Here is an 83458-nt window from a genome sequence, read left to right as displayed (position 1 = left end):
CGCATGGTCCTGCTCCAACGCGTCCAGGTCACCCGTGAACTGCGGGATCGTGCACGGATTGATCGGTACGTGGTCGGTCACTTCTGACCCGCCCCGGGAAGGTCGACCTTCGGTTCCTTCAGCGCCTCGTTCTGGGCGTTCTGGGCCTGCTCGATGTTGCCCTGCACGTATGCCGTCGTGGCCTTCACGGCACCGTTGATCGAGGCCTCCGTACGGGCCCCTATGTAGCCGAGACGGTACTCGTGGGACTTCATGAGCTCACCCAGCGCGCCGGCGATCGGGCCCATGCCGCCGCCCTCACCGCCGGTGCCGCCGCCCGGAGTGACCGTGCCCGCGTGCTTCGCGGCCTCCGGCAGCTCCGTCTGGAGCGACTTGCCCGCCTTCTGGAAGCCCTCGGCGGCGGTGATCGTCTTGTTGATGACGCCCTGCACACCGGACGGTTTGATGTCCCAGTTCATGCCCTACCCCCGTGTCCCTCGTGTCCGTCCCGGCCGGCGTCAGCCGATGGCGTCGACCGCCGCCTTGGCCTTCTGCAGCGTGGCGTGCGCGGTCGCGTCGTTCTGCTCCAGCGTGCTGCGGACGAGGCGGATGATGTCGCGCACCTCGTTCGCCGCCTTGTGCCAGCGGGCTTCCTTGCCGTGGTATTCGTCCGAGACGCCGTCGGCGGTGAACTCGGCCATGGCCGCCTTCACCGCGGCCTCACGGTCGCCGAGCACCCGCTCCAGCTGGCCGATGATGCCGCCGAGTCCGCCCTGGACCTCGACGGAGGCCCCGATGTCGTACGAGGTGCGGTCCTGGTTCTGTCCCATGTCCTTCAGTCCCCCGGTGTCAGCGCGCGCCGAAGCGGGCGGCGTCGAAGTTGGCGGAGCCCATGTTCTGGTGGGCGTTGTCGCCCTGCTCCTGGGCACCGGTGTTGAACGAGGTGTCCATCCCGGCCTGACCGCCGAGGATGGCGCGCAGCGATCCGTTCAGCTCGGCGGTGATCGCGTCGGAGCGCCGCTTGAAGGAGTCGAAAGCGGTCCGGCCGACGCCGTTGAACTTGCCCTCCAGCGGGTCCGCCGCGGCGATCAGCAGCTTGATCAGCGTGCCGAGGTCGTCGCTGGAGCCGCTCGTGGCCTTGCCCAGCTCGGACAGCGTCGTGCTGCCCATGTCGAACTTCATTCACCCACCCCTGACGTGTTGTGCCGTCACTTGCGTTCCTGGCTGTCTACCTGTCTACCGAAGGGACGTTGCGAACACAAACACGGTTTCATCCCGCCTGGACGTCTGGCCGAAAATCGCCCCCGGCTGGTTTCCGTGCCCCCAGCACCTCCCGTACGTACGCGTCGCCAGAGTCCCACAGCCGGGCGGCCAGCGCCCTGCCGGCCGGGACCCGGCAGCGGGACACGGGGCCCGCGGCGTGCCGGAGGGCGCGGCCGGAGGGGGCGTTGCCGAGCAGCGGTGTGAGCAGTTCCACGGCCAGTTCCTCGTCGACCTGGGTCACCGCGCCCGCCAGGTCCACGAGTTGCGTCTCCACGTCGAAGTGGAAGCGCTCGCCGGCCCGCATCCGGGCGAGGCCCCGTTCGACGACGGTACGGATCCCGGGCAGGCAGTCCCGTACGGCCCGTGCGTCGAGGCAGTCGCCCAGCCGGTCGTCGAAGCCCTCGCGGTCGGCGAGGGCGACCAGGGCGCGGAGGGTCGCGGTGCGCAGCTCCGAGGTGCCCTTCTCACCGGCCAACTCGTCGCTGCCCGCGGCCGCTTCGCACAGGAGGCCGTAGCTGCGGTCCGCCGAGAACCAGCGGTCGGTGGACCAGCCGTACCAGGGGGTCGCGCGGGGGTCGGTGCCGGCGGCCCGGACGACCGCCTCGAACCCGGCGGGCTCCGCCCAGGACACCAGGGCGACCAGGGCCATGAGGCGTTCGCCGGCGGCCGCGCCGGGGTCGGCCAGCAGGGCGGTGAGGCCGGGGACGCGGTCGCGGTGGGCCGGATCGTCGTACCCGCCGTAGATCACGTCGTAGGGGTCGTCGGCGGGGGCGCCGTCGAAACCGGTCCCCAGCAGGCGCTCGTAGGCCGTCGTCATGTCAGGTCATCCATCGGTCGGGGCGGGCCGCCGCGCGGGAGGTGCGGGAGCGGACCGCCTGGTCGTGCAGCAGGCCGGAGGCCTCGTCGGCGGAGCGCAGCCGGGCCGTGACCGTCTTGTCCGCGCCGGTGTCCACGTGCAGGTCGGCCACCCCGCGGGCGCGCTCCCACGGGCCCTGTGAGCGGCGCACGCTCTGTACCTTCGCATGCGGAACGATCTCCGTACGCCGGCACAGGCGCCCGCGCCGGGCGGCGAAGACCTCGTCCGAGACGGCCAGGCCGTACCCCTTCCACCACACCGGCACCACCCAGCGCGCGCCGGTCCGCGGGGACGGGCTGAAGACCAGGCCGGCCGGGTCCGCGCCCGGCAGCACGCGGGCGATCAGGGCGTGGGCGGCGGCCCGGGTGGCCACCGGGACCAGCAGCTCGTTCCTGGAGCCCGCGACGGCCAGTTCCACCCGGACCCAGCCGAGCCGCCGCCACAGCAGCGGCTCCACGATCCGCACGGTCTGCACGCGGCCCGGCGGGACGGTCTCGTGGACCCGGTCCAGCAGCCCGTGGTCCAGGCGGAGCCCGTCGGGGGACTCGGCGACGGTCCAGTCGTACCCGGCGAGGAAACGGCCCAGGCTGGCGGTCCAGGCCGCGCCGAGCAGCGGCAGCAGGATGGCCGCGGCCGCCCAGGGGCTGCCGCTGAACCACCACACGGCCACCGGGGCGGTGAGCCCGCCGGCGAGCGCCGCCCACACGTCGAGGCTGAGCAGCAGGGAGGCCACCAGGTCCCGCACGGGCACCCGCAGCAGCTCCCGCGCCGGGGCCTGGCCGACGGCGACGGCCTCGGCGGGCGCGAAGCCGGCCGCCCGGGCGAGCAGCTCGGCGCGCAGGGCGACGGCGTGGCGTTCGTCGAGGAAGGCGAGCTCGTCCTTCTCCTCGGTGCCGATGACGTCGAGCCGGAGCTTGGCGACCCCCGCGATGCGGGCCGGCAGGGGGCGGGTGACATCGACGGCCTGGATGCGGTCGAGGCGGATGTGGGCGGTGCGGCGGAAGAGCAGTCCGGTGCGGATGCGGAGCTCGGTGTCGGTGACGGCGTAGTGGGTGAACCACCAGCTGAGGAAGCCGTACGTGCCGAAGACGAGGACCAGTGCGGCGACGGTGAGCAGCCGCAGGGCCGGGGTGAGGCCGGTGATCCACTCCTGGACGCGGTCGCCCTGCTGGAGGACGACGCCGGCGGTGGCGGCGATCGGGACCCAGGCGCGGCGCAGGGGGGTCAGGACGTGCAGCCGGCGCTCGCCGCCGCCGGACGGGGGGACGGGGGCCGCGGGGGGCGGTGCCGTGTCCGGGGGCGGCGGGGGCGTGGGGGTGTCCCCCGGCTGCGGGGGCGGCGGGTCGTGGCGCGGGGTGCTCGCGGGGTGCTCCGTCACAGGCCCGCCGACCTTGCTCCGCCCAGGGCCGTCAGGCGGTCGCGGAGGCGTTCCGCCTCCTCCGGGGCCAGTCCCGGGATCTTGGCGTCCGTCGCCGCGGCCGCCGTGTGCAGCTGGACGGAGGCCAGCCCGAAGCGGCGCTCCAGCGGCCCCGACGTCACCTCCACCAGCTGCATCCGCCCGTACGGGACCACCGTCTCCTCCCGCCACAGCACGCCCCGGCTGATCAGCAGGTCGTCCGCCCGCTCCGCGTACCGCCAGGACCGCCAGTTCCGCCCCACCAGCACCCACCCCCAGCCCAGGACACCGGGCCAGAACGCCGCGAAGGCCGCCCACCCCGGCCCGGCCGCCAGCCCCAGCGACACGCCGGTGGCCACCGTGAGGGGCACCGTCCAGACCACCAGCAGCAGCCGCCGGAGCCTGCGGAGCCCGCCCGGCAGGCCCACCCAGTCCGGCCGGCCCGTCTCACCCTTCGTCCCCGTCTCCATGGGCCCACCCTAGGACTGAGACAATGCGCCCATGACGGAGACCACGGTCGGCATCGGCGGTGCGGCGGAGAGCACCGACATGGTGCTCAACATCGGACCCCAGCACCCTTCCACCCACGGCGTGCTGCGCCTGCGGCTCGTCCTGGACGGCGAGCGCATCGCCAGCGCCGAACCGGTGGTCGGCTACATGCACCGGGGTGCCGAGAAGCTCTTCGAGGCGCGCGACTACCGCCAGATCGTGATGCTCGCGAACCGCCACGACTGGCTCTCCGCGTTCTCCAACGAGCTCGGCGTCGTCATGGCCGTCGAGCGGATGCTCGGCATGGAGGTCCCCGAGCGCGCGGTGTGGATGCGTACGCTCCTCGCCGAGCTGAACCGGGTGCTGAACCACCTGATGTTCCTCGGGTCGTACCCCCTCGAACTGGGCGGGATCACCCCGATCTTCCACGCGTTCCGCGAGCGCGAGGAGCTCCAGGCCGTCATGGAGGAGATCTCCGGCGGCCGCATGCACTACATGTTCAACCGCGTCGGCGGCCTCAAGGAGGACCTCCCCGCCGGCTGGCTCGGCCGGGCGCGCGCCGCCATCGCCGACGTCCGCACCCGCATGGACGTGTACGACAAGCTGGTCCACGGCAACGAGATCTTCCGCGGCCGTACCCGCGGCGTCGGCGTCCTGTCCGCCGAGGCGGTGCACGCGTACGGGGTCTCCGGCCCGATCGCGCGCGCCTCCGGCGTGGACTTCGACCTGCGCCGCGACGAGCCGTACCTGGCCTACGGGGACCTCCAGGACGTCCTCACGGTGGTCACCCGTACCGAGGGCGACTGCCTGGCCCGCTTCGAGGTGCTGCTCGACCAGACGCACAACGCCCTCGACCTGGCCGTGGCCTGCCTGGACCGGATGGCCGAGCTGCCGCCCGGCCCGGTCAACCAGCGGCTGCCGAAGGTGCTGAAGGCGCCCGAGGGGAGCACGTACGCCTGGACGGAGAACCCGCTCGGCATCAACGGCTACTACCTGGTGTCCAAGGGCGAGAAGACCCCGTACCGGCTGAAGCTGCGCAGCGCCTCCTTCAACAACATCCAGGCGCTGGCCGTGCTCCTGCCGGGGCAGCTGGTCGCGGACATGGTGTCGATCCTGGGCTCGCTCTTCTTCGTCGTCGGCGACATCGACAAGTAGCCGCGCCCTCCCGCCGCGGCCCCCGGCGCGCCCCGGACCTGACAGTCCGGTGCGAACCCGCCCGGGCCGGGGCGCGGCGGCGTCCTAGGGTCCCCCCATGACCACTGGCACCTACTCGGACTACCTGCGCCGGCTCGGCATCACCGCCCCGGGAACCCCCTCCGCGGAGGGGCTGTTCGCCCTCCAGCGCGCCCACGTGGAGCGCGTCTCCTACGACAACGTCGACATCCAGCTGGGCCGGCCGCCCGGCATCGACCCGGAGCTGTCGGCCCGCCGGATCGCCGCCGGATTCGGCGGCTACTGCTTCCACCTCAACGGCGGCTTCGCGGCGCTCCTGGAACACCTGGGCTACGACGTGACCCGCCACCTCGGCGGTGTCGAGGCGGACGCCTCCTCGCGCGCGGTCAACGGGCACCACCTGAGCCTGACCGTCCGCACCGGCGGGACCGCGTACTGGGTGGACGTGGGGCTCGGGGACGGCCCGCACGAGCCGCTGCCGCTGCGCGAGGGCGCGTGGGAGCAGGGCGGCTTCCGCTACGCACTGGAGCGGCTGGAGCCCCTGGAGGGCGAGGGGCCCGGCTGGAGCTACCTCACCCCCGACAGCCCCATGCCCCGGGTGAACTTCCGTGACGCGCCCGCGACGACCGCCGACTTCGAGGAGACGCACACCTGGCTGTCCACCTCGGCGGACTCCTCCTTCGTACGGACCCTCGCGCTGTTCCGGCGCGACGCCGACGGCGTGGACGTCCTGCGCGGGAGGGTCCTGAGCCGCGTCACCGCCGGGAAGCCGGTGCAGGAACGGGAACTGGCCGGGCCCCGGGAGTTCTTCGAGGCCGTGGCGGGCACCTTCGGGCGGAACACCGACGACCTGACGGCCGCCGACCGGGAGGCCCTGTGGGCGCGGGTGGACCGGGCGCACCGGGCGTGGCGGGCGTCCCGGGAGGCCGGGCCACACCGGGCCGAGGGGCCTGAGGGGGCGGCCGTGGCGGCCTCCTGACGGCTTCGGTGTCGGTGCGGCCGGGCACACTGGGGGCATGTCCCACTCACCCCGACGCGCCTGCCCCTCCTGCGGCCGCGACTGCGCCGTGACGGCCGGCCGGATCGCCCGCCACGACCCGCCGGCCGGTCGTGGACGCGGTGACATGGTGTCCTGCCCCGGCTCCCGGGCCCGTGTGGTGCTCGGCGCCTCCGCCCCGGTGCTGGACGGGTTCGTCCTCGGACCGCATCCGGGTCAGCTGCCGCTGTTCTGAGCCCGCCGGGCGCCCGCCCGGGTAGGGGGGCCCACCCGGGTACGGGGGCCGCACGGACTGAGTACGCGTACGGATGCCCGTGCCGGTCCGCCCGGACAGGATGGCGGCATGACCTGGACCCCCCGCCCCGCAGCCGTCGCCGCGCCCCCGTCCGCCGGGGCCGCCCGGATCCGCGTGCGCGCGCTGATCGCCGCCGTGCTGTTCGTGCCCGCGCTGGTGGTGGCGAAGATCCTGGTCCTGGCCACCGAGCAGGGCAGCCGCTGCCTGATGTACGGCGGCTGCGCGCCGTTCCCCGTCCTGCTGTTCCTGGCGCTGTCCGGTGCGGCGCTGGCGGCGACGGTGCTCGCGCTGGCCGGTCCGGAGCGGATGCGCCCGGGCGCGCTGACCGCGCAGCTCCTGCTGGAGCTGGTGGCGGTGGGGCTCGTCCCGGTTTTTCCCTGAGCCCGTTCCGGTGCCGTGCGTCTTTCCACAGGCTGTGGAGGAACCGCGCGTCCGGGCCGCGCCTAGGAGCTGCCCTCCGGCTCCTCTGACAGGGCGGCGCGGGCCGCCGTCCGCCAGGCCCCGGGCCCGTCCTGCGTCACCGAGGAGGCGTCGGCGTCCCCGGCCGCCACCCACTCCCGGTACTCGCGGCGGGCTTCGGTCAGGCTCAGCCGGCCGTTGGGGCCGCCCCATACCCGGTCGGCGTCGGCGTCGTCCTGGCCGTCGTCCTCCCAGCCGCACTCGCCGCAGATCTCGAACAACGCGCTCGACCCCAGCGTCGGCTGGAAGCAGCAGGGGCAGTCGAAGACCTCGCCCGGGCGCCCCTGGCGCCGCTCGCGCACTGACGACACCGCCTAGGAAATCGCCGTGCGGAGCCGGGCCACGTCGATGGGCTCGGTCTCGTCGTGGGCCGTCAGGTCGATGACCTGGCCCACCGCCCGCTGTTCGGGGGTGGCCGCCTTGAACTCCGGCTCGGCGTCGGTGCCCGCCGACTCCGCCTTGTGGACGGCGAGGGCCTCGGCTCCGACGACGTCGGCCAGGTCCTCGTTCTGCACGGACTCGATCGCGGCGCGGGCCTGCGCGGCGTTCTTGGTGCCGAAGAAGTCGAAGCCGCCCTCGACCCGGGAGGCGGAGCGGCGCTGGGCCGCGTACGGGGCCACGGGCGCCGCCGGCCGGCGGGCCGGGGCGGGGACCGCCGGTGCGGGGGCAGCCGGACGGGTGTGCGCGGCCGTTGCGGCGTACCGTTCCTGCGCCGTGCGCGCCAGCGCCGACATCGCGGCGTGCGCCCGGGCGTAGCCGACCGGGGTGGGCGCGCCGCTGCCGGTGCGCTCCTCGGACACCGCGGGCAGCTCCCTGGGGCCGGCCGCCGGGGCCCCGGCGGCCTCGAGGGCCAGCAGGCGGCGCTTCTCCAGGGCACTGGCGCGCTCGGTCTCGGCGGTCGCGTACCGGCGCAGCAGCGCGGCGTGCTCGCCGCGCAGGCCCGCCAGTTCGACCCGCTTGGCGCGCAGCTTCGCGTCGAGCCGGGCGCGCAGGAGGCGCGCCTCCTCCAGGTCGGATTCGAGCTCGGCTATCCGCTCGTCGGTCTTCCACTCGTCCTTGACGCGCTCGCGCGCCAGCTCGGCCACCCGGCGGCCGGCCGCCCGGTCCCAGGAGCGCATGAGGACGGCACCGCCCACGCCCGCGGCCGCCGTGAGGGCGACGAGCAGGCGCAGGGCGAGGGGTTCCGCGAGCAGCCAGGCCGCGCCGGCACTGGCGACGGAAACCCCGGCGACGGCCGTCGGCGTGAGAAGTCGGTGGAGGGGCTCGGGATTGCGGTGGCGTCCACGGGGCATGGCCTGAAATTTACAGGGCGTGGGCGGCGCGTGGGGTACCCGCCCGGCAATCCTTTCCCGGGCGGCCGCCCCACAATTGGCCATCAAGCGCCATCAAGCCGAACTACTGCTTCCGCAGCAGGCCCTTGGAGTCCAGATAGGCCTTCGCGGCGTCCGCCGGCTTGGCCCGTTCCGCGTCCACCTTGCGGTTCAGCTCGACGAGGTCGGCGGTCGTCAGCACCTTGGTCAGCCGGTCGAGGGCGGCCGCGACCTCCGGGGCCCCGGCGTCCTTGGCGTTGACGACCGGAAGCACGTTGTCGGCGTTCTGGAGCTTCTTGTCGTCCTCCAGCAGGACCAGGCCGTAGCCGTCGAGGGTGGCGTCGGTGGTGGTGGTCAGCACCAGCTGGGCCGCCCCGTCCTTGACGGCCTGCTTGGCCTGCGGGGTGCCGACGCCCTTGGGGTCGATACCGGAAACCGAGATGCCGTAGGTCTTTTCGAGCCCCGGTGCGCAGAAGGGCCGGACGGCGCATTCGTCACCCGCCGCGATCCGCACCTTCAGCCCCGACTTACCAAGATCGGAAAGCGTCTTCAGGTTGTTCTTCTGCGCGAATTCCCGGCTGACCGCGAAGGCGTTCTGGTCGACCGCCGCGCCCGCCGGCAGCGCCTTCAGCCCCAGCGGCGCCGCGAGCTTCTCCAGCGCCGCGACCGTCGCCGCCGCATCGCTGGAGGCGACCGGCTTGTCCTTGGGCGCGTCCGGTCCGTTCACCTTGGCGTTGAGGAACTCGGCGAGCGTGGCGGCGTACTCCGGGGCGACGTCGATCTCGCCCTTCTCCAGCGACGGCTCGTACAGCTCGCGGTTGTTGACGGTGGTGATCGAGGTGTCGTAACCGGCCGCCCTGAGCACCTGTGCGTACAGCTCGGCCAGCACGTTGGACTCGGTGAAGCCCGCCGCGCCGACCACCAGCCGGCCCTTGCCGCCCCCGGCCGGGCCGGAGGAGCCGCCGTCCTGGGACTTCTCCAGGCTCTCGCCCCCGCACGCGCCGAGCGATGCGGTCAGGGCCACCGCGGCCAGGGTCGCGCCGAGGATGCGCGTGGACTTGCTCATCATGCTCCTTGGGAATCAGGGGGAATCACAACACAGCGGGGACATCGGGCACCGGGGGCGGCCGGCGGGCGCGCCTCAGCGCGACGGGGCCCGCAGCAGCAGCCGGTCCGCGGCCACCAGCGCGCCCTCCACCAGCAGCGCCAGCAGGGCCACCAGCACCGCGCCCGCCACCACCTGCGGGGTGTTGTACGTGTTGAAGCCCGCGGTGATGATCCGGCCCAGACCGCCCTGGCCGACCATCGCCGCGATCGTGGCGGTGGCGATGACCTGCACGGCACCCGAACGCAGCCCGGTCATCACCAGATCGCGCGCGAGCGGCAGTTCCACCCGCAGGAACAGCTGGCGGCCGGACATGCCCATGCCCCGGGCCGCCTCGACCACCGCGCGGTCCACCTCGCGCATGCCGACGTACGCGTTGGTCAGCAGCGGGGGCACGGCGAACAGCACGAGCGCGGCGATGGTGGGCACGTAGCCCGCGCTGCGCAGCGGCGACACCATGAACAGGGCGAGCACCGCGAACACCGGCACGGCCCGTCCGGCGTTGGAGACGTTCACCGCAAGCGTGCCGCCCCTGCCGAGGTGGCCGAGCCACAGCCCGACCGGCAGGGCCACCGCGCAGGCGATGGCCAGGGCGATCCCGCTGACGTAGACGTGCTCGCCGAGCCGGTGCCACACCCCGTTCTCCCCGGCCCAGTTGGCCCCGTCCGCCAGCCAGTCCCAGGCCTGCGCCAGCACGCCCATGCCCTCAGACCCCCTCGGCCTGTGCGGAGCGCGCGGTACGCGACGTACGCGGGGTGCGCGTCCACGGGGTCAGCAGCCGCTGCACGCCGAGCAGCAGGAGATCCGCGACCAGCGCGAGCAGCACGCACAGCACCGAGGCGGTGAGCACCTGGGCCTTGAACGAGCTGTTCACGGCGGGGGCGATCAGGTTGCCCAGGCCGCCCTTGCCGACGATGGAGCCGACGGTGGTCAGCGCCACGGTCGAGACGGTGGCGATCCGCACCCCGGCCAGCAGCGCCGGCAGCGCCAGCGGGAGTTCGACCTGCCACAGCAGCCGGCCCGGGCCGTAGCCCATCCCGCGCGCGGCTTCCCGTACGTCGTCGGGGACGGCCTCCAGGCCGGCCAGGACGTTGCGGACCAGGATGGTCAGCGAGTACAGCACCAGGCCGGTCACCACGAGCGCCGCCGACAGCCCGAAGAAGGGAAGCAGCAGGGAGAACATGGCGAGCGAGGGGATCGTGTAGAGCAGCGTGGTCAGGCCCAGCACGGGCGCCGCCCAGCCGCGGCCGCGGCGGGCCAGCAGCGCCAGCGGCACGGACACGGCGACGCCGATGAACACCGACAGCGCGGTGATCCAGACGTGCTGGACGGTGGCGTCGGCGAGTTCCCCGGAACGGGAGCTGACGTACTCCCAGCAGATCCAGTCGTTCGCCACCAGGCAGCCCTGCCCGGCCATGCCGCTCACCCCCTTCCCCTCGCACACGCGTGCCGGAGACCGGCCTCGAGCGACCATAACCCCCGCTGCCCGCGTTGGCCGGAAACATTCGCACAGCCGCAACACTCCCCTGACGAACCCTTCGCCCATCCGGGCGGACGGGTGGGGGAGGATGAGGGGGTGATCCGATTCGAGCGAGTGACCAAGCGCTACCCGGACGGGACGACCGCCGTCGAGGACCTGTCCTTCGAGGTCGCGGAGGGCGAGCTGGTCACGCTGGTGGGCCCGTCCGGCTGCGGCAAGACGACCACGATGAAGATGGTCAACCGGCTGATCGAGCCGACATCGGGCCGGATCCTGCTGGGCGGCGAGGACATCGCGGCCGCCGATCCCGTCGAACTGCGCCGCCGGATCGGGTACGTCATCCAGCAGGTCGGGCTGTTCCCGCACAAGACCGTGCTGGAGAACACGGCGACGGTGCCGCAGCTCATCGGCACCCCGAAGACCAGGGCCCGCGCCCGCGCGGCCGAGCTGCTCGAACTTGTGGGCCTGGACCCGGCCGTGTACGGGAGCCGGTACCCGCACCAGCTGTCGGGCGGGCAGCGCCAGCGGGTCGGCGTGGCCCGCGCGCTCGCGGCGGACCCGCCGGTGCTGCTGATGGACGAACCGTTCGGCGCGGTGGACCCGGTGGTGCGCGAACGGCTGCAGAACGAGTTCCTGACGCTCCAGCGGACCGTCCGCAAGACGATCCTGCTCGTCACGCACGACCTGGAGGAGGCCGTCCGGCTCGGCGACCGGATCGCCGTCTACGGGGAGGGCACCATCGAGCAGTTCGCCCGCCCGGCCGCCGTGCTCGCCGCGCCGGCCACCGCGTACGTCGCCTCGTTCGTCGGCGCCGACCGCGGGCTCAAGCGGCTCGCGGTCACCCCGGTCGGCGCGGCCGACCTGACGGCCCCCGAAGGCCCGGCCCCCGCCGTGTCGGTGCCGCTGGGCGCCTCGTTGCGCGAGGCCCTCGCCGCCCTGCTCCAGGAGGACTCGGGCCGGATCGGGGTCACCGACCCCGGCTCCGGCGCGCTGGCCGGCGTACTGACCCCCGAAGGCGTCCACCGGGCGCTGCGCCGGGCCTCCCTCCAGGAGGCCTGACCGCCACCGCCACCCCGGCCATCGCACGGCGTGGCGAACGGCGAAGGGCCCGGCCGGAGCCGGGCCCTTCACCTGCTTCTGCTTCTCCTGCGAGCACGGGGCTCAGGCCTGCATGCGGCCGCTCAGCCACACCAGCATCGGCGGGATCTCGCGGCGCCACGTGTTGAAGTTGTGGCCCCCGCTGTCGAGGATGATCGAGGAGACCCGGTCCGGGCCCTTGACCAGCTTCAGGAACTTCCTGGTGTCGTTCAGGTTGTCCTCGCCCTTCTCGCTGGTCGTCACCAGGAAGGACGTACCGGTCGGCTTCTTGTCCCGCAGGCTCTCCAGCACGTCCGCGCGGGCCTTCAGCTTCTGGTCCCCGTGGAACAGGTCACCGGTCGTCGCGTCGTCGGCCGCCTTGTAGTACGCCGACAGGCCCACGGCCGCGCCGAAGGTCTGCGGGTGGTGCGCGGCGATCTTCAGCGCGCAGTAGCCGCCCGTGGAGTTCCCGATGAAGCCCATGTTCTGCGGCTTCTTGCCCACCCGGAAGGTGGACTGGATGGCCTGCGGCAGGTCCTGCGCGAAGAAGGTCTCCGTCTGCGGGCCACCGGGTATGTCCACGCACTCGGTGTCGCGCGGCGGCGCGATGGTCGGGCGCAGCATGACCAGGATCATCGGCTTCATCTTGCCCGCCTTGGCCTGCTTGAAGGCCGTCATCGGGTAGTTCAGCCCTTTGATCAGGTTCTCGGCGGTGCCCGGGTAGCCCGTCAGCACGATCGACGCGGGGAAGTTGCGGTCCTTGTGCTGCGGCTGGAAGTACTCCGGCGGCAGCCAGACGTAGCCGGGGCTCGTTATCCTCGACTTCTGCCCGGTTATGGCGACCTTCAGGATCTGACCGCCGACCTGGGGCTTGGCCCCGCCGGGGACGTCCAGCTTCTGCTTGTCGAGGACCTTGATGTCCTTGCTGCTCATCGAGTGGTCGACGACCTTGCCGATGGAGGTCTCCTGGCCGAACAGGTCGGCCCAGGAACCGTAGAAGAGGAACGACTTGTTGGCCGCCAGACCGACTGCCGAGAACAGCGCCAGCTGGGTCGCGAGCAACAGGCCGATCCTGCCGAGGACCGAGCGCACGCCGCGCCCCGAGAGCTTCGGCCAGGCCCAGACCGTGACCGCGAACAGGGCCACGCCCGCGATGATGGCCAGGACCAGAACCGTATTACTGGTGAGACCCATGAGCAGTCAGTCGACTTTCTGATGGCAGGACCGGATTTTTCCGACGGAAGAGTGAACCCGTTCCCCGTCGATGTCGTCCTAGTGGACGCACCACACTCCGGAGGCTGTCGCGGCCTTCGGCCACATGATCTCTCGCGGAGCAACGGGAAGCGATGTCTAGCAGGATAGATGGCGATAAGTCGGGACAGGTTCCGAGTACGGTCCGGCGAATCTTCCGCGGACCACGGCCGGAGTCGGTGCCCGGCCTCGTAGGTACGGCCGTCATGATCGTCGGCCTTCTGGACATCGCGGCGGGCGTCTTCCCGCGATTCCGCCACAGCCGGTTCCACGCGGTCACCGAGGTGCTGCCCGGCTCCCTGGGCCCCTTCGCCGCGGCCCTGTCCATCAGCGCGGGCGTGCTCATCCTCCTCCTCGCACACGGCCTCAAGCGCCGCAAGCGGCGGGCCTGGCGGGCCGCCGTCGTCCTGCTGCCCGCGGGCGCGGTGGCGCAGTTCGCGTACCGCCACTCCGTCATCGGCGTGGTCATCGCGGCCGTCCTCCTCGCGCTGCTGCTGCGCCACCAGAACGAGTTCAAGGCCCTGCCGGACCCGCGCAGCCGCTGGAAGGCCCTGGCCAACTTCGTCCTGATGAGCGCGGGCTCCATCGGCCTCGGCCTGGTCATCGTCAACGTGCACCCGGGCAAGGTCGTCGGCCGCCCCAGCCTGTACGAGCAGATCACCCACGTCGTCTACGGCCTCTTCGGCTTCGAGGGCCCCGTCGACTACGCCGGCCGGGTCTCCTGGACCGTCGGCTACTCCCTCGGCGCGCTCGGCATGCTGACCGCCGTCACCACGATCTACCTGGCCTTCCGCCCCGAGCACCCGGCCGCCCGGCTCACCTCCGACGACGAGGCGAAGCTGCGCGAGCTGCTCGCCAAGCACGGCGGCCGCGACTCCCTCGGCCACTTCGCGCTGCGCCGCGACAAGGCCGTCGTCTTCTCCCCCAGCGGCAAGGCCGCCGTCACCTACCGCGTCGTCTCCGGCGTGATGCTCGCCTCCGGCGACCCGGTCGGCGACGTCGAGGCCTGGCCCGGCGCCATAGAGCGGTTCATGGAGGAGGCCAAGGCCCACTCGTGGACCCCGGCCGTCGTGGGCTGCAGCGAGACCGGCGGCGAGGTCTGGACCCGCGAGACCGGCCTGGACGCCCTGGAGCTCGGCGACGAGGCCATCGTCGACGTCAAAGACTTCTCCCTGTCGGGCCGCCCGATGCGCAACGTCCGCCAGATGGTCAAGCGCATCGAGCGCAACGGCTACACCACCAAGGTCCGCCGGGTCAGCGAGCTGACCGAGGAGGAGCTGACGGCGGTACGCGGCGCCGCCGAGGCCTGGCGCGGCACCGACACCGAGCGCGGCTTCTCCATGGCCCTGGGCCGCGTCGGCGACCCGGGCGACGGCGACTGCATCATCGCCACCGCGCACCGCGTGGAGGAGGGCGACACCAGCCCCTTCGGCGACCTCAAGGCGATCCAGCACTTCGTGCCGTGGGGCGAGGACGGCATGTCGCTGGAGATGATGCGCCGCGACCGCGGTGCCGACCCGGGCATGAACGAGCTGCTGATCGTCGCCTCCCTGCAGCAGGCCCCCGGCCTGGGCATCGAGAAGGTCTCCCTGAACTTCGCGATGTTCCGCTCGGCCCTGGCCCGCGGCGAGAAGATCGGCGCCGGCCCGGTCCTGCGCGCCTGGCGGGGCCTGCTCGTCTTCCTCTCGCGCTGGTTCCAGATCGAGTCGCTGTACAAGTTCAACGAGAAGTTCCGCCCCCGCTGGGAGCCGCGCTTCATGGTCTTCCGCCACAACCGCGACCTGCCCCGCATCGGCTTCGCCGTGATGCAGGCCGAGGGCTTCGTGACGCTGGCCCTGCCGCGGCTGTTCGCCGGCCGCCGCCGCCCCAAGCCGGTCCGCACCTGCGCGCACACCCTGACGAAGGTCCCGTCCCAGCGGGAACGCGAGACCCAGGCGGCATAACACCACTCGCACGGCGGCCCCGCCGCCCCGGAATCCGCCCCCCGGGGCCCGTCGGCGTTCGAGCCGCGGGGGCCCGGCGGGGCCGGAAAACCCAGCCCCGCCGGCGTTTGAGGCGCGGGGGTCCGGGGGCGGAGCCCCCGGGGGGTCCGGGCGCAGCCCGGGGAACGGGCGAAGGGCGGGGCGGGGAGCAGCCCGCGCAGCGGCACCCACCCCGCCCGGCCAGGGCAGCGGCTCACCACCGAACCGCCCGGCCAGGGCAAGGGCTCTACCCTGGAGCCCATGAACACCAACCGCGGCCCGGCCCCCCGTGGCACCGTCACCGGGCTGCCCGACTGGGACCGCTGCGCGGTCATGGGCGTCGTCAACGTCACCCCGGACTCCTTCTCCGACGGCGGCCGGTGGTTCGACACCACCGCCGCGGTCAAGCGCGGCCTCGAGCTCGTCGCCCAGGGCGCCGACCTCGTCGACGTCGGCGGTGAGTCCACCCGCCCCGGCGCCTCCCGCGTCGACGCCGAGGAAGAGCTCCGCCGCGTCGTCCCCGTCGTCCGCGGCCTGGCCTCCGAGGGGGTCACCGTCTCCGTCGACACCATGCGCGCGACCGTCGCCGCCCGGGCCGTCGCGGCCGGCGCGACCCTCGTCAACGACGTCAGCGGCGGCCTCGCCGACCCCGGCATGATCCCGGCCGTCGCCGCCGCCGAGGTCCCCTTCGTGGTCATGCACTGGCGCGGCTTCAGCGACGGCATGAACCGCCTCGCCGTCTACGAGGACGTCCTCGCGGAGGTCACCGCCGAGCTCCGCACCCGCATCGACGCCGTCGTCGCCGGCGGCATCGCCCCCGAGCGGCTCGTCGTCGACCCCGGCCTCGGCTTCGCCAAGAACGCCGAGCACGACCTGGCCCTGGTCGCCCGCCTCCCCGAGCTGCGCGCCCTCGGCTTCCCGCTGCTGGTCGCCGCCTCGCGGAAGCGTTTCCTCGGCCGGGTCCTGGCGGGCGGCGCCGACGCCACCCCGCCGCCCGCCCGCGAGCGGGACGCCGCCACGGCCGCCGTCTCGGCCATCGCCGCCCACCAGGGCGCCTGGGCCGTACGGGTGCACGAGGTACGGGCGACGGCGGACGCGGTTCGGGTGGCCCGCGCCGTGGAAGGGGCTCTGTGATCCGCCGGACGACCGTCCGGGCGGGCCGGACGTACAGGGAAGGGGAACGGTGAGCCGTACCGACATCGAGGCCGTCGAAGAGGCCAACACGGCCTTCTACGGGGCCATGGAGCAGGGGGACTTCGACACGCTGTCGGCGCTCTGGCTCGAGGACGAGATCTCCTGCGTCCACCCCGGGTGGCCGGTGCTCTCGGGACGGGGCGAGGTGCTGCGTTCGTACGCGCTGATCATGTCGCACACCGAGTACATCCAGTTCTTCCTCACCGACACCAAGGTGGCCCTCATAGGCGACACCGCCCTGGTCACGTGTACCGAGAACATCCTCAGCGGGGGGCCCTCCCAGGAGGCCGGGGAGCTGGGTCCGCTCGTCGGCCAGCTGGTCGTCGCCACGAATGTGTTCCGACGCACACCGCAGGGGTGGCGGCTGTGGTCCCACCACGGTTCTCCCGTCCTGACGGACTCCGATGACGAGGAAGAAAAGGGCTCCGACTGACCCCAAGGGCGGGGCCCGGGGTTCGTCGCAGGTAAATTCGAAGGTGGACGACGCCGACCGCACTCGGCGTAGGCCCATGGCCCCGGGGAGCCCCGGGACCGGAAGCACCTACGAAAGCAGGAGTGATTCGCGTGGATCGTGTCGCGCTGCGCGGCCTCAAGGCTCGCGGGCACCACGGCGTCTTCCCCCGGGAACGCGAAGAAGGCCAGACCTTCATCGTCGACCTCGTGCTGCACCTGGACACCCGCCCCGCGGCGGCCGGGGACGACCTGGCCAAGACCGTGCACTACGGGGTCGTCGCCGAGGAGGTCGTGGACGTGGTCCAGGGCGAGCCCGTCGACCTGATCGAGACGCTCGCCGAGCGGATCGCCCAGCAGTGCCTCAAGCACGAGGCGGTGGCACAGGTGGAGGTCGTCGTCCACAAGCCGGACGCGCCCATCACCGTCCCCTTCGACGACGTCACCATCACGATCACCCGGAGCCGCGCATGAACAACGGACTGAACGCCCAGAGCGACCCCACGGTCCAGCCCGTGCCCGCCTCCGTCATGGAAGCGGTCGACGCGGCGGACGTCACCCTGTCCAACCCCAGGTGGGCCGTCGTCGCGCTCGGCGCGAACCTCGGCAACCGCCTGGACACCCTCCAGGGCGCCATCGACGCCCTCGGCGACACCCCGGGGCTGCGGGTCAAGGCCGTCTCCCCCGTCTACGAGACGGAGCCGTGGGGCGTCGAGCCCGGCTCGCAGCCCTCGTACCTCAACGCCGTCGTCGCGCTGAAGACCACCCTGCCGCCCTCCTCGCTGCTGGAGCGGGCCCACGCCATCGAGGAGGCCTTCGACCGGGTCCGCGAGGAGCGCTGGGGACCGCGCACGATCGACGTCGACATCGTGACGTACGCCGACGTGGTCTCCGACGACCCCGTCCTCACCCTCCCGCACCCCCGGGCGCACCTGCGGTCCTTCGTCCTGGCCCCCTGGCACGACATCGACGCCGAGGCGCAGCTGCCGGGCCGCGGGCCCGTCGCGGAGCTGCTGGGCACGATCGGCCTCACCGGGGTCACGGCGCGCCCCGACCTGGAACTCCGCCTGCCGGAGTAGCCGTTAGCTTGGGCGTACCAGTCACCGAGTGGGGATGTGCACGTGAAGCAACTGAGGCCGGCGGTCCTGGCGGGCATCTTCGTGATCGCCGGCGTGCTGTCCTGGGCGGGCGCCCGCCTGTGGAACGCGTACGGCACCCTGCCGGGCGTGCCGCTGGCCGCGCCGATCGTGCTGGCGGTGATCGCCGCCGTCCTGTTCGCGACGGCCCTGTCGATGCGGGCCCGCCTGAAGGCCCAGCGCGAGCGCCGGCCGGGGGCGAAGGGCGTGGAGCCGCTGATGGCGGCCCGGGCGGTGGTCTTCGGCCAGGCCAGCGCCCTGGTGGCGGCCCTCGTCTCCGGCATGTACGGCGGCGCCGGCGTCTTCCTGCTGACCGACGCCATGGACGTCCCCGCCCGCCGCGACCAGGCCTGGTACGCAGGCGGGTCGGTGCTCGCCGGGGCCGCCGTGATCGCCGCCGCCCTCTTCCTGGAGCACGTCCTGAAGCTCCCCGAGGACGACGACCCGGGCAAGGCCCCCGCCACGGCCTGAGCGGCCCGCGGCTCAGCCGTAGCGGTGTCCCAGCCATTCCCAGAGCCGGCGGCCCGGGCCGGGCCCGCGGTCCTCCCAGTCGCAGAACTGGAGGTCCGCGAGGACACCCTCGGAGGCGAACAGCGTCACCTCGCCGTCGTAGCCGCCGTCCGGGGCGATCAGCGACGCCCCGGCCACCGGGCCGAAGCGCCGGCCCGTCGGCGCCGCCGCCACGGCGTCCGTGTCCACGTTCAGGTAGACGCAGGGGCAGGCGCAGCCGCTGTCGCGCATCCGCGCGTGCGGGATCTGCGCCCGCAGGGCCCGGTGGAGGTCGGACGCGCCGTCGAGCAGCAGCTCCAGCGTGCGCCGGACGTCCTCGCCGAGCGGCTCCCAGACGATCGGGGCACCGGCCGGGTCCGGCACCGGCTCAGCGCGCCATGATGAGGCTCATGGCCTCGTTGCGGGTCGCGGGGTCGCGCAGCTGGCCGCGGACCGCCGAGGTGATCGTCTTCGCACCGGGCTTGCGGACCCCGCGCATGGTCATGCACATGTGCTCGCACTCGATGACGACGATGCAGCCGCGCGGGTCGAGGATCTCCATCAGGGAGTCGGCGATCTGCGTGGTCAGCCGCTCCTGGACCTGGGGACGGCGGGCGAAGACGTCGACCAGCCGGGCCAGCTTCGACAGACCGGTGATCTTGCCGTCGGTCGACGGGATGTACCCCACGTGCGCCACGCCGTGGAAGGGCACCAGGTGGTGCTCGCAGCTCGACATGACCTCGATGTCCTTCACCAGGACCATCTCGTCGTGGCCGAGGTCGAAGGTCGTCGTCAGGACCTCTTCCGGCTTCTGGTAGAGGCCGGCGAATATCTCCCTGTACGCCCGGGCCACGCGCGCCGGGGTCTCCAGCAGGCCTTCGCGGTCCGGGTCCTCGCCGACCGCGATCAGGAGCTCGCGGATCGCCGCCTCGGCGCGCTTCTCGTCGAACTCCCCGATCGTGCCCTCGCCACCGGTCAGGGTCACTGGGTCGGTCATCTCATCCTCGTTCCTGTGCGCACACGCGGCTTCGTACAAATGTGCCGCGCCCCCCAGGCTAGAACCTGGGGGGCGCGGCTTCCATTCCGGGTGGGTCAGGCTTCGGGGCGGTCCTCCGGAGCCACCTCGATGCCCTTCTCCGTGGAGACCGGCGCGGCCGCGGCCGTGCCGTTCGCGGAGTTCGTCAGCTGGAGCTCCTTGGGAGAGAGCACCGGCGGACGGGTGGAGGGGGTACGGCGGGCGGAACCGGTCCACGCCGGGCGGGCCGGGCGCTTCACGATCGTGGAGAAGATCTCGGCGATCTCCTCCTTGCCCAGCGTCTCCTTCTCCAGGAGCGCGAGGACGAGGTTGTCCAGGACGTCCCGGTTCTCGACCAGGATCTCCCAGGCCTCGTTGTGCGCGGTCTCGATGAGCTTCTTGACCTCTTCGTCGACCAGCGCCGCGACCTCTTCCGAGTAGTCCCGCGGGTGCGACATCTCGCGGCCCAGGAACGGCTCGGTGTTGTCCCCGCCGAACTTGATCGCGCCGAGGCGCTCGGTCATGCCGTACTGGGTGACCATCGCGCGGGCCGTCGCCGTGGCCTTCTCGATGTCGTTCGCCGCGCCCGTGGTGGGGTCGTGGAAGACCAGTTCCTCGGCCGCGCGCCCGCCCAGCATGTACGCGAGCTGGTCGAGCATCTCGTTGCGCGTGGTCGAGTACTTGTCCTCGTCGGGCAGGACCATGGTGTAGCCCAGGGCCCGGCCGCGGGACAGGATCGTGATCTTGTGGACCGGGTCGGAGTTCGGGGAGGCCGCCGCGACCAGGGCGTGTCCGCCCTCGTGGTACGCGGTGATCTTCTTCTCCCTGTCCGACATGATCCGGGTCCGCTTCTGCGGGCCCGCCACGACGCGGTCGATCGCCTCGTCCAGCATGTGGTTGTCGATCAGCTTCTTGTCCGAGCGGGCGGTCAGCAGGGCCGCCTCGTTCAGCACGTTGGAGAGATCGGCACCCGTGAAGCCGGGGGTGCGGCGGGCGACGGCCGAGAGGTCGACGTCCGGTGCGACCGGCTTGCCCTTCTGGTGGACCTTGAGGATCTCCAGACGGCCCTGCATGTCCGGGCGGTCGACCGCGATCTGGCGGTCGAAGCGGCCCGGGCGCAGCAGCGCCGGGTCGAGGATGTCCGGGCGGTTCGTGGCGGCGATCAGGATGACGCCGCCCTTCACGTCGAAGCCGTCCATCTCGACCAGCAGCTGGTTGAGGGTCTGCTCGCGCTCGTCGTGGCCGCCGCCGAGACCCGCACCGCGGTGCCGGCCGACGGCGTCGATCTCGTCGACGAAGACGATCGCCGGCGCGTTGGCCTTGGCCTGCTCGAACAGGTCGCGGACACGCGAGGCACCGACACCGACGAACATCTCGACGAAGTCGGAGCCGGAGATCGAGTAGAAGGGAACGCCGGCTTCGCCCGCGACGGCACGCGCGAGCAGGGTCTTGCCGGTGCCGGGCGGGCCGTAGAGCAGCACGCCCTTGGGGATCTTGGCACCGACGGCCTGGAACTTCGCCGGCTCCTGGAGGAACTCCTTGATCTCGTGGAGTTCCTCGACGGCCTCGTCCGAACCCGCGACGTCGGCGAACGTCGTCTTCGGGGTGTCCTTGGTGATGAGCTTCGCCTTGGACTTGCCGAAGTTCATGACCCGGGAGCCGCCGCCCTGCATCTGGTTCATCAGGAACAGGAAGACGACGACGATGAGGACGAAGGGCAGGAGCGAGAGCAGCACGCTCAGGAACGGGCTGGTCTTGTCCGGCGTGACGGAGTAGCCGTCCGGGATCTGACCGGCTTCGTACTTGGTCTGGAGGTTCTGGGCGAGCTGGACGCCCTGATCCCCGATGTAGTTGGCCTGGAACTTGGTGCCGCTGTTGTTGCCGAGCTTCTGGCCCTTCTTCAGCTCGATCTTGATCATCTGGCTGTCACCGGTGGTCAGCTTGGCGCTGTCCACCTGGCCACTGTTGATCGCCTTGATGACCTCGCTGGTCTCCACCGACTTGTAGCCGCCGCCGGAGCCGACGACGTTCATCAACACGACCACGGCGAGGACGGCCAGCACGATCCACATGACCGGCCCACGGAAGTATCGCTTCACGTCCATCCATACGGGGCGCCAGGCACCCCGTCCCTCCTGCCCGTAGGTAAATGCTGCTGTGAGTAAAGACTGTTCTTCGGAATGTACCCCTGAATTGTCACCCGCGGCCTCGTGGGACGGCTGACAGACCCGCCTTCCCAAGCTCCAACGTCGGGGACCGCCCCCGGGTTCCCCGGGGGCGACACCGGTGACGGCCGGGGTCAGCCGCCGTAGACGTGCGGGGCGAGCGTGCCGACGAACGGCAGGTTGCGGTACTTCTCCGCGTAGTCGAGGCCGTAGCCGACGACGAACTCGTTCGGGATGTCGAAGCCGACCCACTCGACGTCGATGGCGACCTTCGCGGCCTCGGGCTTGCGCAGCAGCGTGACGACCTTCAGGGAGGCCGGCTGGCGGGAGCCCAGGTTCGACAGCAGCCAGGACAGGGTCAGGCCCGAGTCGATGATGTCCTCGACGATCAGGACGTGCTTGTCCTTGATGTCGGTGTCGAGGTCCTTGAGGATCCGCACCACGCCCGAGGACTGGGTCCCGGCGCCGTACGAGGACACCGCCATCCAGTCCATGGTGAGCGGGGTGGACAAGGCGCGCGCCAGGTCCGCCATCACCATCACGGCGCCCTTGAGCACACCGACGATGAGCAGGTCCTTGCCCGCGTACTCCGCGTCGATCTTCGCGGCCAGCTCGGCCAGCTTCGCGTCGATCTCTTCCTTGGTGATGAGCACCGACTGGAGGTCGTTGCCCATGTCCTTCTCGTCCACCCGCATCACTTTCGTTGTCGGCCGGGGCTCCGGGGGGTGTCCCCGGAGGACTCAGCCGTGTCTCAGCACCAATCAGCCCTGCCGGATGACAAGTCTGCCACCCTGCCGCTGGGCCTCGACGCGGCCGGGCAGGTTGATGGCGCCCTGGCCCCGCCATCCGGTGATGAGGCGGTCGACTTCCTCGATGTGCCGGGCGAAGAGGGAGCCGGCGGGCGAGCCCGCGGCGACGACGGCCCGGCGCAGCACCCGGCGGCGGACGGCGGGGGGCAGCGCGTACAGCTTGGCGCACTCCAGGCGGCCGTCCTCGTCGCGCACCCCCGCCTCGGCGTCGGCGGCCCACGCGTCGAGGGCGTCGGCGTCGTCCCGGGAGAGCTGTGCGGTACGGGCGAGCGCTTCCACGACTCCCTTGCCGAGCGCCTTCTCGAGGGCGGGCAGTCCCTCGTGGCGCAGCCGGGAGCGGGTGTAGGCGGGGTCGATGTTGTGCGGGTCGTCCCAGACCGGCAGGGACTGGACCATGCAGGCCTTGCGGGCGGTCTGCCGGTCCACCTGGAGGAAGGGGCGCCGGTAGCGCTTGGTGCGGCCGGGGGCCCCCGGGCCGCCCGACGCCTCCGCCATGCCGGAGAGCGAGCGGATGCCGGAGCCGCGGGCGAGGCCCAGCAGGACGGTTTCCGCCTGGTCGTCACGGGTGTGGCCGAGCAGCACCGCGCAGGCCCCCAGCCGGTCGGCGGCCTCGTCCAGGGCGGCGTACCGGGCGTCGCGGGCGGCGGCCTCGGGTCCGCCGTCGCGGCCGACGCGCACGGCGACGGACTCCACCGGGTCGAGGCGGAGCGCGGTCATGCGGGAGACGACCTCCGCGGCGCGCAGGTCGGAGCCGGGCTGGAGGCCGTGGTCGACGGTGATGCCGCCGGCCCGGACGCCAAGCTTGGGCGCCTCGAAGGCGAGGGCGGAGGCGAGCGCCATGGAGTCCGCGCCGCCGGAGCAGGCGACGAGGACGAGCGGCTGGGTGCCGGCCGTGGCGCGGGGTGCGGGACTGTCGGTGAGGTCGGTGAGGACGTCGTGGAGTACGCGGCGGACCGCCAGGCGTATCGCCGCGACCGCAGGATGGGGACCCATGTCCGGTGCCCTTCGTGGAGTTCGGATGCTCGGAGGCTTCGGGTGTTGCGCCGGGGAAGATGCGGAATGTCACTCAGAGTGCGTCGATGGTGACAGAACCGAGCCGTTCCCTGAGCATCGCACGCCCTTCCACGGCCCACGGTCCCTCGGAAGGGTGATGCTGCTTCCCCCAGTGAGACATGTTTACGCCTCCTGCTTCACCTTTCTCCGGTGTCCGCGCCCCCCTTGCGGTGCACCCGGGCCACCCACTCGGCGGGGCGGGCGATCTCGGCCTTGGTCGGCAGCGTGTTGGGCGAGGTCCACACCCGGTTGAAGCCCTCCATGCCGACCTGGCCGACGACGGCCCGGACGAAGCGCTCGCCGTCGCGGTACTGGCGCAGCTTGGCGTCCAGGCCCAGCAGCTTGCGCAGGGCGGCGTCGAGGCGGCCCGCGCCGCTGGCCCGGCGCTGCTGGAACTTCTCCCGGATCTCGGCGACGGAGGGGACCACGTCGGGGCCGACCCCGTCCATGACGAAGTCGGCGTGGCCCTCCAGCAGGGACATGACGGCGGTGAGCCGGGCGAGCACCTCGCGCTGCTCCGGGGTCTGGACGAGTTCGACCAGCGAACGCCCTTCGTCGCCGCGCTCGCCGTCGGCACGGGCTCCGGCGAAGGACTGGACGGCCTCGCGCAGCCGTTCGAGGACGGCTCCCGGTTCGAGTTCGGTGGCGCCGAGGAACGTCTGGATCTCGCCCTCCAGGTGGGCGCGCAGCCAGGGCACCGCCGTGAACTGGGTGCGGTGCGTCTCCTCGTGCAGGCAGACCCAGAGCCGGAAGTCGTGCGGGCTGACCTCCAGCTCGCGCTCGACGTGCACGATGTTCGGCGCGACGAGCAGCAGCCGGCCGCCGGTGGCGGCGCCGCCCGGCAGGTCGGGGCCGCCGGGCGCGAAGGTCTCGTACTGGCCGAGCACCCGGGAGGCCAGGAAGCTCAGCAGCATGCCCAGCTCGACGCCGGTGACCTTGCCGCCGACCGCGCCGATGACGGCGCCGCCGGGGGTGGCCGCGCGGCGGTCCTGCATCTTGCCGAGCAGCGGGCCGAGCAGTTCGCGGAAGCCCGCGACGTTGGCCCTGACCCAGCCGGCCCGGTCGACGACGAGGACGGGGGTGTCGGGGAGGGGGGACCCCTCGGGGATCATCCGGGTGAACGCGCGCACGTGCTCCTCGGAGGTCCTGGCGTGCCGGCGCAGTTCCGCCACCACGGCCCGGGCCTCGTCGCGGCTGACCTCCGGACCCGGCCTCACCAGCCGGGTCGCGGTCGCCACCGCGAGGTTCCAGTCGACCATCTCCGCACCACCGATGCTCGTCATGCGTCAACGGTACGTGGACCCGCGCCGTTGGGGGTCCCCCCGGACGGAGTCTGGGGGAGGATCCCCCTGGAGGTCAGGGGGTGGCGGCGACGGCCGCGGCCAGCTTGTCGAGGCCCTTCTCGGCAGCGGCCTTGTCGGGGGTGTTCGAGGCCAGGAAGGCGAAGGCCAGGAGCCGCCCGGACGGGTCCACGACGGTGCCGGCGAGGGAGTTCACCCCGTTCAGGGTGCCCGTCTTGGCGCGCACCAGGCCGGCCGCCGGTGAGGTCGCGGTGTTGCGGGCGCGCAGGGTCCCGGTGAAGCCGGCGACGGGCAGTCCGGTGAGGACCGGCCGCAGCTCGGGGTGGCGGGGGTCGGCGGCCTTGGCGAGGAGGGCCGTCAGGTGGCGGGTGCTGAGCCGGTCGGCCCGGTTGAGGCCGCTGCCGTCGGCGAAGCGGGAGCCGGTGAGGTCGAGGCCGAGGGAGGCCAGCTTCTCGGTGACGGCCTTCTCGGCGCCCTCGAAGCTGGCGGGCTGCCCCGCGGCGAGGGCGGTCTGGCGGGCGAGGGCCTCGGCAATGTCGTTGTCGCTGTTGGTCAGCATCCGCTCGACGAGCCCGGCGAGGGGGGTGGAGAGGGTGGTGGCCAGCGGCTGGGCCCCGGCGGGGGCCTTCGCCTTGGCGGGTTCGCCGCCCACCTTGATGCCGCGGTCGCGCAGCAGGGCGGCGAAGGCGCGGGCGGTGTCCTTGGAGGGGTCGCCGGTGCGCGCGACGGGTCCGGAGGTGGAGTCGTCGGGGCGTCCCTCGTCGGCGGTGAGGGCGGTGACGGGGGCGATGTTGGTGTTGTCGTTGAGGGGGTGGAGGACGGCGCCGGTGTAGAGGGAGTCGTCGTAGCCGAGGGTCACGGTGTCGGTGCCGGCGGCCTTGAGCGCCTGGGCGGTGTCGGCGGCGAGGGCCACGAGGCTGCCGCCGGATCCGGCGGGGCTCTTCTTCTTGGCGGTCAGGGACGGGTCGCCGCCGCCGACCAGGACGATCTCCCCGGGCCCGGCGCCCGGGGTCACGGTGGTCCGGATGCGGTGTTCGGGGCCGAGGGCGGCCAGGGCCGCGCTCGCCGTGGCGATCTTGACGGTGGAGGCCGGGGTCATGGCCTCGCCCGCGCCCGACTCGTAGAGCACCTGGCCCGTCGCGGTGTCGACCACCGAGGCCCCGCGCACCGTGCCCAGCGCGGGGTCCGCCAGCAGGGGCGCCAGGGCACCGGCGAGCGTGCCGCCGCCGGCGGGCGCGGCGTTCGCGGTGCGCGGGGCGAGCCCGGCCAGGACGCCGGGGGCGCTGGGCGCGGTCCGCGGCAGGCCCCCGGCGGCGTGATCTGCGCCACCCGTACCGCTCCAGGAGGCGGCCCTGTCCCGCTCGGCCTTACGCTGGCCGGAGTCCCATGGACCGGCGGCGGCCACCGTCACCGCCGAGAGGGCGAGGCCGGCGACGGCCGACCCCGCGATGAGCTGCCACGTCTTGACCAATGGCACCTCGGACCAGCCCCTTTCGCGATCACACATATGCGTGAGGGACACTTAACCACTGCGTCTTGCCGCGAGCATGGCACCCCACCCGGCTGGGGGTACTCCCCCAGCCTCCGGCCGGGGGTACCCCCCACCCAGCGGTAGCCGGGGAGGGCTGGGCCGGACGCGCTATCACTCGAAGCAGTCAAGCTTCGGCACGAGGCCGGAGCTGATCATGGAGGAGCAGGACGTGGAGTTCGACGTCACCATCGAGATCCCCAAGGGTTCGCGGAACAAGTACGAGGTGGACCACGAGACCGGCCGGATCCGTCTGGACCGTCGCCTCTTCACCTCGACCAGCTACCCGACGGACTACGGCTTCGTCGAGAACACCCTCGGCGAGGACGGCGACCCGCTGGACGCGCTGGTCATCCTGGACGAGCCGACCTTCCCGGGCTGCCTGATCAAGTGCCGCGCGATCGGCATGTTCCGCATGACGGACGAGGCGGGCGGCGACGACAAGCTGCTGTGCGTGCCGGCGTCCGACCCGCGTGTCGAGCACCTGCGCGACATCCACCACATCTCCGAGTTCGACCGCCTGGAGATCCAGCACTTCTTCGAGGTCTACAAGGACCTGGAGCCGGGCAAGTCGGTCGAGGGCGCGAACTGGGTCGGCCGCACCGAGGCCGAGGCCGAGATCGAGGCCTCGTACAAGCGCCTGGAGGCGCAGGGCGGCCACCACTGAGGCTCCGCGACGCCCGCCCGCAGCGGGCGGCACCCCCACCCCGGGGGCGCCGCCCGCTGCGGCGTTCCCGGCCCCGGGACAACACACCTAGGCCCACCGGGAGCGCGCGCGCCGCGGGCCCGGCCTTCTTTCGCCACGGACGAAACGATTCCGCATACTGATACCGCCAGGTGATCAAGGGTGGGAGGATGCGTGGCGCAGGCCGAAGGGCCCGGTCCCGAGGACCGGAAGCCGAAGTCCGACGAGGCGCGCAGCGCGTTCACCGCCCCGCCCGGGATGGAACCCGAGGTCCCGGACGACGACCAGCCGACCTCCGAGTTCGCCGTCCCCGACGGCATGGGCCCCGACGCGTTCCCCGCCGAGCCCGAGGGCTCCGCCTTCGCCACCCCGGCCACCTACAGCGCCAGCCACTCCCCACCCGCCCACACCCCCCTCCCGGCCCCCGGCTTCCCCGTCTCCTCCCCCTGGCAGGACCGGATGCGCACCATGCTGCGCATGCCGGTGGACGTCCGCCCCGTGCCCGAGCCGGTCCAGAAGCAGAGCGAGTCCGGCCCCGCCGTGGGCCGCGTGCTCGACCTCACCCTGCGCATCGGCGAGCTGCTGCTCGCGGGCGGCGAGGGGGCCGAGGACGTGGAGGCCGCGATGTTCGCGGTGGCCCGCTCCTACGGGCTCGACCGCTGCGAGCCCACCGTCACCTTCACCCTGCTGTCGATCACCCACCAGCCCTCCCTGGTGGGGGACCCCGTCTCCGCGAACCGCACGGTGCGCCGCCGCGGCACCGACTACACCCGCCTCGCCGCCGTCTTCCGGCTGGTGGCCGACATCAGCACGCCCGACGTCGAGGTCTCCCTCGAGGAGGCCTACCGCCGCCTCGCCGTGATCCGCCGCAACCGCCACCCGTACCCCACCTGGGTGCTCACCGCCGCCGCCGGACTGCTCGCCGGGGCCGCCTCCACCCTCGTCGGCGGCGGGGTGACCGTCTTCTTCTGCGCCGCCCTCGGCGCCGTCCTCGGCGACCGCCTGGCCTGGTACTTCGCCGGCCGCGGGCTGCCGGAGTTCTACCAGTTCGTCGTCGCGGCGATGCCCCCGGCGGCGATCGGCGTGGCCCTGAAGATCGCCGAGTTCGACGTCCGCGCCTCCGCCGTGATCACCGGCGGCCTGTTCGCGCTGCTGCCCGGACGGGCCCTGGTCGCGGCCGTCCAGGACGGCCTGACCGGCTTCTACATCACCGCCTCCGCCCGCCTGCTGGAGGTGATGTACCTGTTCATCGGGATCGTGGTCGGCGTACTGGTCGTGATCTACGTGGGCCTCCAGTTCGGCGCCTCGCCGAACCCGGACGAGGTGCTCCAGATCCCGCACCGGCCGGTGCTCCAGATCTTCGCCTCGATGGTCCTGGTGTTCACCTTCGCGATCCTGCTCCAGCAGGAGCGCTCCACCGTGTGGATCGTGACCCTCAACGGCGGGGTCGCCTGGGTCACCTTCGGCGCGCTGCGGGCCGCGGAGCTGCCGCCGGTGCCGTCCACGGCCATCGCGGCCGGGCTGGTGGGCCTGTTCGGGCAGCTCTTCTCCCGCTACCGGTTCGCCTCCGCCCTGCCGTACGTGACGGCGGCCATCGGGCCGCTGCTGCCGGGCTCGGCCACGTACTACGGGCTGCTCTCGATCGCCGAGAACCGGCTGGACGCGGGGCTCGCCTCGCTCACCAACGCCGCCGCCATCGCCCTCGCGATCGCGGTCGGGGTGAACCTCGGCTCGGAGACCTCCCGCCTCTTCATGCGGATCCCCGGCGCGGGCAGCGCGGCCAAGCGCCGGGCCGCGGCGAAGCGCACCCGCGGCTTCTGAGGCGCCCGCCGGCGTCCGGGTACGCGTACGCCCCGGAGACGGGCCGTCTCCGGGGCGCAGGGGGCTCTGGCGGGGCCGTCAGCGCTTGGCGTGGCGGCCGCGCTGGCCGGGGGCCGGCGGCTGCTGGTCCTGCTGCGGGTACCCGGGCTGCTGCGCGGGGGCCTCGGCCGCGTCGGTCTTCTTGGTCCTGCGGGACTTCAGCACCTCGAAGACCACCGGGATCACGGAGATCAGCACGATGCCGATGAAGATCGCCTCGACGTTCTTCTTGATGACCTCGAACTGGCCCAGCTGGTAGCCGAGGCAGGTGACACCCGCACCCCAGAGGACGCCGCCGATGATGTTGAAGGTCAGGAAGGTCCGGTACCTCATCGCGCCGGCGCCCGCCACCATCGGCGCGAACGTGCGGATCAGCGGCACGAAACGGGCCAGCACGATCGCCTTGGGGCCGTGCTTCTCCATGAAGTCGTGCGCCGCGTCCAGGTTCTCCCGCTTGAACACCTTGCTGTTCGGCCGGTTGAACAGCTTCGGGCCGAAGAACTTGCCGAGCAGGTATCCCACCTGGTCGCCGAGGATCGCGGACGCCGCGATCATCGTGCAGACCAGCCACAGCGGCTGGGTGATGTCGCCGCTGGCGACGAACAGACCGCCGGTGAACAGCAGGGAGTCGCCGGGCAGGAACGCGAAGAAGCCCGATTCCGCGAAGACGATGACCAGGATGCCGATCAGGCCGAATTGCCCGATCAGGTACTCCGGGGACAGCCACTCGGGGCCGAGGGCAAGCGTGTAGAGGGGTTCCACGTTTCCGGGCTCTCCTGGATCAGGGGGACGTCTGCGGTGGGGGACGCGACGAGGCAGGCGGTCTCAATTATGAACGCACACCGCCCCCACCGGGTTCCAGGGACCGGAGGGGGCGGTATCGGGAGAGGACCGGTTACGCCTTGCGCACCGCGTTCGCCGTGATCGCGTCCCGCAGGTGCTCGGCGACGCCGGCCCCCATCGAGTCGTAGTACGCCTTGAAGCGCTCGTCCGCGACGTACATGTCACCCAGGCAGGTGTGCATCTCGTACGGGCAGTCGTAGTACCACTTCCCGATGTGCAGGCGGTGCTCCTCGGCCAGGTCCATGGCCGCCTCGCCCTCGGCCGGTGCGCCGTCCGCCACCAGGGCCGCGTAGCGGGCGCCCCAGTCGGCGACCTCGTCCTGGATCCGCTTCCAGTCGTCCTTGGTGTACGTGGCGGCCCGGCGCTGCGACTCGGCGTAGGCCTCCGTGCCGCCCCAGCGCTGCTCGGCCTCCTCGGCGTACTGCTCGGGGTCCTTGTCCCCGAAGACCTCGAACCGCTCCTCGGGCGTGAGGTTGATGCCCATCTTCTTCGCCTCCATGGCGTGCTCAACGGCCTTGGCCATCTGCTGGAGCCGGGCGATCCGCTCGGACAGGAGGGCGTGCTGCCGGCGCAGGTGCTCCCTCGGGTCCGATGTCGGATCGTCCAGCAGGACCGCGACCTCGTCGAGCGGGAAGCCGAGCTCCCGGTAGAACAGGATCTGCTGCAGCCGGTCCAGGTCGGCGTCGTCGTAACGCCGGTGTCCCGCGCCGCTGCGGCCGCTCGGGGAGAGCAGGCCGATCTCGTCGTAGTGGTGCAGGGTGCGCACCGTCACTCCGGCGAAACCGGCGACCTGGCCCACGGAGTAGCCCATCGCTTTCCGCTCCTCTGGTTGGGTACGCCCTCCACTGTGGTTCCTCACGCCGCGTGAGGTGCAAGTCCTCTTCCCGAAGAGGGGCGCCGGCGGGGGGTCAGCCCATCGCCTTGGTGCCGTCCAGGGACTCCCGGATGATGTCGGCGTGGCCCGCGTGCCGGGCGATCTCCTCCACCAGGTGCAGCAGCATCCAGCGCATCGAGACCTTGCCGTTCTCGGGGAACCAGGGCGCGGGGGGCAGCGGGAAGCTGTCGTCCAGGCTGGGGACGGCCGCGATGAAGGCCTCCGTCTCCGCCCGGACCCCGTCCCAGAAGGCCAGCAGGCCGGGGACGGTCTCGTCGCCGAGCAGCCGGAAGCCGTCGGCGTAGTCCCGGCGGTCGCGCATGATCTCGTTCTCCCGCCGCTGCGCCATCCGCAGCCAGCCGAGCTCCATCTCGGCCACGTGCTTGAGCAGCCCGGACAGGGACAGCTCGCTGGCGCTGGGCCGGCTCGCCGCCTGCTCCTCGGTCACCCCCTCCAGGGCCTCCCGGATCGCCCGGCGCTGGGCCTCGACGAAGGTGAGGAGCGTGCCGCGCTCGTCGCCCGGGACCTCTTCGGAAAGCTGAGCCATGACCAACCGCCTTTGTCCGTGTGCTGCGTGCCGTCTGCTGCTGACGAGAAACACGTTACGGCGGCTTGCGGTCAGCCTCTGTCCTCAATCGCCGCCCGGGACGGATCCCCTCCTGCCCCGGCGCGTCCCGCCTAGAAGGGGAACTGCGTGCGGCCGTGCTGGACCGAGATCCACTTCTGGGTGGTGAAGGCCTCCACCGTCGCCTCGCCGCCCAGCCGTCCGAGACCCGAGGCCTTCTCGCCGCCGAAGGCCGCGAGCGGCTCGTCGCCGATGGTGGAGTCGTTGACGTGGATCATGCCCGTCTCGATGCGCCGCGCGAAGCGGACGCCGCGCTCCACGTCGCGGGTGTGCACGGCGCCGCTCAGCCCGTACGGGGTGGCGTTGGCCAGGCGTACGGCCTCCTCCTCGCCGTCGAAGACCACCAGCAGGGCGACGGGGCCGAAGATCTCCTGGCGCAGCAGCGGGGAGTCCTCCGGGAGCCCGGCGAGGACGGTCGGCTCGACCAGGTTGCCGCGCGTAGACCCCCGTACGAGCACCCGCGCCCCGGATTCCACGGCGCGGTCCACGAGCGCGGTCAGGGCGTCGGCCTGGAAGGAGTTGATGAGGGGGCCGATGTGGGTGTCGGCCTCGCGGGGGTCGCCGGTCTTCAGGGCCCGCACGCGGGCGGTGAACTTCTCGGTGAACTCCTCGGCGAGGGCCGCGTCGACGAGGATCCGGTTGGCCGCCATGCAGACCTGGCCCTGGAAGACGAAGCGGCTGAAGACGGCCGCGTCCACCGCGTAGTCGACGTCGGCGTCGTCGAGGACGACCAGGGCGCTGTTGCCGCTCAGTTCGAGGACGGTGCGCTTGAAGTGGCGGGCGGCGACCGAGCCGACGTGGCGGCCGGTGCGGTCGGAGCCGGCGAAGGAGATGACCTTGGGGACGGGGTGGGTCAGGATCGCGTCGCCTATCTCGGCGATGTCCGTGACCAGCACGTTCAGCAGTCCGGCCGGCAGGCCCGCGTCCTCGAAGATCTTGGCGATGATCCCGCCGCCCGCCACCGGGGCGTTCTGGTTCGGCTTGATCACGACCGCGTTGCCCAGGGCCAGGGCCGGGGCGACCGACTTCAGGGTGACCAGGAACGGGAAGTTGAAGGGGCTGATGACGGCCACCACGCCGACCGGGAGGCGCTGGACCCGGTTCTCCTTGCCCGCGACCGGCGAGGGGAGGATGCGGCCCTCGGGGCGGACGGCCAGCTGCACCGCCTCGCGCAGGAACTCCATCGCGAGGTGGACCTCGTACTCGGCCTTGGGACGGGTCCCGCCGAGCTCGTCGATCATCGCCTCGACGATCTCCTTGCGGCGCTCCTCCGTGATGCGCAGGGCGCGCTCCAGGACGGTGCGTCTCGCGTGGGGGCCGGTGGCCGCCCAGTCCCGCTGGGCCCGCTCGGCCGCGCGGTAGGCCTGGTCGACCTGCTCGACGGTGGCCACGGTGATGGCCGCGAGCTTCTCCCCGTTGTAGGGGTTGACGTCGATGATGTCCCACGAACCGGTGCCAGCCAGCCATTCGCCGTCGATGTACTGGTGAGCCAGGTCGGTGAATATGGACATGCCATCCCTTACTGCGAGCGCGCACCCCTGCGCTGCACCGGAGACCGATCGGTCATCTTCATGCACTGATCAGACGTCATAGTACGTGCGGATCAAGACAGTTGGAGCAGACCGCGCAGAAGGTCCCGGGTCTGTCCGGGGTCCGGGCAGTCGGCCTGGAGCCGCTCCATCGCCCGTGCGTACTGCGCCACTTCCTCTTCTTTGTCCAGGTAGAGCGCGCTGGTCAGCTGTTCCAGATAGACGATGTCCTGGAGGTCGGACTCGGGGAAGCGCAGCAGGGTGAAGGCTCCGCTCTCGCCCGCGTGGCCGCCGAAGGAGAAGGGCATCACCTGGAGCCGCACGTTGGGGCGCTGGCTGATCTCGATGAGGTGTTCGAGCTGGCCGCGCATCACGTCCCGGTCGCCGTACGGACGGCGCAGCGCGGCCTCGTCGAGGACCGCGTGGAAGACCGGGGCGTTCTCGGAGACCAGCACCTTCTGGCGCTCCAGCCTCAGCGCGACGCGGCGGTCGATCTCGGCGGCGCCGGCACCCGGCATGCCGCGGCGCACGACGGCCTGCGCGTACGCCTCCGTCTGCAACAGGCCGTGCACGAACTGCACTTCGTAGATGCGGATGAGGGAGGCGGCGCCCTCCAGCCCGATGTACGTCTGGAACCACCCGGGCAGCACGTCGCCGTAGCTGTGCCACCAGCCGGCCGCGTTGGCCTCGCGGACCAGGCCGAGCAGGGACTCCCGCTCGGCGCCGTCGGTGACCCCGTAGAGCGTGAGGAGGTCCTCCACGTCCCTGGCCTTGAAGCTCACCCTTCCCAACTCCAAGCGGCTGATCTTCGATTCGGATGCGCGGATCGAGTAGCCGGCCGCCTCACGGGTGATGCCGCGGGATTCTCGGAGTCGCCTGAGCTGTGAGCCCAGGAGGATGCGGCGCACCACAGAACCGCTGGCTTCTGCGGTCACTAGTACTGCCCTCCCCATCGCAAAGGTGTGCGCGTGGTGTGCGCGTGCGTGCCTCGGGGCCCCCGCACCCCGGTGCCGCAGTCTGCCACCAAAACGCATCGGCCCGTACTCGTTCTGTAACGGAATCCGGCGTCCCGGAAAAGAAGTCCGTAAGTATGCGTAGGAAGAAATGAGCAAGAACCGTCACGGGAGCGGACAGGTCCGGCGCGTGCACGTGCATCTGCCCTTGCATCCGGCTTCGGCATTGGGAACGATGGTGCCGCGCACCTGCGTGCTCTTCGCGCCGGCGCGGGACCCACCCCGCAGTTCTCTTTGGACGGAGCCGCCCGCTTCGTCCGCGAATCCCGGGAGTGCCTCGCATGGGGACGAATGGATCGACCATGCTCGAGCCGTTACGGCAGGGGCTGCCCCCGGTCGACCCCTCGGCCGTCTCCGGGTCCGCCTCCTGCGCCTTGCCCGCCCGCTTCGAAGCGGTGCGCGGCGCCCGCTCCTTCACCCGGTCCACCCTGTCGCAGTGGGGCCTGGACGAACGCTTCGACGACGTCTCCCTCGTCGTCTCCGAACTCGTCACCAACGCCCTGCGCCACGCCCTTCCGGACGAGGCGCGTCCCTGCGGGGCCGAGCCGGAGGCGGCGGTACGGCTGCACCTGATGCGGTGGAGCACGCGTCTGGTGTGCGCGGTGCGGGACCCGAGCGAGGAACGGCCGGGCGGCTCCTTCGCACCGGAGCGCACGGACGAGAACTGCGACCTGGAGTCGGGGCGGGGGCTGTTCCTCGTGGACTCCTACAGCGACAGCTGGGGCTGGCACCCGCTCGCGGGGCGGCTGACCGGCAAGGTGGTCTGGGCGCTCTTCCTGCTCCCGGCCTGACCGCTCCGCACCCGCCCGCCCGCCACCGCATCCGCATCCGCTCGGCCCACTGGCCGGGACCGGTCACCTGACCGGTCCCGGCCAGTGCACGTGCATGGCTCGATCGGTGCGCTGTTCCTCAGGGGATTCGCGTCGGCCGTCGGCTGTTCTCGCGTCGGCCGGCGACTGGGCGGCGGGTCGTCAGGTGGGACAGGGTGATCAGGTGATCAGGTGATCAGGCGATCAGGTGGTCGAACTCGCCGTCCTTCACGCCCAGCAGCAGCGCCTCGATCTCGGCGGGCGTGTACACGAGCGCCGGTCCGTCCGGGAAGCGCGAATTGCGCATGGCGACATCGCCCCCGGGCAGCCTGGCGAACTCCACACAGGAACCCTGCGAGTTGCTGTGTCTGCTCTTCTGCCAGTTCAGCTCGTACAAGGAAGTGAGTTCTGCAGCTGCCATCCCGTTGTACGCGTGGTCCACAGGAAGCCCCCGATAGTGCAGATGTCAACTGCACCGGATCATAGCTGTGTTCCCCACCGCATGCATGGGCAGATGCACGTGCACGCGCGGTGCTCCGCCCCTCACTGTTGATCACCAAGTGGGGCGGTTCAGGGCCGCAGCGCCTCCGACACATCCTCCAGCGCGCCCAGCAGCTGCTCCGCCGCCCCGCGCAGGACCCCGGGCCCGGGCGCCTCCGCATCGGCCAGCAGCTCCCGGACCCCGTCCCACCGCGGGACCCGCCGCTCCCGCACCGCCCCCGCGCCCGCCCGCGTCGCCTCGCGCACCGCCCGCGCCAGCTCCGCCGCCCAGGGCACCGGGGCGTGGGACCGGTCGGGGAGGTGGGCCTCCAGCAGCATGGCGTTGCGGCCCAGCGCCGCCAGCGCGTCCCCCGCGCCCTCGGCCGCCGCCCGGGACAGCCCCCGGTGACGCACCGGCTCCCCCTCCGCCCGTACGAGCGCCTCCTGCCAGGCGATCCGCGCGTCCCGGGCCGCCAGCAGGGCCTCCCGCACGTCGGCGCGCCGCGCCCCGGCCGGGTCGGCGTACTGCCCGAGCACGGCGGCCGCGTACCGCCCGTCGGCGGCGAGCCAGTCGGCGAGGCGGGTGCGCAGCCGCGGGGTCTCCCAGGCGGGGTAGACCGCGTAGGCGAGCATCGCCACCACCCCGCCGACGAGGGTGAGGGCGATCCGGTCGGGCACGGTCTGGTCCCAGCGCACGCCGCCCATGCCGAGCAGGAAGACCACGTACGCGGAGACGAAGAGCTGCGCGACGGCGTACCCGGTGCGCATCAGGACGTACATCAGCCCCGCACTGACCACCGCCAGCAGGCCCGACAGGTACATCCCCGGCTGCGCCAGCTGCACGATCGCGGTGGCCACGCCCACCCCGACCAGGGTCCCGGCGAAGCGGGCGACGGCCCGGGCCCAGGTCTGCGTGAAGTCGGGCCGCATCACCATCACCGAGGCCATCGGCGCCCAGTACGCGTGCCCGAACGGCAGCGCGTGCCCGACGAGGTAGCCCGCGCAGGCCGCCGCCGTGACCCGCACGGCGTGCCGCAGCACGGGCGATCCGGGGCGCAGCTCGGCCCGTACGTCCTTCAGCACCAGCGGCACCAGGGCGGGCAGGGTGGGCCGCAGCATGGCCTCGGCGGGGTCGGCGGTGCGCCCGGAGCGCGGCTCGGCCGTCTCCCGTACGTCGTCCAGCAGGGCGGCGAGCCTGCGCGCGGCCCGCAGCGGCGCGCCGGTGAACACCTCCGGCAGGTCGGGGGCCTTCAGCGCGGCCGCCGCCGGCCCGGGCAGGCGCAGGGGGTCCCCGTGGCGGATCGCGTGCGCGGCGGCGTCGAGCACCGCCCCGGCGGCGTCCAGCAGCTCCCGCACCCGTTCGCGCGCCGGGCCTTCGGCGGGGGCCCCGACGGCCGGGTCGGCGAGCGAGGCCAGCACGGGCCGGATCCGCTCCGCGAGCCCCCGCGCCCCGTGCAGCTCGGCGGGCCGCCGCCGGGCCTGCCGGACGGTGACGGCGGCGGCGGCGCGGGCCTTCATCAGGGGCGCCGGGTCGAAGGGGCAGAGGGGGTCGTGCCGCAGCCGGCGGGCGTAGTCCGCCTCGGCGGCGAGGGCGTCGGCCAGGGCGTCGCGCTGGGCGCCCCAGCGGCGGACGGGGAACAGCACGATCAGCAGCGCCTGCACCACCCCGCCGGCGGCGATCACGGCGGCGTGCCCGGCGGCCTGCGGGACGGAGGTCGGCAGGGTGACGGTGACCAGCATGATCGCCACGTTGCCGGAGGCGATGATCCCGGCGGTGGGCCCGGCCGCCCACAGCAGCCCGGCCGCGAAGGCCCAGGCGGCGAGGAGGAGCAGAAAGAGCCCGGTGTGGGAGGAGCCGACCAGGTACCCGGTGAAGGTCGAGACGGCCAGGGTCAGCCCGGAGGCGAGGGCGAGGGCGGGGCGCGGGCGCCAGCTCTGCTGAAAGGTGGCGATGGCGGCCATGAACGCCCCGAAGGCGGAACTGGCGGCGGCCCCGGGGCCCAGGAACGCCAGCCCGGCGCCGATGACGATCGCCAGCCCCACGGCGGCCCGTAAGGCGACGAGCGGCTCCAACCGTGCCCGCTCGACCGCCACGCCCGCCCGCGCGGTGTCCTTCAGCGCGCGGAGCCAGCCCATGGGACCGAGCGTAACGGCTGCCCCATTCCTCCGCCTTCGCCACCTTCGCCCCGAACGGCCACGGGGGCCTACGCCTGCCGCCGGGGGCAGCCGCGGAGTGGGCGGGCCCAGGCGACCGCCCACAACCCCGCCAAGGGCACCAGAGCGGCCACCCGCCCGCCGGAGGGCGGTCCGATCACCACGCGCGCACGGCCCGGAGGCCACCAGCGCACGAGCACCGCCCACGAGACGGCAGCCTGCCAACGGCGAGAAGGCGGACGCCAGGCCGCCCCCGGCGGAAGGGCGGTCGCCCGCCCGCCGGAGGCGGCGCGCCGGCCGCAGCGCGGTGCCGCTTCGGCGGCTACGGCAGGGCGGTCTTCCGGCCGCCGCCCACGTGGGCGGCGTCGGCGGCCGCCGTGCCGTCCTCCCAGCCCGCGTGGTCGGTGGCTCCGCGCAGCCGCGTGGTCGTGGTCCGGGGGAACATCTCGTCGGCCCGCGCGCCGACCGCCACGTCCCGGGCCACCAGGGCGGGCAGGTTGTCCGGCGCCTCGGTGGCCGTGTGCTCGGCGGTCTCGGCGAGCCGCCGCCCGAGCCGGCTGGCGTAGGCGAGCAGGAAAGACTGCCGGAAGGTCTTGGTCCGCTTTCGTCCGCCCGCCCGCTGGGCGGCCTCGGCCCGGGTCATCGCCGCCGTGCCCTGCACCAGCAGCGAGGTGTACAGCAGCTCCACCGCCTCCAGGTCGCTCTCGAAGCCGACCACCGTCGAGAACTCGAAGCCGCTGTTCCACACCGCTCGGCAGCGGTTCGCGGTCGCCACCGCGTCCAGCAGCACCGCCTTGGCCTCCTCGTACGGCGGCTCGACCCCGATCCGGCACGCGCCGGGCACCTGCGCCGGGCCGCCGCCGCGCACCGCCAGCAGCGCCTCGTCCACCGTGTGCCGGGCCATCAGCTCCTGCGCCTTCGCGCTGAGCGCCTCCGCCTCTTCCGGGTACGTCGTCGCCTCGGCCTTCGCCAGCAGCGCCCGGATCCGACCCAGCATGCGCGGCTCGATGTGGGCGTGCTCCGCCAGGGCGTCGGCCGGGTCACCGGGCAGCGGGCCCACCGGCTCGATGGAAGGCAGCCGGATCAGCAGCCGGAACACCTCCAGGACGGCGGTGGCGAGGGTGAACCGGTCGGACCTCTCGCGGCGCGCGAGGCCGTCGGCGTACTCCTCGTCCGCCGTCCACCACACCTCGGGCGCGCCCCACCGCTGCGGCAGCCGCGCGTACCGCCGCGCCTCGGCGGCGATCACGTCCTCGGCGATGCGCAGGTGCACGGGGTCGAGGTCCCGCCGCACCAGCCGCAGCACGTCGGCCGGCTGCCAGCCGCGCTCCCAGGCCTGTCGTACGTACGCCTCCCCGCGCGCCAGCAACTCCCGGCCGACCCCGCCCCACTGCCCGCCGTCGGCGACGAGCACGGAGGCCCCGGTGTCGAGCCCGGCGTCGTCCTGGGCGTAAAGGGCGGCCGCGAAGGCCCGGTCGACGATCTCGGCACACTGAGTCACCCCTTCAGCTTTACACGCCGACCGAACGCCCCTCCCGGCGCGTACGAAGCCCCAGGAACCGGAGTGCCCCCGGGGTCCCCGACGCAACCGCCCCGCACCCCGGGGCACAGCCCCTCGGGGGGCCCGGGGCCCAGCCCCGAGGGGAACGGGGGCACAGCCCCGGGGAACGGGGGCCCAGCCCCGAGGGGAACGGGGGCACAGCCCCGGGGAACGGGGGCCCAGCCCCGAGGGGAACGGGGGCACAGCCCAGGGGGCCCGGCCGGGGCACAGCCCCCCGGGGGGCCGGGGCACGGCCCCGGGGAACGGGCGAAGGGTGGGGAGGGGCCCGCACCGCGCAGCGGCCACCCCGCCCGGCACCGGCACCGGCACCGGCACCCACGGCGCCCCGAGCACAACCCCACACGGCTCGGGGCGCACCCCCACCCGACCCGGGCGCAGCCAACGGGGGACCCGGGGCGCAGCCCCACCGGGGCCCGGGCCGCGGCCCCGGAAAACGGGCGGGGGGTGGGAACGGGCACGCACCCCGCAGCCGCGGCCCCGCCCGCCCCCGGCACGGGACCGGCGCGCCCGCCCCGCCCACTGTCAGACCCCGGTGGGACACTCGCACTCGTGAGCGACCACCCCACCACCCCCTGGGCCCTCGCCGAAACCGCCGACGGCCAGTGGCACGCCACCCCCGTCCTCCCCGGAGCCCCCGCGCCCCGCGGCCCCCGCACCAGCACCGCCACCCCCGCCGAGGCGATCCGCTCCGCCCCCGCCGGCACCCGCTGGATCTGGCGGTCCACCGCGGCCGTCTACCCCCGACTCCTCGCCGCCGGCACCCGCGTCGAACGGTGCTACGACATCGAGGACGCCGAGCAGCTGCTCCTCGCCCACGAGGGCCGCTCCGGCGAGCCCCGCTCGGCCGCCGCCGCCTGGGCCCGGCTCAATGACGCCCCCGTCCCGCCGGACCCCCCGCAGCGCGCCGCCGAGCCCGCCCGCGCCGCCGCGCAGGACTCCCTCTTCGACTTCTTCGACCCCCAGCCGGCCGCCCCGCTCCCCCTCGACGCCCTGCTCGCCGTCCACGCCGACCAGGCGCGCCGGACCGCCGCCACCGCCCACCCCGACCGGATGCGCCTGCTCACCGCCTCCGAGTCGGCCGCGTTCCTCGTCGCCGCCGAGATGCACCGGGCGGGCCTGCCCTGGCGGGCCGACGTGCACCGCGCCCTGCTGACCGAGCTGCTCGGCGAGCGCTACGCGGGCGGGGGCGAGCCCCGCCGCCTGGCCGAGCTCACCGACCGAATCTCCGCCGCGTTCGGCCGCCGCGTGCGCCCCGAACTGCCCGCCGACGTCATCAAGGCCTTCGCCGAGGCCGGGATCAGGCTCAGGTCGACCCGCCGCTGGGCGATCCAGGAGGTCGACCACCCCGCCGTCGCGCCGCTCCTCGAGTACAAGAAGCTGTACCGGATCTACACCGCCCACGGCTGGTCCTGGCTCGCGGACTGGGTCCGCGAAGGCCGTTTCCGCCCCGAGTTCATCCCCGGCGGCACCCTCACCGGCCGCTGGGTCACCAACGGCGGAGGCGCCCTGCAGATCCCGAAGGTGATCCGCCGGGCTGTCGTCGCCGACCCCGGCTGGCGGCTCGTCGTCGCCGACGCCGACCAGATGGAGCCCCGCGTCCTCGCCGCGATCTCCCGCGACCCGGCCTTCATGGAGGTGGCCGGACGCCCCGAGGACCTCTACACGGCCATCTCCCGCCAGGGCTTCTCCGGCGACCGGGACAAGGCCAAGATCGCCGTCCTCGGCGCCGTCTACGGCCAGACCTCCGGCGACGGCCTGAAGAACCTGGCCGCGCTGCGCCGCCGCTTCCCCCGCGCCGTGGCGTACGTCGACGACGCGGCCCGGGCGGGCGAGGAGGGGCGGCTCGTACGCACCTGGCTGGGCCGCACCTGCCCGCCGCCGGCCGGCGCCGCCGAGGCCGACGAGGCCGGGATCCCGCAGGAGCGCGCGGACGCCGAGGACGCGGGCTGGACCCCGGGCCACGCCTCGACCAACACCCGGGCCCGCGGCCGGTTCACCCGTAATTTCGTCGTACAGGGCAGCGCGGCCGACTGGGCCCTGGTCATGCTCGCGGCGCTGCGCCAGGCCACCGCGGGGATGCGCGCCGAGCTGGTGTTCTTCCAGCACGACGAGGTGATCGTGCACTGCCCCGCCGAGGAGGCGCAGGCCGTCGCCGAGGCGATCCGCACCGCCGGCGACCTGGCCGGCCGCATCACCTTCGGGGACACCCCGGTCCGCTTCCCGTTCACCACCGCGGTCGTGGAGTGCTACGCCGACGCCAAGTGACCTCCGCCGGCTCCGTCAGCGCTCCCACACGTCGTCCCAGAGCGGGTTCAACGCGACCTTCTTCAGCTGCTCCACCGTGAGCACGGGCGCCGTACGGCTCGCCGGACCCGACTGCTTCGGGGCGTTGAACGCCGAGACCGTCAGGCGCACCCCGTCGGGGCGCAGGGCGTCCACCGACCAGCGGACCACCCCCGGCGCGCCCTGGCCGGCGGGGCCCTGCGACGCCTTCAGCCGGATCCCGCCGGGCTGCGCGGCGGCGTCGGCCGGGAAGCCGCTGCTGTCGGCGGGCCGCTGGACGCGGAGCTCGATCAGCGAGCGGCCCTGGCCGTCGTCGAGGACCACCCAGCCGTAGCCGCCGTCGCCGCCCTTGTCGGCGACCGGGATCTCGAACTCGCGCAGCAGGTGCTCCAGCTGGTTCTCGGCGTCGAGCTCGGGCGATGTACGGCCCGTGTTCTCCGAAGGGGCGGGCGGCAGGTCGTCCAGGGCCGGGCGCCACTTGTCCGAGACCACCAGGGCCTTCATCTGCGCCATGGTCAGCGGTGGTTCGGGGCGGGTGACGGGAACCCCCTTGCCCTGCGTCGCATTGGCCTCGGAGGCGTCGATGAGGAAGCCCTGCGGGGTGGCGAGGGTCGCCCGCCAGTCCTTCACCGACTTGCGGGCGTCGTCGTAGTCGTAGGACTGGATCAGCAGCAGCCGGGAACCGTCGGGCAGTACCTCTTCCTTGCAGGAGTCGTACGCCACGTTCTTGCGGTCGGGGCAGGTGGTCATCTCGCGGGCCATCGCGCCGGCCGGGTCGATGCGGGTGAGCAGGACGCCGACGCGCCCCTTGCCCTTCCCGTCGTCCACCAGCCCCCGGGCGCTGGGGGCCTGGTCATCGGTGCCCCGGCTCTCGATGTCCGTCACCTGGCCCACCGGTACGAGCGACCTCAGGATGGCGGCCATCTGCCCGGCCGTGACCGCCCCCGTGCCCGCCCGCGCCTGCGGGTCGGCGCCACCGCCCGGTCTGGCCGGTCCCCGGCCGGGCAGGTCGGGCGCCGCCGCGACGTTGCCCGTGCCGTCGCCGCCGATCAGACCGCCGGTCCAGGCTCCGGCCGTGCCGACCAGGGCCAGGGCCAGCACGGAGCCGCCGGCCACGGCGGCCCGGCGGCGGGCCACCAGCCGGCGTCCGCGCCGCTCCCCCGCCTCCAGCAGGGCCTGCGGGTCCGGTGTGAAAGCGGCACCCGCGCTCCGGAGGGCTTCGCCTAGCTCGTCTTCAAAGGGCATGGGGAACCAGACCTTCCACTTGGTTGGCGGAGAGAGGGGACGGGGCGGACGCGAACGGCGCCGCCGCCTCAGTGGCCCGCGAACTCGGCAAGGGTGCCGCCCAGTTGCCCCCGCAGCCGGGACAGCGCCCGGGACGCGCGGGTCCGTACGGCCGCCGAGCTGACCTTCATCGCCTCGGCGGTCTCCTCGACGCTGCGGTCCTCCCAGTACCGCAGCACCAGCACGGCCCGGTCCTTGGGCGCCAGCCGCCCCAGGGCCTCCAGCAGCGTCAGCCGCAGCGCCGGATCAGCGCCGCCCGCCGCCGGCTGCACGCCCCCGGCATCGGGGAACTCCCCGACCGGGCGCTCCCCCGCCGACCTGCGGCGCTGGTGCGTCAGGAAGACCCGTACCAGCACCGTCTGCGCGTACGCGGCCGGGTTGTCGATGCGCGCGATCCGACCCCAGAGCAGGTACATCCGCCCCAGGGTCTCCTGTACGAGGTCCTCGGCGAGGTGGGTGTCCCCGCTCGCCAGCAGGCAGGCCGACCGGTACAGATGCCCCGACCGGCCTGCCGCGAACTCGCGGAACCCGTCTCTGCGACCCTGCCGCATGCACTCCCCCTCGCGTCCGTCTCACCCCATCGACGCGACGGCCCCCGGGAAATGTTTCACCCGTGATTTCGGGGGGCAGGGCGGAGGGCTCCTCAGCCGAGGTCGTGGAAGTACACGTGGAACTCCTCGCGCACGAAGCCCTCGGACTCGTACAGCCCCTGCGCGACGTGGTTGTCGTACGCGGTCTCCAGCTGCACCCCCGCCACTCCGGCCTCCCGCGCCCGGCGCAGCACCTCGCGCAGCAGTGCCCGGCCGGCGCCGGTACGGCGGCCGGCGGGGGCGACGTACAGGTCGTTGAGGATCCACGCCGTGCTCAGGGTGAGGGAGGAGAACGCCTGGTAGACCTGCGCGAAACCGACCGTGCCGGCGACGCCGGGCGCGTCGGCGAGCAGTACCAGCGACTCCCCCCTGGCGATGCGCTCGGCGAGGAACTGCCGCGGGCCGTCCGCGGCCTTGACGTCCACCTCGTAGAAGTCGAGGTAGCCGCGGAACAGGTCCGCGGCCGTGTCCAGGTCCGCCTCTCCCGCCACGCGGAGCACGACGCCGGAGCCCTCGTCCGTGATCGTGCTGCCGATGCCGTTGCCGATGCCGTCCTGGGTTTCCGACTGACCGAACATGCGTTTCTCCTTGATCCACTCGCGCGACGTGGTCCATTGTGCGCGGGGAACAGGAGCCGTTGCAGGTGCGGTCGTCCCGGCCGGCCGGGACGTGCTCGGTTCAGTGCCCGGTCACGGGCTGGGCGGGCAGCGAGAACACGTGCTGCGGGGTGACGATCTTCGTGATCGCCTCACCGAACAGGGTGCTGGGCTCGGAACCCTCGTAGCCGATGTCCGTGTTCAGCATGACCACCAGGGTCGCCTGCGACTGCGGGAGGTAGACCACCAGGTCCTGGTAGCCCGGCAGCGATCCGTTGTGCCCGATCCAGCCCTGGACGTTGAAGAGGCCCAGGCCGTAACCGGTACCGGGCAGCGCCGACACCACCTTCAGCCGCTGGGCCTGGGTGGCGGGGGTCAGCAGGGTCCCGGTGGCCAGCGTCTTGGCCCAGCTCCGCAGGTCGGGGAGGTCCGAGACCATCGCACCGGCCGCCCAGCCCCAGGAGGGGTTCCAGTCGGTGGCGTTCTCCGTCTTCCCGGAGGCCGTCTGGTCGGTGTAGCCCTGCGCGTGCGGGGCCGGGAACTCCGCACCGGTCGGGAAGAACGTGTGCCGCAACCCGGCGGGTTTGACCACCTGCTCGTTGATGTAGCGGTTCAGCGGGGTCCCGCTCACCTTCTCCACCACCAGCCCCAGCAGGATCAGGTTGGTGTTGCAGTAGTCGAACTTGGCGTTCGGCTCGAACTGCACCGGATGTTTGAAGGCGTATCCGAGCAGCTCCTGCGGGGTGAAGGGGCGCCGCGGATCGGTCGTCAGCGCCTTGAAGAAACCTTCGTCCTCGGAGTAGTTGAACAGCCCGCTGCGCATCCCGGCCAGTTCGCGCAAGGTGATCCGGTCGCCGTTCGGCACCCCGGCGACGTACTTCCCGATGGGGTCGTCCAACCCCACCTTGCCGGCGTCGACCAGCTGCAGGACGGCCGTCACCGTGAAGGTCTTCGTCACGCTGCCGATCCGCTGGTTCATGTCGGCGCGCATCGGCGCGCCGGTCGCCTTGTCGGCCACACCGAAGGACCGCACGTACTCGCCCTTGCCGGGGGCGGACAGCGCCACGACCACACCCGGCACCCGCGCCTCCTTCAGCACCTTCTGGACGGCCCCGTCCAGCTGCGCCGCCACCGCCGGCGTGAGCTGCGGGAAGTCGTCGGCCGCCGGAGGCGGCGGAGTGACCGCGGGCGCCGCCTGAACGGTCGCGGGCGCCGCCGTCTCCCACGCGTACCCCGCCCCGACACCGACGGGGACCATCACCAGCCCGACCGCGGCCGCCACGACCGCCGCACTGCGCCACCGTGTCGTCATGCCCGGCCTCCTGCCATGCGCCGCCCAGGCCCCCGACCCACTGCCGTGTCCCTCCCAAACTAGACCCGCCCCCGCGCGTGCGGCGACCCGAACCCGGGCCCTCACCACCGCCCCGCGAGCAGGCCCCCCTATCCCCGGCCGGGGCGCTGGAGCAACCCGCTCTCGATGGCCGTGACGACCGCGTGGGTACGGTCGCTGACGTCCAGCTTGGCGAAGACCCGCAGCAGGTGGGTCTTCACCGTCGCCTCCGCGATCACCAGCCGCCGGCCGATGTCCGCATTGGACAGCCCGTCCGCCACCGCGTTCAGCACGTCCAGCTCCCGGGAGGTCAGGGCCACGGGAGCCGGGCGGCGTATGCGGGCGACGAGGCGCTCCGCGACCCGGGGGGCGAGCACCGTCTCCCCCCGGTGCGCGGCACGGATGGCGTCGACGAGCTGCTCGCGGGTCGTGTCCTTCAGGAGGTATCCGACGGCCCCCGCCTCCACCGCCCGCTCGATCTCCGCGTCCGTGTCATAGGTGGTGAGGATCAGCACCCGCGTCCCGGAGGGGCCGGCGACGATCTGCTCGGTCGCGGCGACCCCGTCGAGCACCGGCATCCGCAGGTCCACCAGCGCCACGTCGGGGGCGAGGGCGGTGACGAGCTCGATGGCCTCCCGGCCGTTGCCGGCCTCGCCCACGATGTCGATGGCCCGCTCCGGGGCCAGCAGCGCGACCACTCCGGCACGCATCACCGTGTGGTCGTCCACGACCACCACGCGGATCGTCTCGTCCTCAACCGTCATGTCGCACCTGTCCGTTGTTGCCGTGGGGGATCGTGGCGAGGACGCGGGTCCCGTCCCCGAGGGAGCTGGTGACCGTGAGCGCTCCGCCGAGCTCGGCCATCCGTTTGCGCATGCCGTCGAGCCCGAAACCCCGGGAGTCGTCGACCACGAAGCCGCGGCCGTCATCCGTGATCTCCAGCTCGACGGCGTCGGGCAGCCCGGCCAGGACCACGCCCACCGTCGAGGCTCCGGCGTGCTTGCGTACGTTGGCCAGCGACTCCTGCGTACAGCGCAGCAACGCGATCCGGGTCTGCTGGTCGCATGCGATCTCCGGCAGTTCCGCCTCGACCGTGAGCCCGGTGTCCTGCGCGAACCGGTCCAGGGTCCGGCGCAGGGTCGCGGCCACCGACCCCGGGGTGAGGCCGCTCTGCGGCGCGGACCCTACGAGAACCCGCGCCTCGGCGAAGTTCTCCCGGGCGGTCCGCTCGATGGACAGCAACTGCTGAGCCGCCCGCTCCGGTTCCGTACGGACGCCCGCACGGGCTGCCTCCGCCAGGACGATGATCGAGGCGAAGCCCTGGGCGAGCGTGTCGTGGATCTCCCGGGCGAGTCGTTCCCGCTCTGCGGTGGCGCCCTCCCTGCGGTGGGCCTCGGCGAGTCGCTGCCGGGTGTGCTCCAGCTGCTCGCTCAGCCTCAGCGCCCGTGCTTCCGCGTCCTCCATCAGCCGGTGGACCAGCATGCCGACCAGCACTCCCGTCGCGTATCCGATGAGCGTGAAGACCCCGTTGCCCGTCAGTACGTCGGCGCTGCGCACCGAGCTGCCGGCCACCGTCGCCGCGGCCGCCGCCCCACTGAGGACGATCGCGGCCCGGGCCGTCGCCGTGAAGATCCAGAACTGCGGGAGGGAGACGATGAACAGTGCCGCTCCGCCGCCCGGCAGCCAGCCCATCGCGCCCAGCCCCGCCGCCAGCACCCACAGGTACCGCTCGGGCCGCAGGACCGGATTCTGGGGGAAGAGCCGGACCACCGCGTGCCCACCGGCCAGCACCGCCAGCACCGCAAGCGACGCCCACTTCGCCGGACCGGCGTCATCCACCACGGCGACGGCCGAAGGAGCCAGGCCGAGGACGAACCACATCACGGTGTGGCCCAGATGGAGGTCGGCGATCCACAACCTGGCTGATGCGGCTGGGGGTTGGCTCATCATGTCAGCCTACTTTTTCGAGAGACGGGAGCTCGGGGGACACCGTCCGCTGAGCAGCGCGCATGCCGCGCGAAGGCCACCAGTTCCACGCGCCGAGCAGCAGCATCAAGGACGGCAGCACCAGGATCCGGATGACGAAGGCGTCGAGGAGGACCGCCACCGCCAGGCTGAAGCCGATCTGCTTCATCTCGATCAGGTGCAGCGCGGCGAAGCTGGCGAACACCGTCACCATCACCACGGCCGCGCTGGTCACCACGCCCGCCGAGCTGCCGATCCCGTCCAGCACCGCCTTGCGGGTGGGCACCCCGGCCAGTGCCCCCTCCCTGATCCGGCTGATGACGAACACCTGGTAGTCCATCGACAGCCCGAAGAGGATCACGAAGAGGAACAACGGCACCCGGGAGCCGATCGACCCCGTGGAGGTGAAGTCGAGCATCCCCTCCGCCCAGGTCCCCTGGAAGGCGAGCACCAGCACACCGAGCGAGGCTCCGGCCGAGAGCAGGTTGAGCACCACGCCGACCAGCCCGAGGACCACCGAGCGGAACGCCCACACCGTCATGCCGAAGGTCACCAGCAGCAGCGCCCCGATGATCAGCGGCAGCTTCCGCTTCTGGTGCTCGGGATAGTCGGCGTAGCGGGCCACGTCACCGGTCACGGCGATCCGGGCGCCGGCCACCTTGCCGACGGTGGCGGGCACCAGTTCGCTGCGCAGTCGCCGCAGCGAGCCCTGCGCCTCCTCGGTGCTCACGTAGTGCGGGACCGCCAGCTCCAGGAGGCTGGTCCGGCCGTCCTGGGAGGTCCGTACACCCGCCTGCCCTCCTGCCCGTCGCGCCAGCTCGTCCAGGGCCGCGCCCACCTCGCCCGCCTGCTCCTCCCGGGCCCGTACGACGACCTGGTTCATGGCCTTGAGCTCGGGGAAGGCCGCGTTCAGCCGGTCGTACGTCTGCATGGCGGGTATGGCGCGGGAGTGCGTCTCACGGCCCATGTCGGTGAGCTTCAGGCCGAGCAGCGGAGCGGACAGGGCGAGCATCGCGAGGACGGACACGGCCAGGGTGACGCCGGGCCGCCGGCTGACGGGCCGCAACACGGCGGCGGTGAGCCTCCCGCCCCAGGCGCGGCTGCCGCCGCCCCGCCGCCGGGTCCGGGCGCCCTTGCGTACGGCCCGGCGCTCGGCCCGCTCGCCGAGCTTGGCCAGCAGCGCGGGCAGCACGGTCAGCGAACTGGCCACCGCAACCAGGGTCACGACGATCGCGCCGGTGGCGATGGAGGAGAAGATGACGTCGTCCGCCAGGTACAGGGTGGCGCTGGAGACCGCGACGGCCAGCCCCGAGAGCACCACGGCCCGGCCGGAGGTGGCCGCAGCCAGCTCTACGATCGCCCGCGAGTCGAGACGGCCACCCGCCTTGGCCCGCTCCTCCCGCTCCCGCTTGAGGTAGAAGAGCGTGTAATCCACGCCCACCGCGAGCCCGATCAGCAGGATCACATTGGTGCCGACCCCGGCGTCAGGGAAGACGTGCGAGGCGAGCATCGACAGGCCGACGGCCCCGATGATCGAGGAGAGCGCCAGCAGCAGCGGCACCAGGGCCATCACCACGGAGCTGAAGACCAGCAGCAGCGTGACCAGCGTGACCGGGAGCGCGATGACCTCGGTGCGGGCCAGGTCGTCCCCGCGCAGCCTCTCCACCCCCTTGCCGATGGAAGGACTGCCGACCTCCTCCACACGCAGCTCCGGATGCGCGGACTGCACCTCGGCGGTCGCCGCGAGCAGCGGGTCCACGTGCCTCTTGCCCTCGAGCTCCGGCCCCTTCATGGTCACGTCGACCCGGACCGCGGAACCGTCGGCCGCTGTCACCGGATCGGCGACAGCCAGCACCTCGGGCAGCGCCCGCATCCGCTCGGCCACCTCCCGCGCCGCGGCCCCGGGCGGGCTCCCACCCCCGCGAGAGGTGATCAGCACCCGCTCCAGCGGCCGCTGCTGGAGCCCGCCTTCGGCTGCCAACGCCTCCGCCCGGCCGGCCTCGCCTATCCGGAAGTCCTCACTCGTCGCCGGGTTGCCGCCGACGGCGATCCCCGCGCCCAGGCAGAGAGCGACGAACAGGAACCATCCGACGATGGCGCGCCACGGATGTGCGGCGCTCCAACGGGCCATGCGTACAGGGAGATTCGTCATGCATCCATGCTGGCCAAGCAGCCCCGGCGCCCGACAGCCTCGACCGACTGAACTCGTTGTCCACCGGTCGATGGACCCCCAAAGAGCCCACCCCGCTCAACCGACCGCGTCAGGGCGGAGCCGGCCGCGGGGAACAGACCCGCCGAACGCCCGGGACCGGCTCCCGTCAGATCCGGACAGACGCGACAATGCCTTCGTGAACCAGCTGCGCGGGCGTCCCACACGCGCGGGCAGGCCCCTCCATTGCGTCACGCGCCCTACGGCCGCCGCTCTTCCGCCGAACCGACCTTTTCGATCAACTGGGAGAAGGACTTGACCGTCGACGACCGGCGCCTACTGTCTCTGCTGCGGAACCTGGATGACGCAGAACACCGGGAATTCCCAAGGGACTACGACCATGCCGCCACCCGCGCCCGCTTCGATCGGCTCGCCGCAGACATCGATCAGGCATTCGACTGCGCATGCTCCGTTGACCGGGGAGTGCAAGATGCCAGTTTCCACGGCGACATCGTCATCCCATCCATCGCCACGAAGAGCAGGGACCTTGTCGTCGTCCGCTTCAGCAACTTCGGGTCCTTGATCGCTGCGGGTGCGGGAGGTGTCAGAGCCGACACGGGGGAGCCCGCCGACGGGCTGCATGACGAGGACCGCAGCCGGATCGAAGCCGCCTCAGAGGCACTCGGCTGCGTCTGGATGCCCCGCCGCGTGCTGAGGAAGCGGTACGGCGGTCCTACAGAGATGGACGACTGGCAGCAGCTGTGGTGGCACCGCTTCTTCGACTACACGTGACCGGTCGGCGCATGCGCCGACCGGTCCCTGGAAATAGCAAAACCCCCAGGTCACGGCGAGTGAGTCCTGAGGGTTCTACAGAGCCGCCTTCGGGATTCGAACCCGAGACCTACGCATTACGAGTGCGTTGCTCTGGCCAACTGAGCTAAGGCGGCATCGCTGGGGAGACAAGAATTTCCCTGGAAGGAAGCTCTCATCAGCAGCGGCGCCAAGTCTACAGGGTTAAACCGGGTGCCCCGAACCAGGGCGGGCGGAGGTCAGCAGCGCTTGCCGTCCGCAGGGGGCACGCCCTGCAGGAGGTAGCGGTTGATCGCGGTGTCGACGCAGTCGCTGCCGCGGCCGTACGCCGTGTGGCCGTCCCCGTCGTACGTGAGGAGGGTGCCCGAGTCCAGTTGGCCGGCCAGGGCCTGGGCCCACTTGTACGGGGTCGCCGGGTCCCGCGTCGTGCCGACCACCACGATCGGGGCCGCGCCCGCCGCCTTCAGCGGCTTCGCCTGGCCGGTGGCCTTGACCGGCCAGTAGGCACAGTTCAGCGAGGCCCAGGCCAGGCCGGTGCCGAAGACCGGGGAGGCCTTCTCGAAGGAGGGCAGCGCGGCGTCCACCGCCTCGGGACCGCTGAAGGCCGGCGGCTGGTCGAGGCAGTTCACGGCGGCGTTGGCGAACATGAGGTTCGCGTACGTGCCGTCCGCCTCGCGCTCGTAGTAGCTGTCGGCGAGGGCCAGCAGGCCGGCCCCGTCGCCGTTCATCGCGTCGGTGAGGGCCTCCCGCAGCTGCGGCCAGGCGCTCTCGTCGTACAGCGCCGCGATCACCCCCGTCGTCGCGAGGGACTCGCCCAGCGGACGGGCCGGGTCACCCGAGGGGACGGGCTGGGCGTCGACCTTGCGGAAGAACTCCTTCAGGCGCTGCGCCACCGCGTCGGGGCCGCCCTGGCCCAGCGGGCAGCCCGCCTGCTTCGCGCAGTCCTTGGCGAAGGAGCGGAAGGCGGTCTCGAAGCCCGCCGTCTGGTCGCGGTTCAGCTCCAGGGCCGACCGGGAGGGGTCCATCGCGCCGTCCAGGACCAGCCTGCCCACACGGGCCGGGAAGAGTTCCGCGTACGTGGCGCCGAGGAAGGTGCCGTACGAGGCTCCGACGTAGTTGAGCTTCTCGTCGCCCAGCACCCCGCGGAGCATGTCCATGTCCCGGGCGGCGTCCACCGTGGCGACGTGCGGCAGGACCCGCTTCGAGCGCGTCTCGCAGCCCGCCGCGAACTCCTTGAACGCGGTCACCAGCCGGGCGCGCTCCGCCTGGTCGTCCGGCGTCTGGTCCACCTGGGTGAAGCGGTCCATCCCCGGCCCGGTCAGGCACTCGACGGGGCTGCTGCGGGCCACCCCGCGCGGGTCGAAGGAGACCATGTCGTACTGGGCGCGCACGGGCGCCGGGTAGCCGATGCCCGCGTACGCCTGGAGGTAGCCGATGCCGGAACCGCCGGGGCCGCCGGGGTTGACCAGGAGGGAGCCCAGCCGCTTCCCCGGGCCGGTGGCCGGGCGACGGGCCACCGCGAGCTCGACGTCCTGGCCGGAACCCGGGTCCGCGTAGTCCAGCGGCGCCTTCAGGGTGGAGCACTGGAAGCCGGGGACACCGCAGTCACGCCAGGTCAGCTTCTGGCTGTAGTACGGGCGCAGCGCCTCCGGGACGGCGGTGGACGGCGCCGCGGGGGCCGCCTGCGGCTCCCCGGAGGTGCACCCGGAGATCAGCAGCCCGGCGGCTGCGATCGCGGTCCCGGTGGTGCGCAGCAGGCTCCTGGTGTCCATGCGGCGAGCCTACGTGCTGCCGAGGGCCCCCGTCGGGTGTCCGGGATCCGCCCGGCCGTCCGCCGACCGGGCGGGAGCCGGGCGCCGCGCCCCGAGCGGCCCCTCGCAGCGGCCGGCCCGGGACCGCTCGTACGGGTGAACCGGTTGGCGGACCGGCTTGGGGAAAGAGCCGTGGACGGGCCGTGAACCGAGCCCGGACCGGGCCAAGGCCGAGCGGAACCGAGCCCGGACCGGGCCGTGCGCCGGTCAGGGGCCGGCCAGGGGCCGGTCAGCCCGCGCGCAGCGCCATCGTCATGGCCTCCACCGCCAGCAGCGGCGCCACGTTCCGGTCGAGGGCGTCACGGCAGGCGATGATCGCCTCGATGCGCCGCAGCGTGCGCTCGGGGCCCGAGGCCCGGGCGATCCGGTCCAGGTCCGCCCGTATGTCCTCGTTGGCGATGGCCACCGCGGAGCCGAGCTGGAGGGCCAGCACGTCCCGGTAGAAGCCCGTGAGGTCGGTGAGGGCGAGGTCGAGGGTGTCGCGCTGGGTCCTGGTGCGGCGGCGCTTCTGGCGGTCCTCGAGCTCCTTCATCGCCCCGGCGGTGCCCCGCGGCAGACGGCTGCCCGCTCCCGCTCCGGCGCCGAGCGCGGCCCTCAGGTCCTCGGTCTCCTTCGTGTCGACCTCTTCCGCGACCTGCTTGGCGTCCTCGGCGGCGGCGTCGACCAGCTCCTGCGCGGCCTTGAGGCAGCCGCCGACGTCGTCCACCCGCAGCGGGAGCCTCAGGACGGCGGCGCGGCGGGTCCGGGCGGCCTCGTCGGTGGCGAGCCGGCGGGCGCGGTCGATGTGGCCCTGGGTGGCTCGGGCCGCGGCCGCGGCGGCGGCCGGTTCCACGCCGTCGCGCCGCACCAGCACCTCGGCCACCGCCGCCACGGACGGGGTGGTCAGGGTCAGGTGCCGGCAGCGGGACCGGATGGTGGGCAGCACGTCCTCCAGGGAAGGCGCGCACAGCAGCCACACCGTCCGCGGAGCGGGCTCCTCCACGGCCTTGAGGAGTACGTTCCCGGCGCCTTCGGTGAGCCGGTCGGCGTCCTCCAGCACGATGACCTGCCAGCGCCCCACCGCGGGTGACAGCTGGGCCCGGCGGACCAGCTCGCGGGTTTCCTTCACACCGATGGACAGCAGGTCGGTGCGCACGATCTCCACGTCGGCGTGGGTGCCGGCCAGGGTGGTGTGGCAGCCGTCGCAGAAGCCGCAGCCCGGCTCGCCGCCGAGGGCCCGGTCCGGGCTGACGCACTGGAGGGCCGCCGCGAACGCGCGGGCGGCCGTGGCCCGGCCGGAGCCCGGCGGGCCGGTGAAGAGCCAGGCGTGGGTCATCTTGGAAGCGGGCGGCGGCGGGGTGCCCTGCTCGATGGCGGTGACCAGGCGGTCGGCATCGCGGGCTGCGGCGGCCAGCTGTGCCTGAACGCGCTCCTGGCCGACGAGGTCTTCCCACACGGGCATGCCGCCCACCGCCTTTCACTCTCCGTGGATACTGCCTGCTCACATTGTGGCGCCCGCCGCTGACATTCCCCGCCCGCGGTCCCGGGCCCTCCCGCTCGGGACCGCCGGGACCGGATCAGCGGCGGCGGCGCGGCCTGCCACGACCGCCCGGGCCGTCGTGACCGTCCTGGCCGTCGTGACCGTCCTCGTCGTCCCGGTGCGGGCCGAGCAGCTCGTCCGCCAGGGTCGGCAGGTCGTCCATCGGGGTCGCCTCGGCCCAGTCGGACGCGGCCCGGCGCTGCCGGCCGTCGTCCCCGACGACGGGCAGTTCGCGGGTCGCGTCGTTCCCGGCGTCCCGGAAGATGCCGGGCGGAACCCGGTCGGCCGGGGCCTCCTGCGAGTGCGGCGCCGTCGGCCGCTCGGCCGGACGGGTCCGCCCGGCCGGAGCCTGCCGGTCCGTGTCCTGAGCCGGGCCCTCGGGCCGTACGGACGGCAGCACCGCCGTCTCGTCCATGGGGCGTGCGGCGCGCGGGTCGATCTTCGGCACCGGGACGGTCTGGGTCACGTCGTCGGGCTGTACGACCCGCCGGACCACGGGGGTCTCGACGGTGACGGCATCGTCCGGGAGTGGCTCCTTGCGCATCTCCACCTTCGGCGAAGGAGCAGCGGGAGCCGCCTGCCCGGCCGCCGCGGCAGGCTCCGCCGCAGCCCTGGCGGCCGCCGCCGCGGCCGACGCCTCCGCGAGCCGGCGCGCCTCCTCCGCCCGCAGCAGGGCCTCCTCCGCGCGCCGCTGCTTCTCCAGCCGCCGCTCCTCCGCCTCGGCCCGCAGCCGGGCCTCCTCCGCCTCCTGGAGCCGGATCCGCTCCCGCTCGGCGGCGCGCGCCTTCTGCTCGGCCTCCGCCCGCAGCCGCTCGGCCTCGGCCCGGGCGCGGGCTTCCTCCTCGGCCCTGAGCCGCTCCTCCTCGGCCCTGCGGGCGGCTTCGGCCTCGGCGGCGCGCCGGGCCTCCTCGGCCTCCCGCGCCAGGCGGGCCTCCTCCTCGGCCTTCAGCCGGGCTTCCTCGGCCTTGCGCGCGGCCTCTTCCTCGGCCTTGCGCCGGGCCTCCTCCTCGGCGAGCCGCCGGGCCTCGATCTGCGCGGCGACCTCGGCCTCGGAGAGCGGGAGCATCCGGTCCAGGCGGTGCCGTACGACGGTGGTCACGGAGCCGGGCTCCTGGCCCGCGTCGACCACGAGGTAGCGCCCGGGGTCGGCCGCGGCGAGCGTCAGGAAGCCGGCCCGCACCCGCTGGTGGAACTCGGCCGGCTCGGACTCCAGCCGGTCGGGCGCCTCCGTGAACCGCTCCCGCGCGGTCTCCGGGGACACGTCGAGCAGCACGGTCAGGTTCGGGACGAGCCCGTCGGTGGCCCAGCGGGAGATCCGGGCGATCTCGGTCGGGGACAGGTCGCGGCCGGCGCCCTGGTAGGCCACCGAGGAGTCGATGTAGCGGTCGGAGATGACCACCGCACCGCGCTCCAGGGCGGGCCGGACCACCGTGTCCACGTGCTCCGCGCGGTCGGCGGCGTACAGCAGGGCCTCGGCTCGGTTCGACAGACCGGCGGAGGAGATGTCGAGCAGGATCGAGCGGAGCCGCTTGCCGACCGGGGTGGCACCGGGCTCCCGGGTGACGACCACCTCGTGGCCCTTGCCCCGTATCCAGTCGGCGAGCGCCTCCACCTGGGTGGACTTGCCGGCTCCGTCGCCGCCTTCCAGGGCGATGAAGAACCCGGTCGCGGAAGGGGCCTGCACGGGCTCCCCGCCCCGCAGCGCCTCGCGCAGGTCGCGGCGCAGCGGTACGCCGCCGCGGTCGTCGGCCTTGACCAGGACCACCACCGCGACGGGCAGCAGCAGCACGCCGACCAGCGTCAGGACGTACGCGGCGCCGCCCAGCGGCAGGACGACCTGGCCGCCGCCCAGCCGGTGCGGGCCGATCGCCGCGGCCAGCAGCGGGGCGGCGACGGCTCCGAGGGCGACGGCCACCCGGACCACGGCCTGGAGGTGCTCGGTGACCCGGGCCCGGCGGAACTCCTCGGTCTCCTGGTCGAGCAGGGTGTGGCCGGTGTTGGCCGCCACGCCCGCGGCGGTGCCCGCGAGCAGCGCCAGGAACAGCACGGTCGCCGTGTCCCGGACCAGCCCGGCGAGCAGCAGCGCGAGCCCGGCCACCGCTATGGCCAGGGCCAGCAGCCGGCGCCGCGACAGCCCGGGCAGCACCCTGCCGGCCTGGGCGGCGCGGATCCCGAGGCCGGTCCCGCCGACGAGGGCGAGCACCAGCAGGGCGTACGCGGACGGCCCGCCGCCCAGGTCGAAGGCGTGCAGTACGGAAACGGAGGCGGCGCAGGCGACCGCTCCCGCGACGGCGGCGCAGGCCAGCACGAGCAGCGGGATCGCCCCCGTGCGGCCCTTCTCGGGCCGGTCGCCCGCCCTCGGGGCCCGCAGGCCCTCGAGCGGGGAACGCGGCCTCGGGGTCTTGACCGCCGGCAGCGCCAGCGGCACCAGCAGCGAGACGGACGCGGCGAACAGGCCGGCGGCGACGTACGAGCCCAGCGCCGCCTGGTTCGCGGCGAACCAGTCGACGCCGAGGCCCAGCGCCCGCCCGACGAGGGTCGCGGCGAGCAGCGCCGCGGCCGCCACGGGCATCGCCGCGAAGGCGGTGCGCAGCGTGAGGCGGCGCAGGGCGTCGAGGTGGTCCGGGAGGGGCCGTACGGTCGCCCCCTCCGGCGGCGGCGCCGGCAGCAGCGCGGGCGCGGCGCTCTCCTTGGCCAGCGTCCACACCCGCTCGGCGGCACCGGAGACGAAGACGGTGGCGAGCAGCACGGTCGTGGCGTGGGCCGGGATCCAGTCGAGCCACAGCGGGGCGACGACGAACAGCCCGATCCGCAGGCCGTCGGCCCCGACCATCGTCCAGCGGCGCTCCAGCTTCCCGCCGGGAGCGGTGAGCTGGGCCAACGGGCCGAGCAGGACCGCGCCGAACAGGACGGTGGCGAGGATCCGCACCGCGAAGACGGCGGCGACGGCGAAGGCCGCGCCCCGGTAGCCGCCGCCGAAGAGGCTCTCGGTACCGGCCGTCACGGCCGCCTGGAGGGTCAGCAGCACCAGGACCAGCAGGGCCAGGGCGTCGCCGATGCCGCTCACCAGCTGGGCGCTCCACAGCCGGCGCAGCCCGGGCGTGCGCAGCAGGGCGCGCACCGCTCGCTCGCGGGAGTCCGCGGCTAGGGCTTCGTCGTAGGAGGGGTTCTCGGAGGCGGTCACGACCGTCGGCTGCTCGGCTCGCGTCATCCGCCCAGCCTATCCGCTGTGCCTGGCGGTTGCGGGGGGCTGTGGACGACGCCGGGTGTGACCCGCCACCCACCTTCCGGGGGCGGGCCGGAGGACTGTTGAACGCACCGGGAACGGAGGAACGCGCTCCGGCCCTCGGCCCGGCGCGGGCCGCTGCGCGCGGTCCGGGCTCCGGCCCCCGAACCCCGACGAGACCGGACCCCGCGAGGCCGGACGCGGCGAGGGCCCCGCGCGGCTCGCGCGGGGCCCTCGTGCCGGGTCCGGCAGGGGACTACTCGTCCGCCGGGGCGGCCGCCGCGGACTTCTTCGCCGCCGCGGTCGTCTTCTTCACGGCCGTCTTCTTCGCCGCCGCCGTCTTCGCGGCAGCAGTCTTGGTCGCCGTCGCCGTCGCCTTCTTGGCGGCAGCAGTCTTCGTCGCCGTCGCCTTCTTCGCCGGTGCCTTCTTCGCAGCCGCCTTCTTCGCGGTCTTCTTCGCCGGGGCCTTGGCCCGCTTCTCCGCGAGCAGCTCGTAACCCCGCTCAGGCGTGATCGTCTCGACGTCGTCGTCCCGCCGCAGCGTCGCGTTCGTCTCGCCGTCCGTCACGTACGGCCCGAAGCGGCCGTCCTTCACCACCACCGGCTTCTCGCTCACCGGGTCCGTGCCCAGCTCCTTCAGCGGGGGCTTGGCCGCGGCCCGGCCCCGCTGCTTCGGCTGCGCGTAGATCGCCAGGGCCTCGTCCAGGGTGATCGAGAACAGCTGGTCCTCGGTCTCCAGGGACCGCGAGTCCGTGCCCTTCTTCAGGTACGGGCCGTAGCGGCCGTTCTGGGCCGTGATCTCCACGCCTTCGGCGTCGGTGCCCACCACGCGCGGCAGCGACATCAGCTTGAGGGCGTCGTCCAGGGTGACCGTGTCCAGGGACATCGACTTGAACAGGGACGCCGTCCGCGGCTTCACCGCGTTCTTGCCCGTCTTCGGCGTGCCCTCGGGCAGGATCTCCGTCACGTACGGCCCGTAGCGGCCGTCCTTGGCGACGATCTGGTTGCCGCTGACCGGGTCGGCGCCCAGCTCGAACTCGCCGCTCGGCTTCGCGAACAGCTCCTGCGCGTACTCCACCGTCAGCTCGTCCGGAGCCAGGTCGTCCGGTACGTCGGCGCGCTGGTGGCCCTCCGCGTCCTTCTCGCCCCGCTCCACGTACGGCCCGTAGCGGCCGACGCGCAGCACGATGCCGTCGCCGACCGGGAAGGAGGAGATCTCCCGGGCGTCGATCGCGCCGAGGTCCGTGACCAGCTCCTTCAGGCCGCCGAGGTGGTCGCCGTCGGCCGGTACGACCTCCGTGGCCTCCTCCGAGCCGAAGTAGAACCGCTTCAGCCACGGCACGGACTGGGCCTCGCCCCGCGCGATGCGGTCGAGGTCGTCCTCCATCTTGGCGGTGAAGTCGTAGTCGACGAGCCGCCCGAAGTGCGTCTCCAGCAGGTTCACCACGGCGAACGACAGGAAGGACGGCACGAGCGCCGTGCCCTTCTTGAAGACGTAACCGCGGTCGAGGATCGTGCCGATGATCGACGCGTACGTCGACGGGCGGCCGATCTCCCGCTCCTCCAGCTCCTTGACCAGCGAGGCCTCGGTGTAGCGGGCCGGCGGCTTGGTCGCGTGGCCGTCCGCGGTGATCTCCTCGGCCGTCAGCGCGTCGCCCTCGGCGACCTGCGGCAGGCGCTTCTCGCGGTCGTCGAGCTCGGCGTTCGGGTCGTCCGCGCCCTCCACGTACGCCTTCATGAAGCCGTGGAAGGTGATCGTCTTGCCGGAGGCCGAGAACTCGGCGTCGCGGCCGTCCGAGGCCCGGCCACCGATCTTGACGGTGACGGAGTTACCGGTCGCGTCCTTCATCTGGGAGGCGACGGTCCGCTTCCAGATGAGCTCGTACAGGCGGAACTGGTCGCCGGTCAGACCTGTCTCGGCGGGGGTGCGGAAACGATCACCCGAGGGCCGGATCGCCTCGTGCGCCTCCTGCGCGTTCTTGACCTTGCCGGCGTAGACGCGCGGCTTCTCCGGCAGGTAGGCGGCCCCGTAGAGCTGGGTGACCTGCGCCCGCGCCGCCGACACCGCGGTGTCGGAGAGCGTGGTGGAGTCGGTACGCATGTAGGTGATGAAGCCGTTCTCGTACAGCTTCTGCGCCACCTGCATCGTCGCCTTCGCACCGAAGCCCAGCTTGCGCGAGGCCTCCTGCTGGAGCGTCGTCGTGCGGAACGGGGCGTACGGGGAGCGGCGGTACGGCTTGGACTCGACCGAGCGGACGGCGAACGAGGTCTCGGCCAGCGCGGCGCCGAGCGCCCGGGCGTTCGCCTCGTCGAGGTGCAGCACCTCGCTCTTGAGCTGCCCGTTCGCACCGAAGTCGCGGCCCTGGGCGATGCGCTTGCCGTCCACCGCGTTCAGGCGGGCGACCAGGTTCGACGGGTCGGAGGCGTCACCGGCGCGACCGGTACCGAAGGTTCCGGTCAGGTCCCAGTACTCGGCGGACCGGAAGGCGATGCGCTCGCGCTCACGCTCGACGACGAGGCGGGTGGCCACGGACTGGACGCGGCCGGCCGACAGCCGCGGCATGACCTTCTTCCACAGGACCGGCGAGACCTCGTAGCCGTAGAGGCGGTCGAGGATGCGTCGGGTCTCCTGGGCGTCGACCATGCGCTGGTTCAGCTCGCGCGGGTTGGCGACGGCGTCGCGGATCGCGTCCTTGGTGATCTCGTGGAAGACCATCCGGTGGACGGGGACCTTGGGCTTGAGGACTTCCTGCAGGTGCCACGCGATGGCTTCGCCCTCGCGGTCCTCATCGGTGGCGAGGAAGAGTTCGTCGGACTCGGCGAGCAGGTCCTTGAGCTTCCTGACCTGCGCCTTCTTGTCCGCATTGACGACATAGATCGGCTGGAAGTCGTGCTCGACGTCCACGCCGAGGCGGCGCACCTCACCCGTGTACTTGTCGGGGACCTCGGCCGCGCCGTTGGGGAGGTCGCGGATGTGCCCGACGCTCGCCTCGACGACGTATCCCGGGCCGAGGTAGCCCTTGATCGTCTTCGCCTTGGCAGGGGACTCGACGATGACGAGTCGGCGGCCGCCCTTTGCGGTCTCGCTAGTCGGGGACAACTTGGCTCTTCTCTCCGGTCGGCACTCGGTCGCTGTACGGCGACGCTGCGGAGTGTGACGGTACAACCCGCCCCCGTGTCAAACGGCACAAGCCCGCAACGGCCACTCGAACGGTAACCCGACAAGTGCCATTTCTGCCGCCCGGATGCCGCGCCGGGACCTTCGCGGTCACCGGCCAGGGTGGCCCGGGGGCCGTCTGGCCCCGCCTCCGCACCCCGCGCGACGTCGGGTTTCACACCGGATGGAGATCATCCCCGGTTCCCGCTTCAGAACCGCTGGAGGCACCAGACTCCGAGGGCCAGCGAGGCCGCACCGGCCGCTACGGCCAGCGGTACGGCCACGACGGGGCGCACGCCCTCGGCCACCGGCGCGCCGCGCCGGGCGCGCGCCCCCGTCCAGACCAGCAGAGCGGCTCCGAACAGCAGGAACACGGCCCCTGCGAAGATCGCCGGACCGCGTTCCATGCCGTTCCCCACTTCCCCCGGGCCGCTCGGGGATCCCCCCGGATCCCCCGCTGCCGAGGAGCCTGCCACCCGAGGGGGTACGGCAGGCGAACCCCGGGTTACATCACGGTGCCGACGGCGCGCCGGCTAGCGGGCCGGCCCCTGGACGGGCTCCAGGAACCCCTGCTCGACCAGCATCCGGATCGCCTCCGGGGTCCGGTCCCGCAGGACGACCGGGTCCTCCTCCATCAGCTGCGCGATCGCGTCGAGGATCCGGCCCGCGCTGAGTGAGCCGTCGCACACTCCGGCGAAGCCGGCGCCGACCGTGTCCACCTTCGTGGCGCGGCGCATGCCCCGGTTCTGCCGGAGCACCACGTGCTCGGGGTCCTCCGCGCCCGGCGCGCCGACCTGCTCCTGGACCACCTCCGCAGTCAGCCGGAAGTACCCCGCCAGCAGGGCCGCGTCGTCGTGGTCGCGCAGGTAGTCCTGGCGGGCGAAGTGCGCGAGCACCGTCTCCCCGAGCGGCTGCTCCACCGAGTGCGGCCACTCCTCGGCAACGACCGACGGCTCGGCCGCGTCCGTGCGGCGCAGCGTGATCCAGCCGAAGCCGACGGCCTTGGTCTTGCGGGCCTCGAACTCGTCCAGCCAGTCCTCGTATCGCCGCGCGTACTCGGCGGGGTCGGTGCGGTGGTCGCCCGCGTCCCGCAGCCACAGCTCCGCGTACTGCGTCACGTCCTGCACGTCACGCTGCACGATCCACGCGTCGCAGCCGCGCGGCACCCAGGAGCGGACCCGGTCGCGCCAGTCCTCCCCCTCCACGTGCTGCCAGTTGCCGAGGAACTGCGCGTAGCCGCCCGGGTTGAGGTGGGCTCCCGCCTGCTGGACCAGGGTCCGGCACAGGTCGTCGCCGCCCATGCCGCCGTCCCGGTACGTGAGCCGCGCACCGGGGGAGATCACGAAGGGCGGGTTCGACACGATCAGGTCGTACGTGGCGTCGCCGACGGGCTCGAACAGCGAGCCGGCGAGCAGTTCGGCCTCCGGTGCCCCGGACAGCGCCAGCGTCAGACGGGTGAATTCCAGGGCGCGCGGGTTGACGTCCGTCGCCGTGACGCGGGTGGCGTGCTGGGCGGCGTGCAGCGCCTGGATGCCGGATCCGGTCCCGAGGTCGAGGGCCGAGCCGACGGGGAGGGGCACGGTGATCCCGGCCAGGGTGGTGGAGGCGCCTCCGACGCCGAGCACCACGCCCTCCTCGCGGCTGCCGATCCCGCCGGCACCGCCGACGGCGCAGCCGAGGTCCGAGACGATGAACCAGTCCTCGCCGTCGGGCCCGCCGTACGGGCGGACGTCGACGGTGGCGTGCACCTCGTCGCCCTCCCGGCGCAGCCATCCGTCGGCGAGGGCGGCCTCGACGGGCAGCGCGGCAGCGGCGTGCACGTAGGGCTCGGGCTGCTGGAGCAGGAACAGCCGGGTCAGGCTCGCGAGGGCTTCGGCGCCCGCCCCGCGGGTGGCACGCAGGGCGGGGACCGTCTCGCTGCGGGCCAGCGCGGCGTACGCGGGGGCCCCGAGCAGGTCGAGCAGTCCGTCGGCGGTGAAGCCCGCGGCGAGCAGGGCCTCGCGGAGCTCGGCGGCGTGGTCGGGCTTGGGAAGGCTGGTGGTACTCACCCGACCATTGTGGCCGCTGGCACCGTCGATCCGTACGAACCCCGGCGCGCGGTACGCGTTCGGACGCCGGACGGGCGGCCGGACCGGGTTCCCGGAGCGCCGTCCGCCGTCTCGGCAGCGGCGCGCGCGGGTTCGGGCCGGACGCCCCCCGCCGGCCCGGTCCCGCCCGCCGGCCCGGTGCCCCCCGCCGGCCTGGTCCCGCCCGCGGCCGCCCGAGGGCGGCACCGGGCGCGCCGGGCGCAGACGGGAAGAAGACCGAGGTCAGCTCTTGCCGGGTGCCGTGACCTGGCAGCCCTTCTGGCTGTAGATCACCTTCAGGCCGGTGGAGTTGAGCTTCTCCTTGGCCGCCGTCTCGTTGGCCGCAACCTCGGTGAGTCCGCCGGCGACCCCTTGGAGCCCCTCCGCGAACTTGCTCTGGTCCTTCGGGTCGAGCGCGTCGATCTTCGTCTTGAGCTCGGTGTAGCTCTTGGAGATCTCGCCGTAGCTCTTGACCACGGAATCCGCCGCGGGCTTGCCGTCCTTGACGGGCGGTTCACCGGCCTGGCTCAGGGCGCCGCCCATGGACTTGTAGGCCTCCGAGAGGGTCTGGAAGGCCGCCGAGTCGGTCTGCTGGACCTCCTCGGGCTTGCTGCTCTGGCTGGCCACCCGCTTCAGCTCGTCATTGGTCGTCTTGATCTTGGTGAGTTCGGGCTCCCACTTGTCGCAGACCTTCTTGGCCCAGGCGTCGGCCTTCTTGTCGCCGTCGTCCTCACCGCCGCAGCCGGACAGGACGAGCATCAGTACCGCACCGCCGGACACCGCGGCCGCAAGCTTCTTGTTCACCGGATTGGTCCCTTCGAAGGCTCTCGGCCGGAAGATACACGCCCACCATCAGGGCACGCACAAAGGCGGACAGACGGCGCGTCAGTCCGCGCCGCCTGTCCGCCGTTCGGGCGTATCTTCGAGCCGGTCGGCCCACGGGGTCCGTGGGGCCGGGACTCAGGTGCCCCGGAGGGTCAGGAGACCACCGCCGGATCGGCCGGCTGGGCCGCCCGCTCGGCCGTCTGGCTCCCGCCGTCCTCGCCGACGGCGATGCCGCGGCGCTTGGAGACGTACACCGCGCCGATGATCACCATGAGCGCGAGCACCGCGACGACGGCCCGTACGGTCGCACTGGTGTCCGCGCCGTAGCTGAACTGCACGACGGCCGGGGCGATCAGCAGGGCCACCAGGTTCATGACCTTCAGGAGCGGGTTGATGGCCGGTCCGGCGGTGTCCTTGAACGGGTCGCCGACGGTGTCGCCGATGACGACCGCGGCGTGGGCCTCGCTGCCCTTGCCGCCGTGGTGGCCGTCCTCGACGAGCTTCTTGGCGTTGTCCCACGCGCCACCGGAGTTGGCGAGGAAGACCGCCATCAGGGTGCCGGTGCCGATGGCGCCCGCCAGGAAGGAGCCGAGCGCGCCGACGCCGAGGGAGAAGCCGACCGCGATCGGCGTGAGCACGGCGAGCAGGCCGGGTGTGGCGAGCTCGCGCAGCGCGTCCTTGGTGCAGATGTCCACGACGCGCCCGTACTCGGGCTTCTCCGAGTAGTCCATGATCCCGGGGTGCTCGCGGAACTGGCGGCGCACCTCGTAGACCACGGCGCCCGCGGAGCGGGAGACGGCGTTGATGGCCAGGCCGGAGAACAGGAACACCACGGCCGCGCCGAGGAGCAGGCCGACGAGGTTGTTGGGCTGGGCGATGTCGAGGCTGAGGTTCATCTCCCCGGCCTTGGCGCCGACCTCCTTGACCGCGTTGGTGATGGCGTCGTTGTACGAGCCGAAGAGCGCGGCCGCGGCCAGGACGGCGGTGGCGATGGCGATGCCCTTGGTGATGGCCTTGGTGGTGTTGCCGACCGCGTCCAGGTCGGTCAGGACCTGGGCGCCGGCGCCCTCGACGTCACCGGACATCTCGGCGATGCCCTGGGCGTTGTCGGAGACCGGGCCGAAGGTGTCCATCGCGACGATGACGCCCACCGTGGTGAGCAGGCCGGTGCCGGCCAGGGCCACCGCGAAGAGCGCCAGCATGATCGAGGTGCCGCCGAGCAGGAAGGCCCCGTAGACGCCGAGGCCGATGAGGAGCGCCGTGTAGACGGCGGACTCCAGGCCGACGGAGATGCCCGCGAGGACCACGGTGGCGGGACCGGTCAGCGAGGACTTGCCGATGTCCCGGACGGGACGGCGGTTGGTCTCGGTGAAGTACCCGGTGAGCTGCTGGATGAGGGCCGCGAGCACGATGCCGATGGCGACGGCGACCACCGCCAGGACGCGCGGGTCCCCGCTGTGGTTGGCGATGGCGGCGTCCTCGACGCCGACCAGCTCCTTGTAGGTGGCCGGGAGGTACGCGTAGACGGCGACCGCGACAAGCGCGAGGGAGATCACGGCCGAGATGAAGAAGCCGCGGTTGATCGCGGTCATCCCGCTGCGGTCGGCGCGGCGCGGGGCGACCGCGAAGATGCCGATCATCGCCGTGATGACGCCGATGGCGGGCACGATGAGCGGGAAGGCCAGACCCAGGTCGCCGAAGGCGGCCTTGCCGAGGATGAGCGCGGCCACGAGCGTGACGGCGTAGGACTCGAAGAGGTCCGCCGCCATCCCCGCGCAGTCGCCGACGTTGTCGCCCACGTTGTCGGCGATGGTCGCGGCATTGCGCGGATCGTCCTCCGGAATGCCCTGCTCGACCTTGCCGACCAGGTCGGCGCCGACGTCGGCGGCCTTGGTGAAGATGCCGCCGCCCACGCGCATGAACATCGCGATCAGGGCGGCGCCCAGACCGAAGCCCTCCAGGACCTTGGGGGCGTCGGCGGCGTAGACCAGGACGACGCAGGAAGCGCCGAGCAGGCCCAGACCGACCGTGAACATGCCGACCACGCCACCGGTGCGGAAGGCGATCTTCATGGCCTTGTGGGCCACGTCGGTCAGGTCCTTGGCGGGTTCGCCCGCGGCCGGGGTGGCCTCGCGGGCGGCCGCGGCGACGCGGACGTTGGCGCGGACCGCGAGGCGCATGCCGATGTAGCCGGTGACGGCGGAGAAGATCGCGCCGACGAGGAAGAACGCGGAGCGTCCCGCCCGCTGCGACCAGTCGTCGGCGGGCAGCAGGAAGAGCAGGAAGAAGACCACGACGGCGAAGACGCCGAGGGTGCGCAACTGGCGGCCGAGGTAGGCGTTGGCGCCTTCCTGCACGGCTGCGGCGATCTTCTTCATGCTGTCGGTGCCCTCGTCCGCGGCGAGGACCTGGCGGACCAGGATCTGCGCGACGACGAGCGCCGCCAGGGCGACGCCCGCGATGACGAACACGATGAGGCGGTTGTCATCGGTGAGTACTGCGGCTGCCAGATCACGGGCGCGATCCGGAGCGAAAGGGGTGAAGAGCCCCGTCATTCGTCCTCCTTGACGTGATGAGCTCAAGATGTGGACGGATTGTAGGGAGCGGGACCTGATCAAAACAGTGCGCGTGAAACGGAATTGGCGTGCTCTTGCTCCTCAGCAATAGATCACGTCACTCCATTACCCCCGAAAGAAGTAATGGGACAAAACCATTGACGACCACTCAGCGACTCAGAAGATTTCCCGGGAAAATGAAAAAGGCCCTGCTCAGCAGGGCCTCGACAAAGATCCGAATAATGAATGAAGATCGGAAGATACGGCTGGACGGGCGCTACGGAAGGCGGGACGGCCGCTACGAGACCTCGGGGGCCGCGGCGACGGGCCAGCTCATCCGGATCGTTCCGCCCGATTCCCCACTGGTCACGGAGACGTCGTCGACGAGCCCGCTGATCACGGCGAGGCCCATCTCGTCCTCCTCGCCCCCATCCGGGTCCAGGACGGCGGCGATACCCGGCACCGACTCGGCGGAACCGCCGGCCGGCCCGGGCACCTCGTCACCGACCTCGATGGAGAAAAGCTTCTCCTCCTCGGTCAGCACGACCCGGACGGGCGCGGTGAGGCCGTTGCTGCGGTGCAGTCCGACGGCACGGGAACAGGCCTCGCCCACGGCGAGGCGGACCTCGTCGAGGACGGCTTCCTCCACCCCGGCCCGGCGCGCCACGGCGGCCGCGACGAGGCGGGCCGTCCGGACGTGTTCGGGCTGGGCGCTGAAGCGCAGTTCAACGGTGGCCATGTGCGTCCCCCTCGGACTACGGGCGTGCCTTGACAGGGGCCCGGACCAACCGTGGTCCGGTACCCCCGCTCCTCGTCGGCTCCTCGGTGACCGGAGCCGTACGTCAGTCGGTGGCCTGGACGGCGTCCTCCACCGTGGTGTGGATCGGGAACACCTTGGTCAGACCGGTGATCCGGAAGATCTTCAGGATGCGCTCCTGGTTGCAGACCAGACGCAGCGAGCCCTCGTGCGCGCGCACGCGCTTGAGGCCTCCCACGAGCACACCGAGACCGGTGGAGTCGAGAAAGTCCACTCGCTCCATGTCGACAACCAGGTGGTAGCTGCCGTCGTTCACCAACTCCACCAACTGCTCGCGCAGCTTGGGCGCGGTATACACATCAATCTCGCCACCGACCTCTACGACCGTGCGGTCGCCGACAGTGCGAGTCGACAGGGACAGGTCCACGGATCCTCCAGCACCTTGCTATCGAGCGGCGCCCCCCAGGGGCCTCCCCACCCGAAGGTAGGGGAGGGGATCGGCTGCCGCGATGGCATTCAATCACTTACCGGCAGGCGCGCACGACGCCTTGGGACCATTGTCCCGCACGCCAGTGACACACTCGGTTCCATATGGCCAACACCCACCGCCCCGGTCCGCCCACGGAACCCGCGGATCCCCGACCCACTCCCGGCACGGTCCTGGACCGCCTGTCACGGGGGCCTTCCCGGGCTGCGCGCATCACCCATACGGAGCACTTGCCCCCAAGGGCGGGTCGTCATGCGGTCTGGCCGCACCGCATCCGAACGGATGTCGTAGCCGCGATCCGTGACGCCGGGATCGACCATCCGTGGGAACACCAGGCGGCGGCCGCCGAGCACGCCCTGGACGGCGAGTCCGTCGTCGTCGCCACCGGAACCGCCTCCGGGAAGTCCCTGGCCTACCTGGCGCCCGTGCTGTCCGCCCTCGCGGACGGCGCCGAGGCACCCAACGGCCGGGGTGCGACCGCCCTCTACCTGGCTCCGACCAAAGCTCTGGCCGCCGACCAGCGGCGGGCCGTCCGGGCGCTGGCCGCGCCCCTGAAGAACGCCGTACGCCCGGCCGTGTACGACGGGGACACGCCCGTCGAGGAACGCGAGTGGGTGCGCCAGTACGCCAACTACGTGCTGACCAACCCCGACATGCTGCACCGGGGGATCCTGCCCTCCCACCCCCGCTGGTCCTCCTTCCTGAAGGCGCTGCGCTACGTCGTCATCGACGAGTGCCACACCTACCGCGGGGTGTTCGGCTCCCACGTCGCCCAGGTCCTGCGGCGGCTGCGGCGCCTGTGCGCCCGCTACGGCTCCGAACCGGTCTTCCTGCTGGCCTCCGCCACCGCCAGTGACCCGGCGGCCGCCGCGTCCCGGCTGACCGGGGTGCCGGTCACCGAGATCACCGACGACGCGTCGCCGCGCGGCGAGGTGGTCTTCGCCCTGTGGGAGCCGCCGCTGACCGACCTCAAGGGCGAGAAGGGCGCCCCCGTGCGCCGGACCGCCACCGCCGAGACCGCCGACCTGCTGACCGACCTGGTCGTGCAGGGCGTGCGGACCGTGGCCTTCGTCCGGTCGCGGCGCGGGGCCGAACTGATCTCCGTGATCGCCCAGGAGCGCCTGGCGGCGGTGGACCGGTCCCTGCCCCGGCGGGTCGCCGCCTACCGGGGCGGCTACCTGCCCGAGGAGCGGCGGGCCCTGGAGAGGGCCCTGCACTCAGGGGAGCTGCTGGGGCTGGCCGCGACCACCGCCCTGGAGCTGGGCGTGGACGTGGCGGGCCTGGACGCCGTGCTGATCACCGGCTATCCCGGCACCCGGGCCTCCCTGTGGCAGCAGGCCGGGCGCGCCGGACGCTCGGGCCAGGGCGCCCTGGCGGTGCTGATCGCCCGCGACGACCCGCTGGACACCTACCTGGTCCACCACCCCGAGGCCCTGTTCCGGCGGCCGGTGGAGGCCACCGTGCTGGACCCCGACAACCCGTACGTCCTGGCCCCGCACCTCTGCGCGGCCGCCGCCGAGCTGCCCCTGACCGAAGCCGACCTGGACCTCTTCGGGCCGTCCGCACGCGAGCTCGTGCCCCAGCTGGAAGCGGCGAAACTGCTGCGGCGCCGCGCCACGGCCTGGCACTGGACACGCCGGGAGCGGGCCTCGGACCTGACCGACATCCGCGGCGGCGGGGGCCGTCCCGTGCAGATCGTGGAGGCCTCGACCGGCCGGCTGCTGGGCACCGTGGACGAGTCCGCCTCCCACACGGCCGTCCACGACGGCGCCGTCCACCTCCACCAGGGCCGCACCTACCTGGTGAAACACCTGGATCTGGAGGATTCCGTCGCCCTGGTGGAGGAGGCCGACCCGCCGTTCTCCACCACCGCCCGCGACACCACCTCCATCGCCATCCTGGAGACGGAGACCGAGGTCCCTTGGGGCGAGGCCCGGCTCTGCTTCGGCTCGGTCGAGGTCACCAACCAGGTCGTGTCCTACCTGCGCCGCAAGCTCATCACCGGCGAGGTCCTCGGCGAGGCCAAGCTCGACCTGCCGCCGCGCACGCTGCGCACCCGGGCGGTGTGGTGGACGGTGACCGAGGACCAGCTGGACGAGGCCCGGATCAGCCCGGAGATCCTCGGCGGCGCCCTGCACGCCGCCGAGCACGCCTCCATCGGCCTGCTCCCGCTGTTCGCCACCTGCGACCGCTGGGACATCGGCGGGGTGTCCGTCCCGCTGCATCCGGACACCCTGCTGCCCACGGTCTTCGTGTACGACGGCCACCCGGGCGGCGCCGGCTTCGCGGAGCGGGCCTTCCAGACGGCGAGGGCCTGGCTGACCGCCACCCGGGACGCCATTGCCGCCTGCGAGTGCGAGGCGGGCTGCCCCTCCTGCATCCAGTCCCCCAAGTGCGGCAACGGCAACGACCCCCTCCACAAGCGCGGCGCCGTGCGCCTGCTCACCCGCCTCCTCTCCACCGCCCCCTGACCGGCCCGGGGGCGGGGGCGGCGACCACGGACCCCACCGAGGCCCCGACACCCGCCGAAGACCCCGCCCGGGCAACGGCCTCCACCGCAGGCCCCACCCGGGCAGCAACCCCCGCCGCAGGCCCCGCCCGGGGAGTGGCCTCCAGCGGTGGCCCCGCTCGGGCGGTGACCTCGGGGGTGAAGGGGCCGGTCCGGACGCCCGCCCGGACCTCGGCCACCTCTCCGCCGACCCGGCAGGCGGCCAGTCCCGCCCCCTGGGCGGCAGCCACCCGCCGGGCCGCCGCACAGGCCGCCTCGGGGCCGTGCACCCAGCTCACGGCCGCCGCCAGGGCTCCGAGATCGGCTGCCGCGCCCGCCCGGTGGCGGGCCACCACGGCCTGACCGAGCAGCAGCACACCCCCGAACACCGCCACCAGCACCGCGGCCACCACGGTGGCCCACACCGTCGCGGCCCCCCGATCCCGCGCCCCACCGCATCGGCGAGGCGGCGGCGCCGCATCCGCGTGCCGGTCCCGGCCGCAGCCCCGGCTCATGGCGGCGGCCCCACGCTGTCCTCCGCCAGGGCCACCGCCTGCGCCCCGAGCCGCACTGGCAGCCCGGCCGGCCCCGGCGCCGGAGCCGCCACCCGGACCCGCCACAGGTCGCCGGACCGCTCCAGCTCCACGTCCGCCCCCGCCGGGGCGGCCGCCCGGGCCGCCGCGAGCGCCGCCTCCGCGGGCTCGGACCGGGCCGCCGCACGGGCCCCGGCCCGGGCGGCGTCCACGCACCGGATCTGTGCCGCCGCCGCCATCAGCGCCCACACCAAAAGCGCCGCGAACAGCACCAGAGCCGGAATGATCACGGCGGCTTCGGCCGTCACATACCCGCGGTCCCCGAATCGGTCCCCGAATCCCGGCCGCTTTCGGTCAGAAGGGTGCATCGAGCGCCTTCCCGATGGTCGACTGGAGCGCCGTCGAAACCACGTCGCTCGTCACCACCTTGTACAGGACCGCCGCGAACGCACACGCCGCGATCGTGCCCATGGCGTATTCCGAAGTCGACATTCCCGCGTCTCCCCCACGCCCCTTCAGTACCGCCCGTACACGGTTCAGGATGATCCTCATGACAACCTCCTGTGGGATTACGTTCTTGATCCGATTTCAGTTTTTGATTTCGATACACCGACCGCGCCGGGCCCGGCCCTTCACCGGCCCGCAAGCAGCCCGGAGGCCATTCCGATCACCACCGGCGCCACCCCGACCGCGAGGAACGCGGGGAGGAAGCACAGCCCCACCGGGGCGGTGACGAGCACCGCCGCCCGCTGCGCCCGGGCACCCGCCTGCCGGGAGCGGTCCGCCCGCAGGGCCGCCGCCAGGCGGGAGACCGGCTCCGCGGCCGGCGCCCCGGTCCGCGCGGCACGCTCCAGGCACTCCGCCAGCCCCCGGGCTCCCGGTATCTCGGCCAACCTCCCCCACGCGGAGCCGGGTTCGCCGCCCAGGCGCAGCTCCGCACCCGCGAGGGCCAGCCGCTCGCCCACGGGGCCGCCCAGCGACTCGCCCACCACCTCGGCGGCCTCCACCGGACCCGCACCGGCCGTCAGGCAGGCCGCCAGCAGATCCGCGGCGAACGGCAACTGCCGCTCCGCCTCCCGCAGGTCCGCCCCGGGCTGACGGGCCCGCGCGAGCACCCACCGCACCCCGAAGGCCGCCGCGCACCCGGCCATGAGCCCCGGCACCCCGCCGACCAGGACCCAGCCGGCCAGCAGCGCCCCCGCCGGCCCCGCCCAGACGGGCACCGCCGCCCGGACCGCAGGGCCCCACAGCGGCCCGCGCCGCCCCGGCCCGCCCCGGAAGAGAACCGCGACCCTGCGCCGGGCCGACCGCCGCCGCAGCCGGGCCGCCACCAGCGAGGCCGGCAACCACACCAGGGCGGCCAGGCACACCACCATCCCCAGCCTGTGGACCGCGGAGCCGCCCATCACCGCTCCCCCGTCCGCACGATCCGCCGGCACCACATCAGGCCCAGCGCCTCCAGCACCCCGCCCGCCAGCAGGCAGCCCCACCCGACGGGGGAGTGCAGGAGCACCCGCAGCGGATCCGCTCCCAGCCCGGTGCCCATCAGCAGCCCCACCAGCGGCAGCAGCGCGAGCACCACCGTCGTGGACCGGGCCCCCGCGAGCTGGGCCCGCAGCGACTCCTCGCGGTCCCGCTCGGCCCGCAGGGCCCCTTCGAGCCGGTCGAGTCCGGCCGCCAGGCCCGCTCCCCCGTCCACCGAGACCCGCCAGCAGGCCGCCATACCGGCCAGCCCGCGCGCACCCGGCTCCCGGGCCGCCTGGTGCAGGGCTGCGGCCACGTCACCGCCGAAGGCGGCGGCAGCCAGTACACCCGCCTCCGCCGCACCCGGACCGCCGGGGCCGGCCGCCGTACGGCGCATCGCCACGGTCAGCGCCTGCCCGGGCTGGGCACCGGCGCGCAACTCGCCCACCACGGCCCCGCACAGCGCCACGACGCCCGCCGCCCGGGCGGCGCGCGCCCGCTCCTCCTCCCTGACCCACAGCCAGCGCCGCAGCAGCGGCACCGAAGCAGCGCCCAGCAGCAGCGGGATCACCGACCCGCCCAGTACGCCGACCACCAGCCCGGCCGCCAGGCCGGCCCACTCCCGCCACCCCGCGGCCCGTACCCGCAGGGCGGCCGCCAGCCGCTGCCCGGGCGCCGGCCCGGCGGGCACCAGCGGTCCTCCCCCGGCCAGCACCAGCCGGGACCGCCGGGACAGCCGCTCTCCCCCGGCCAGTCCCCAGGCCGCCGCCCCGGCGCACAGCACCCCGGCGAACACCGGCACCGATCCGAGCGGCCCGGCGTTCACCGCGCACCTCCCAGCAGCGGGGCGAGCCGTGCCCAGCCCGCCTCCCGCACGAAGCCGCGGCTTCCCCAGCGCAGCGCCGGCACGGTCACGACCAGCCCGGCCGTATCCCGCTCCAGCACGTGCACCTCGGCCACCCGGCGCCGCCCGGCCCGGTCCCGCACCAGGTGGACCACCAGCGTCAGCGCGGCCGCCAGCTGGCTGTGCAGGGCGGCCCGGTCGAGCCCCGCGGCCGTCCCGAGCGCCTCCAGCCGGGCGGGAACGTGCCCGGCGGCGTTGGCGTGCACCGTGCCGCAGCCGCCCTCGTGCCCGGTGTTGAGGGCGGCGAGAAGGTCGGCCACCTCCGGGCCGCGCACCTCCCCGACCACCAGCCGGTCGGGCCGCATCCGCAGCGCCTGGCGGACCAGGTCCGCGAGGGTGACCAGACCGGCCCCCTCCTGGTTCGCGGGCCGGGTCTCCAGCCGCACCACGTGCGGATGGTCGGGCCGCAGCTCGGCGGAATCCTCGGCCAGCACGATCCGCTCACCGGGCCCGACCAGCCCGAGCAGGGCGCTGAGCAGGGTGGTCTTGCCCGTGCCGGTCCCGCCCGAGACGAGGAAGGACAGCCGGGCCTCGACCATCGCCCGCAGGAGCCGCTGGCCGCCCGGCGGGAGCGTCCCGGCGGCGACCAGCTCGTCCAGCGTGAACGCCTTCGGCCGCACCACCCGCAGCGAAAGGCACGCCGACCCGACCGCGACGGGGGGCAGCACGGCGTGCAGCCGGGTGCCGTCCGGCATCCGGGCGTCCACCCAGGGCCGGGCGTCGTCCAGCCGCCGCCCCGCGACGGCGGCCAGCCGCTGGGCCAGCCTGCGCACGGCCCCGGCGTCGGTGAAGGTCACCGCCGTCAGCTCCAGCCCGCCGCCCCGGTCCACCCACACCCGGTCCGGGGCGGCCACCAGCACATCGGTGACCTCGGGGTCGGCGAGCAACGGCTCCAGCGGCCCGGCGCCCACCAGTTCGGACCGCAGCTCGGCGGCCACGCCCAGCACTTCGGCGTCCCCGAGGAGCCGCCCCTGTGCCCTCAGGGCGGCCGCCACCCGGGCGGGCGTCGGTTCGTCCCCGCTCTCGGCCAGGTGCTGGCGCACCGCGTCCAGGAGTACGGCGCTCATGCCGGCACCCCCTGGGGGGCGCCGAGCGCCCGCTGCCAGAAGCCGTCGCAGAAGCGGGCCAGCGTGCCCCGCGCGCCCGGCGGTTCGCCCTCGGCCACCCGCCCCGGAAGCCCCACCTCGACCGGCACCTCGCCGGCCAGCGGCGCCCCGAGCAGCCCCGCCACGCCTTCGGCGTCGAGCCCGTCGGGACAGCGGCCCCGTACGACCACGCGCACGTCCCGGGCCACCATCCGCACCCCGGCCGCGACGCGCCCCGCCGCGGCCACCGAGCGCAGCTCCCCGGGCACCACCAGCAGCACCAGGTCCAGCTGGGCCAGCACCTCCGCCACGGCCTCGTCCACCCGCCGGGGAAGGTCGACCACCACCACCCCGCCCCGCCTGCGGGCGGCGGCCACGACCGACCGCATCGCGGCGGGCGGCACGAACACCCGCTCCCCGCGGTCCCAGCTCAGCACCCGCAGCGCGTGCAGCTCGGGCAGGGACTCCTCCAGTGCCCCGGCCCCGACCCGGCCGCGCGAGGCGGCGAAGTCCGGCCAGCGCAGCCCCTCGGCACTCTCGCCGCCGAGCAGTACGTCCATGCCTCCGCCGAGCGGGTCGGCGTCGATGAGGATGGTGCGCTCGCCGGCCTTCGCCGCCCCCAGCGCGAGGGCGCAGGCGAGGGTGGACGCCCCGGCCCCACCGCTGCCGCCGATCACCCCGACCGCGAGCGCGGGCCGCCCGGCACCCTCCACCACATCGGCGATGCGGTCGACGATCAGGGCCTCGGCGTCGGGGAGGCGCAGCACCTCCTGGGCGCCGATCTCCACCGCCCGCTGCCACACGAAGGGGTCGTCGAGGTCGCGTCCGACGAGGAGCACGCCGTCCCGGCGCGGCGCCCCGCGCACCCGGCGGGCCGCGTCGTCCCCGACCAGCACGAGCGGGGCCGAATCCCAGCCGGTGCCCCCGGCCCCCGCGGTGCCCCCGGTACCGCCCTCACCCCCGCCGCCATGGCCGCCGCCGGCTCCGGTTTGCTCCGGCACCGCGTGGTGCACGTAGGGCTCGGCGCCCGCGGCGGCGCACAGCCGCAGCAGGTCGTCGAGCAGCAGCGGGTCCTCCGTGATGATCAGCGGCCGCCCGCCACCGGGCACGGCCCCGGCGCCACGGGCGGGCAGCCCTCCCCCACCGGCCACCACGGGTGCCGGCGCTTCACACGACTTCGATCCAGTCACGATCTCCGCCCCCTTCTCACTGCAAATCCACGGGCCGCGGACTTCGCGGCTGGAATCACGGTGGAGGGATCGCGAAAAAGAAGTGGATCTTGCTCGAAAACTGTGGACAAGGAGCCACTTGTGAATAACTCCGCCACACCATCAGGTGAGTTCCGGAGCGCTCCGGAACAACTACGGAGCGTCACGAGTTCGAGGGAGTGAAGGCCTGCGCCACGCGGGCCCCTCAAGGAGGAAGGGCCGGGAGATGGTCGCCGAAGACCAGGAGAACGGGACGCGAACCGCGTCCGGACATGCGACGACCCCCGCCGGGGGGGAGAGCGGGGGTCGTCCCCACGGTCCGACTCGGGGGGGGAGGAGCCAGACCGGGTTAGCACGGTCGCGAACGATCCGTGACTTCCATGGTGTACCCGAGAGCCTTCTCAGGCAAACCCACGCGCCACACCTTACGCCGAATGGTGGGCGCATATGCTCGGGTCGTGGAAAATCAGCCCTTGCCGCACTCCTTGCCTCGGACCGCCGCCTTCTTCGACCTGGACAAGACGGTCATTGCGAAGTCGAGCGCTCTGACGTTCAGCAAGTCCTTCTACCGGGGCGGCCTGATCAACCGCCGGGCCGTGCTGCGGACGGCGTACACCCAGTTCATCTTCCTGGCCGGCGGCGCCGACCACGACCAGATGGAGCGGATGCGGGAGTACCTCTCCGCCCTCTGCAAGGGGTGGAACGTCCAGCAGGTGCGGGAGATCGTCGCCGAAGCACTGCACGACCTCATCGACCCGATCATCTACGACGAGGCCGCGTCCCTGATCGAGGCCCACCACACGGCCGGCCGCGACGTGGTGATCGTGTCCACCTCGGGGGCCGAAGTCGTGGAGCCGATCGGCGAGATGCTCGGCGCGGACCGCGTCGTCGCCACCCGCATGGTGGTCGGCGACGACGGCTGCTTCACCGGAGAGATCGACTACTACGCCTACGGCCCCACGAAAGCGGAAGCCGTGCGCGAACTCGCCGAGTCCGAGGGGTACGACCTCGCGCGGTGCTACGCGTACAGCGACTCGATCACCGACGTACCGATGCTGGAGGCCGTGGGGTACCCGCACGCGGTCAACCCCGACCGCGCGCTGAGGCGCGAGGCGGTCGCGAGGGAGTGGCCGGTCCTGGTGTTCAACAGGCCGGTACGGCTGAAGCAGCGCCTGCCCGGGCTGTCGATGCCCGCCCGGCCCGCGCTCGTCGCCGCGGCCGCGGTCGGTGCGGCGGCGGCCACCGCCGGGCTGGTCTGGTACGTGAGCCGCCGCCGCGCGGGGGCGGCCTCCGCCTGACCGGCCGCCCCAGAGGCCCGGGCGGCACCCCGAGAGGCCCGGCCGATCACCCCGGCAGGCCTGCCGCCGCCCCCTTTCACCGGCAAACGGAGTGTCCGGTTCGCCCCGTCTTGCCCCGGAAAGTAAAGGACTCCGGCCAGGGGTTTCGCTCGGCACCGAAGCGGAGTACAAAGGAGTCACGGCCCGCGAGACCAAAGAACATCCGAGAGGATCATCTTTAAAACGCAGTAAGGCCCACGGACCGAAGCAGGAACGCCGAGCACCCACGCGACGTCGACCCGTCGATTACGGGCCAGCCGCACCAGGCCACGGGCAAAGTTCCCGGCCTGATGGGCAACCATCGAGGACGCTTGGTAACTGGGCGTGAATGCCAGCGGCGACACCACAGCAGTACGGTGTCGCCGCAACCCTGCGCCCGGCGGCAACGGCCGATGACGGAACAGCCGAACGGCCGATGACCGAACGGCCGAAGAACGGCCGAACGGCTCAGGCCGCGCCGCGCTGGAGCGCCTCACAGACCGCCGTCGACTCGCGCACGCCGAGTTCGATCGAGCGCCCGCAGTGCGCGATCCACGCCGCCATCCCCTCCGCCGTCCCCGAGAGGTAGCCCTCGAAGGCCTTCAGGTAGGCCTCGGCCCCCTGCTCCGCATGGCCGACCTCCGCCGGGCAGATCGCCTTCGGGTCGAGCCCGCTGTTGATCAGTACGATCCGTTCGGCCGCCCGCGCGACCAGCCCGTTGTACGAGGCGAAGGGCCGCAGGGCCAGCAGCTCTCCGTGCACCACCGCGGCCGTGATCAGCGCCGGAGCAGACCCGCCCGCGATGATCAGCCGCGACAGCCCGTCCAGCCGGCCCGCGACCTCCTCGGCGCTCGGCAGCGGAAGGCTCACCAGGGGCTCGTCCACCTGTTCACCGGCCAGCCGCGGGCGGCCGACCACGTCGCCCACCCCCTCGCCGGCCCCGGCAGCCCCGCCGGGCCCGGCCGAGCCGCACGCCACGAGGTGCAGGCGCGCGAGCACCCGCAGCGGCGACTGGCGCCAGATGCTCAGCAGCTGGCCCGCCTCCGCCGTCAGACGCAGCGCGGCACCCACGGTGCGCGCCTCGTCCTCCGCCCCGAAGTCGGTCCGGCGGCGCACCTCCTCCAGGGCCCAGTCGGCGCCCGACAGCGCCGCACTGCCCCGGGCGCCGCGCAGGGCGGCCTCCGAGGTGATCTCCCCGCTGCGCCGGCGCATCACCCGGTGCCCGTAGACGCGGTCCACGGCCTTGCGTACGGAATCCACCGATTCGGCGACCCCGGGCAGGGATCCGAGGGCCGCCAGCGGGTCAGAAGCGCTACTCATAAGTAGGGAGCCTACGCACTGCGCACCCATGGCACCGACCCCTCCTTGGAGTGGTCTTCTTCACTCACCTCGGCCACTCCCCGCTGTCGACCCACTACCCTTGGTGAACATGAAGATCGCTTTCGTAGGAAAGGGCGGCAGCGGCAAGACCACGCTGTCCTCCCTCTTCATCCGCCACCTCGCAGCCAACGAAGCCCCCGTCGTCGCCGTGGACGCCGACATCAACCAGCACTTGGGCGCCGCCCTCGGGCTGACCGACGAGGAGGCCGCCGCGCTCCCCGCGCTGGGCGCCCACCTGCCCCTGATCAAGGAGTACCTGCGCGGCTCCAACCCGCGCATCGCCTCGGCCGACAGCATGATCAAGACCACCCCGCCCGGCGCCGGCTCCCGTCTGCTGCGCATCACCGAGGACAACCCGGTCTACGCGGCCTGCGCGCGCACGCTGCCCCTGGACGACGGGACGTCCGTACGGCTGATGGCGACGGGCCCCTTCACCGAGTCCGATCTGGGGGTGGCCTGCTACCACTCGAAGGTCGGCGCGGTCGAGCTCTGCCTCAACCACCTGGTGGACGGGCCCGACGAGTACGTCGTCGTCGACATGACGGCCGGCTCGGACTCGTTCGCATCGGGCATGTTCACCCGCTTCGACGTGACCTTCCTGGTCGCCGAGCCGACCCGCAAGGGCGTCTCGGTCTACCGCCAGTACAAGGAGTATGCCCGGGACTTCGGGGTGGCGCTCAGGGTGGTCGGCAACAAGGTGCAGGGTCCCGAGGACATCGAGTTCCTCCGGGACGAGGTGGGCGACGACCTGCTGGTCACCTTCGGGCACTCCGACTGGGTGCGGGCGATGGAACGGGGCCGTCCGGCCGGCTTCGAACTGCTGGAGGCGAGCAACCGGCTCGCGCTGCAGGCGCTCCAGGACGCCGCGGAGGACTCCTACGCGGCCCGCGACTGGGGCAGGTACACCGAGCAGATGGTGCACTTCCACCTGCGCAACGCGGAGAGCTGGGGGAACGCCAAGACCGGGGTCGACCTGGCGGACCAGATCGACCCCGGCTTCGTCCTCCACGAGGCCCTGGTCAGCCCTCGTCCTGCGCCGCGGCCCGCTCCTCAGCCGGCTTGACCCGGCCCGCACCCTGCGGGGCGGCCGGAGCCGCCGGCGGCCCCGCGGTGAGGAACTTCGCCCAGCCCTCCTTCGGCGCCTCGCCGACGTCGAGGGTGCGCATCCACTCCAGCGTCTTCGGGTCCTGGGCGTCCAGCCAGTCGGCCAGCTCGCGGAACGGCACGCACCGCACCTCCGGCTTGGTGCACATGTCCTTGATGGACTCCTCGACGGCCCGCATGTAGGTGCCGCCGTTCCACGACTCGAAGTGGTTGCCGATGATCAGCGGTGCGCGGTTGCCCTGGTAGGCCCGGTCGAAGGCCTGCCGCAGGCCCTCGCGCATCTGGTCGCCCCAGTACCGGTGCTGCGAGGGATCGCCCTGGGTGGTCGTACCGGACTGGTTGACCATGTAGTTGTAGTCCATGCTCAGCGTGTCGAACGCGCGGCCGGGCATGGGCACGAGCTGCAGCGGCAGGTCCCAGAGCCCGTCCGTCTTCTTGGGCCAGATCTGCTTGCTGATGCCGCTCGAGTCGTAGCGGAAGCCCATGTCCTTGGCGGCGAGCATGAAGTTCTTCTGGCCTTCGAGGCAGGGGGTGCGGGCGCCGATGAGCTCCTTGTCGTAGTCGAAGGGGAGCGGGGCCATGTCCTTCAGGCCCGCGTTCGTCTTCCAGTTCTTGACGAACGACTTGGCCTGGCTGATCTCGCTCTTCCACTCCGCCACGGACCAGGTGCCGACACCGCCGTCGGGGCCGCAGAAGTGGCCGTTGAAGTGGGTGCCGATCTCGTTGCCCTCCAGCCAGGCCGCGCGGACCTGGGTGGCGGTGTCCTTGATGCCCTGGAGGTCGCCGAACCCGATGTCGGAGAGGCCGGAGGAGTGCTGCGGCGCCGTGTAGAGGGACCGCTTCTCCTCCGGCAGCAGGTACACGCCGCTGAGGAAGTAGGTCATCCGGGCGTTGTACTGCTTGCCCACCTCGCGGAAGTGCGAGAACAGCCTCTGGCTGTCCTCGCCCGCCCCGTCCCAGGAGAACACCACGAACTGCGGCGGCTTCTCACCGGGCTTCAGCTTCTTCGGTACCTGGACGTTCGGCTGCGAACCGGTGTAGGCGGTCGAGCCGTCGCCGATGGGGCGGTTGACACTGCCGGGAGCGGCCGGGCCCGGGGCGCCCTTCCTGCCGCCGGGGCCGGCGGCGCCGCCGGGCTCGGCGGGCCCGGAACCGCTGCACCCGGCGGCGCCCAGGACAAGGGCCGTGGCGACCAGGCCGCCGGCGATCTTCTTCGTGGCGGCGATCATCCGCCCACCCCTTCCTCGCAGTTCCGTCGCAGGACTTCCGCGACGCAACGTCCCACGTGGGCTGCTTAAAGGAAGGTGTGACAAGCCAGACAAAATGCTTATTCACTCCTGAGCGCTAATTCCTAGGCCATTTGCCCGTATTACCCACCACAGCTCTTTACTCTCCATTACCATCCATTTACCGAGTGTTGAGACTCCCGCCGCTTCATCCCTCCTCAGAGGAGACGGGAACCCATGACAGCCACAGCCCCAGCCACCACGCCGCCCCCGGCCCCGGGCCCAGGCCCGGCCGCCCTCAAGGACCTCCCCGCGGACCTGTCCGCGTCCGTCGCCGTCTTCCTGATCGCCCTGCCCCTCTCCCTCGGCATCGCGCTGGCCACCGGCGCCCCGCTCCAGGCCGGGCTCGTGGCCGCGGCCGCGGGCGGGATCGTGGCCGGCCGTTTCGGCGGAGCGCCCCTCCAGGTGAGCGGGCCCGCCGCCGGACTGACCGTGGTGACCGCCGAGTTGATCCAGCGCTACGGGTGGCGCACCACATGCGCCATCACCGTGCTCGCGGGTCTCTGCCAGCTCGGGCTCGCCCTCCTGCGCACCGCCCGGTCCGCGCTGATGGTCAGCCCCGCGATCGTGCACGGGATGCTCGCGGGCATCGGCGTGACCATCGCCCTGGCCCAGCTGCACATCGTGCTCGGCGGCAGCCCGCAGAGCTCCGCCGTGGCCAACGTCCTCGGCCTGCCCGCCCAGTTGGCCAAGCCGCATCCGGCGGCGCTCGGGGTGAGCGCGCTGACGCTGTGCGTGCTGCTGGTCTGGAACAGGCTGCCCGGGCGAGTGGGGCGCGCCCTGCGCAAGGTGCCCGCCGCGCTGGCGGCCGTCGCCTCCGCCACCGCCTTCGCGGCGCTGGCCGGGCTCGCCCTGCCCCGGGTGGACCTGCCGTCGTGGCGCAGCCACGCGCTGCCCGAAGTTCCGGAAGGGCCGGTCCTGGGGCTGATCGCCGCCGTCCTGACCATCACACTGGTCGGCAGCGTGGAGTCCCTGCTGTCCTCGGTCGCCACCGACAAGCTGATCGCTTCCGAGCGCGGTACGGACAACCGCCCGCCCCGCGCCGACCTCGACCGCGAGCTGCGCGGCCAGGGCGCGGCGAACATCGTCTCCGGGCTGCTGGGCGGGCTGCCGATCACCGGTGTGGCCGTGCGCAGCGTGGCGAACGTCAAGTCGGGTGCGGTCAGCCGGAAATCGGCCATGTTCCACGGGCTGTGGGTGGTGCTCGCGGCCGGGCTGCTCGTGCCCGTCCTCGACCTCATCCCGCTCGCGGCACTGGCCGCCCTGGTGATGTACGTCGGTGTGCAGATGGTCAACATCACGCACCTGCGCACGGTCAACCGTCACCGTGAGCTGCTGGTCTACGCGACGACCATCGCGGCCGTGGTGCTGGGCGGGGTGCTGGAGGGCGTGGCCGTCGGGATCGCGGTCGCGGTGGCGACGGCCCTGCACCGGCTGGCCCGGACCCGGATCACGGTGACCGAGCAGGACGGCGTCCACCGGGTGGTGGCGCGCGGGCAGTTGACGTTCCTGGCGGTCCCCCGGCTGAGCCGGGTGCTCAACCAGGTGCCGCACGGCGGGCACGCGGTGGTCGAGCTGGACGGCTCGTTCATGGACCACGCCGCCTACGAGACCCTGCACGACTGGCAGGACTCGCACCTGGCACACGGCGGATCGCTGGAACTCACCGGCCGCGGCAGCCGGGCGCTCGCAGGCACCGGTCCGGAAGCGGACGGAGAAGCGGACGGGGAAGCGCGTACGGAAGCGGGGGCGCACCACTGCTGCCGCCCGTGGACGCCCTGGCAGAACCACTGTGACCATCGTGCGGCGCGCGCCGGCACCCTGACGGGGGGCCACGGCGGCCCGTCCGGCCCCGATGGCGCGGTCGCCCCTACGATTCCCAGCGCGGCCGGAGCCCCCGCTAGCGCGGCGGCGCCCCGCCGGCGCGGCGCCGGGCAACTCGCCAGCGGCATCACCGCCTTCCAGCGGGACACCGCACCGCACGTGCGGGACGAGCTGGCGCGGCTGGCCCGGGAGGGGCAGCGGCCCTCGCAGCTCTTCCTGACCTGCGCGGACTCCCGCCTCGTCACCAGCATGATCACGGCCAGTGGCCCGGGCGACCTGTTCACCGTCCGCAACGTGGGCAACCTCGTCCCGCTCCCCGGCGCCGAGGCCACCGACGACTCGGTCGCAGCGGCCATCGAGTACGCCGTGGACGTGCTCCAGGTCGACAGCATCACCGTGTGCGGGCACTCGGGCTGCGGGGCCATGCAGGCCCTCCTGAACTCGCACCCCGAGGCGCCGATGACCCCGCTGACGCGCTGGCTGCGGCACGGCCTGCCCAGCCTGGAGCGGATGAGCAGCCGGCACCACGCCTGGGCCCGGATCGCCGGGCGGCTGCCCGCGGACGCCGTGGAACAGCTCTGCCTGACCAATGTGGTGCAGCAGCTGGAGCACCTGAGGGCCCACGAGTCGGTGGCCCGGCGGCTCGCTGCGGGCACGCTGGAACTGCACGGGATGTACTTCCACGTGGGTGAGGCGCAGGCCTACCTGCTGTCCGAGGGAGAGGACTTCTTCGACTGTCGGGTTTTCGACAGCGTCGGCCAGAGTGCTTGATCCACAACCCGCTCGAACCGATACCCTCCCGTATCCGTGCAAGCTGTTGGCCCCTTCCCGCACGCTGCGGCGGGAAGGGGCCTTCGTACGCCGCGGCTGTACGCCGTGGCTGTACGCCGTGACCCCCCAGTCGTGATATAGGTCTAAACCAATTTCCGGCTACCCCTTGTCACCTGGGCATCCGGCTGATGAGCTATGCCCGGAGACACAGCTATGCCCGGGGACAACGCAAACTCTGGGAAAGGGAGATGTCGTGAGCACTGAGAGCCTGGCCAATCTGCTCAAGGAGGAGCGGCGGTTCGCACCGCCCGCCGATCTGGCGGCCGCCGCCAACGTGACCGAGGCGGCGTACGCACGGGCCGACGCGGACCGGCTGGGCTTCTGGGCCGAGCAGGCACGCCGGCTGAGCTGGGACACCGAGCCCACCCAGACGCTCGACTGGAGCAACCCGCCCTTCGCGAAGTGGTTCGCCGACGGCAAGCTGAACGTCGCGTACAACTGCGTGGACCGGCACGTGGAGGCGGGCAACGGCGACCGCGTCGCCCTCCACTTCGAGGGCGAGCCCGGCGACAGCCGCTCGATCACCTACGCCCAGCTCAAGGACGAGGTCTCCCAGGCCGCCAACGCCCTCACCGAGCTCGGTGTGCGGGCGGGCGACCGGGTCGCCGTCTACCTGCCGATGATCCCCGAGGCGGTCGTCGCGATGCTCGCGTGCGCCCGTGTCGGCGCCGCGCACTCGGTGGTCTTCGGCGGCTTCTCCGCCGACGCCGTGGCCTCCCGCATCCAGGACGCGGACGCCAAGCTGGTGATCACCGCCGACGGCGGCTACCGCCGCGGCAAGCCGAGCGCGCTCAAGCCGGCCATCGACGAGGCCGTCGCCAAGTGCCCGCAGGTCGAGCACGTCCTCGTGGTGCGCCGCACCGGCCAGGACACCGCCTTCACCGAGGGCCGGGACGTCTGGTGGCACGAGCTGGTCGGCCGCCAGTCCGCGGAGCACACCCCGCAGGCCTTCGACGCCGAGCACCCGCTCTTCATCCTCTACACCTCGGGCACCACGGGTAAGCCGAAGGGCATCCTGCACACCTCGGGCGGCTACCTCACGCAGGCCGCGTACACCCACCACGCCGTCTTCGACCTGAAGCCGGAGACCGACGTCTACTGGTGCACCGCCGACATCGGCTGGGTGACCGGGCACTCCTACATCGTCTACGGGCCGCTCGCCAACGGCGCCACCCAGGTGATGTACGAGGGCACGCCGGACACCCCGCACCAGGGCCGGTTCTGGGAGGTCGTGCAGAAGTACGGCGTCACCATCCTCTACACCGCGCCCACGGCGATCCGTACGTTCATGAAGTGGGGCGACGACATCCCCGCGAAGTTCGACCTGTCGAGCCTGCGCGTGCTGGGCTCGGTCGGCGAGCCGATCAACCCCGAGGCCTGGATCTGGTACCGCAAGCACATCGGCGGCGACCGCTGCCCGATCGTGGACACGTGGTGGCAGACCGAGACCGGCGCCATGATGATCTCCCCGCTGCCGGGTGTCACCGCGACCAAGCCCGGCTCGGCGCAGCGCGCGCTGCCCGGCATCTCGGCCACCGTCGTGGACGACGAGGCGAACGAGGTTCCGAACGGCGGGGGCGGCTACCTGGTCCTCACCGAGCCGTGGCCGTCGATGCTGCGCACCATCTGGGGTGACGACCAGCGGTTCATCGACACCTACTGGTCGCGCTTCGAGGGCAAGTACTTCGCCGGCGACGGCGCCAAGAAGGACGACGACGGTGACATCTGGCTGCTCGGCCGGGTCGACGACGTCATGCTGGTCTCCGGCCACAACATCTCCACGACCGAGGTCGAGTCGGCCCTCGTCTCGCACCCCTCCGTCGCGGAGGCGGCCGTGGTCGGCGCGGCCGACGAGACCACGGGCCAGGCGATCGTCGCCTTCGTGATCCTGCGCGGCAGCGCGTCCGAGACGGAGGGCCTGGTCGCGGAGCTGCGCAACCACGTGGGTGCCACGCTCGGCC

73 protein-coding genes, 1 tRNA gene and 1 pseudogene (1 of these 75 running past the window's edge) are annotated in these 83458 nt (G+C 73.0%); 21 read left to right on the top strand and 54 right to left on the bottom strand.

All coding sequences use genetic code 11. The features are described 5' to 3' along the window. Positions 1–77: 77 nt before the first annotated feature. The 6 genes from ACZ501_RS21305 to ACZ501_RS21280 all read right to left on the bottom strand — a co-directional run bounded on the left by ACZ501_RS21305 (position 78) and on the right by ACZ501_RS21280 (position 3964). Positions 78–458 (bottom strand): DUF6507 family protein, encoded by a 381-nt coding sequence (locus ACZ501_RS21305; protein ID WP_361600350.1) that lies wholly within the window; start codon positions 456–458, stop codon positions 78–80. Positions 459–497: 39 nt separating this feature from the next. After that, the gene (locus ACZ501_RS21300; protein ID WP_361600353.1) at positions 498–809 is read right to left on the bottom strand and encodes a pore-forming ESAT-6 family protein; all 312 of its coding nucleotides are present in this window, start codon (positions 807–809) and stop codon (positions 498–500) included. Positions 810–828: 19 nt separating this feature from the next. Further along, a complete protein-coding gene (locus tag ACZ501_RS21295; protein WP_361600356.1) occupies positions 829–1161 on the bottom strand; it encodes a hypothetical protein in 333 nt (110 codons plus the stop codon). Between the two features lie 88 nt (positions 1162–1249). Further along, on the bottom strand, positions 1250–2059 hold the full coding sequence (locus ACZ501_RS21290; protein WP_468797296.1) for a hypothetical protein: 810 nt from the start codon (positions 2057–2059) through the stop codon (positions 1250–1252). 1 nt (position 2060) lies between these two features. Further along, positions 2061–3476, bottom strand: a complete 1416-nt coding sequence (locus ACZ501_RS21285; protein WP_468797294.1) for a PH domain-containing protein — start codon at positions 3474–3476, stop codon at positions 2061–2063. After that, positions 3473–3964 carry a PH domain-containing protein gene (locus tag ACZ501_RS21280; protein WP_361600365.1) on the bottom strand — a complete coding sequence of 164 codons (492 nt, stop codon included), beginning with the start codon at positions 3962–3964 and terminating at the stop codon, positions 3473–3475. The genes ACZ501_RS21285 and ACZ501_RS21280 overlap by 4 nt, the downstream gene beginning before the upstream one ends. 31 nt (positions 3965–3995) lie before the next feature. Between ACZ501_RS21280 and ACZ501_RS21275 the strand changes: the two genes are divergently transcribed. The 4 genes from ACZ501_RS21275 (at position 3996) to ACZ501_RS21260 (ending at position 6829) form a co-directional block, all read left to right on the top strand. Continuing rightward, positions 3996–5138 (top strand): NADH-quinone oxidoreductase subunit D, encoded by a 1143-nt coding sequence (locus ACZ501_RS21275; RefSeq protein WP_361600368.1) that lies wholly within the window; start codon positions 3996–3998, stop codon positions 5136–5138. A 97-nt stretch (positions 5139–5235) separates the two neighbouring features. Continuing rightward, a complete protein-coding gene (locus tag ACZ501_RS21270) occupies positions 5236–6135 on the top strand; it encodes an arylamine N-acetyltransferase family protein (RefSeq protein WP_468797292.1) in 900 nt (299 codons plus the stop codon). Between the two features lie 37 nt (positions 6136–6172). Next, positions 6173–6388 (top strand): hypothetical protein, encoded by a 216-nt coding sequence (locus ACZ501_RS21265; protein WP_361600374.1) that lies wholly within the window; start codon positions 6173–6175, stop codon positions 6386–6388. A 108-nt stretch (positions 6389–6496) separates the two neighbouring features. Continuing rightward, positions 6497–6829 (top strand): hypothetical protein, encoded by a 333-nt coding sequence (locus ACZ501_RS21260; protein ID WP_468797290.1) that lies wholly within the window; start codon positions 6497–6499, stop codon positions 6827–6829. Positions 6830–6891: 62 nt separating this feature from the next. Here the strand turns inward: ACZ501_RS21260 and ACZ501_RS21255 are convergent, their stop codons facing one another. From ACZ501_RS21255 to ACZ501_RS21235, 5 genes are all read right to left on the bottom strand, one after another. Beyond that, positions 6892–7209, bottom strand: coding sequence for a CPCC family cysteine-rich protein (locus tag ACZ501_RS21255; RefSeq protein WP_468797288.1), 318 nt, complete (start codon positions 7207–7209; stop codon positions 6892–6894). Positions 7210–7221: 12 nt separating this feature from the next. After that, positions 7222–8199 (bottom strand): coiled-coil domain-containing protein, encoded by a 978-nt coding sequence (locus tag ACZ501_RS21250; RefSeq protein ID WP_361600383.1) that lies wholly within the window; start codon positions 8197–8199, stop codon positions 7222–7224. Between the two features lie 103 nt (positions 8200–8302). Then, the gene (locus ACZ501_RS21245; RefSeq protein ID WP_468797286.1) at positions 8303–9283 is read right to left on the bottom strand and encodes an ABC transporter substrate-binding protein; all 981 of its coding nucleotides are present in this window, start codon (positions 9281–9283) and stop codon (positions 8303–8305) included. Positions 9284–9358: 75 nt separating this feature from the next. Then, positions 9359–10024, bottom strand: coding sequence for an ABC transporter permease (locus ACZ501_RS21240; RefSeq protein ID WP_362460152.1), 666 nt, complete (start codon positions 10022–10024; stop codon positions 9359–9361). Positions 10025–10028: 4 nt separating this feature from the next. Continuing rightward, positions 10029–10739: an ABC transporter permease gene (locus tag ACZ501_RS21235; protein WP_361600410.1), complete on the bottom strand. Its 711-nt coding sequence runs from the start codon at positions 10737–10739 to the stop codon at positions 10029–10031. A 159-nt stretch (positions 10740–10898) separates the two neighbouring features. Here ACZ501_RS21235 and ACZ501_RS21230 point away from each other — a divergent pair, with 159 nt between their 5' ends. After that, a complete protein-coding gene (locus ACZ501_RS21230) occupies positions 10899–11861 on the top strand; it encodes an ABC transporter ATP-binding protein (RefSeq protein ID WP_468797284.1) in 963 nt (320 codons plus the stop codon). 102 nt (positions 11862–11963) lie between these two features. On the opposite strand, the gene ACZ501_RS21225 is transcribed toward ACZ501_RS21230, so the two are convergent. Beyond that, on the bottom strand, positions 11964–13073 hold the full coding sequence (locus tag ACZ501_RS21225; RefSeq protein ID WP_361600395.1) for an alpha/beta hydrolase: 1110 nt from the start codon (positions 13071–13073) through the stop codon (positions 11964–11966). 152 nt (positions 13074–13225) lie between these two features. On the opposite strand from ACZ501_RS21225, the gene ACZ501_RS21220 reads away from it, so the two are divergent. The 6 genes from ACZ501_RS21220 (at position 13226) to ACZ501_RS21195 (ending at position 18342) form a co-directional block, all read left to right on the top strand. Then, positions 13226–15073: a phosphatidylglycerol lysyltransferase domain-containing protein gene (locus tag ACZ501_RS21220; RefSeq protein ID WP_361600398.1), complete on the top strand. Its 1848-nt coding sequence runs from the start codon at positions 13226–13228 to the stop codon at positions 15071–15073. Between the two features lie 279 nt (positions 15074–15352). Beyond that, the gene (gene folP, locus ACZ501_RS21215) at positions 15353–16225 is read left to right on the top strand and encodes a dihydropteroate synthase (RefSeq protein ID WP_361600847.1); all 873 of its coding nucleotides are present in this window, start codon (positions 15353–15355) and stop codon (positions 16223–16225) included. Positions 16226–16274: 49 nt separating this feature from the next. Continuing rightward, on the top strand, positions 16275–16718 hold the full coding sequence (locus ACZ501_RS21210; RefSeq protein ID WP_468797282.1) for a nuclear transport factor 2 family protein: 444 nt from the start codon (positions 16275–16277) through the stop codon (positions 16716–16718). A 131-nt stretch (positions 16719–16849) separates the two neighbouring features. Next, positions 16850–17209 carry a dihydroneopterin aldolase gene (gene folB / locus ACZ501_RS21205; protein WP_030010912.1) on the top strand — a complete coding sequence of 120 codons (360 nt, stop codon included), beginning with the start codon at positions 16850–16852 and terminating at the stop codon, positions 17207–17209. Next, positions 17206–17814: a 2-amino-4-hydroxy-6-hydroxymethyldihydropteridine diphosphokinase gene (gene folK / locus ACZ501_RS21200; protein ID WP_362460144.1), complete on the top strand. Its 609-nt coding sequence runs from the start codon at positions 17206–17208 to the stop codon at positions 17812–17814. Before folB ends, folK begins: the two co-directional genes overlap by 4 nt. A gap of 42 nt (positions 17815–17856) precedes the next feature. Beyond that, entirely contained in the window at positions 17857–18342 is a 486-nt protein-coding gene (locus ACZ501_RS21195) for a DUF3180 domain-containing protein (RefSeq protein ID WP_361600834.1), read from the top strand. A gap of 12 nt (positions 18343–18354) precedes the next feature. Here ACZ501_RS21195 and ACZ501_RS21190 read toward each other — a convergent pair whose 3' ends face one another. The 7 genes from ACZ501_RS21190 to dacB form a co-directional block, all read right to left on the bottom strand. Continuing rightward, entirely contained in the window at positions 18355–18744 is a 390-nt protein-coding gene (locus tag ACZ501_RS21190; RefSeq protein ID WP_468797280.1) for a hypothetical protein, read from the bottom strand. Positions 18745–18748: 4 nt separating this feature from the next. Continuing rightward, positions 18749–19357, bottom strand: a complete 609-nt coding sequence (gene folE / locus ACZ501_RS21185) for a GTP cyclohydrolase I FolE (RefSeq protein ID WP_361600828.1) — start codon at positions 19355–19357, stop codon at positions 18749–18751. Positions 19358–19452: 95 nt separating this feature from the next. Then, positions 19453–21480 carry an ATP-dependent zinc metalloprotease FtsH gene (gene ftsH / locus ACZ501_RS21180; protein WP_361600825.1) on the bottom strand — a complete coding sequence of 676 codons (2028 nt, stop codon included), beginning with the start codon at positions 21478–21480 and terminating at the stop codon, positions 19453–19455. Positions 21481–21674: 194 nt separating this feature from the next. Further along, positions 21675–22235, bottom strand: coding sequence for a hypoxanthine phosphoribosyltransferase (gene hpt / locus ACZ501_RS21175; protein WP_007264874.1), 561 nt, complete (start codon positions 22233–22235; stop codon positions 21675–21677). 66 nt (positions 22236–22301) lie between these two features. Continuing rightward, positions 22302–23342 carry a tRNA lysidine(34) synthetase TilS gene (gene tilS / locus ACZ501_RS21170; RefSeq protein WP_361600821.1) on the bottom strand — a complete coding sequence of 347 codons (1041 nt, stop codon included), beginning with the start codon at positions 23340–23342 and terminating at the stop codon, positions 22302–22304. Between the two features lie 197 nt (positions 23343–23539). Further along, entirely contained in the window at positions 23540–24685 is a 1146-nt protein-coding gene (locus ACZ501_RS21165; RefSeq protein ID WP_361600818.1) for a zinc-dependent metalloprotease, read from the bottom strand. Between the two features lie 73 nt (positions 24686–24758). Further along, on the bottom strand, positions 24759–26180 hold the full coding sequence (gene dacB, locus ACZ501_RS21160) for a D-alanyl-D-alanine carboxypeptidase/D-alanyl-D-alanine endopeptidase (RefSeq protein WP_468797278.1): 1422 nt from the start codon (positions 26178–26180) through the stop codon (positions 24759–24761). Between the two features lie 223 nt (positions 26181–26403). Between dacB and ACZ501_RS21155 the strand changes: the two genes are divergently transcribed. Both ACZ501_RS21155 and ACZ501_RS21150 read left to right on the top strand, forming a co-directional pair. Further along, positions 26404–26898, top strand: coding sequence for an inorganic diphosphatase (locus tag ACZ501_RS21155; protein ID WP_361600844.1), 495 nt, complete (start codon positions 26404–26406; stop codon positions 26896–26898). 192 nt (positions 26899–27090) lie between these two features. Next, entirely contained in the window at positions 27091–28737 is a 1647-nt protein-coding gene (locus tag ACZ501_RS21150; RefSeq protein ID WP_361600812.1) for a threonine/serine exporter family protein, read from the top strand. 78 nt (positions 28738–28815) lie between these two features. On the opposite strand, the gene ACZ501_RS21145 is transcribed toward ACZ501_RS21150, so the two are convergent. The 5 genes from ACZ501_RS21145 to ACZ501_RS21125 form a co-directional block, all read right to left on the bottom strand. Next, the gene (locus ACZ501_RS21145; RefSeq protein WP_361600809.1) at positions 28816–29538 is read right to left on the bottom strand and encodes a DedA family protein; all 723 of its coding nucleotides are present in this window, start codon (positions 29536–29538) and stop codon (positions 28816–28818) included. 133 nt (positions 29539–29671) lie between these two features. After that, positions 29672–30430 carry a MerR family transcriptional regulator gene (locus ACZ501_RS21140; RefSeq protein WP_361600806.1) on the bottom strand — a complete coding sequence of 253 codons (759 nt, stop codon included), beginning with the start codon at positions 30428–30430 and terminating at the stop codon, positions 29672–29674. Between the two features lie 97 nt (positions 30431–30527). Continuing rightward, positions 30528–31040, bottom strand: coding sequence for a DinB family protein (locus tag ACZ501_RS21135; protein WP_361600803.1), 513 nt, complete (start codon positions 31038–31040; stop codon positions 30528–30530). A gap of 131 nt (positions 31041–31171) precedes the next feature. Continuing rightward, on the bottom strand, positions 31172–32629 hold the full coding sequence (locus ACZ501_RS21130; protein WP_468797276.1) for an aldehyde dehydrogenase family protein: 1458 nt from the start codon (positions 32627–32629) through the stop codon (positions 31172–31174). Positions 32630–32721: 92 nt separating this feature from the next. Further along, positions 32722–33600: a helix-turn-helix domain-containing protein gene (locus ACZ501_RS21125; protein ID WP_361600797.1), complete on the bottom strand. Its 879-nt coding sequence runs from the start codon at positions 33598–33600 to the stop codon at positions 32722–32724. A gap of 362 nt (positions 33601–33962) precedes the next feature. Here ACZ501_RS21125 and ACZ501_RS21120 point away from each other — a divergent pair, with 362 nt between their 5' ends. Continuing rightward, positions 33963–34451 carry an ATP-binding protein gene (locus tag ACZ501_RS21120; RefSeq protein WP_362460121.1) on the top strand — a complete coding sequence of 163 codons (489 nt, stop codon included), beginning with the start codon at positions 33963–33965 and terminating at the stop codon, positions 34449–34451. Positions 34452–34665: 214 nt separating this feature from the next. Here ACZ501_RS21120 and ACZ501_RS21115 read toward each other — a convergent pair whose 3' ends face one another. The 3 genes from ACZ501_RS21115 to ACZ501_RS21105 all read right to left on the bottom strand — a co-directional run bounded on the left by ACZ501_RS21115 (position 34666) and on the right by ACZ501_RS21105 (position 38604). Then, the gene (locus tag ACZ501_RS21115; RefSeq protein ID WP_361600792.1) at positions 34666–34911 is read right to left on the bottom strand and encodes a DUF397 domain-containing protein; all 246 of its coding nucleotides are present in this window, start codon (positions 34909–34911) and stop codon (positions 34666–34668) included. Positions 34912–35039: 128 nt separating this feature from the next. Continuing rightward, a complete protein-coding gene (locus tag ACZ501_RS21110) occupies positions 35040–37085 on the bottom strand; it encodes an FUSC family protein (protein ID WP_468797274.1) in 2046 nt (681 codons plus the stop codon). A gap of 340 nt (positions 37086–37425) precedes the next feature. Next, positions 37426–38604, bottom strand: coding sequence for a DUF2786 domain-containing protein (locus tag ACZ501_RS21105; RefSeq protein ID WP_468797272.1), 1179 nt, complete (start codon positions 38602–38604; stop codon positions 37426–37428). A gap of 609 nt (positions 38605–39213) precedes the next feature. Here ACZ501_RS21105 and ACZ501_RS21100 point away from each other — a divergent pair. Further along, the gene (locus tag ACZ501_RS21100; RefSeq protein ID WP_468797270.1) at positions 39214–40929 is read left to right on the top strand and encodes a bifunctional 3'-5' exonuclease/DNA polymerase; all 1716 of its coding nucleotides are present in this window, start codon (positions 39214–39216) and stop codon (positions 40927–40929) included. Positions 40930–40944: 15 nt separating this feature from the next. On the opposite strand, the gene ACZ501_RS21095 is transcribed toward ACZ501_RS21100, so the two are convergent. The 7 genes from ACZ501_RS21095 to ACZ501_RS21065 form a co-directional block, all read right to left on the bottom strand. Next, positions 40945–42192 (bottom strand): hypothetical protein, encoded by a 1248-nt coding sequence (locus ACZ501_RS21095; protein ID WP_468797268.1) that lies wholly within the window; start codon positions 42190–42192, stop codon positions 40945–40947. 68 nt (positions 42193–42260) lie between these two features. Continuing rightward, positions 42261–42782 carry a SigE family RNA polymerase sigma factor gene (locus ACZ501_RS21090; RefSeq protein WP_468797266.1) on the bottom strand — a complete coding sequence of 174 codons (522 nt, stop codon included), beginning with the start codon at positions 42780–42782 and terminating at the stop codon, positions 42261–42263. Positions 42783–42874: 92 nt separating this feature from the next. Further along, positions 42875–43399 (bottom strand): GNAT family N-acetyltransferase, encoded by a 525-nt coding sequence (locus ACZ501_RS21085; protein ID WP_468797264.1) that lies wholly within the window; start codon positions 43397–43399, stop codon positions 42875–42877. Between the two features lie 100 nt (positions 43400–43499). After that, a complete protein-coding gene (locus ACZ501_RS21080) occupies positions 43500–44729 on the bottom strand; it encodes a serine hydrolase domain-containing protein (protein ID WP_361600771.1) in 1230 nt (409 codons plus the stop codon). A gap of 128 nt (positions 44730–44857) precedes the next feature. Continuing rightward, a complete protein-coding gene (locus ACZ501_RS21075) occupies positions 44858–45511 on the bottom strand; it encodes a response regulator transcription factor (protein ID WP_361600768.1) in 654 nt (217 codons plus the stop codon). Beyond that, complete coding sequence (locus tag ACZ501_RS21070; RefSeq protein ID WP_361600765.1) at positions 45501–46694, bottom strand: sensor histidine kinase; 1194 nt, start codon at positions 46692–46694, stop codon at positions 45501–45503. The genes ACZ501_RS21075 and ACZ501_RS21070 overlap by 11 nt, the downstream gene beginning before the upstream one ends. A 4-nt stretch (positions 46695–46698) precedes the next feature. Next, positions 46699–48864 (bottom strand): MMPL family transporter, encoded by a 2166-nt coding sequence (locus ACZ501_RS21065; protein ID WP_468797262.1) that lies wholly within the window; start codon positions 48862–48864, stop codon positions 46699–46701. Positions 48865–49176: 312 nt separating this feature from the next. Here ACZ501_RS21065 and ACZ501_RS21060 point away from each other — a divergent pair, with 312 nt between their 5' ends. Then, a complete protein-coding gene (locus ACZ501_RS21060) occupies positions 49177–49653 on the top strand; it encodes a hypothetical protein (protein WP_361600759.1) in 477 nt (158 codons plus the stop codon). 81 nt (positions 49654–49734) lie between these two features. Here ACZ501_RS21060 and ACZ501_RS21055 read toward each other — a convergent pair. From ACZ501_RS21055 to bldG, 11 genes are all read right to left on the bottom strand, one after another. Continuing rightward, positions 49735–49808 (bottom strand) — tRNA-Thr (locus ACZ501_RS21055). A 102-nt stretch (positions 49809–49910) separates the two neighbouring features. Next, complete coding sequence (locus ACZ501_RS21050; RefSeq protein WP_468797260.1) at positions 49911–51443, bottom strand: alpha/beta hydrolase; 1533 nt, start codon at positions 51441–51443, stop codon at positions 49911–49913. 268 nt (positions 51444–51711) lie between these two features. Further along, entirely contained in the window at positions 51712–52923 is a 1212-nt protein-coding gene (locus tag ACZ501_RS21045) for a DNA polymerase III subunit delta' (RefSeq protein ID WP_468797257.1), read from the bottom strand. A gap of 115 nt (positions 52924–53038) precedes the next feature. Then, the gene (tmk, locus tag ACZ501_RS21040) at positions 53039–56212 is read right to left on the bottom strand and encodes a dTMP kinase (protein WP_468797254.1); all 3174 of its coding nucleotides are present in this window, start codon (positions 56210–56212) and stop codon (positions 53039–53041) included. 271 nt (positions 56213–56483) lie between these two features. After that, complete coding sequence (gene topA, locus ACZ501_RS21035; protein ID WP_468797251.1) at positions 56484–59327, bottom strand: type I DNA topoisomerase; 2844 nt, start codon at positions 59325–59327, stop codon at positions 56484–56486. A gap of 266 nt (positions 59328–59593) precedes the next feature. Beyond that, positions 59594–59791, bottom strand: a complete 198-nt coding sequence (locus ACZ501_RS21030) for a hypothetical protein (RefSeq protein WP_361602295.1) — start codon at positions 59789–59791, stop codon at positions 59594–59596. A gap of 126 nt (positions 59792–59917) precedes the next feature. Then, positions 59918–61432, bottom strand: a complete 1515-nt coding sequence (locus ACZ501_RS21025) for a DUF7059 domain-containing protein (RefSeq protein WP_361602298.1) — start codon at positions 61430–61432, stop codon at positions 59918–59920. A 261-nt stretch (positions 61433–61693) separates the two neighbouring features. Continuing rightward, positions 61694–62254: a small secreted protein gene (locus ACZ501_RS21020; RefSeq protein WP_361602301.1), complete on the bottom strand. Its 561-nt coding sequence runs from the start codon at positions 62252–62254 to the stop codon at positions 61694–61696. Positions 62255–62427: 173 nt separating this feature from the next. Continuing rightward, on the bottom strand, positions 62428–64830 hold the full coding sequence (locus tag ACZ501_RS21015) for a sodium-translocating pyrophosphatase (RefSeq protein WP_468797248.1): 2403 nt from the start codon (positions 64828–64830) through the stop codon (positions 62428–62430). Between the two features lie 298 nt (positions 64831–65128). Further along, positions 65129–65569, bottom strand: coding sequence for an ATP-binding protein (locus ACZ501_RS21010; protein ID WP_361602307.1), 441 nt, complete (start codon positions 65567–65569; stop codon positions 65129–65131). A gap of 103 nt (positions 65570–65672) precedes the next feature. Beyond that, positions 65673–66014 (bottom strand): anti-sigma factor antagonist BldG, encoded by a 342-nt coding sequence (bldG, locus tag ACZ501_RS21005; RefSeq protein ID WP_361602310.1) that lies wholly within the window; start codon positions 66012–66014, stop codon positions 65673–65675. Positions 66015–66096: 82 nt separating this feature from the next. Here bldG and ACZ501_RS21000 point away from each other — a divergent pair. Further along, positions 66097–68545: pseudogene (locus tag ACZ501_RS21000) on the top strand (DEAD/DEAH box helicase). On the opposite strand, the gene ACZ501_RS20995 reads toward ACZ501_RS21000, so the two are convergent. The 7 genes from ACZ501_RS20995 to ssd all read right to left on the bottom strand — a co-directional run bounded on the left by ACZ501_RS20995 (position 68517) and on the right by ssd (position 73702). Next, on the bottom strand, positions 68517–68987 hold the full coding sequence (locus ACZ501_RS20995) for an Rv3654c family TadE-like protein (RefSeq protein ID WP_468797245.1): 471 nt from the start codon (positions 68985–68987) through the stop codon (positions 68517–68519). The pseudogene ACZ501_RS21000 and the gene ACZ501_RS20995 sit on opposite strands and share 29 nt — an antisense overlap. 86 nt (positions 68988–69073) lie before the next feature. Beyond that, positions 69074–69463 carry a TadE family type IV pilus minor pilin gene (locus ACZ501_RS20990; RefSeq protein ID WP_468797242.1) on the bottom strand — a complete coding sequence of 130 codons (390 nt, stop codon included), beginning with the start codon at positions 69461–69463 and terminating at the stop codon, positions 69074–69076. Continuing rightward, on the bottom strand, positions 69450–69647 hold the full coding sequence (locus ACZ501_RS20985; protein ID WP_361602319.1) for a DUF4244 domain-containing protein: 198 nt from the start codon (positions 69645–69647) through the stop codon (positions 69450–69452). The genes ACZ501_RS20990 and ACZ501_RS20985 overlap by 14 nt, the downstream gene beginning before the upstream one ends. Before the next feature lie 80 nt (positions 69648–69727). After that, positions 69728–70501, bottom strand: coding sequence for a type II secretion system F family protein (locus ACZ501_RS20980; RefSeq protein WP_468797239.1), 774 nt, complete (start codon positions 70499–70501; stop codon positions 69728–69730). Beyond that, a complete protein-coding gene (locus ACZ501_RS20975) occupies positions 70501–71385 on the bottom strand; it encodes a type II secretion system F family protein (protein WP_468797236.1) in 885 nt (294 codons plus the stop codon). The genes ACZ501_RS20980 and ACZ501_RS20975 overlap by 1 nt, the downstream gene beginning before the upstream one ends. Next, the gene (locus ACZ501_RS20970; protein ID WP_361602328.1) at positions 71382–72530 is read right to left on the bottom strand and encodes a TadA family conjugal transfer-associated ATPase; all 1149 of its coding nucleotides are present in this window, start codon (positions 72528–72530) and stop codon (positions 71382–71384) included. Before ACZ501_RS20970 ends, ACZ501_RS20975 begins: the two co-directional genes overlap by 4 nt. After that, positions 72527–73702, bottom strand: coding sequence for a septum site-determining protein Ssd (gene ssd, locus ACZ501_RS20965; protein WP_468797320.1), 1176 nt, complete (start codon positions 73700–73702; stop codon positions 72527–72529). The genes ACZ501_RS20970 and ssd overlap by 4 nt, the downstream gene beginning before the upstream one ends. A gap of 488 nt (positions 73703–74190) precedes the next feature. Between ssd and ACZ501_RS20960 the strand changes: the two genes are divergently transcribed. After that, positions 74191–75054 (top strand): HAD family hydrolase, encoded by an 864-nt coding sequence (locus tag ACZ501_RS20960; RefSeq protein ID WP_468797233.1) that lies wholly within the window; start codon positions 74191–74193, stop codon positions 75052–75054. 486 nt (positions 75055–75540) lie between these two features. Here the strand turns inward: ACZ501_RS20960 and ACZ501_RS20955 are convergent, their stop codons facing one another. Continuing rightward, the gene (locus ACZ501_RS20955) at positions 75541–76392 is read right to left on the bottom strand and encodes a Fic family protein (RefSeq protein ID WP_361602334.1); all 852 of its coding nucleotides are present in this window, start codon (positions 76390–76392) and stop codon (positions 75541–75543) included. Positions 76393–76501: 109 nt separating this feature from the next. On the opposite strand from ACZ501_RS20955, the gene ACZ501_RS20950 reads away from it, so the two are divergent. Continuing rightward, positions 76502–77515, top strand: coding sequence for an ATP-binding protein (locus ACZ501_RS20950; protein ID WP_361602337.1), 1014 nt, complete (start codon positions 76502–76504; stop codon positions 77513–77515). On the opposite strand, the gene ACZ501_RS20945 is transcribed toward ACZ501_RS20950, so the two are convergent. Continuing rightward, positions 77472–78785, bottom strand: coding sequence for a polysaccharide deacetylase family protein (locus ACZ501_RS20945; protein WP_468797230.1), 1314 nt, complete (start codon positions 78783–78785; stop codon positions 77472–77474). The genes ACZ501_RS20950 and ACZ501_RS20945 overlap by 44 nt on opposite strands. Positions 78786–79019: 234 nt before the next feature. Here ACZ501_RS20945 and ACZ501_RS20940 point away from each other — a divergent pair, with 234 nt between their 5' ends. Together ACZ501_RS20940 and acs are read left to right on the top strand one after the other, a co-directional pair. Further along, positions 79020–81437: a SulP family inorganic anion transporter gene (locus ACZ501_RS20940; RefSeq protein WP_468797227.1), complete on the top strand. Its 2418-nt coding sequence runs from the start codon at positions 79020–79022 to the stop codon at positions 81435–81437. 253 nt (positions 81438–81690) lie between these two features. Next, positions 81691–83458: the 5' portion of an acetate--CoA ligase gene (gene acs, locus ACZ501_RS20935; protein ID WP_468797225.1), read on the top strand. Its footprint extends 188 nt past the window's final position; 1768 of the gene's 1956 nt are visible here — the first part of the coding sequence; its start codon is at positions 81691–81693; its stop codon lies off the right edge, out of view.

This window comes from Streptomyces sp. NPDC034085, assembly GCF_055575555.1.
This window is presented reverse-complemented; position numbering and strand designations above follow the sequence as displayed.

Excerpts from the sequence above, each read along its gene's own strand:
- tmk (WP_468797254.1), bottom strand. The coding sequence starts at position 56,212 with ATGACGCGAGCCGAGCAGCCGACGGTCGTGACCGCCTCCGAGAACCCC.
- ACZ501_RS21030 (WP_361602295.1), bottom strand. The coding sequence starts at position 59,791 with ATGGAACGCGGTCCGGCGATCTTCGCAGGGGCCGTGTTCCTGCTGTTC.
- ACZ501_RS21260 (WP_468797290.1), top strand. The coding sequence starts at position 6,497 with ATGACCTGGACCCCCCGCCCCGCAGCCGTCGCCGCGCCCCCGTCCGCC.
- ACZ501_RS21110 (WP_468797274.1), bottom strand. The coding sequence starts at position 37,085 with ATGGGCTGGCTCCGCGCGCTGAAGGACACCGCGCGGGCGGGCGTGGCG.
- ACZ501_RS20940 (WP_468797227.1), top strand. The coding sequence starts at position 79,020 with ATGACAGCCACAGCCCCAGCCACCACGCCGCCCCCGGCCCCGGGCCCA.
- ACZ501_RS21235 (WP_361600410.1), bottom strand. The coding sequence starts at position 10,739 with ATGGCCGGGCAGGGCTGCCTGGTGGCGAACGACTGGATCTGCTGGGAG.
- ACZ501_RS21220 (WP_361600398.1), top strand. The coding sequence starts at position 13,226 with ATGTCTAGCAGGATAGATGGCGATAAGTCGGGACAGGTTCCGAGTACG.
- ACZ501_RS21090 (WP_468797266.1), bottom strand. The coding sequence starts at position 42,782 with ATGCGGCAGGGTCGCAGAGACGGGTTCCGCGAGTTCGCGGCAGGCCGG.
- ACZ501_RS20950 (WP_361602337.1), top strand. The coding sequence starts at position 76,502 with ATGAAGATCGCTTTCGTAGGAAAGGGCGGCAGCGGCAAGACCACGCTG.
- ACZ501_RS21240 (WP_362460152.1), bottom strand. The coding sequence starts at position 10,024 with ATGGGCGTGCTGGCGCAGGCCTGGGACTGGCTGGCGGACGGGGCCAAC.
- ACZ501_RS20985 (WP_361602319.1), bottom strand. The coding sequence starts at position 69,647 with ATGAGGATCATCCTGAACCGTGTACGGGCGGTACTGAAGGGGCGTGGG.
- ACZ501_RS21300 (WP_361600353.1), bottom strand. The coding sequence starts at position 809 with ATGGGACAGAACCAGGACCGCACCTCGTACGACATCGGGGCCTCCGTC.
- ACZ501_RS20980 (WP_468797239.1), bottom strand. The coding sequence starts at position 70,501 with ATGGGCGGCTCCGCGGTCCACAGGCTGGGGATGGTGGTGTGCCTGGCC.
- ACZ501_RS21305 (WP_361600350.1), bottom strand. The coding sequence starts at position 458 with ATGAACTGGGACATCAAACCGTCCGGTGTGCAGGGCGTCATCAACAAG.
- ACZ501_RS21275 (WP_361600368.1), top strand. The coding sequence starts at position 3,996 with ATGACGGAGACCACGGTCGGCATCGGCGGTGCGGCGGAGAGCACCGAC.
- ACZ501_RS21085 (WP_468797264.1), bottom strand. The coding sequence starts at position 43,399 with ATGTTCGGTCAGTCGGAAACCCAGGACGGCATCGGCAACGGCATCGGC.
- ACZ501_RS20990 (WP_468797242.1), bottom strand. The coding sequence starts at position 69,463 with ATGCACCCTTCTGACCGAAAGCGGCCGGGATTCGGGGACCGATTCGGG.
- ACZ501_RS21280 (WP_361600365.1), bottom strand. The coding sequence starts at position 3,964 with ATGGAGACGGGGACGAAGGGTGAGACGGGCCGGCCGGACTGGGTGGGC.
- ACZ501_RS21070 (WP_361600765.1), bottom strand. The coding sequence starts at position 46,694 with ATGAGCCAACCCCCAGCCGCATCAGCCAGGTTGTGGATCGCCGACCTC.
- ACZ501_RS21130 (WP_468797276.1), bottom strand. The coding sequence starts at position 32,629 with ATGTCCATATTCACCGACCTGGCTCACCAGTACATCGACGGCGAATGG.
- ACZ501_RS21045 (WP_468797257.1), bottom strand. The coding sequence starts at position 52,923 with ATGCCCGTGTGGGAAGACCTCGTCGGCCAGGAGCGCGTTCAGGCACAG.
- ACZ501_RS20960 (WP_468797233.1), top strand. The coding sequence starts at position 74,191 with ATGGTGGGCGCATATGCTCGGGTCGTGGAAAATCAGCCCTTGCCGCAC.
- ACZ501_RS21225 (WP_361600395.1), bottom strand. The coding sequence starts at position 13,073 with ATGGGTCTCACCAGTAATACGGTTCTGGTCCTGGCCATCATCGCGGGC.
- folK (WP_362460144.1), top strand. The coding sequence starts at position 17,206 with ATGAACAACGGACTGAACGCCCAGAGCGACCCCACGGTCCAGCCCGTG.
- ACZ501_RS21075 (WP_361600768.1), bottom strand. The coding sequence starts at position 45,511 with ATGACGGTTGAGGACGAGACGATCCGCGTGGTGGTCGTGGACGACCAC.
- ACZ501_RS21010 (WP_361602307.1), bottom strand. The coding sequence starts at position 65,569 with ATGGCCACCGTTGAACTGCGCTTCAGCGCCCAGCCCGAACACGTCCGG.
- hpt (WP_007264874.1), bottom strand. The coding sequence starts at position 22,235 with ATGCGGGTGGACGAGAAGGACATGGGCAACGACCTCCAGTCGGTGCTC.
- ACZ501_RS21245 (WP_468797286.1), bottom strand. The coding sequence starts at position 9,283 with ATGAGCAAGTCCACGCGCATCCTCGGCGCGACCCTGGCCGCGGTGGCC.
- ACZ501_RS21295 (WP_361600356.1), bottom strand. The coding sequence starts at position 1,161 with ATGAAGTTCGACATGGGCAGCACGACGCTGTCCGAGCTGGGCAAGGCC.
- ACZ501_RS21050 (WP_468797260.1), bottom strand. The coding sequence starts at position 51,443 with ATGGACACCAGGAGCCTGCTGCGCACCACCGGGACCGCGATCGCAGCC.
- ACZ501_RS21140 (WP_361600806.1), bottom strand. The coding sequence starts at position 30,430 with ATGGGCTACTCCGTGGGCCAGGTCGCCGGTTTCGCCGGAGTGACGGTG.
- ACZ501_RS21095 (WP_468797268.1), bottom strand. The coding sequence starts at position 42,192 with ATGCCCTTTGAAGACGAGCTAGGCGAAGCCCTCCGGAGCGCGGGTGCC.
- ACZ501_RS21165 (WP_361600818.1), bottom strand. The coding sequence starts at position 24,685 with ATGACGAGCATCGGTGGTGCGGAGATGGTCGACTGGAACCTCGCGGTG.
- ACZ501_RS20955 (WP_361602334.1), bottom strand. The coding sequence starts at position 76,392 with ATGAGTAGCGCTTCTGACCCGCTGGCGGCCCTCGGATCCCTGCCCGGG.
- ACZ501_RS21135 (WP_361600803.1), bottom strand. The coding sequence starts at position 31,040 with ATGGCTCAGCTTTCCGAAGAGGTCCCGGGCGACGAGCGCGGCACGCTC.
- ACZ501_RS21290 (WP_468797296.1), bottom strand. The coding sequence starts at position 2,059 with ATGACGACGGCCTACGAGCGCCTGCTGGGGACCGGTTTCGACGGCGCC.
- ACZ501_RS21250 (WP_361600383.1), bottom strand. The coding sequence starts at position 8,199 with ATGCCCCGTGGACGCCACCGCAATCCCGAGCCCCTCCACCGACTTCTC.
- ftsH (WP_361600825.1), bottom strand. The coding sequence starts at position 21,480 with ATGGACGTGAAGCGATACTTCCGTGGGCCGGTCATGTGGATCGTGCTG.
- ACZ501_RS21080 (WP_361600771.1), bottom strand. The coding sequence starts at position 44,729 with ATGACGACACGGTGGCGCAGTGCGGCGGTCGTGGCGGCCGCGGTCGGG.
- ACZ501_RS21125 (WP_361600797.1), bottom strand. The coding sequence starts at position 33,600 with ATGGGGAGGGCAGTACTAGTGACCGCAGAAGCCAGCGGTTCTGTGGTG.
- ACZ501_RS21265 (WP_361600374.1), top strand. The coding sequence starts at position 6,173 with ATGTCCCACTCACCCCGACGCGCCTGCCCCTCCTGCGGCCGCGACTGC.
- ACZ501_RS21120 (WP_362460121.1), top strand. The coding sequence starts at position 33,963 with ATGCTCGAGCCGTTACGGCAGGGGCTGCCCCCGGTCGACCCCTCGGCC.
- ACZ501_RS21065 (WP_468797262.1), bottom strand. The coding sequence starts at position 48,864 with ATGACGAATCTCCCTGTACGCATGGCCCGTTGGAGCGCCGCACATCCG.
- folE (WP_361600828.1), bottom strand. The coding sequence starts at position 19,357 with ATGACCGACCCAGTGACCCTGACCGGTGGCGAGGGCACGATCGGGGAG.
- ACZ501_RS21015 (WP_468797248.1), bottom strand. The coding sequence starts at position 64,830 with ATGACGGGGCTCTTCACCCCTTTCGCTCCGGATCGCGCCCGTGATCTG.
- ACZ501_RS20970 (WP_361602328.1), bottom strand. The coding sequence starts at position 72,530 with ATGAGCGCCGTACTCCTGGACGCGGTGCGCCAGCACCTGGCCGAGAGC.
- tilS (WP_361600821.1), bottom strand. The coding sequence starts at position 23,342 with ATGGGTCCCCATCCTGCGGTCGCGGCGATACGCCTGGCGGTCCGCCGC.
- folP (WP_361600847.1), top strand. The coding sequence starts at position 15,353 with ATGAACACCAACCGCGGCCCGGCCCCCCGTGGCACCGTCACCGGGCTG.
- ACZ501_RS20945 (WP_468797230.1), bottom strand. The coding sequence starts at position 78,785 with ATGATCGCCGCCACGAAGAAGATCGCCGGCGGCCTGGTCGCCACGGCC.
- ACZ501_RS21270 (WP_468797292.1), top strand. The coding sequence starts at position 5,236 with ATGACCACTGGCACCTACTCGGACTACCTGCGCCGGCTCGGCATCACC.